Annotated in this window: 104 protein-coding genes and 6 pseudogenes; 61 read left to right on the forward strand and 49 right to left on the reverse strand. The window is 59.6% G+C overall.

Annotated features, from left to right (window positions below; all coding sequences use genetic code 11):
• Positions 1-307 precede the first annotated feature (307 nt).
• A complete protein-coding gene (locus AC1Q6D_RS28895; RefSeq protein ID WP_103405404.1) occupies positions 308-1,528 on the reverse strand; it encodes a CaiB/BaiF CoA transferase family protein in 1,221 nt (406 codons plus the stop codon).
• A 13-nt stretch (positions 1,529-1,541) separates the two neighbouring features.
• Positions 1,542-2,723, reverse strand: coding sequence for an acyl-CoA dehydrogenase (locus tag AC1Q6D_RS28900; RefSeq protein WP_047535952.1), 1,182 nt, complete (start codon positions 2,721-2,723; stop codon positions 1,542-1,544).
• A gap of 157 nt (positions 2,724-2,880) precedes the next feature.
• Here AC1Q6D_RS28900 and AC1Q6D_RS28905 point away from each other — a divergent pair, with 157 nt between their 5' ends.
• The 11 genes from AC1Q6D_RS28905 to AC1Q6D_RS28955 all read left to right on the forward strand — a co-directional run bounded on the left by AC1Q6D_RS28905 (position 2,881) and on the right by AC1Q6D_RS28955 (position 13,027).
• Positions 2,881-3,780, forward strand: coding sequence for a LysR family transcriptional regulator (locus tag AC1Q6D_RS28905; RefSeq protein WP_103405403.1), 900 nt, complete (start codon positions 2,881-2,883; stop codon positions 3,778-3,780).
• Positions 3,781-4,215: 435 nt separating this feature from the next.
• The gene (locus AC1Q6D_RS28910; protein ID WP_103405402.1) at positions 4,216-5,337 is read left to right on the forward strand and encodes a Re/Si-specific NAD(P)(+) transhydrogenase subunit alpha; all 1,122 of its coding nucleotides are present in this window, start codon (positions 4,216-4,218) and stop codon (positions 5,335-5,337) included.
• A 15-nt stretch (positions 5,338-5,352) separates the two neighbouring features.
• On the forward strand, positions 5,353-5,676 hold the full coding sequence (locus tag AC1Q6D_RS28915; RefSeq protein WP_003187010.1) for an NAD(P) transhydrogenase subunit alpha part 2: 324 nt from the start codon (positions 5,353-5,355) through the stop codon (positions 5,674-5,676).
• Entirely contained in the window at positions 5,676-7,124 is a 1,449-nt protein-coding gene (locus AC1Q6D_RS28920) for an NAD(P)(+) transhydrogenase (Re/Si-specific) subunit beta (RefSeq protein ID WP_103405401.1), read from the forward strand. Before AC1Q6D_RS28915 ends, AC1Q6D_RS28920 begins: the two co-directional genes overlap by 1 nt.
• A gap of 213 nt (positions 7,125-7,337) precedes the next feature.
• Positions 7,338-8,831 (forward strand): succinyl-CoA:acetate CoA-transferase ScpC, encoded by a 1,494-nt coding sequence (gene scpC / locus AC1Q6D_RS28925; protein ID WP_047535941.1) that lies wholly within the window; start codon positions 7,338-7,340, stop codon positions 8,829-8,831.
• Positions 8,832-9,150: 319 nt separating this feature from the next.
• On the forward strand, positions 9,151-9,366 hold the full coding sequence (locus AC1Q6D_RS28930; RefSeq protein WP_047535938.1) for a DUF1127 domain-containing protein: 216 nt from the start codon (positions 9,151-9,153) through the stop codon (positions 9,364-9,366).
• 256 nt (positions 9,367-9,622) lie between these two features.
• Entirely contained in the window at positions 9,623-9,832 is a 210-nt protein-coding gene (locus AC1Q6D_RS28935) for a DUF1127 domain-containing protein (RefSeq protein ID WP_090466046.1), read from the forward strand.
• Between the two features lie 142 nt (positions 9,833-9,974).
• Complete coding sequence (locus AC1Q6D_RS28940; RefSeq protein WP_103405400.1) at positions 9,975-10,295, forward strand: DUF2388 domain-containing protein; 321 nt, start codon at positions 9,975-9,977, stop codon at positions 10,293-10,295.
• A 107-nt stretch (positions 10,296-10,402) separates the two neighbouring features.
• Entirely contained in the window at positions 10,403-10,720 is a 318-nt protein-coding gene (locus AC1Q6D_RS28945; protein WP_047535932.1) for a DUF2388 domain-containing protein, read from the forward strand.
• A gap of 28 nt (positions 10,721-10,748) precedes the next feature.
• Positions 10,749-11,069, forward strand: a complete 321-nt coding sequence (locus tag AC1Q6D_RS28950) for a DUF2388 domain-containing protein (protein ID WP_047535930.1) — start codon at positions 10,749-10,751, stop codon at positions 11,067-11,069.
• Complete coding sequence (locus AC1Q6D_RS28955; RefSeq protein ID WP_103405399.1) at positions 11,066-13,027, forward strand: DUF7844 domain-containing protein; 1,962 nt, start codon at positions 11,066-11,068, stop codon at positions 13,025-13,027. Before AC1Q6D_RS28950 ends, AC1Q6D_RS28955 begins: the two co-directional genes overlap by 4 nt.
• Before the next feature lie 136 nt (positions 13,028-13,163).
• On the opposite strand, the gene AC1Q6D_RS28960 is transcribed toward AC1Q6D_RS28955, so the two are convergent.
• From AC1Q6D_RS28960 to trpB, 3 genes are all read right to left on the reverse strand, one after another.
• On the reverse strand, positions 13,164-13,598 hold the full coding sequence (locus AC1Q6D_RS28960) for an anti-virulence regulator CigR family protein (RefSeq protein WP_103405398.1): 435 nt from the start codon (positions 13,596-13,598) through the stop codon (positions 13,164-13,166).
• Positions 13,599-13,719: 121 nt separating this feature from the next.
• Positions 13,720-14,532 carry a tryptophan synthase subunit alpha gene (gene trpA / locus AC1Q6D_RS28965; RefSeq protein ID WP_047535924.1) on the reverse strand — a complete coding sequence of 271 codons (813 nt, stop codon included), beginning with the start codon at positions 14,530-14,532 and terminating at the stop codon, positions 13,720-13,722.
• On the reverse strand, positions 14,532-15,752 hold the full coding sequence (gene trpB, locus AC1Q6D_RS28970) for a tryptophan synthase subunit beta (RefSeq protein ID WP_103405397.1): 1,221 nt from the start codon (positions 15,750-15,752) through the stop codon (positions 14,532-14,534). The genes trpA and trpB overlap by 1 nt, the downstream gene beginning before the upstream one ends.
• A gap of 121 nt (positions 15,753-15,873) precedes the next feature.
• Here trpB and AC1Q6D_RS28975 point away from each other — a divergent pair, with 121 nt between their 5' ends.
• A complete protein-coding gene (locus AC1Q6D_RS28975; RefSeq protein WP_103405396.1) occupies positions 15,874-16,767 on the forward strand; it encodes a LysR family transcriptional regulator in 894 nt (297 codons plus the stop codon).
• On the opposite strand, the gene AC1Q6D_RS28980 is transcribed toward AC1Q6D_RS28975, so the two are convergent.
• Positions 16,764-17,090 carry an ElaB/YgaM/YqjD family protein gene (locus AC1Q6D_RS28980; protein ID WP_047535917.1) on the reverse strand — a complete coding sequence of 109 codons (327 nt, stop codon included), beginning with the start codon at positions 17,088-17,090 and terminating at the stop codon, positions 16,764-16,766. The two genes, AC1Q6D_RS28975 and AC1Q6D_RS28980, sit on opposite strands and share 4 nt — an antisense overlap.
• A 157-nt stretch (positions 17,091-17,247) precedes the next feature.
• On the opposite strand from AC1Q6D_RS28980, the gene AC1Q6D_RS28985 reads away from it, so the two are divergent.
• Both AC1Q6D_RS28985 and AC1Q6D_RS28990 read left to right on the forward strand, forming a co-directional pair.
• Positions 17,248-17,463, forward strand: a complete 216-nt coding sequence (locus tag AC1Q6D_RS28985; RefSeq protein ID WP_047535914.1) for a dodecin — start codon at positions 17,248-17,250, stop codon at positions 17,461-17,463.
• 122 nt (positions 17,464-17,585) lie between these two features.
• A complete protein-coding gene (locus AC1Q6D_RS28990; protein ID WP_103405395.1) occupies positions 17,586-17,807 on the forward strand; it encodes a DUF1161 domain-containing protein in 222 nt (73 codons plus the stop codon).
• A gap of 62 nt (positions 17,808-17,869) precedes the next feature.
• Here the strand turns inward: AC1Q6D_RS28990 and AC1Q6D_RS28995 are convergent, their stop codons facing one another.
• Positions 17,870-18,871: an LLM class flavin-dependent oxidoreductase gene (locus AC1Q6D_RS28995; protein WP_103405394.1), complete on the reverse strand. Its 1,002-nt coding sequence runs from the start codon at positions 18,869-18,871 to the stop codon at positions 17,870-17,872.
• A 240-nt stretch (positions 18,872-19,111) separates the two neighbouring features.
• Between AC1Q6D_RS28995 and AC1Q6D_RS29000 the strand changes: the two genes are divergently transcribed.
• Positions 19,112-19,543 (forward strand): OsmC family protein, encoded by a 432-nt coding sequence (locus tag AC1Q6D_RS29000; RefSeq protein WP_103405393.1) that lies wholly within the window; start codon positions 19,112-19,114, stop codon positions 19,541-19,543.
• 155 nt (positions 19,544-19,698) lie between these two features.
• Positions 19,699-19,932 (forward strand): DUF1161 domain-containing protein, encoded by a 234-nt coding sequence (locus AC1Q6D_RS29005; protein WP_103405392.1) that lies wholly within the window; start codon positions 19,699-19,701, stop codon positions 19,930-19,932.
• Between the two features lie 6 nt (positions 19,933-19,938).
• Here the strand turns inward: AC1Q6D_RS29005 and AC1Q6D_RS29010 are convergent, their stop codons facing one another.
• Positions 19,939-20,358, reverse strand: a complete 420-nt coding sequence (locus AC1Q6D_RS29010) for a PA0061/PA0062 family lipoprotein (RefSeq protein ID WP_103405391.1) — start codon at positions 20,356-20,358, stop codon at positions 19,939-19,941.
• Positions 20,359-20,398: 40 nt separating this feature from the next.
• Positions 20,399-20,821, reverse strand: a complete 423-nt coding sequence (locus AC1Q6D_RS29015; protein WP_047535895.1) for a PA0061/PA0062 family lipoprotein — start codon at positions 20,819-20,821, stop codon at positions 20,399-20,401.
• A 59-nt stretch (positions 20,822-20,880) separates the two neighbouring features.
• Here AC1Q6D_RS29015 and AC1Q6D_RS29020 point away from each other — a divergent pair, with 59 nt between their 5' ends.
• Positions 20,881-21,972: an aminopeptidase gene (locus AC1Q6D_RS29020; RefSeq protein ID WP_103405390.1), complete on the forward strand. Its 1,092-nt coding sequence runs from the start codon at positions 20,881-20,883 to the stop codon at positions 21,970-21,972.
• 39 nt (positions 21,973-22,011) lie between these two features.
• Here AC1Q6D_RS29020 and AC1Q6D_RS29025 read toward each other — a convergent pair whose 3' ends face one another.
• Together AC1Q6D_RS29025 and AC1Q6D_RS29030 are read right to left on the reverse strand one after the other, a co-directional pair.
• A complete protein-coding gene (locus AC1Q6D_RS29025) occupies positions 22,012-22,662 on the reverse strand; it encodes an HAD family hydrolase (protein ID WP_103405389.1) in 651 nt (216 codons plus the stop codon).
• A gap of 44 nt (positions 22,663-22,706) precedes the next feature.
• On the reverse strand, positions 22,707-23,252 hold the full coding sequence (locus tag AC1Q6D_RS29030) for a gamma carbonic anhydrase family protein (RefSeq protein ID WP_103405388.1): 546 nt from the start codon (positions 23,250-23,252) through the stop codon (positions 22,707-22,709).
• Between the two features lie 88 nt (positions 23,253-23,340).
• On the opposite strand from AC1Q6D_RS29030, the gene prlC reads away from it, so the two are divergent.
• Both prlC and AC1Q6D_RS29040 read left to right on the forward strand, forming a co-directional pair.
• Positions 23,341-25,392, forward strand: coding sequence for an oligopeptidase A (gene prlC / locus AC1Q6D_RS29035; RefSeq protein WP_103405387.1), 2,052 nt, complete (start codon positions 23,341-23,343; stop codon positions 25,390-25,392).
• The gene (locus AC1Q6D_RS29040; protein ID WP_103405386.1) at positions 25,389-25,676 is read left to right on the forward strand and encodes a YheV family putative zinc ribbon protein; all 288 of its coding nucleotides are present in this window, start codon (positions 25,389-25,391) and stop codon (positions 25,674-25,676) included. Before prlC ends, AC1Q6D_RS29040 begins: the two co-directional genes overlap by 4 nt.
• A 45-nt stretch (positions 25,677-25,721) precedes the next feature.
• Here AC1Q6D_RS29040 and AC1Q6D_RS29045 read toward each other — a convergent pair whose 3' ends face one another.
• The 3 genes from AC1Q6D_RS29045 to AC1Q6D_RS29055 all read right to left on the reverse strand — a co-directional run bounded on the left by AC1Q6D_RS29045 (position 25,722) and on the right by AC1Q6D_RS29055 (position 27,414).
• Entirely contained in the window at positions 25,722-26,366 is a 645-nt protein-coding gene (locus AC1Q6D_RS29045) for a phosphatase domain-containing protein (protein ID WP_103405385.1), read from the reverse strand.
• Between the two features lie 118 nt (positions 26,367-26,484).
• Positions 26,485-27,015, reverse strand: coding sequence for a hypothetical protein (locus AC1Q6D_RS29050; RefSeq protein WP_103405384.1), 531 nt, complete (start codon positions 27,013-27,015; stop codon positions 26,485-26,487).
• Between the two features lie 99 nt (positions 27,016-27,114).
• Positions 27,115-27,414: a hypothetical protein gene (locus AC1Q6D_RS29055; RefSeq protein ID WP_103405383.1), complete on the reverse strand. Its 300-nt coding sequence runs from the start codon at positions 27,412-27,414 to the stop codon at positions 27,115-27,117.
• 207 nt (positions 27,415-27,621) lie between these two features.
• On the opposite strand from AC1Q6D_RS29055, the gene AC1Q6D_RS29060 reads away from it, so the two are divergent.
• Together AC1Q6D_RS29060 and AC1Q6D_RS29065 are read left to right on the forward strand one after the other, a co-directional pair.
• Positions 27,622-28,680 carry a PA0069 family radical SAM protein gene (locus tag AC1Q6D_RS29060; protein WP_103405382.1) on the forward strand — a complete coding sequence of 353 codons (1,059 nt, stop codon included), beginning with the start codon at positions 27,622-27,624 and terminating at the stop codon, positions 28,678-28,680.
• A 35-nt stretch (positions 28,681-28,715) separates the two neighbouring features.
• Positions 28,716-29,486, forward strand: a pseudogene (locus AC1Q6D_RS29065) (solute carrier family 23 protein); the annotation flags it as partial.
• A gap of 118 nt (positions 29,487-29,604) precedes the next feature.
• Here the strand turns inward: AC1Q6D_RS29065 and AC1Q6D_RS29070 are convergent.
• Entirely contained in the window at positions 29,605-30,246 is a 642-nt protein-coding gene (locus AC1Q6D_RS29070; RefSeq protein WP_103405381.1) for a hypothetical protein, read from the reverse strand.
• A 370-nt stretch (positions 30,247-30,616) separates the two neighbouring features.
• Here AC1Q6D_RS29070 and coxB point away from each other — a divergent pair, with 370 nt between their 5' ends.
• From coxB to AC1Q6D_RS29090, 4 genes are all read left to right on the forward strand, one after another.
• Positions 30,617-31,744, forward strand: coding sequence for a cytochrome c oxidase subunit II (gene coxB / locus AC1Q6D_RS29075; RefSeq protein ID WP_047535858.1), 1,128 nt, complete (start codon positions 30,617-30,619; stop codon positions 31,742-31,744).
• Positions 31,745-31,826: 82 nt separating this feature from the next.
• On the forward strand, positions 31,827-33,413 hold the full coding sequence (gene ctaD / locus AC1Q6D_RS29080; RefSeq protein ID WP_047535857.1) for a cytochrome c oxidase subunit I: 1,587 nt from the start codon (positions 31,827-31,829) through the stop codon (positions 33,411-33,413).
• 135 nt (positions 33,414-33,548) lie between these two features.
• Positions 33,549-34,103 carry a cytochrome c oxidase assembly protein gene (locus AC1Q6D_RS29085; RefSeq protein ID WP_047535851.1) on the forward strand — a complete coding sequence of 185 codons (555 nt, stop codon included), beginning with the start codon at positions 33,549-33,551 and terminating at the stop codon, positions 34,101-34,103.
• Between the two features lie 25 nt (positions 34,104-34,128).
• Positions 34,129-35,016, forward strand: a complete 888-nt coding sequence (locus AC1Q6D_RS29090) for a cytochrome c oxidase subunit 3 (RefSeq protein WP_047535850.1) — start codon at positions 34,129-34,131, stop codon at positions 35,014-35,016.
• A 50-nt stretch (positions 35,017-35,066) separates the two neighbouring features.
• Here AC1Q6D_RS29090 and AC1Q6D_RS29095 read toward each other — a convergent pair whose 3' ends face one another.
• Positions 35,067-35,270: a twin transmembrane helix small protein gene (locus tag AC1Q6D_RS29095; RefSeq protein ID WP_103405380.1), complete on the reverse strand. Its 204-nt coding sequence runs from the start codon at positions 35,268-35,270 to the stop codon at positions 35,067-35,069.
• 72 nt (positions 35,271-35,342) lie between these two features.
• Here AC1Q6D_RS29095 and AC1Q6D_RS29100 point away from each other — a divergent pair, with 72 nt between their 5' ends.
• Genes AC1Q6D_RS29100 through AC1Q6D_RS29120 form a run of 5 tightly spaced genes read left to right on the forward strand, consistent with a single transcriptional unit; the run spans position 35,343 to position 39,245 of the window.
• Positions 35,343-36,083, forward strand: coding sequence for an SURF1 family protein (locus AC1Q6D_RS29100; protein WP_103405379.1), 741 nt, complete (start codon positions 35,343-35,345; stop codon positions 36,081-36,083).
• Positions 36,049-36,642: a PA_0111/PP_0108 family redox-active disulfide protein gene (locus AC1Q6D_RS29105; RefSeq protein ID WP_103405378.1), complete on the forward strand. Its 594-nt coding sequence runs from the start codon at positions 36,049-36,051 to the stop codon at positions 36,640-36,642. The genes AC1Q6D_RS29100 and AC1Q6D_RS29105 overlap by 35 nt, the downstream gene beginning before the upstream one ends.
• Positions 36,643-36,652: 10 nt before the next feature.
• Complete coding sequence (locus tag AC1Q6D_RS29110; protein WP_103405377.1) at positions 36,653-37,726, forward strand: COX15/CtaA family protein; 1,074 nt, start codon at positions 36,653-36,655, stop codon at positions 37,724-37,726.
• Entirely contained in the window at positions 37,714-38,613 is a 900-nt protein-coding gene (gene cyoE / locus AC1Q6D_RS29115) for a heme o synthase (protein WP_047535836.1), read from the forward strand. The genes AC1Q6D_RS29110 and cyoE overlap by 13 nt, the downstream gene beginning before the upstream one ends.
• Positions 38,610-39,245: an SCO family protein gene (locus AC1Q6D_RS29120; protein WP_047535832.1), complete on the forward strand. Its 636-nt coding sequence runs from the start codon at positions 38,610-38,612 to the stop codon at positions 39,243-39,245. Before cyoE ends, AC1Q6D_RS29120 begins: the two co-directional genes overlap by 4 nt.
• Positions 39,246-39,352: 107 nt before the next feature.
• On the opposite strand, the gene AC1Q6D_RS29125 is transcribed toward AC1Q6D_RS29120, so the two are convergent.
• The 3 genes from AC1Q6D_RS29125 to AC1Q6D_RS29135 form a co-directional block, all read right to left on the reverse strand.
• The gene (locus AC1Q6D_RS29125) at positions 39,353-40,126 is read right to left on the reverse strand and encodes a MetQ/NlpA family ABC transporter substrate-binding protein (protein WP_103405376.1); all 774 of its coding nucleotides are present in this window, start codon (positions 40,124-40,126) and stop codon (positions 39,353-39,355) included.
• A 74-nt stretch (positions 40,127-40,200) separates the two neighbouring features.
• Positions 40,201-40,875 carry a methionine ABC transporter permease gene (locus tag AC1Q6D_RS29130; RefSeq protein WP_047535826.1) on the reverse strand — a complete coding sequence of 225 codons (675 nt, stop codon included), beginning with the start codon at positions 40,873-40,875 and terminating at the stop codon, positions 40,201-40,203.
• Positions 40,875-41,882 (reverse strand): methionine ABC transporter ATP-binding protein, encoded by a 1,008-nt coding sequence (locus AC1Q6D_RS29135; protein ID WP_103405375.1) that lies wholly within the window; start codon positions 41,880-41,882, stop codon positions 40,875-40,877. Before AC1Q6D_RS29135 ends, AC1Q6D_RS29130 begins: the two co-directional genes overlap by 1 nt.
• A gap of 209 nt (positions 41,883-42,091) precedes the next feature.
• On the opposite strand from AC1Q6D_RS29135, the gene katE reads away from it, so the two are divergent.
• The gene (gene katE / locus AC1Q6D_RS29140) at positions 42,092-44,230 is read left to right on the forward strand and encodes a catalase HPII (protein ID WP_103405374.1); all 2,139 of its coding nucleotides are present in this window, start codon (positions 42,092-42,094) and stop codon (positions 44,228-44,230) included.
• A 105-nt stretch (positions 44,231-44,335) separates the two neighbouring features.
• Here katE and AC1Q6D_RS29145 read toward each other — a convergent pair whose 3' ends face one another.
• The 4 genes from AC1Q6D_RS29145 to zur are packed head-to-tail and all read right to left on the reverse strand — an operon-like array spanning position 44,336 to position 47,141.
• Complete coding sequence (locus AC1Q6D_RS29145) at positions 44,336-45,055, reverse strand: PA5502 family lipoprotein (protein WP_103405373.1); 720 nt, start codon at positions 45,053-45,055, stop codon at positions 44,336-44,338.
• Between the two features lie 37 nt (positions 45,056-45,092).
• Complete coding sequence (gene znuB / locus AC1Q6D_RS29150) at positions 45,093-45,881, reverse strand: zinc ABC transporter permease subunit ZnuB (RefSeq protein WP_090327107.1); 789 nt, start codon at positions 45,879-45,881, stop codon at positions 45,093-45,095.
• Positions 45,874-46,659 carry a zinc ABC transporter ATP-binding protein ZnuC gene (gene znuC / locus AC1Q6D_RS29155; protein WP_103405372.1) on the reverse strand — a complete coding sequence of 262 codons (786 nt, stop codon included), beginning with the start codon at positions 46,657-46,659 and terminating at the stop codon, positions 45,874-45,876. Before znuC ends, znuB begins: the two co-directional genes overlap by 8 nt.
• Positions 46,659-47,141, reverse strand: a complete 483-nt coding sequence (gene zur / locus AC1Q6D_RS29160; RefSeq protein WP_103405371.1) for a zinc uptake transcriptional repressor Zur — start codon at positions 47,139-47,141, stop codon at positions 46,659-46,661. The genes znuC and zur overlap by 1 nt, the downstream gene beginning before the upstream one ends.
• A 66-nt stretch (positions 47,142-47,207) precedes the next feature.
• Here zur and AC1Q6D_RS29165 point away from each other — a divergent pair, with 66 nt between their 5' ends.
• Positions 47,208-48,128: a zinc ABC transporter substrate-binding protein gene (locus tag AC1Q6D_RS29165; protein WP_178083144.1), complete on the forward strand. Its 921-nt coding sequence runs from the start codon at positions 47,208-47,210 to the stop codon at positions 48,126-48,128.
• A 45-nt stretch (positions 48,129-48,173) separates the two neighbouring features.
• On the opposite strand, the gene AC1Q6D_RS29170 is transcribed toward AC1Q6D_RS29165, so the two are convergent.
• Together AC1Q6D_RS29170 and AC1Q6D_RS29175 are read right to left on the reverse strand one after the other, a co-directional pair.
• Positions 48,174-49,124, reverse strand: coding sequence for a homoserine kinase (locus AC1Q6D_RS29170; protein ID WP_103405369.1), 951 nt, complete (start codon positions 49,122-49,124; stop codon positions 48,174-48,176).
• 57 nt (positions 49,125-49,181) lie between these two features.
• Complete coding sequence (locus tag AC1Q6D_RS29175) at positions 49,182-49,472, reverse strand: DUF2782 domain-containing protein (protein ID WP_103405368.1); 291 nt, start codon at positions 49,470-49,472, stop codon at positions 49,182-49,184.
• 74 nt (positions 49,473-49,546) lie between these two features.
• On the opposite strand from AC1Q6D_RS29175, the gene polA reads away from it, so the two are divergent.
• The gene (gene polA / locus AC1Q6D_RS29180) at positions 49,547-52,351 is read left to right on the forward strand and encodes a DNA polymerase I (RefSeq protein WP_103405367.1); all 2,805 of its coding nucleotides are present in this window, start codon (positions 49,547-49,549) and stop codon (positions 52,349-52,351) included.
• 291 nt (positions 52,352-52,642) lie between these two features.
• Here the strand turns inward: polA and yihA are convergent, their stop codons facing one another.
• Positions 52,643-53,284 (reverse strand): ribosome biogenesis GTP-binding protein YihA/YsxC, encoded by a 642-nt coding sequence (yihA, locus tag AC1Q6D_RS29185; protein ID WP_047535804.1) that lies wholly within the window; start codon positions 53,282-53,284, stop codon positions 52,643-52,645.
• Positions 53,285-53,475: 191 nt separating this feature from the next.
• Between yihA and AC1Q6D_RS29190 the strand changes: the two genes are divergently transcribed.
• From AC1Q6D_RS29190 to AC1Q6D_RS29220, 7 genes are all read left to right on the forward strand, one after another.
• The gene (locus tag AC1Q6D_RS29190) at positions 53,476-53,766 is read left to right on the forward strand and encodes a c-type cytochrome (RefSeq protein ID WP_103405366.1); all 291 of its coding nucleotides are present in this window, start codon (positions 53,476-53,478) and stop codon (positions 53,764-53,766) included.
• Between the two features lie 46 nt (positions 53,767-53,812).
• Positions 53,813-54,436 carry a c-type cytochrome gene (locus AC1Q6D_RS29195; RefSeq protein ID WP_047535802.1) on the forward strand — a complete coding sequence of 208 codons (624 nt, stop codon included), beginning with the start codon at positions 53,813-53,815 and terminating at the stop codon, positions 54,434-54,436.
• A gap of 199 nt (positions 54,437-54,635) precedes the next feature.
• On the forward strand, positions 54,636-55,277 hold the full coding sequence (dsbA, locus tag AC1Q6D_RS29200; RefSeq protein ID WP_103405364.1) for a thiol:disulfide interchange protein DsbA: 642 nt from the start codon (positions 54,636-54,638) through the stop codon (positions 55,275-55,277).
• A gap of 14 nt (positions 55,278-55,291) precedes the next feature.
• Positions 55,292-56,170, forward strand: a complete 879-nt coding sequence (locus tag AC1Q6D_RS29205) for an endonuclease/exonuclease/phosphatase family protein (RefSeq protein WP_103405363.1) — start codon at positions 55,292-55,294, stop codon at positions 56,168-56,170.
• The gene (locus tag AC1Q6D_RS29210) at positions 56,167-58,227 is read left to right on the forward strand and encodes a GGDEF domain-containing protein (protein WP_103405362.1); all 2,061 of its coding nucleotides are present in this window, start codon (positions 56,167-56,169) and stop codon (positions 58,225-58,227) included. Before AC1Q6D_RS29205 ends, AC1Q6D_RS29210 begins: the two co-directional genes overlap by 4 nt.
• A gap of 103 nt (positions 58,228-58,330) precedes the next feature.
• Entirely contained in the window at positions 58,331-59,110 is a 780-nt protein-coding gene (locus AC1Q6D_RS29215; RefSeq protein WP_047535794.1) for an N-acetylmuramoyl-L-alanine amidase, read from the forward strand.
• 76 nt (positions 59,111-59,186) lie between these two features.
• On the forward strand, positions 59,187-60,800 hold the full coding sequence (locus AC1Q6D_RS29220) for an EAL domain-containing protein (protein WP_103405361.1): 1,614 nt from the start codon (positions 59,187-59,189) through the stop codon (positions 60,798-60,800).
• A gap of 6 nt (positions 60,801-60,806) precedes the next feature.
• Here AC1Q6D_RS29220 and AC1Q6D_RS29225 read toward each other — a convergent pair whose 3' ends face one another.
• Positions 60,807-62,597, reverse strand: a complete 1,791-nt coding sequence (locus AC1Q6D_RS29225) for a KinB sensor domain-containing domain (RefSeq protein WP_103405360.1) — start codon at positions 62,595-62,597, stop codon at positions 60,807-60,809.
• A gap of 7 nt (positions 62,598-62,604) precedes the next feature.
• Positions 62,605-63,951, reverse strand: a complete 1,347-nt coding sequence (algB, locus tag AC1Q6D_RS29230) for a sigma-54-dependent response regulator transcription factor AlgB (RefSeq protein ID WP_047535787.1) — start codon at positions 63,949-63,951, stop codon at positions 62,605-62,607.
• A 383-nt stretch (positions 63,952-64,334) separates the two neighbouring features.
• On the opposite strand from algB, the gene AC1Q6D_RS29235 reads away from it, so the two are divergent.
• The 6 genes and pseudogenes from AC1Q6D_RS29235 to AC1Q6D_RS29260 all read left to right on the forward strand — a co-directional run.
• Positions 64,335-64,622 carry a hypothetical protein gene (locus tag AC1Q6D_RS29235; protein ID WP_047535784.1) on the forward strand — a complete coding sequence of 96 codons (288 nt, stop codon included), beginning with the start codon at positions 64,335-64,337 and terminating at the stop codon, positions 64,620-64,622.
• Positions 64,623-64,694: 72 nt separating this feature from the next.
• Positions 64,695-64,859 (forward strand): DUF1328 domain-containing protein, encoded by a 165-nt coding sequence (locus AC1Q6D_RS29240; protein ID WP_003170804.1) that lies wholly within the window; start codon positions 64,695-64,697, stop codon positions 64,857-64,859.
• 2 nt (positions 64,860-64,861) lie between these two features.
• A pseudogene (locus AC1Q6D_RS29245) lies at positions 64,862-64,972 on the forward strand (inhibitor of vertebrate lysozyme family protein); the annotation flags it as partial.
• Positions 64,973-65,722: 750 nt separating this feature from the next.
• Positions 65,723-67,054 carry a glutamate/aspartate:proton symporter GltP gene (gene gltP, locus AC1Q6D_RS29250; protein ID WP_103405359.1) on the forward strand — a complete coding sequence of 444 codons (1,332 nt, stop codon included), beginning with the start codon at positions 65,723-65,725 and terminating at the stop codon, positions 67,052-67,054.
• A gap of 135 nt (positions 67,055-67,189) precedes the next feature.
• Positions 67,190-68,419, forward strand: coding sequence for a nucleoside recognition domain-containing protein (locus AC1Q6D_RS29255; protein WP_047535748.1), 1,230 nt, complete (start codon positions 67,190-67,192; stop codon positions 68,417-68,419).
• 32 nt (positions 68,420-68,451) lie between these two features.
• Positions 68,452-68,529, forward strand: a pseudogene (locus AC1Q6D_RS29260) (outer membrane lipoprotein carrier protein LolA); the annotation flags it as partial.
• Between the two features lie 17 nt (positions 68,530-68,546).
• On the opposite strand, the gene AC1Q6D_RS29265 reads toward AC1Q6D_RS29260, so the two are convergent.
• The 9 genes from AC1Q6D_RS29265 to AC1Q6D_RS29305 all read right to left on the reverse strand — a co-directional run bounded on the left by AC1Q6D_RS29265 (position 68,547) and on the right by AC1Q6D_RS29305 (position 78,903).
• A complete protein-coding gene (locus AC1Q6D_RS29265; RefSeq protein WP_103405358.1) occupies positions 68,547-69,173 on the reverse strand; it encodes an ABC-type transport auxiliary lipoprotein family protein in 627 nt (208 codons plus the stop codon).
• Positions 69,170-70,108, reverse strand: a complete 939-nt coding sequence (locus tag AC1Q6D_RS29270) for an MlaD family protein (protein ID WP_103405357.1) — start codon at positions 70,106-70,108, stop codon at positions 69,170-69,172. Before AC1Q6D_RS29270 ends, AC1Q6D_RS29265 begins: the two co-directional genes overlap by 4 nt.
• Position 70,109: 1 nt before the next feature.
• Positions 70,110-70,913, reverse strand: coding sequence for an ABC transporter ATP-binding protein (locus AC1Q6D_RS29275; RefSeq protein WP_103405356.1), 804 nt, complete (start codon positions 70,911-70,913; stop codon positions 70,110-70,112).
• Positions 70,910-72,058 (reverse strand): ABC transporter permease, encoded by a 1,149-nt coding sequence (locus AC1Q6D_RS29280; protein ID WP_103405355.1) that lies wholly within the window; start codon positions 72,056-72,058, stop codon positions 70,910-70,912. The genes AC1Q6D_RS29275 and AC1Q6D_RS29280 overlap by 4 nt, the downstream gene beginning before the upstream one ends.
• A 54-nt stretch (positions 72,059-72,112) precedes the next feature.
• Positions 72,113-73,141 (reverse strand): DUF5924 family protein, encoded by a 1,029-nt coding sequence (locus AC1Q6D_RS29285; protein ID WP_103405354.1) that lies wholly within the window; start codon positions 73,139-73,141, stop codon positions 72,113-72,115.
• A 175-nt stretch (positions 73,142-73,316) separates the two neighbouring features.
• Positions 73,317-74,693 (reverse strand): M16 family metallopeptidase, encoded by a 1,377-nt coding sequence (locus AC1Q6D_RS29290; RefSeq protein ID WP_103405353.1) that lies wholly within the window; start codon positions 74,691-74,693, stop codon positions 73,317-73,319.
• Positions 74,694-74,795: 102 nt separating this feature from the next.
• Entirely contained in the window at positions 74,796-76,454 is a 1,659-nt protein-coding gene (locus AC1Q6D_RS29295; protein WP_103405352.1) for a Na/Pi cotransporter family protein, read from the reverse strand.
• Between the two features lie 288 nt (positions 76,455-76,742).
• On the reverse strand, positions 76,743-77,510 hold the full coding sequence (locus AC1Q6D_RS29300) for a TerC family protein (RefSeq protein ID WP_103405351.1): 768 nt from the start codon (positions 77,508-77,510) through the stop codon (positions 76,743-76,745).
• Between the two features lie 85 nt (positions 77,511-77,595).
• The gene (locus tag AC1Q6D_RS29305) at positions 77,596-78,903 is read right to left on the reverse strand and encodes a CitMHS family transporter (RefSeq protein WP_047535731.1); all 1,308 of its coding nucleotides are present in this window, start codon (positions 78,901-78,903) and stop codon (positions 77,596-77,598) included.
• Between the two features lie 321 nt (positions 78,904-79,224).
• Here AC1Q6D_RS29305 and AC1Q6D_RS29310 point away from each other — a divergent pair, with 321 nt between their 5' ends.
• Positions 79,225-79,626 carry a GFA family protein gene (locus AC1Q6D_RS29310; RefSeq protein WP_103405350.1) on the forward strand — a complete coding sequence of 134 codons (402 nt, stop codon included), beginning with the start codon at positions 79,225-79,227 and terminating at the stop codon, positions 79,624-79,626.
• On the opposite strand, the gene AC1Q6D_RS29315 is transcribed toward AC1Q6D_RS29310, so the two are convergent.
• Positions 79,627-79,953: a DOPA 4,5-dioxygenase family protein gene (locus AC1Q6D_RS29315; protein WP_090466149.1), complete on the reverse strand. Its 327-nt coding sequence runs from the start codon at positions 79,951-79,953 to the stop codon at positions 79,627-79,629.
• Positions 79,954-80,037: 84 nt separating this feature from the next.
• On the opposite strand from AC1Q6D_RS29315, the pseudogene AC1Q6D_RS29320 reads away from it, so the two are divergent.
• Positions 80,038-80,175: pseudogene (locus tag AC1Q6D_RS29320) on the forward strand (NADH-flavin reductase); the annotation flags it as partial.
• 10 nt (positions 80,176-80,185) lie between these two features.
• On the opposite strand, the gene AC1Q6D_RS29325 reads toward AC1Q6D_RS29320, so the two are convergent.
• The gene (locus tag AC1Q6D_RS29325) at positions 80,186-81,112 is read right to left on the reverse strand and encodes a choline sulfate utilization transcriptional regulator (RefSeq protein ID WP_103405349.1); all 927 of its coding nucleotides are present in this window, start codon (positions 81,110-81,112) and stop codon (positions 80,186-80,188) included.
• Positions 81,113-81,226: 114 nt separating this feature from the next.
• Here AC1Q6D_RS29325 and betC point away from each other — a divergent pair, with 114 nt between their 5' ends.
• The 3 genes from betC (at position 81,227) to AC1Q6D_RS29340 (ending at position 85,355) form a co-directional block, all read left to right on the forward strand.
• Positions 81,227-82,741 carry a choline-sulfatase gene (gene betC / locus AC1Q6D_RS29330; RefSeq protein WP_103405348.1) on the forward strand — a complete coding sequence of 505 codons (1,515 nt, stop codon included), beginning with the start codon at positions 81,227-81,229 and terminating at the stop codon, positions 82,739-82,741.
• A gap of 16 nt (positions 82,742-82,757) precedes the next feature.
• Entirely contained in the window at positions 82,758-83,678 is a 921-nt protein-coding gene (gene choX, locus AC1Q6D_RS29335; protein ID WP_103405347.1) for a choline ABC transporter substrate-binding protein, read from the forward strand.
• A gap of 108 nt (positions 83,679-83,786) precedes the next feature.
• A complete protein-coding gene (locus AC1Q6D_RS29340; protein WP_103405346.1) occupies positions 83,787-85,355 on the forward strand; it encodes a SulP family inorganic anion transporter in 1,569 nt (522 codons plus the stop codon).
• A gap of 65 nt (positions 85,356-85,420) precedes the next feature.
• On the opposite strand, the gene aroE is transcribed toward AC1Q6D_RS29340, so the two are convergent.
• On the reverse strand, positions 85,421-86,242 hold the full coding sequence (aroE, locus tag AC1Q6D_RS29345) for a shikimate dehydrogenase (protein ID WP_103405345.1): 822 nt from the start codon (positions 86,240-86,242) through the stop codon (positions 85,421-85,423).
• Between the two features lie 13 nt (positions 86,243-86,255).
• On the reverse strand, positions 86,256-87,170 hold the full coding sequence (gene hemF / locus AC1Q6D_RS29350) for an oxygen-dependent coproporphyrinogen oxidase (protein WP_047535713.1): 915 nt from the start codon (positions 87,168-87,170) through the stop codon (positions 86,256-86,258).
• A 165-nt stretch (positions 87,171-87,335) separates the two neighbouring features.
• Here hemF and AC1Q6D_RS29355 point away from each other — a divergent pair, with 165 nt between their 5' ends.
• On the forward strand, positions 87,336-88,313 hold the full coding sequence (locus tag AC1Q6D_RS29355) for an NADPH:quinone reductase (RefSeq protein ID WP_103405344.1): 978 nt from the start codon (positions 87,336-87,338) through the stop codon (positions 88,311-88,313).
• A 130-nt stretch (positions 88,314-88,443) separates the two neighbouring features.
• Here the strand turns inward: AC1Q6D_RS29355 and tsaC are convergent, their stop codons facing one another.
• The 3 genes from tsaC to AC1Q6D_RS29370 all read right to left on the reverse strand — a co-directional run bounded on the left by tsaC (position 88,444) and on the right by AC1Q6D_RS29370 (position 91,269).
• Positions 88,444-89,001 carry an L-threonylcarbamoyladenylate synthase type 1 TsaC gene (gene tsaC, locus AC1Q6D_RS29360; RefSeq protein ID WP_047535709.1) on the reverse strand — a complete coding sequence of 186 codons (558 nt, stop codon included), beginning with the start codon at positions 88,999-89,001 and terminating at the stop codon, positions 88,444-88,446.
• Positions 89,002-89,055: 54 nt separating this feature from the next.
• Entirely contained in the window at positions 89,056-90,162 is a 1,107-nt protein-coding gene (dprA, locus tag AC1Q6D_RS29365) for a DNA-processing protein DprA (RefSeq protein WP_103406837.1), read from the reverse strand.
• A gap of 81 nt (positions 90,163-90,243) precedes the next feature.
• A complete protein-coding gene (locus AC1Q6D_RS29370; protein WP_103406836.1) occupies positions 90,244-91,269 on the reverse strand; it encodes a LysM peptidoglycan-binding domain-containing protein in 1,026 nt (341 codons plus the stop codon).
• Positions 91,270-91,440: 171 nt separating this feature from the next.
• On the opposite strand from AC1Q6D_RS29370, the gene def reads away from it, so the two are divergent.
• The 5 genes from def to AC1Q6D_RS29395 all read left to right on the forward strand — a co-directional run bounded on the left by def (position 91,441) and on the right by AC1Q6D_RS29395 (position 96,099).
• Positions 91,441-91,947 carry a peptide deformylase gene (gene def, locus AC1Q6D_RS29375; RefSeq protein WP_034149418.1) on the forward strand — a complete coding sequence of 169 codons (507 nt, stop codon included), beginning with the start codon at positions 91,441-91,443 and terminating at the stop codon, positions 91,945-91,947.
• A gap of 70 nt (positions 91,948-92,017) precedes the next feature.
• Positions 92,018-92,977: a methionyl-tRNA formyltransferase gene (fmt, locus tag AC1Q6D_RS29380; RefSeq protein ID WP_103406835.1), complete on the forward strand. Its 960-nt coding sequence runs from the start codon at positions 92,018-92,020 to the stop codon at positions 92,975-92,977.
• Positions 92,974-94,284, forward strand: coding sequence for a 16S rRNA (cytosine(967)-C(5))-methyltransferase RsmB (gene rsmB / locus AC1Q6D_RS29385; protein WP_103406834.1), 1,311 nt, complete (start codon positions 92,974-92,976; stop codon positions 94,282-94,284). Before fmt ends, rsmB begins: the two co-directional genes overlap by 4 nt.
• A 21-nt stretch (positions 94,285-94,305) precedes the next feature.
• Complete coding sequence (gene trkA / locus AC1Q6D_RS29390; protein WP_047535697.1) at positions 94,306-95,679, forward strand: Trk system potassium transporter TrkA; 1,374 nt, start codon at positions 94,306-94,308, stop codon at positions 95,677-95,679.
• A 102-nt stretch (positions 95,680-95,781) separates the two neighbouring features.
• Positions 95,782-96,099, forward strand: coding sequence for a tetratricopeptide repeat protein (locus tag AC1Q6D_RS29395; protein WP_161793959.1), 318 nt, complete (start codon positions 95,782-95,784; stop codon positions 96,097-96,099).
• Here the strand turns inward: AC1Q6D_RS29395 and AC1Q6D_RS29400 are convergent, their stop codons facing one another.
• The 3 genes from AC1Q6D_RS29400 to tag all read right to left on the reverse strand — a co-directional run bounded on the left by AC1Q6D_RS29400 (position 96,100) and on the right by tag (position 98,000).
• Positions 96,100-96,339 (reverse strand): PilZ domain-containing protein, encoded by a 240-nt coding sequence (locus AC1Q6D_RS29400; protein WP_103406833.1) that lies wholly within the window; start codon positions 96,337-96,339, stop codon positions 96,100-96,102.
• Between the two features lie 175 nt (positions 96,340-96,514).
• Complete coding sequence (locus AC1Q6D_RS29405) at positions 96,515-97,402, reverse strand: lysophospholipid acyltransferase (RefSeq protein ID WP_047535688.1); 888 nt, start codon at positions 97,400-97,402, stop codon at positions 96,515-96,517.
• A 40-nt stretch (positions 97,403-97,442) separates the two neighbouring features.
• Entirely contained in the window at positions 97,443-98,000 is a 558-nt protein-coding gene (gene tag, locus AC1Q6D_RS29410; RefSeq protein WP_103406832.1) for a DNA-3-methyladenine glycosylase I, read from the reverse strand.
• A gap of 80 nt (positions 98,001-98,080) precedes the next feature.
• Between tag and glyQ the strand changes: the two genes are divergently transcribed.
• The 4 genes from glyQ (at position 98,081) to AC1Q6D_RS29430 (ending at position 102,502) form a co-directional block, all read left to right on the forward strand.
• Positions 98,081-99,034 (forward strand): glycine--tRNA ligase subunit alpha, encoded by a 954-nt coding sequence (gene glyQ / locus AC1Q6D_RS29415; RefSeq protein WP_003213601.1) that lies wholly within the window; start codon positions 98,081-98,083, stop codon positions 99,032-99,034.
• Complete coding sequence (gene glyS, locus AC1Q6D_RS29420; RefSeq protein WP_103406831.1) at positions 99,031-101,085, forward strand: glycine--tRNA ligase subunit beta; 2,055 nt, start codon at positions 99,031-99,033, stop codon at positions 101,083-101,085. The genes glyQ and glyS overlap by 4 nt, the downstream gene beginning before the upstream one ends.
• A 6-nt stretch (positions 101,086-101,091) precedes the next feature.
• Complete coding sequence (gmhB, locus tag AC1Q6D_RS29425; RefSeq protein ID WP_047535681.1) at positions 101,092-101,631, forward strand: D-glycero-beta-D-manno-heptose 1,7-bisphosphate 7-phosphatase; 540 nt, start codon at positions 101,092-101,094, stop codon at positions 101,629-101,631.
• A gap of 91 nt (positions 101,632-101,722) precedes the next feature.
• Positions 101,723-102,502, forward strand: a complete 780-nt coding sequence (locus AC1Q6D_RS29430; RefSeq protein WP_047535679.1) for a lysophospholipid acyltransferase family protein — start codon at positions 101,723-101,725, stop codon at positions 102,500-102,502.
• A gap of 190 nt (positions 102,503-102,692) precedes the next feature.
• Here the strand turns inward: AC1Q6D_RS29430 and AC1Q6D_RS29435 are convergent.
• Together AC1Q6D_RS29435 and AC1Q6D_RS29440 are read right to left on the reverse strand one after the other, a co-directional pair.
• A pseudogene (locus tag AC1Q6D_RS29435) lies at positions 102,693-102,824 on the reverse strand (peptide ABC transporter ATP-binding protein); the annotation flags it as partial.
• 37 nt (positions 102,825-102,861) lie between these two features.
• Positions 102,862-103,116: pseudogene (locus AC1Q6D_RS29440) on the reverse strand (transposase); the annotation flags it as partial.

The following is a 103,116-nucleotide window of genomic DNA, read 5'->3' on the forward strand; positions in this document are numbered from 1 at the left end:
GCTTTCGATCTCTCGTCAGCGGGAGGCGAATTCTACAGCGTTACTCGCCGCTGTCAACACCTCTTTTTCAACTTCCTATCGACTTCGATGACCTGAAGCAATCTGCTGTCGAAAACTGCATAACTCATTGTTTACCAAGGAGTTTTCCGTTTCGACTGCGCCGGAAGTGGGGCGAATTATAGGCTTCCAGAATCTGCCGTCAACCACTGATTTGGGTTTTCTATCAATTACTTACGAAAGGCAGGAAAACAGCCGCCCCCCCCCATGCAAAGGAGGAGCAAACCATCCCTCTATATAGAAGATGTCCCTAGAGCACGCCGGACTTTTTAAACGACGCCACCACATCCGCACCCAGCCCCAACACCCGCTGCAGAACCTCCAACGTATGCTCTCCCAGCAGCGGAGGCGCATAACGGTACTCCACGGGCGTCTCGGACAACCGGATAGGGCTTGCCACTTGCGGCACCATCCCGGCCAACGCATGCGGCAACTCAATCGACAACCCTCGCGCCTTGACCTGAGGATCAGCAAACATCTGCGCAAGATCGTTGATAGGCCCGCACGGCACTCCCGCCTGCTCCAGCTGTGCCACCCATTCAGCGGTGGTCTTGAACACCGTCGCCTGACGAATCAGCGGAATGAGCACTGCACGGTTAGCCACCCGCAGCTTATTGGTAACGAATCGCGGATCGTCTGCCCATTGTGGTTGACCGGCCACTTCGGCAAATTTTCGGAATTGTCCGTCGTTCCCTACTGTAAGAATGAAGTCGCCATCCGCCGTAGGAAAATCCTGATAAGGCACGATGTTCGGATGAGCATTGCCCAGGCGTTTGGGTGCATTGCCGGTAGTCAGGTAGTTCATCGCCTGGTTGGCCAGGCAGGCCACCTGAACATCCAGTAACGCCATATCAATATGCTGACCGCCACCGCCCTGACCCCGATGCGCAAGCGCCGCCAGGATCGCCACCGTCGAATAAAGCCCGGTCAAAATATCCGTCAACGCGACGCCGACCTTGACCGGCCCCGCACCCTCTTCACCTTCAGGTCGCCCCGTCAGACTCATGAGCCCGCCAAGCCCCTGGATCATGAAGTCATAACCCGCACGCTTGGCATAAGGCCCGGTCTGGCCAAACCCGGTGATCGAGCAATAAATCAGGTCTGGATTGATAGTCTTCAGCGACGCGTAGTCCAGCCCATAGGCGGCCAGTCCACCGACCTTGAAGTTCTCGATCAGGATGTCCGATTTAGCCGCCAGCTCACGCACCAGCTTTTGCCCCTCCGGACGCGTGAAGTCGATGGTGACCGACTGCTTGTTGCGATTGGCCGCCAAATAATAGGCGGCCTCGCTGGTGTTCTCGCCATCAGCGTCTTTAAGGAACGGCGGGCCCCAGGCACGCGTGTCATCGCCATTGCCCGGACGCTCGACCTTGATCACCTCAGCGCCAAGGTCCGCAAGAATCTGTCCGGCCCACGGCCCGGCCAGCACCCGCGATAAATCCAGAACCCGTAGATGCGAAAGCGCGCCCATGGCCGTTCTCCTATTAATAGAACGCCTGGATGCCGGTTTGCGCACGACCAAGGATCAGCGCATGGACGTCATGCGTACCTTCGTAGGTATTCACCACTTCCAGATTGACCAGATGGCGAGCGACGCCAAACTCATCGGAGATGCCGTTGCCGCCGAGCATATCGCGAGCCATGCGAGCGATGTCCAAAGACTTGCCGCAGGAGTTGCGCTTCATCATCGAAGTGATTTCGACCGCCGCAGTGCCTTCGTCTTTCATGCGACCCAGACGCAGGCAGCCTTGCAGCGCCATGGTGATTTCGGTCTGCATGTCAGCCAGCTTCTTCTGAATCAGTTGAGTGGCGGCCAATGGGCGACCGAACTGCTGACGATCCAGCGTGTATTGGCGAGCGGTGTGCCAGCAGAACTCGGCAGCCCCCAGCGCACCCCAGGCAATCCCATAACGAGCCGAGTTGAGGCAAGTAAAAGGACCCTTAAGGCCACGGATATCGGGGAAGATGTTCTCTTCCGGCACAAATACGTTGTCCATGACGATTTCACCGGTGATCGACGCACGCAGGCCGACCTTGCCGTGAATGGCAGGAGCGCTCAGGCCCTTCCAGCCTTTCTCCAGAACGAAACCGCGGATATCACCCGCATCGTCTTTGCCCCAAACGACAAACACATCAGCGATTGGGCTGTTGGTAATCCACATTTTGTTACCGGTCAGGCTGTAGCCACCTTCCACTTTGCGCGCACGGGTAATCATCGCGCCCGGGTCGGAACCATGGTTGGGCTCGGTCAGACCAAAGCAGCCGATCCATTCACCCGAGGCCAGTTTCGGCAAGTACTTCTGCTTCTGCGCTTCGGTACCAAATTCATTGATTGGCACCATCACCAGCGAGGACTGCACACTCATCATCGAACGATAGCCGGAGTCGACACGCTCGACTTCACGGGCAATCAGGCCATAGCTGACATAGTTGAGGCCGCTGCCACCGTACTGCTCAGGGATGGTCGCGCCCAGCAGGCCCACTTCACCCATCTCGCGGAAGATCGCCGGATCGGTCTTTTCATGACGGAAAGCTTCGAGAACGCGCGGCGCGAGGCTCTGCTGAGCGAACTGCGCAGCGGTGTCGCGGATCATGCGCTCTTCTTCAGTGAGCTGTTGATCCAGCAGCAAGGGATCGATCCAGTTGAAGCTAGCTTTACCGGCCATGAGTATGTCCTCTCGAAACAGGTCTAATAACGTGGACTGATGCTAGGCCGGGTTGGACCTCCCGACAAACGAGGATTTTGCATACTGTTGTGCTAATTTCTCACTCCGAAACGTCGCAAAACCCATTTAATGCAATGAATTAGTGAGGTTGGCGTACATGCGCAGAAAAATACCCAGCACAACCGCCCTGATCAGTTTCGAAGCGGCAGCGCGCAACGAGAGCTTTACCAAGGCAGCACTGGAGCTTTCGCTGACACAGGGCGCCATTTGCCGCCAGATTGCCAGCCTCGAAGACTTCCTCGGCGTAGAGCTGTTCCGACGCTCGCGACGCGGAGTCAAACTGACCGAAGCCGGACTTTCTTACAGCCGCCGAGTCGCCACTCAACTGGACGCGGTGGAGCGCGACACCTTGTCCGTGATGGGACAGCAGGGTGCCAACGTGATCGAGCTGGCCGTGGTGCCGACCTTCGGCACCCAATGGCTGCTACCTCGATTGAAGGATTTTCAGAAAAAGCACCCGGAAGTGACGGTCAACCTGACTAACCGCACACGCCCCTTCCTGTTTGCCGACACCGACTTTGATGCCGCGATTTACTTTGGTGACGCGGACTGGTCGGGTACAGAATCCCACCGACTGATGGGCGAGCATCCGCTCCCGGTATGTAGCCCTGCCCTACTGGGAAACAAGACCGTTCTGACAGCCGATGAACTCGCGGAACTGCCCCTCCTGCAGCAGACCACCCGACCCTATGCCTGGCGGCAGTGGTTCGACTCCCAGCACCTGAATGTACCTCGCGACATGACAGGGCCACGCTACGAGCTATTCTCCATGCTGGCTCAGGCAGCCATGCACGACATGGGAATTGCCCTGATACCGCCATTCCTGATTCAGCGCGAACTGACCGAGAAACGCTTGGTGATCGCCAACCCTCAGGCCCTCTCGAGCATCAAGGCCTATTACCTGATGATTCCTGAGCGAAAGGTCGAATCTGCGTCATTAAGGGCTTTTCGAGACTGGCTGGTGAATCAAGCACACAGCTACAGCCTAGAGAAATGAAGGCTTAGAGGCATTAGCTGACCCCGTAGTCAGCAAAATAAAAACCCTACAGATATAAGTATTTGTCGCATTTTCGCAGACTGTAGACAAAGGTAGTACAGACGTCCTACAAGCGCCTGAAGACGTGGCTTTGAGCTTCTATCTGAAAGCAATGCCGCATCATTCATATGGCCGATGCATAAATGGCTGAAAATCCGCCAAACTCCTTGCAAGGCACGGGTTATAAGGGATTGAGCCGATTAGTTGCGACATTCGGTCACGGGGTGACTTGTAGTTAATTTTCCGTCACCCGTCATAATTCCTTGAAGGGCACAAAGTTCGCCTGCAAAATGCCGCGCCCCGCCCTGATTTGGCGGGATCGTGCTGATCAGCCGCCCCAGTCGCACCATCCGTAGTGCATGGGTTTACTCAATAAGATCACGCAGGAGATTTGACGTGCACATTGGTGTTCCTCTCGAAACCCAGACGGGTGAAACACGGGTTGCTGCAACCCCGGAAACCATCAAGAAGCTGATCGGCCAGGGTCATAAGGTCACTGTACAAAGCGGCGCCGGCATTAACGCCAGTGTTGTCGACAGTGCTTATGAAGCGGCAGGCGCGATCATTGGCAGCGCCAACGATGCGTTTGGTGCGGAGCTGATTCTTAAGGTGGTCGCGCCCAGCGACAGCGAGCTGGCGCTGATCAAGCGCGGCACCGTTGTGGTGGGCATGCTCAACCCGTTCAGCAATGAAACCATCGCCAAAATGGCTGAGTGCGGCATGACCGCGTTCGCGCTCGAGGCCGCACCGCGTACCTCCCGCGCCCAAAGCCTGGATGTGCTGTCCTCGCAAGCCAACATTGCCGGCTATAAAGCCGTGCTGCTGGCCGCTCATTACTATCCGCGCTTCATGCCGATGCTGATGACCGCTGCAGGTACCGTGAAAGCGGCGCGCGTGCTGATTCTCGGCGCCGGCGTGGCCGGGCTTCAGGCAATCGCCACGGCGAAACGTCTGGGTGCCGTGATCGAAGCGTCTGACGTGCGCCCCGCGGTAAAAGAGCAGATCGAATCCCTCGGCGCCAAGTTCGTCGACGTGCCCTACGAGACCGACGAAGAGCGTGAATGCGCCGTCGGTGTCGGCGGTTACGCGCGGCCCATGCCGGCCAGCTGGATGCAGCGCCAGGCGGTGGCCGTGCACGAGCGCGCCAAGCAGGCAGATATCGTCATCACCACCGCGCTGATTCCGGGCCGCAAGGCGCCGACGCTGTTGAGCGCCGAAACCGTGGCACAGATGAAACCGGGCTCGGTGGTCATCGACCTTGCCGCCGCCCAGGGCGGCAACTGCCCGCTGACCGTGGCCGATCAGGTGGTCGTCGAAAATGGCGTGACCATTGTCGGTCCGACCAACCTCGCCGGTGCGGTCGCGGCAGATGCTTCAGCGCTGTATGCCCGCAACTTGCTGGACTTCCTGAAACTGGTCTTCACCAAGGAAGGCCAGTTCGAGATCAACCTCGAAGACGACATCGTCGCCGCGTGCCTGATGTGCCGCGACGGCCAAGTCATCCGCAAAAACGCCTAAGCAGGGATTCAGACGATGGAAGAGCTTATCTCCCCCGGTATCTACAACCTGATCATCTTCGTGCTGGCGATTTATGTCGGTTATCACGTGGTCTGGAACGTTACACCTGCGCTGCACACGCCTTTGATGGCCGTGACCAACGCCATTTCGGCGATCGTGATCGTCGGCGCCATGCTGGCAGCGGCTTTGACCGTGACGCCACTGGGCAAGACCATGGGCACCCTCGCGGTCGCGCTGGCGGCGGTCAACGTGTTCGGTGGCTTCCTGGTCACCCGCCGCATGCTTGAGATGTTCAAGAAAAAAGCCCCGAAAGCCGTAAAAGAAGAGGCGCCGAAGTAATGAGCATGAACCTCGTAACGACGCTCTACCTGATCGCGTCGATCTGCTTCATCCAGGCCCTCAAAGGCCTGTCGCACCCCACCACGTCGCGTCGCGGCAACCTGTTCGGCATGCTCGGCATGGCGTTGGCGATCCTCACCACCGTGGGCCTCATCTATAAGCTGGGCGCACTCTCTTTTGGACAAGGCGGGGCGACAGCGGGCATTGGTTACGTGATTGTCGGCCTGCTGATCGGCGGCACGGCCGGTTCGATCATGGCCAAGCGCGTTGAAATGACCAAGATGCCGGAACTGGTCGCGTTCATGCACAGCATGATCGGTCTGGCCGCGGTGTTCATCGCCATTGCTGCCGTCGTCGAGCCGCAGTCCCTGGGCATCGTCAAGCACCTGGGTGATTCGATTCCGGCGGGTAACCGTCTGGAACTGTTCCTCGGCGCCGCCATCGGTGCCATCACGTTCTCCGGTTCGGTGATCGCGTTCGGCAAACTGTCCGGCAAGTACAAGTTCCGCCTGTTCCAGGGCGCACCGGTACAGTTCGCCGGCCAGCACAAACTGAACCTGCTGTTGGGCCTGGCCACACTGGCGCTGGGCGTGACCTTCATGCTGACCGGCAACCTCAGCGCCTTCGCCCTGATGCTGGCCCTGGCGTTCGTCATGGGCGTGCTGATCATCATCCCGATCGGTGGCGCCGACATGCCGGTGGTGGTGTCGATGCTCAACAGCTACTCCGGCTGGGCGGCGGCGGGTATCGGCTTCTCGCTGAACAACTCGATGCTGATCATTGCCGGCTCCCTGGTGGGCTCGTCCGGTGCGATCCTCTCGTACATCATGTGCAAGGCGATGAATCGCTCCTTCTTTAATGTGTTGCTCGGCGGTTTCGGCAACACAGCCGACGCAGGCCCGGCAGGATCCAAGGAAGCCCGTCCGGTGAAATCCGGCTCGGCTGACGACGCGACCTTCCTGCTGACCAACGCCGACACCGTGATCATCGTTCCGGGCTACGGCCTGGCGGTGGCCCGCGCCCAGCACGCGCTGAAGGAACTGACCGAGAAGCTGACCCACCGTGGCGTGACCGTGAAGTACGCGATCCACCCGGTGGCAGGGCGGATGCCTGGCCACATGAACGTATTGCTGGCCGAGGCCGAGGTGCCTTACGACCAGGTGTTCGAGATGGAAGACATCAACTCCGAGTTCGGTCAGGCCGACGTGGTCCTGGTGTTGGGCGCCAACGACGTGGTCAACCCGGCCGCGAAGAACGATCCGAAATCGCCGATTGCCGGCATGCCGATTCTCGAAGCGTTCAAGGCCAAGACCATCATCGTCAACAAACGCTCGATGGCCAGCGGCTATGCCGGCCTGGACAACGAACTGTTCTACCTGGACAAGACCATGATGGTGTTCGGCGACGCCAAGAAGGTCATCGAGGACATGGTGAAGGCTGTCGAGTAATTCTCGCTGGCACCGAAAACGCCCCGACTTGTCGGGGCGTTTTTATTGGTGAAGACCGTCGGACAAACCGCCGCTTTGTTACCGATTCAGTAACAGTGTTTTGTTTAAAACATCAGGAATTGACGGCCCTTTTGCGACCTTGGTAGCGGGACGTGAACCTTCAAAATTCACTAGACTGCACATCCTGCTACCCGTTTCCCGAGATAACAATCCATGTACCGTGACCGTATTCGCCTGCCTTCGTTGTTGGATAAAGTGATGAGCGCCGCCGACGCCGCCGCTCTGATTCAGGACGGCATGACCGTCGGCATGAGCGGCTTCACCCGCGCCGGCGAAGCCAAAGCCGTACCCCACGCATTGGCCGAACGGGCCAAGGTCACGCCGCTGAAGATCAGCCTGATGACCGGCGCCAGCCTGGGCAACGACCTCGACAAACAGCTCACCGAAGCCGGCGTATTGGCGCGGCGCATGCCGTTTCAGGTGGACAGCACCCTGCGCAAGGCGATCAACGCCGGCGAAGTGATGTTCATTGACCAACACCTCTCGGAAACCGTCGAACAGCTGCGCAACCAGCAACTGAAGCTGCCGGACATCGCCGTGATCGAGGCGGTGGCGATCACTGAACAAGGGCATATCGTGCCAACCACCTCGGTGGGCAACTCGGCCAGCTTCGCGATTTTCGCCAAACACGTGATCGTCGAGATCAACATGGCGCACAACTCGAATCTCGAAGGCCTGCACGACATCTATATCCCGACTTATCGTCCGACCCGTACGCCGATTCCGCTGGTCAAGGTCGACGATCGCATTGGCAGCACCGCCATCCCGATCCCGCCGGAAAAAATCGTCGCGATCGTGATCACCAACCAACCCGACTCGCCATCCACCGTGCTGGCGCCGGACGCTGAAACCCAGGCCATCGCCGACCACCTGATCAGCTTCTTCAAGCAGGAAGTCGACGCCGGGCGCATGACCAACAAGCTCGGCCCGCTGCAGGCCGGCATCGGCACCATCGCCAACTCGGTGATGTGTGGCCTGATCGACTCGCCCTTCGAAGACCTGACGATGTACTCCGAAGTGCTGCAGGATTCGACGTTCGACCTGATCGATGCCGGCAAACTGAGCTTTGCTTCGGGCAGCTCGATCACCTTGTCGAGCCGTCGCAACGCCGATGTGTTCGGCAATCTGGAACGCTACAAGGACAAACTGGTGCTGCGCCCCCAGGAGATCTCCAACCACCCGGAAGTGGTGCGTCGACTCGGCATCATCGGTATCAACACCGCGCTCGAATTCGACATCTACGGCAACGTCAACTCCACCCACGTCTGCGGCACGCGGATGATGAACGGCATTGGCGGCTCGGGCGATTTCGCGCGCAACGCGCACCTGGCCATCTTCGTGACCAAGTCGATTGCCAAGGGCGGAGCCATTTCCAGCGTGGTGCCGATGGTCAGCCACGTTGACCACACCGAGCATGACGTCGACATTCTCGTTACCGAAGTTGGCCTGGCGGACTTGCGTGGCCTGGCGCCTCGGGAGCGAGCTCGCGTGATCATCGATAACTGTGTGCATCCGGACTATCGCGAAGCGCTCAATAACTACTTCTCGGCCGCTTGCGCCCTTGGCGGCCATACGCCACACATCCTGCGTGATGCCCTGAGCTGGCACATCAACCTGGAAGAAACCGGGAAAATGCTCCTGGCGTAACGGGTACAGATAGCCGCTGACGCAAACACAGTTTCGTCAGCGGGCTACCTTCAAACACTATCCCCTCAAAAACTGTACTGCTGTACCGGTCATTTCCTACCGAATCTGCCTACACTCCCGTTCAAAATCAGCAAAATCGCGCCATAATGGTGCAGACAAGTACAGTTGCCTCAATTTCGACCAGTACACCCCCCATAAACAGTTAACTGAGCCCTCACAATACAGGTGAACTGTATCTACAGAGACTAGGCAAACGAGAGGATCATGGGCACCAGTTAAACCACTACCTAATGCCGCCACAAGCGGAAGGATGACCACCATGGAACGTACAATCAGTTCCGATATGTTTCTCGAAAACACTGCTGCAAAAACCCAGGCTTCCATGCCTCTGCGCGTTATCGCCAACCTGATGCTGTGGCAGCGCCGCATCTCCAGCCGCCATCAACTGGCTCGTCTGGATTCGCGTCTGCTGGCCGATGCCGGGATCAGCGAAGCACAACGCTACGAAGAGCTGAGCAAGCCGTTCTGGCGCTAAGTTAGCGTCGCTGGCTCTGACCTGTAGGGTCCACCGCCAGCAACCCGAATTGAAAAAACAAAACCCGTCGTGGGAAACCACGACGGGTTTTGTCGTTTAGGGTCACTAAATATGGCCACACAGTAGAGGTAGCGCCAGACAGGTACAGTTAAGTAAAAATTAGAACTGAACCAGTACAATTTAGGCGCATTGTGTCTGTCATGGAAAGAGCCTCGGTATCACGATAGGACCTCTAGTCAGCACAAGGGACTGCGCCATGAATCACTTGGTAGATGCGCCTGCTTCCACGCTCCAATCAAACCCACGCTCACACTGGTTTCGCAGGCTCTTGAGAGGGCTCTGCAACAGCCTTGAAAGGGCAAGAACCCGGCGAATACTCGGCCAACTCGATGATCGGCAACTCTCGGACATGGGCATCAGCCATGCCGATCGTGTCAGCGAACTGGACAAACCGTTCTGGCGCTAATGCTCCACTCGAACAGACAGCACTGTGCTAATTGCCACGCGCAGGCCTAATATCGACCAGAACGTGGCGAACGCCGAATGCCTGGCGTCTGACTATTCAGGCACCGCGCCCTCTTTCAATCGATACCCAAAGGAGTTACACCATGCCCCGTCTTCGTCTGCTCAGCGCTGCAGCCCTGCTTGCCGTGGCTGCCAATTCCCACGCCAGCAGCTTCATCGTGACCACCGATGCGGTCGTCAACGCCCTCAAGGCCACATCCGATGCGACCACCGATGTCGTCTCGTCGTCGTTCAAGGACAACAAGATCGTCCTCGCTGCCCGTGACGACGCGGCGAGCTTTGTTGCCACTGAAGGCGCGATCCGCGGCGTAAAACTGGAAAGTGCACTCGACTACATTCGTCATCAGGCGCCACAACTGAATGCAACCGACGCGCAACTGGCGCAAGCGATTCTGACCATCTAAGCGGCTGGCCTGGAGCGGGACACGCCAGTCGTGTCCCAATGTTGCGATGCTGGCTCTAGACCGGTGCTTGCGCTAGCCTTGGGACTCACCTTCAACTGTCGAGTCTCATGCGCTTTCATTCAAATCTGTTGATCTCTACGGTGTTTTTCGCGGCCATCCACTCGGGTTCGGCCCACGCTTTTGATGCCTTCAACCTCTCTACACAAGGCACTGTCGCCAGCGGTTACGCCACAAGCATGGTGACCTCGGCGCCCTTCGACCATAAACTGCTGCTCGCCGCCCGGGATGACGCTGCAGCATTCATCGCCAGTGACGGCCAACTGAGAGGCGCACAGCTGGAATCGGCCCTGAATTACCTGCGCCGGACCCAGCCAAAACTTCATGCCAGCGACCTTGAACTGGCACAAGCAATTCTCGTCCAATAGCTATCCCAAGTTTCTCCGGAGTCGTTCCATGCGTAACCCGCTGATTGCCGCCACCCTTGGCCTGCTGCTGCTCGCCGACGTGGCCCAGGCCCATACCCTGGTTGCCACCAGTAACATGCTGATTCGTGCCACCCAGCGCACACTTGATTTCACATCCGATACCACCACCTCCATCCGGGATTCGAAAATCGTCCGCGATGCCCAGGACGATGCCGCCAGTTTCGTTGCCAGCAACGGCGACATTCGTGGTGCACACCTGGAAGCAGCCCTGGGAATGTTGCGCACCCGCGTACCGGAGGCCCGTGACGCCAGTGATCAGGTTCTCGCCGAAGCCATTCTCGCGCTGTGAGGTTTCCAGCTGCCTGGCTGTGGGCCGGGGCGTTGTTGCTGTTCGGTAACACAGCCCATGCCGGCCTTGAATTACATCTCAAGAGCGACGGTCTGAATCCCGCCCAACAGCAAGCCAGCCAAGCCTTGCTCGATGAAGCCATGCAGGCTCTGCCGCCGCGCTTCATCGAGCAACTCGACCGGCGCATCGACGTCGGCTGGACCGACGACATGCCAGGCAACGCCTACGGCCAGGCGTCGCTGGTGTCGGAACTCGACCTGAATCGCAACCTGCTGGCCAGCCTCACCGACGGCAGCGCCGCAAGCAAAAAGACCTATCGCCCCCATGGCACCGTGCGCCGCGAGATGCTGGCGACGGTGCTGCACGAACTGACTCACATCTACGACCGTTCACGCCTGTGGTCGAAAGCGGAACGCCAACTGATTCAGCGCTGCACCCGGCACCAAAACAGTTCGGGGCTGATCGGTATCCCGGACGAATGCCGCGGTCAGTCCGATCGCCGCTTCACCCTCAGCGATGACCCACGCCTGCTCGACCTCGCCGGATGGCAGCAATACGTCGGCCGTCGTGGCGAACGCGAACAGCACAACCGCCAGATCGCCCGCAGCCCGGATATTTACGAGACAACCAGCCCCTTGGAGTTCGTCGCGGTCAACATGGAGTACTTCCTCCTTGACCCGGGCTATGCCTGTCGCCGCCCATCGCTGTACCGCTACTACAAAGAGCACTTCGGCTGGGCGCCCGCCGCCAAGGATGCTTGCGGCAAAACCTTCGCGTTCCTGAATGCCGGTAACGACTTCGCCAAAACACCCCTGGGGCAGGTCGATCCGGAACGGGTCTACGCCGTCGACTATCTGCTGGCGGAGGCCAACCAGAACTGGGTGAGCCGCTGGGGCCATAGCATGTTGCGGCTGGTGATCTGTGCACCAGGCCGACCGCGCGGGCCGGATTGTCGACTGGACCTGGATCAGCACCTGGTACTGTCCTACCGCGCCTTCGTCGGCGACGTTCAGCTGTCGAGTTGGGATGGCTTGGTCGGTAAATACCCGTCGCGCCTGTTCGTCCTGCCGTTGGCCCAAGTGATCGACGAATACACCAAGACCGAATTGCGCAGCCTGGCCTCGGTGCCACTGAATCTGTCGCGCCGCGAGATTGAAGATGTCGTGGAACGCGCCGCCGAAATGCACTGGAGCTACGACGGCAACTATTTCTTCCTGTCAAACAACTGCGCGGTGGAAGAGTTGAAGTTGCTGCGTGGCGGCACCAACAATCCCAAGTTGGTCGCTCTGGACAACATCATGCCAAACGGTCTGCTGGAAGTGCTCAAAGGTCGCGGACTGGCGGATACCAGCGTGCTCGACGACCCTCGTGAAGCCCTGCGCCTGGGCTATCGCTTCGACTCCTTCCGCGATCGTTATCAAGCCATGTTCGACGTGTTGAAAAAACACTTGCCGGTCAAGCAGGAAACCGTAGAGGACTGGCTGGACTTGAAAGCCGAAGAGCGCCGCAAATGGTTCGAACAGGCTGATTTGCGTACGAGCGCAGCGTTGCTCCTGCTGGAACAAGCGAGCTTTCGCCGCCAGTTGCTGTTGGCCCAGGACGAGGTCAAACAGCGTTATCTGGGCGCCAGAGAATTGAAAAACGGTGGAATGGACAAGGCGAACGAGACACTGAGGCAGATTCTCGATAACAGCGGCTTTCTAAGCCGACCGGCAGAATTGCTCGGCACCGGCGGATATGGCTTGCCACAGCCCAGTGAATCGCAACATCTGGAATCGGAAAGCAGCCAGCGACAGAAACAACTGCTGGCACTGTCCGGCGACCTGGATAAGGAAGTCAGAGCGCTGCTTGAACCGAGCCGTGCAGCCGAAATGGCGGCCAATGAAGCCAACGTGAAACAAATCGGAGAGCACCTGCGCAAGTTGCACAAGGCAGCGGGCGGCTTGGAGTTACCTTAAGATCAGAACCTGTAGGAGCGAGGTTGCTCGCGGTGAGGCCGGCACATCCAGCATATAGACTGGCGGGCCTGCCGCCATCGCGAGCAAGCTCGCTCCAACAAGGGTCAGGACGTTCGCCCATCAGCCTGCAAACCTGTCAGTACAGAACCCCCTGCAAGACCTCATAGACAATCCCCGTTCCTACAGCGATCAGCACAACATCCGCACCCGCCCGGCGCCATTCGTAACCGGGGTAATACGGCAAGTGGTTCAACGCCCGGTTATCCAGGCGCTCGCCGTAATAACCTCGGGGCAGCGGTCGCCCACGCACCACAATGACACCTGGCGGCGGCGGTGCACCCCGTACGAAGAAACCGTGATTGTCATGGATTGTCTGGCGCACCGGTCCGAAGTCCCGTGGTGGTGGACCGCCACGATGGTTGTCATGGTCGCGATGATCATCGCCATGATAGTCACCACGGTTATCGTAATGACCGCGATCGTCGTGCTGATCTGCACTGGCCGGCAACAACGGAGTGGCACTGAGCATCAGAACGCCCAGGCTGGCAATCAGACGCTTCGACATTTTCATCAGGTTTTTCCTCACGGCACACGCAGCAAAAAGGGCTTCAGAACGAGGTCCTGAAGCCCTGGGTCTTGCTCATTAGTCTGTGCCGGAGGGCGCTAATTCCTCTGTATCAGGAACTTTACCCTCAGCTGACGCGCGCTTTACGCACACCTTCGGCCAGCGCCGAACAAAGGCTCAGCACGCCATCCACCGCCTGCTCCGGCGTCGTGGCATTGGCGATGTGATCGATCAACGCCGACCCCACCACCACACCGTCAGCCAGACGCGCGATATTCGCGGCCTGTTCCGGGGTGCGGATGCCGAAACCGATGCTGATCGGCAGATCGGTATGACGACGCAGACGCGCGACCGCTGCTTCGACGTGCTCCAGAGTTGCCGCACCGGCACCGGTCACACCGGCCACCGACACGTAATACACAAAACCGGAGCTGCCATTGAGCACGGTTGGCAGACGCACATCGTCAGTGGTCGGCGTGGTCAGACGGATGAAGTCAATGCCCGCGGCCTGCGCCGGGTCGCACAATTCGCCGTTATGCTCGGGCGGAATGTCGACCACGATCAGACCATCGACGCCGGCCTCTTTCGCTTCCGCAATGAAACGCGGCACGCCGTACTTGTGGATAGGGTTGAAGTAGCCCATCAACACCAGCGGCGTTTCGTTGTTGTCCTTGCGGAACTCACGAACCATTTCCAGGGTTTTCGCCAGGTTTTGCTTGGCAGCCAACGCACGGATGTTGGCCAGCTGGATCGCCGGGCCGTCGGCCATCGGATCGGTGAAGGGCATGCCCAATTCGATCACATCGGCGCCAGCCGCCGGCAGGCCCTTGAGGATCGCCAGGGAGGTGTCGTAGCTCGGGTCGCCTGCGGTCACGAAGGTCACCAGGGCGGCGCGGTTCTGTTCCTTGAGTTCGGCAAAGCGCGTTTGCAGGCGGCTCATCAGTGTTTCTCCTGCTTCGATTGTTCCATGTGGTGCATAACGGTTTGCATGTCTTTGTCGCCACGGCCCGACAGGTTGACCACCATCAGGTGATCTTTCGGCAGGTTCGGTGCGCGCTTGAACACTTCAGCCAGGGCATGGGCGCTTTCCAGGGCAGGAATAATCCCTTCCAGGCGGCAGCATTGGTGGAACGCCGCAAGGGCTTCGTCGTCGGTCACCGAGGTGTACTGAACGCGACCGATGTCATGCAACCAGGCGTGTTCCGGGCCAATACCCGGGTAGTCCAGGCCAGCGGAGATCGAGTGAGCGTCGATGATCTGGCCATCGTCGTCCTGCAGCAAGAAGGTGCGGTTGCCGTGCAGCACGCCCGGTACGCCGCCGTTCAGGCTAGCCGCATGCTTGCCGGTTTCGATGCCATAACCGGCCGCTTCGACACCGATGATCTCGATGCTCTTGTCGTCGAGGAACGGATGGAACAGGCCCATGGCGTTGGAGCCACCGCCGATGCACGCCACCAGACTGTCCGGCAGACGGCCTTCATGGGCCTGCATCTGCTCACGGGTTTCCTTGCCGATCACGGACTGGAAGTCGCGAACCATCGCGGGATAAGGATGCGGACCGGCCACGGTGCCGATCAGGTAGAAGGTATTGTCGACGTTGGTCACCCAGTCACGCAGGGCTTCGTTCATGGCGTCTTTCAATGTACCGGTGCCGGATACCACCGGAATCACTTCGGCGCCCAACAGCTTCATGCGGAACACGTTGGCTTGCTGACGTTCGATGTCAGTGGTGCCCATGTAGATCACGCAATCCAGACCAAAACGCGCAGCCACGGTGGCGGTCGCCACGCCGTGCATACCGGCGCCGGTTTCGGCGATGATGCGTTTTTTACCCATGCGTCGAGCCAACAGGATCTGGCCGATGCAGTTGTTGATCTTGTGAGCGCCAGTGTGGTTCAGCTCTTCACGTTTGAGATAGATCTTCGCGCCGCCGCAGAACTCTGTCAGACGCTCAGCGTAATAGAGCGGACTTGGACGTCCGACATAGTCACGCTGGAAGTAGGCCAATTCTTCTTTGAATGCAGGATCTTCCTTGGCAACTTCGTACTCGCGGGCCAGATCGAGGATCAACGGCATCAGGGTTTCGGCGACGTAACGGCCGCCAAACGTACCGAACAGGCCGTTGGCGTCAGGGCCGTTGCGCAGATTTGTCTGAGTCATTTGGCGCTCCAGTTGAATGCGTGAAGTGACGTGTAAAGAGAGAGTGGATTCACTCTACCCCTGACGCCCCGGACTGAAAACCGATAAGATCGCCACAACCTGTCAGGAAAACTCACAGATCATGAGCCACGACCTCCCACCGCTCAACGCCCTGCGCGCCTTTGAAGCCACTGCTCGCTTGAACAGCGTGAGTCAGGCGGCCGAACAGCTGCACGTCACACATGGCGCGGTCAGCCGACAACTGAAGGTGCTCGAAGAACACCTTGGCGTGAGCCTGTTCATCAAGGACGGACGTGGCCTGAAACTCACAGATGCCGGTATACGTTTACGCGACGCCAGTACTGAGGCCTTTGAGCGCCTGCGTACGGTGTGCGCCGAACTCACGCAGAGCACGGCCGATGCACCGTTCGTCCTTGGCTGCTCGGGAAGCCTGCTGGCGCGCTGGTTCATTCCGCGGCTGGGGCGGTTGAATGCCGATCTGCCGGACCTGCGCCTGCATTTGTCTGCCGGGGAAGGCGATCTTGATCCCCGTCGCCCGGGCCTGGATGCCTTACTGGTATTTGCCGAACCGCCATGGCCGGCGGACATGCAGGTGTTCGAACTGGCCAGCGAGCGGATAGGGCCGGTCTTGAGCCCGCGATTCGTCGGCTATGAACGGCTGAAAGATGCACCGGCCACATCGTTGCTGCAGGAATCCGTGCTGCACACCACCTCGCGCCCACAAGCCTGGCCCAGCTGGGCAGAGCAAAGCGGCCTCGACGTGAAGGCGTTGAAATACGGGCAGGGGTTCGAGCATTTGTATTACTTGCTGGAAGCAGCCGTGGCCGGATTGGGCGTGGCGATTGCCCCGCAGCCATTGGTCGCCGAGGACGTGAAGGCTGGTCGCTTGGTCGCACCCTGGGGTTTCAGCGAAACCCCGGCACAACTGGCATTGTGGCTGCCCAAGCGCGCTGCGGACGGGCGCGCCCGGCAACTGGCGCAATGGCTCAAAAACGAGCTGCGCCAGACAAATTAGTCACCGCGTTTGCACAACAGATAGGCCGCCAACAGACCCAGCGCCCCCACGGCGACACCGGCTGTAGTCCAAGGGTGTTCCTGGGCGTAGTCCCGGGTAGCGATCCCCGTTTCCCGGGTTTTGACCTTGACCTCTTCATAGGCATCGGCCAGTAGATGGCGCGAATGCCTCAATGCGTTCTCGGCGTTGCCTTTGAGCACCTTGAGGGTTTTACGCGACTCGTCCGAGGCATCGTCCTTCAGGTTTTCCAGGGATTTGAGCAGACTCTCGATTTCCGCTTCCATGCTTTGCAATGAGGCTTTGCGTAACGAGCTGTTGGCCATGGTGGCTCTCCTGCATTGTTGATGAGTGGCGTGTGTTGGTTGGGACTCCAGAGGCTCGAGAAAGTGCAGTAAATGTGAACCTCTCTGTCAAACCGAGCGACAAAAGTAAGACAGAAAATCACTGCTAGGCTGTATTTCACACCCTAAGGAGAACGCCATGACTGACCATCACACCTATAAAAAAGTCGAACTGGTAGGCTCGTCCACCAGCAGTATCGAAGATGCGATCAACAACGCATTGACCGAGGCCAGTAAAAGTCTCAAGTACATGGAATGGTTTGAAGTGACGGAAACCCGTGGGCACATCAAGGACGGCAAGGCTGCGCATTTCCAGGTGACACTCAAAGTCGGGTTCCGGATCGCCAGTAGCTGAGTTTTTATCCTGGCTTCTGAACTCGTGCGCTGGCCGAGTGCCACATGAAGTAGCAAAACGCTACATCACTGCGTCCGGCGGCTGGCTGGACGCTCCTTTGATCCGACCAGGGAATGCGACCAATGAAGAAGTTTATTTTGGCGGTAGGTTTATTGAGCCTTGCAGGCAGCGCATTGGCGGCCGGCAAACCGTGTGAAGAGCTCAAAGCCGAAATCGCCGCAAAACTCGATGCCAAGGGCGTTTCCGGGTATTCACTGGAGATCGTCGATAAAGGCGCTGCGGCCGGCGGGAAAATCGTCGGTAAATGTGAAGGCGGCGCCAAGGTCATTGTCTACAAAAAGTAGGCGATTCCTTTGCTCATTAAAAAGCCGACGCCATGGCGTCGGCTTTTTTGTAGCGTTAAACCTCAGCCCTTCATGACTTGCGCCAGCAATTCATAGGAATGCACACGATCGGAATGTTCATACAGGTCGCAGGTAAAAATCAGCTCATCGGCTTGAGTCTGCTCGATCAGCACCTCCAGCCTGGCGCGGATCTTCTGCGGGCTGCCGATCATTGCCAGGCCCAGGAAATCACTGACGGCTTCTCTCTCATGGGGCAGCCACAGACCGTCCATGGTTTTCACCGGTGGGCGCTGCACCAGGCTCTGGCCACGCATCAGGGCAAGAATGCGCTGGAACACCGACGTAGCCAGATAGTCGGCCTGCTCATCCGTATCGGCCGCCACCAGTGGCACACCGAGCATCACGTAGGGCTTGTCCAGCACCGCTGAAGGCTTGAAATGGTTGCGATAGACGCGAATCGCCTCATGCATGTAACGCGGTGCGAAATGTGAGGCGAACGCATAGGGCAAACCACGCTCACCGGCCAGTTGCGCACTGAACAGGCTGGAGCCCAGCAGCCAGACCGGCACCTGGGTACCGGTGCCCGGCATCGCGATGACTCGCTGATCCGGAGTGCGCGGCCCGAGATAACGCATCAGCTCTGCGACGTCTTCGGGGAAATCATCAGCGCTGCCGGAGCGTTCACGGCGCAACGCGCGAGCAGTCATCTGATCGGAACCGGGAGCACGCCCCAGGCCCAGGTCGATCCGGCCGGGATACAGACTTTCAAGGGTGCCGAACTGCTCGGCGATCACCAGCGGTGCGTGGTTGGGCAGCATCACCCCGCCCGAACCGACGCGAATGGTCGAAGTACCGCCGGCCAGATAACCGAGCAATACCGAGGTGGCAGAACTGGCGATGCCGTCCATGTTGTGGTGTTCAGCGACCCAGAAGCGGTTATAGCCGAACTTTTCGACGTGCTGCGCCAGGTCCAGCGAGTTGCGCAACGACTGGGCTGCGCTGCCGTTCTCCCGTACAGGCACCAGATCGAGGGTCGAAAACTTGATATCGGACAGTCGTTTCATAAACCTGCTTCTCCAATTGAGGGCGCAGGTTTTTTCTTGCGAACGAAAACCTGCCGAATCCAACAGCGTGTTTCATGCAATGAGGGCATATACCCGAGTTTCAATGGCACAGCGAAAATTACTGCCGAATAGGCGGCGTGATCAGATCAGGTGAACTTTGCACCGCGGTCTATCCTCAGAACCCTAGCGAGGCAAATCACGTAGGCGCGACGCTCCGCGCCGGCTCTTGAGGAGACAAGCATGGCTATCATCAAAAAAGCATCGGCCCATTGGGAAGGTGATCTGAAAACCGGCATCGGTTCGATATCCACGGAAACCGGCGTTCTCAGGGAAGCGCCCTACGGCTTCAAGGCACGTTTCGAAGGCGGCAAGGGCACCAACCCCGAGGAACTGATTGGCGCGGCCCACGCCGGTTGTTTCTCCATGGCGTTTTCCATGATTCTCGGTGACGCCGGCCTCAAAGCCGACAGCATCGATACCAACGCCGAAGTGACCCTGGACCAAGTGGACGGCGGCTTTGCGATCACGGCGGTGAAACTGATCCTCAAGGCGAAAATCCCCGGAGCGAGCCAGGCTCAGTTCGAGGAGTTGAGCAACAAGGCCAAAGAAGGTTGCCCGGTGTCCAAAGTGTTGAATGCCAGGATCAGTCTGGATGCGACTTTGGTCAGCTAGCGCATAAAACATCGCCGCTTCGGCAGCTCAAAGAACCTGCCGAAGCGGCGATCTTTTTTTGCATGGCCAGAGATTTGCCAGATAAAACTGTGGTCGAATAAATGACAGCAGCCGAATCGCATGATCATCCGCGCTGCCTCAAGGGAGCTTCAACCATGAAACGTTTTACCTTGGCGGTTATCTGTTGCGCACTGGCCACTTCAGCCCTGGCGGCACCGAAACCTTGCGAAGAACTCAAGGCCGAAATCGAAGCCAAGATCCAGGCCCGAGGGGTTACGTCCTACACACTGGAAATCGTCAAAAACGAAGAAGTCCACGATCAGAATATGGTCGTTGGCTCATGCGAATACGGCACCAAGAAAATCATCTACCAGAAGAACGATCGCTGATCGGCCTCACGGTATACAGTTGATCTGCCTGGCTTCGGCGACGATTTCACGTTTGGCGTTGAACAAACGTGCTTCGGGAGTAAACGCCATGGAACGGGCTTCCAGCAGATAGCGCTGACCGGCCTCGAAATGATCGTACTTGATGATCATGTAGCACAGCCGTTCCGTACCTCCGTCGAACAAGTCAGAGCCCCCGCCGGGCACCTCGAAATCAAAGCGCACAGTCAGCTCGTGACTACCGGGCGTCACCTGGAAAAAACGCCCGTCGCGTGATCGCACGTTGTCCAGCCGTTCGGCCATCAGCAATTTGTCATTGGGGAATGGCGTAGAGAAATCGACCCACGCCATCTGCGGGTTGACCGCCGGCATAGGACTCGAACAACCGGCGACCACACTTGCAGCGAGTAATAGCATCAACCTGCGCATGATGAATGTCCCGAATATCAGGTATTCAGCATAGCGCCGATCAGGTGCGTTGGCAGCCCGCCGGTGTGCCCTTGCCGATCACTTTTCGCTGTTGATCGTAAAGCCTGGCCCACGGCCTGAAACCAATATTCCCCGCTTGCAGCTGATAACGCTCACCCGCATTGAAGTCATCGAATTTCACGTTTATCTGGCAATCACGCCACAGTGTCTCCGCGTTGGGGCCGATATTGCTGGGTTGAACCGGAAACTGGTAGCGAACCTTCAGCTCATGACTGCCAGGTTGCACCTCGAAATAGCGTTTATCGTTGGCCGCCTGTTTATCCACTGCCAACGCTTGCAACGCCGTATCTTCCTGCTGCGAATCCAGATCGATCCACGCCTGTGAAGGATCCTGGCGTGGTATTCCGAATCCAGCACAACCGGCCAGCATCAGCAGGCCTCCCGTCAGCATCAACTTGCGCATAGCGGAGCTCCAGTCAAGCGGGATAGTCTTGCGAGCAGACTTTCCAGGGATTTTTTATTTTGATCAGGCCGCGTCCAAGCCTTGGGTTACTTGATCGCGTTTTGCGCGTTTTGTTTCCGGGCATGTTGTTTTTGTTGCTCAACGGTTGTGCCAGCGTCAGCTACTACAGCCAGCTGGCCAGCGGTCAACTGCAGTTGCTGCGGGCACGGGAGCCGGTTTCCAGTGTGATTGCCGACCCCGATCGCGATCAAAAACTGCGTGCACACCTGATCCAATCACAAAAAGCCCGCACATTTGCCAGCCAACAGCTGCATCTGCCGGATAACCAGAGCTACCGCTTGTATGCCGACATCGGTCGGCCCTATGTGGTCTGGAATGTATTCGTCACACCGGAATTTTCCCTGAAGCCTCAGAACCATTGCTTCCCCATCGCCGGTTGCGTGGCCTACCGCGGTTACTACAACCAGAGTGCTGCCCGGGGCGAGGCGGCGCTGCAACGCCTGCAAGGCATGGACGTGTCGATCGGCGGTGTCGAGGCTTACTCGACCCTGGGCTGGTTCAACGATCCGATCATGAATTCGATGATGGGCTGGGGCGATGAGCGCCTGGCCACGCTGATCTTTCACGAACTGGCGCATCAACGTGTGTATGTGAAAGACGACACGGAGTTCAACGAGTCGTTCGCCACCTTCGTCGAACAGGAAGGCACCCGCCAATGGCGCGCATTCCGTAGCCTTCCACCGGACGATAATAAACAGGCACGACATCGGGACCAGTTCATTCAATTGGTTCTGAACACCCGGACACAACTGGAAGCGCTCTACGCCCTGCCGCTGCCGCCCGAGCAAATGCGCCAGCGTAAAGTCGCAGCGTTCGAGCGGTTACGCGCCGAATACCGTCAGTTGCGCGATGACCAATGGGCTGGAGACAAACGTTATGACGCCTGGATCAACGCACCGTTGAACAACGCACGGTTGCTGCCGTTTGGCCTGTACGACCAGTGGGTGCCGGCGTTTGCGGCGCTGTTCAAGCAACAGGGAGGCGATTGGGTGAGGTTTTATGCGCAGGTCGAGAAGCTTGGGGCTTTGCCGGTTGAGCAGCGCAAGGCGGTGCTCAAGGCAATGGCGGAACCCAAGAGTACCGATGGCTGAACAGGCCTCTACGCGGGCAAGCCCGCGAAGGCCGTTTGCCTAACGCCGCAAAAACGCCTGATGCATGTCATCCAGGGTTTCAAAATGATAGGTCGGCGCCTCGGCGCTCAGTTCTTCCCGACTGCCAAAGCCATAACCGACAGCCGCCGCGTCCATCCCATTGCTCCGCGCACCGATCAAATCGTGCTTGCGGTCGCCGATCATCAGGGTATTGGCCGGGTCCAGGCCTTCTTCGGCGATCAAGTGAGCGATCAGCTCGACTTTGTTGGTACGGGTGCCATCCAGTTCGCTGCCGTAAATCACCTTGAAGTGCCTGGCGAAATCGAAATGCCGGGCGATTTCCCGGGCGAACACCCAGGGTTTGGACGTCGCAATGTAAAGCTGTCTCCCTTGTCCGCCGAGGGTTTCCAGTAGCGGCGTGACACCGTCGAAAACGCGATTCTCGTAGAGCCCGGTCACTTTGAAGCGCTCCCGGTAAAAATTGACCGCTTCCCAGGCCCTGGCCTCATCGAAGTCGTAGAACTGCATGAACGCTTGTAACAACGGCGGGCCGATGAAGTGTTCGAGTTTGCTCAGGTCGGGCTCATCGATGCCCAGTTTGCCCAGGGCAAACTGAATTGAACGGGTGATGCCCTCACGGGGGTCGGTCAAGGTGCCATCGAGGTCGAACAAAACGGTCTGGTAATGCATGAAAATTCCTGGGCAATCGTGGGAGGCTGTCCGTTATCCGGGGCTCAAAGCTGGTCGTAGCCTTCGGCCAGATGCAGATCCTTGAGCTTCACGTAGTTCGCCGCGCTGTAGGTGAAAAAGGCTTGCTCCTTGTCAGTCAGCGGCCGGACTTGCTTCACCGGGCTGCCCACATAAAGGAAACCGCTTTCCAGGCGTTTGCCCGGTGGCACCAGGCTGCCGGCGCCGATGATCACATCGTCGGCGACCACCGCACCGTCCATGACAATACTGCCCATGCCGATCAACACCCGGCTGCCCACGCTGCAGCCGTGCAGCATGACCTTGTGGGCGATGGTCACGTCATCGCCGATCAGCAATGGGAAACCCTCGGGGTTGAACGGCCCGGCATGGGTGATGTGCAGTACGCAGCCGTCCTGCACGCTGGTGCGCGCACCGATGCGGATGCGGTGCATGTCGCCACGGATCACCGTCAGTGGCCAGACGGAGCTGTCTTCACCGATTTCGACGTCGCCAATCACCACCGCCGAACGGTCGACAAAAGCGCCTTTGCCAAGCAGCGGCGTGTGGTTCTGATACTTGCGAAGGGACACGATAGGTTCTCTCTCTGTCGCTGATAGCTGCGGTGAGTGTCGATTGTAATTAAGATGGCTGCATGTTTCTCCAGCCAAGGTATCAACCGTGAGCGTGAACAACCCTCTCTTGCAGCCCTACGACCTGCCGCCGTTCTCCACGATCCGTGCCGAACACGTGCAACCGGCCATTGAACAGATCCTGGCTGACAACCGTGCCGCCATTATCGAGATCCTCAAAACCCAGGGCAAACAGCCGATCTGGGCTGGGCTGGTACTGGCAATGGACGAGCTCAACGACCGCCTCGGCGCTGCCTGGAGCCCGGTCAGCCACCTCAATGCCGTGTGCAACAGCGCCGAACTGCGCGAGGCCTACGAGTCCTGCCTGCCGGCCCTGAGCGCCTACGCCACCGAATTGGGCCAGAACCGCGAACTGTTCCAGGCCTTCGAAGCCCTGGCCAACAGCCCGGAAGCCGCCGGTTTCGACGTGGCGCAGAAAACCATTCTGGAACACTCCCTGCGCGATTTCCGCCTGTCGGGTATCGACCTGCCGGAAGCCGAGCAAAAGCGTTATGCCGAAGTGCAGAGCAAGCTGTCCGAACTGGGCAGCCGCTTCTCCAACCAGTTGCTCGACGCCACTCAGGCCTGGACCAAGCACATCACCGATGAAGCCGCCCTCGCCGGCCTGACCGACTCGGCCAAGGCGCAAATGGCTGCTGCAGCCCAGGCCAAAGACCTGGATGGCTGGCTGATCACCCTGGAGTTCCCGAGCTACTACGCGGTAATGACCTACGCCCAAGACCGAAAATTGCGCGAAGAAGTCTACGCCGCCTACTGCACACGTGCGTCGGACCAAGGCCCGAACGCCGGTCAGAACGATAACGGCCCGGTGATGGAACAAATCCTCGATCTGCGTCAGGAGCTGGCAAAACTGCTGGGCTTCACCAGTTACTCCGAGCTGAGCCTGGCCACCAAAATGGCCGAATCCAGCGATCAGGTCCTGAGCTTCCTGCGTGATCTGGCCAAGCGCAGCAAACCGTTTGCCGTCCAGGACCTGGAGCAGCTCAAGGCTTACGCGGCGGAACAAGGCTGCCCGGACCTGCAAAGCTGGGACAGCGGTTTCTACGGCGAAAAACTCCGCGAACAGCGCTACAGCGTGGCCCAGGAAGCCCTGCGTGCCTACTTCCCGATCGATAAAGTGCTGAGCGGGCTGTTCGCTATCGTGCAACGCCTGTACGGCATCGAAATCGCCGAACTCAAAGGCTTCGACACCTGGCACCCGGACGTGCGCCTGTTCGAGATCAAGGAAAATGGTCAGCATGTCGGCCGCTTCTTCTTCGACCTCTATGCCCGTGCCAACAAGCGCGGCGGTGCCTGGATGGATGGTGCGCGCGACCGTCGTCGTACCGCTGGCGGCGTTCTGCAAAGCCCGGTGGCCAACCTGGTGTGCAACTTCACCCCGGCCGACAGCGGCAAACCTGCCCTGCTGACCCACGATGAAGTGACCACCCTGTTCCACGAATTCGGTCATGGCCTGCATCACCTGCTGACCCGGGTCGAGCACGCTGGCGTGTCCGGCATCAATGGCGTGGCGTGGGATGCAGTCGAGTTGCCAAGTCAGTTCATGGAAAACTGGTGCTGGGAACCTGAAGGCCTGGCGTTGATTTCCGGCCACTATGAAACCGGCGAGCCACTGCCTCAGGACCTGCTGGGCAAAATGCTCGCAGCGAAAAACTTCCAGTCCGGCCTGATGATGGTGCGTCAACTGGAGTTCTCGCTGTTCGACTTCGAACTGCACGCCACCCACGGCGACGGTCGTGGCGTGCTGCAAGTGCTCGAAGGCGTGCGCGACGAGGTGTCAGTCATGCGTCCACCCGCCTACAACCGCTTTCCCAACAGCTTTGCGCACATCTTTGCCGGGGGTTACGCAGCGGGGTACTACAGCTACAAGTGGGCTGAAGTGCTCTCGGCCGACGCCTTCTCGAAATTTGAAGAAGAAGGCGTGCTCAACGCCGACACCGGTCGCGCGTTCCGCGAGGCCATACTGGCGCGTGGAGGATCCCAGGAGCCGATGGTGTTGTTCATCGATTTCCGTGGTCGTGAGCCATCGATTGACGCACTCTTGCGTCACAGCGGCTTGAGTGAGGACGCAGCAGCATGAGTGAGGGTCCAGTGGTAACAAAACGACGCTTTATCGCCGGTGCGGTTTGCCCGGCTTGCAGCGAGCCGGACAAATTGATGATGTGGAACGAGGATGGCGTGCCGCACCGCGAATGCGTGGCCTGCGGTTACTCCGACACACTGAATGAACAAGGCTTGTCGGTACCCAAGGAGTTGGGCACCCGGGTCAACACCCCCGCCTTGAAAGCACCGGATGCCAAGGTTCAGGCAGTGCAGTTCTTCCCGAACCCGAAGCTGAAGAAAAAGTCAGACGAGCAACACTGAGTGACATGAACCGCCTTCCACTGCGCAATGCAGTGGAGGGCAGGGTTACTCGACATGTGCCGACTTGAACCAACTTTTCATCGAACACGCCGCGAACGGGCTAGTGCTGCAATCGCCGTTGGCCAGCGCGGTGCGAAGTTTGTCGACATCGGCCTGCATCATGTAACGAATACCGTCCTTGAAGTGGGTGCTGTCACCAAAGCCACCATGGGTCATTTCGTTCAGTGCGTCTTCCTTGCTCCAGCCCTGCACCACAACCCGATACATGGCCGCGATCAAACCGGTTCGGTCAGATCCATGCTTGCAGTGCATCAAAACCGGGCCTTTGGCTTCGGCGGTTTGAATGGTGCGCAGGGCCTTGATGATGTCTGCGTCATCCACATGGTTTGTGCGATAGGGCAGTTGTACCTGGGCGATACCGGGTGTCGACAACCAGCTTGAATCCGGCTCCGGAAGAAAACTGATCACGGTGCCGATCTTGAGTTTTTCCAGAAGCGAAACAGCGCCACTGTCGGGCAGTGCGCTGCGATAGAGCGTCGGGCTCATCTGAAAGAGGTTGTACTGCACCTCGACCGGTTGCGCCCACTCTGGCGGACGAGGCAAAGCCGTGTCATCCGCGAAGACCGGTGTAAGGTTGAAAAGTGCAACAAGCGATAGGCACATCGCCGGAAAAATGCGCGGTAGGGGCATGCTCGGTTGACCGTTCAGGGAGAGACTGGATGTTGATGTCTTATGTTCAGCCCTGAGCGGTCAAAGGCCCGTGAGGCAGGTGTCAATGAAACGTGAAATATGCGCGGATCAGCTGAATTTACAATCTCAATTTGATGAACGCTTTTATCAGGTTTTCCAGGCCGAGGGTTTCATTGACAGCTGGGCCGGAATCGGGATTGATCCTTCTTACGGAGAAACTTTCACCCTTATCAGAAGAAGTGGCGTTCAAAAGATAATTGAATTCCGGTTGCTCAAAATCTTCCAGGTCCAACACACTAACTAGCACCAGAAGTCTTTTATCCTCGACAGGAGTGACTTCAAGAAAAACTCCACTATCGGAGCTGATTGCTGTCTGATCACGAAACTCCAGCGCGAGCCGAGTAATCACATTTATATCTTTCTCATCAATGCTGCCATCCGCAACAACATTTATGTCGGACCAGGGATCAAACTGCAGAGAGTATTCTTCTGTATCGTTCGGATTAAAATTCAAAACCGTGACTGTTTCTTCAGCAAGATCTGCGTAATCAGCACCAGATGGCTTCCTCAGAATTTTTAGAACTATTTTATTACTTTCCGGTGTTTCTATTCGCTGTAAGAACACACCCGTGCTTGCGGGATTCCACATGATGGACTTCCTTATCTGCAGCTGCGCACAGCTCGTGTGCGCAGCATGCCACTCCACCTTCGGCAACTGAACGTGCCGACAGTGACTGGCAATCATGAATCAGGGACGAACGATATTTGCATAGGCTTTGGCGAGTGCCAGCAATCTGGCCCTGTCGTCATTATCGATATCGCCATCACCATCTACATCTTTGGCGTTGCCAATACTGAAAGATTGACCGCCGTCAGTAGAGGATGCAATGAAAATGGTGGAATCAAGCAACTTTTCAGTGATCGCTCCTTCTTCATCCTGTGCAGGCTCTTTCAGAGCGAATTGCATGGAAACCAGCACTTCATCCGGATCGACTACGGTCGGGCCAAGTTTCTGAAGAAAAATACCACGACGATTGAAATACGACATTATTAAATCCTTTTAAGCGATATTCATAATTAGGGTTTGCTGCAAAAAAATAATACCGATACTTATTGCCTGCAAACCAGACTACATATGTATCTATTAATTACCACACTCTGGCTTATATAATTAAAACAGAAAAATGCCGAACGGCACTGGTCGACCACGGCGCAGCGATATACTGTATGTGCGTACAGCTAACAGGATGCCCCCATGCAAACGCCATTGCCCCCCCGTGGCCGCGGCACCGCGACCAACCCGCACAATCGCTTCGCCCCCAATCGTTCGGTGGCCGAGGACGACGGCTGGTATCAGGAAGTGCCGATCACGCAAGGCACCGAGGTGCGCATCGAGACGGCGAAAACCATCATCACCCGCAACAATTCGCCAGATCTGCCCTTTGATCGTTCGATCAATCCTTACCGCGGATGCGAGCACGGTTGCATTTATTGCTATGCACGACCGAGCCATGCCTATTGGGACATGTCCCCGGGACTGGATTTCGAAACGCGCCTGATCGCCAAGACCAACGCCGCTCAGGTGCTGGAGGAACAACTCTCCAAGCGTGGCTATCAATGCGCGCCGATCAATCTTGGCTCCAACACCGACCCGTATCAGCCGATCGAGCGCGAACACAAAATCACCCGCCAAACCCTGGAAGTGCTGCTGCGTTATCGCCACCCGGTGACCATCATCACAAAAGGTTCGTTGATCCTGCGCGATCTGGACCTGTTGGCCGAACTCGCCCGGCAGAGACTGGTGGCGGTGATGATCAGCCTGACCACCCTGGATGACGAACTCAAACGCATCCTTGAACCCCGAGCGGCGGCGCCCAAGGCCCGGCTTCGCGCGATCAGGGTCATGCGTGAGGCGGGAATTCCGGTGGGAGTGCTGTGCTCACCGATGATTCCCATGATCAACGACAGCGAACTCGAAAGCCTGCTGACCGAGGCCCATGCGGCCGGAGCACAGAGTGCGGCGTATATGATGCTGCGCTTGCCGCTGGAGGTTGCACCGCTGTTCGAGGAATGGCTGGGCGCTCATTACCCGCAACGGGCGGCTCATGTCCTGAGCCTGATTCGCCAGAGCCGTGGTGGTGAGTTGTACGACAGCCGTTTTGGCGCACGGATGCGCGGCGAAGGTCCCTTTGCCGACCTGTTGGCACAGCGCTTTTCCAAAACCATCAGGCGCCTGGGGCTTGATCAACGGGGAGGGTTTAACCTGGATTGCGAATCCTTTTGCCCGCCAGGTCGCCAAATGTCATTGATTTAAGGACGATTGACCTATTGCTGAGTATTGGGAAAGCGCTCGCCGGCATCGGGGTATTGATCGTCCTGTCACAGGTGCATGTGATGCTCGATGCCGCGCCCAAGCCTTCGGGACTGGATAACCTGGCTGATCCCGCCCTGCCGATCGCCGCGTTTGCCGTGGCCTTTATCGCCAGCGCCGAAACCCTGCTGTCCGCCGCCGCAGTAGACCGCATGCACAGTGGTCAGCGTTCGGATTTCGATCGCGAACTGTCGGCACAAGGAATCGGCAACACGCTCTGCGGACTGCTTGGCGCGTTGCCGATGACCGGCGTGATCGTTCGCAGCTCAGCCAATGTACAAGCCGGAGCCACCACTCGGTACTCGACGATTTTCCACGGACTGTGGCTGCTGGCGTTCGTGATGCTGCTGTCGAGCGTGCTGCAAAGCATTCCCGTGGCAAGTCTGGCCGGCGTGCTGATCGGCTTTGGCTTGACCATGGCCAAACTGGCCTGGAAAGCCTCACGCTTGAAGGTCAGCCTGATCGACCTGCCCAAAGAGGGAAAAATGGAGTTGCGGCTGGTGGGCGCGGCCACCTTTCTCAAAGTGCCGGCGCTGGCCCGGATACTCGCCAGCATTCCTGACGGCGCGACGGTGCATGTGCCGCTCAATAATCTGAGCTACATCGATCATGCGTGCCTGGAGCTATTGGAGGAATGGGGTCGGGCGAATGCGGCGAAGGGCTCGAAGTTCTTGATCGAGTCCCGGGGACTGAAGCGCCGGTTGGAGGGACGGGTACGGACCAACACCGGCATAGGTGCATCGGGCTGAATACCCCTGCAGGAGCGAGCTCGCGATGGGCAAAAGAATACCGCGGGGTGTCAGGATGCCCGCGTAACCGTTGTCGACCATCGCGAGCAGGCTCGCTCCTACAGTGGACGGAGGTGGATCAGGCTTCCAGCTCCAGGCCCACGCCCAGGCGGCGGGACATGCACGGCCAACGCTTCCACGCGGCGCCGGTGTCCGGGCTGCTGAGCTTCTCGCGGTAGGCCTCTACCGACTCCAGAGCGAAACTCTCTTCGTTGAGCATCTCGTCGAAAGCGTGATGCACCGCCTCGTCCAGTTGGTTGGCGAACTCCTCACCGATCAATTGGTGAGCAATCAGGTTGGCGACAGTCATGTCCAGGGGGATCAGTGGCTGGCCAAAATGCTTGATGTACAGGTCATTGACCTCTTCGACAAACCGATGCGCCAGGTAGGCCTCGTCCAGCAGGCTGTCGAGCCCGACGTGCCCGGCCATGATCGCCGGTGGCTGGAGGAAATACTGCTCGGCGATTTTCAGCACCGGTTTGATCTGTGACTCGATACCCGCTTCCCTGGCGACTTCATTGGCTGCGTCCAGCAGATCGGGCACTTCGTCGATGTAGGCGGCGACAAAACGTGTCAGTACCCCATTGGCATCCGCCTCCGGCAATTGGATCGCCGGATGCAAGCGAGGCAGTTTGCTTTCCAGCTGACGCGTCAGCAGGCCGGTTTCGGATTCGTGTTGTTGGGCTTTTTGGATCTGCTCGCGCAATGCGGCGGTGTTCATGAAAACTCCAGGAAACAAGGCAATGAAATAGGGAAGACATAACTTAGCTGGCTTACGAAAAATGCTAAGACGCATTTGTCATAATTATTTCATCCTTGAGACACCTGCGTTATATCGATTTGCCACCACTCGTCTGCATCCTTCTCCTTTCGTGGCCTGCAATGCAAGTTAATGCTGTTTCAGATCATTTACGCCTTCGCATTGCGAGGTGAGAGTCGCTGTCTATACTCGGACTTGAATGGAGTTAGCTGATGACGCCCGACTGCAAATGCAGCAAGGCCCGGCGATTCAAGTTCGTAGTCTGATGCAGCCGCTCCCTTGCCGCAGGTGAAAGCCGGCGGGATAACAAGAACGATAAGGGGAACCCGCAATGATGCGACATCCACATGTCTGGATGGGCCTCCTGTTGTGGTCGATTTTCAGCCAGGCGCAAGCCGCCTGGACTGTGAATATGGCGCCTGGAGCGACTGAAATCAGTCACGCTGTATTTGACCTGCACATGACCATTTTCTGGATCTGTGTGGTGATCGGCATCATCGTCTTTGGCGCCATGTTCTGGTCGATGATTCTGCACCGCCGCTCGACCGGGCAGGTGGCCGCAAAATTCCATGAAAGCACCACCGTCGAAATCCTCTGGACCATCGTGCCCTTCATCATTCTGGTGGCCATGGCGGTTCCCGCGACGGCGACCCTGATCAAGATGTACGACCCCAGTGAGCCGGATATCGATATCCAGATCACCGGTTATCAGTGGAAGTGGCATTACAAATACCTGGGCCAGGACGTCGAGTTTTTCAGCAACCTGGCCACCCCCGCCAACCAGATCCACAACAAGGAAGCCAAGGGCGAGCATTACCTGCTTGAGGTCGACAAGCCGTTGGTGCTGCCGATTGGCGCCAAGGTGCGCTTCCTGGTGACATCCGCCGACGTGATCCACTCCTGGTGGGTGCCGGCCTTTGCGGTCAAGCGCGATGCGATCCCGGGGTTCGTCAACGAAGCCTGGACCCGCGTCGACAAACCCGGCATCTACCGTGGCCAGTGCGCCGAGCTGTGCGGCAAGGATCACGGCTTCATGCCGATCGTGGTCGAGGTCAAGGAAAAGGCCGATTACGACAAGTGGCTGGCCGACCGCAAAGCCGAAGCCGCCCAGCTTAAAGAACTGACCAGCAAGGAATGGACCCTCGACGAGCTCAAGGAGCGCGGCGACAAGATCTATCACACCACGTGCGTAGCCTGTCACCAGGCCGAAGGCCAGGGACTGCCGCCCATGTTCCCGGCGCTCAAGGGCTCGAAAATCGCCACCGGACCGAAAGAGGCTCACCTGAGCCTGGTCTTCCACGGCAAGCCAGGCACCGCCATGGCGGCGTTCGGCAAGCAGCTCTCGGAAGTCGATATCGCGGCGGTCGTGACCTACGAACGTAACGCCTGGGGCAACAACAAGGGCGACATGGTCACTCCTAAAGAAGTGCTGGAGCTGAAACAGGCGGAAAGCAAATGACCCGGTCTATTGCGCATGTAAGGAACCGGTCGGGGCACAGCGCCCCGGCCTGCCCAGCCCATCTGTTGACAGGAGACAGGCCATGAGCGCCGTTATCGATGACCACGGTCATGCCGACCACGCCCACGGCCCCGCCAAAGGCCTGATGCGCTGGGTGCTGACCACCAACCACAAGGACATCGGCACGCTGTACCTGTGGTTTGCCTTCACCATGTTTCTGTTGGGTGGTTCGTTCGCGATGGTGATTCGCGCCGAATTGTTCCAGCCAGGCCTGCAAATCGTCGAACCGGCGTTCTTCAACCAGATGACCACCATGCACGGTCTGGTGATGGTGTTCGGTGCGGTGATGCCGGCGTTCGTCGGCCTCGCCAACTGGATGATCCCGCTGATGATCGGCGCACCGGACATGGCCCTGCCACGGATGAACAACTTCAGCTTCTGGCTGCTGCCGGCGGCGTTCATCCTGCTGGTCTCGACCCTGTTCACCCCCGGTGGCGGACCGAACTTCGGCTGGACCTTCTACGCCCCGCTGTCAACGACCTATGCACCGGAAAGCGTGACGTTCTTCATCTTCGCCATCCACTTGATGGGGATCAGTTCGATCATGGGCGCGATCAACGTGATCGCCACCATCCTCAACCTGCGCGCCCCCGGCATGACGTTGATGAAAATGCCGCTGTTCGTCTGGACCTGGCTGATCACCGCCTTTCTGCTGATTGCGGTGATGCCGGTACTGGCCGGGTGCGTGACGATGATGCTGATGGACATCCACTTCGGCACCAGCTTCTTCAGCGCCGCCGGTGGCGGTGACCCGGTACTGTTCCAGCACGTGTTCTGGTTCTTCGGCCACCCCGAGGTGTACATCATGATTCTGCCGGCCTTCGGCGCCGTCAGTTCGATCATCCCGACCTTCTCGCGCAAGCCGCTGTTCGGCTACACCTCGATGGTCTACGCCACCGCAAGCATCGCGTTCCTGTCGTTCATCGTCTGGGCGCACCACATGTTCGTGGTCGGCATTCCGCTGGTGGGCGAGCTGTTCTTCATGTACGCCACGCTGTTGATTGCGGTGCCGACGGGCGTGAAGGTGTTCAACTGGGCCAGCACCATGTGGCAGGGCTCGCTGACCTTCGAGACACCCATGCTGTTCGCCGTGGCGTTCGTGATCCTGTTCACCATCGGCGGTTTTTCCGGGTTGATGCTGGCCATCGCCCCGGCGGACTTCCAGTACCAGGACACCTACTTCGTGGTCGCGCACTTCCACTATGTGCTGGTGCCAGGGGCGATCTTCGGGATCTTCGCCTCGGCCTACTACTGGATGCCGAAATGGACCGGCCACATGTACGACGAAACCCTCGGCAAGCTGCATTTCTGGCTGTCGTTCATCGGCATGAACATGGCCTTCTTCCCGATGCACTTCGTAGGGCTGGCCGGCATGCCGCGCCGGATTCCGGACTACAACCTGCAATTCGCCGACTTCAACATGGTGTCGTCGATCGGCGCATTCATGTTCGGAGCCACGCAGATCTTCTTCCTGTTCATCGTGATCAAGACCATTCGCGGCGGCCCGCCGGCACCGGCCAAACCGTGGGATGGGGCCGAAGGCCTGGAGTGGAGCATCCCGTCGCCGGCGCCGTATCACACCTTCACCACGCCGCCGGAAGTGAAATGAACGTAACCCCTGTAGGAGCGAGCCTGCTCGCGAAAAACCTGAGAGCGCCGCGGAGCATCAGGCTTGCAGCGTTATCGTTGACGACCATCGCGAGCAGGCTCGCGCCTACAGGGGGCCCGGTTGCGGGTTGGAACCATGGCTGACTCGATTTCGATGAAGAAACTGGTCACCCGCCTGCTATTGGTGGTGGTAGCGATGTTTGTCTTCGGCTTTGCCCTGGTGCCCATCTACGACGTGATGTGCAAGGCATTCGGCATCAATGGCAAGACCGCCGGGCAGTATGAGGGCGAGCAAACGGTCGACACCTCGCGGCAGGTTCGCGTGCAGTTTCTGTCGATGAACAACGCCGACATGCCGTGGGAGTTCTATCCCAAGGGTGATGATCTGGTGGCCCATCCGGGGGCGGTGAACGAGATGATCTTCATCGCGCATAACCCCACCGACCGCCCGATGAGCGCCCAGGCCGTCCCGAGCATCGCGCCCAGCACTGCGGCGGCGTATTTCCACAAGACCGAATGTTTTTGCTTTACCCAGCAAGTGCTGCAGCCCGGTCAACGGATCGAGATGCCGGTACGTTTCATCGTTGACCGTGACATGCCCAAGGATGTGAAGCACCTGACGCTGTCCTACACGCTGTTCGATATCACCGCCCGACATCCACCGGTAGTCGTTGCAAACACTGGCGGTTGAGCGTGCCCGATAAGGAGAACAATCAATGGCAACTCATGAACATTATTACGTTCCCGCCCAGAGCAAGTGGCCGATCATTGCCACGCTCGGCATGCTCACCACCGTGTTCGGCCTGGCCACCTGGTTCAACGACCTGAAAGCTGCGCGGCCGGAATCACATGGTCCGCTGATCTTTTTCGTCGGTGGCCTGCTGTTGGCCTACATGTTGTTCGGCTGGTTCGGCGCGGTGATCAAGGAAAGTCGCGGCGGTCTGTACAGCCCGCAGATGGATCGCTCGTTCCGCTGGGGCATGAGCTGGTTCATTTTCTCGGAAGTGATGTTCTTCATCGCCTTTTTCGGCGCGCTGTTTTATGTGCGCCACGTCTCCGGCCCGGCTCTGGGTGGCGAAGGCGCCAAAGGCATCGCCCATATGCTGTGGCCGAACTTCCAGTTCACCTGGCCACTGCTGAACAATCCGGACTCCAAACTCTTCCCGCCGCCCAAGGAGGTCATCAGCCCCTGGGGCCTGCCGCTGCTCAATACCGTATTGCTGGTGAGCTCCAGCGTGACGGTGACCATCGCCCACCACGCCTTGAAGAAAGGCCATCGCGGCGCGCTGAAACTCTGGCTGGCGATCACCGTGCTGCTCGGTTGCGCGTTCCTGACCTTCCAGGCCGAAGAATACATGCACGCCTACCACGAACTGGGCCTGACCCTGGGCTCGGGCATCTATGGCGCCACGTTCTTCATGCTCACCGGCTTCCACGGTGCCCACGTGACCATCGGCACCATCATCCTGTTCGTGATGTTGATGCGGATCATGCGCGGGCACTTCGACGCCGATCACCAGTTCGGCTTCGAGGCGGCGAGTTGGTATTGGCACTTCGTGGACGTGGTGTGGATCGGACTGTTTGTTTTCGTCTACGTGCTTTAAGAGCAGCTATAAGCCGCAAGCTGCAAGCCTCAAGTTGGAAGCGCTTGAAGCTACCACGGAACGTGGGACACCAACTGGCCGCTGAAGAAGCCCCAGGCGATCAAGCCGACGGTGGTGGCGGCCAGTGCAACACGGACACTCAAGGCAATGACGAGGCGGTTCGAGCTGCTGTCGTCCTTGACCAGAAAAAACAGGCCGCTGAACAGGCTGACAACCGTGGCAATCAGCATCAGGACGATGGCTGCTTTGAGCATGGGTAAGACTCCGGGGGGACAAGCGATGCACTTGAGTATAGCTATCGCGATGACCGACTTTCTGGCGACGCCATGAAGCGCTTCCGGCCGGGCATCGTGCCGACACTGGTGGTGGCGCTGTTGCTGCCGCTGCTGGTGTCCTTGGGGTTCTGGCAATTGAGCCGGGGCGCCGAGAAAAGCGCACTGCTGCAAAGCTATACCGAACGCCGGGCCGCCGAGCCGATGGCCAGCACCGAGCTGCAACACACCGCAGACCCGGCCTTTCGCCGCGTGCGCCTGCACGGCCAGTTCGATGCCGCCCACAGCCTGCTGCTGGACAACCGCCAGCGCGACGGCAAAGTCGGGGTCGAGCTGCTGCAACCGTTTCAGGATCAGGCAACAGGGCTCTGGCTGCTGGTCAACCGCGGCTGGCTGCCATGGCCGGACCGGCGCACACCGCCTCAATTCACCACCCCTGCCGAGGCCTTGAGTCTCGACGCGTGGGTCTACGTCTCCCCCGGCGCGACCTTCCAGCTCCATGCCGATCCCAACTCAACGACCTGGCCTCAACTGGTCACGGCGGTTGACCCGGCAAAACTCTGGTCAGCGCTCGAGCGCGAAGGGTTCGCCTTCGAATTACGCGAGGAAAGCGGCCCCGCGTCCTACCAGGCTGACTGGCCGGTGGTCGCCATGGGCCCGGAAAAACACATCGCTTACGCCGTGCAGTGGTTCGCCATGGCGATCGCCCTGTTCGGCCTTTATCTCTACCTCGGCTGGCACAACGCAAAGGAGAAACACCATGGGAGCGGCCATGAATCCACCCAGCATGTCTGAGGCGAAAACGCCGGCGAGTCGGCGCAAGGGTCGCTTGCAGTTGCTGTTGATCCTGCTCGGGGTGATCGGTCCGATGATCCTCGCCACCGGCATGTACAAACTGCAGTTCTGGGTGCCGGAGGGCCGCAGTTATCACGGCGAACTGATCGGCAACGGCCAGACCCGCGCCGACATCGGCGTGCAGGCGCAGGAGGACCGCTGGCAGATGCTGGTCACCGCGCCGAAGGATTGCGCATTGGACTGCCAGCAGTTGGTGTATCTGGCACGGCAAATCCAGATCGGCCTCGGTCGCGATGCCTCTCGCGCCAGCCATGCACTCGCGGCCGCCCAACCGTTGACGTCCGAGTACGACGCCAAACTGACTCGGGAATATCCGCAGCTGCAGCGCTATCCGCTGGATTTGAGCACTTTCAGTCATTCGAACGGCGACAAGACCACGCCGCAACTGTGGATCATCGATCCACACGGCAATCTGGTGCTGCGCTACGACCCGTCGGTCAAGGGCAAGGACTTGCTCAACGACCTGCGCCACCTGCTGAAACTGTCGAACATCGGATAAGGGCATCGTCATGGCCAAACCTGGATTTCGCCTCGCGCTGTTTGCCACCCTGCTGGCACTGATTGTGGTGTTGCTCGGCGCCTATACCCGCCTGACTCACGCCGGCCTCGGCTGCCCGGACTGGCCCGGCTGCTACGGCTTTATCAGTGTGCCGAAAAGCGAAGCCCAACTGGCCCATGCCGAATTGCATTTCCCTGACGCTCCAGTCGAGGCCCACAAGGGCTGGAACGAGATGATCCATCGCTACTTTGCCGGCACCCTCGGCATGCTGATCTCGGTACTGGCCGGACGTGCCTGGATCAATCGCCGGCATCCGGGACAACCGCTGAAGCTGCCGTTGTTCCTGCTGGCGGTGGTGTTTGGCCAAGCGGCGTTCGGCATGTGGACGGTGACGCTCAAGCTCTGGCCGCAAGTCGTCACCGGACATTTGCTGGGCGGCTTTGCCACGCTGAGCCTGTTGTTTCTGCTGACCTTGCGCCTGTCCGGCGTACTGCCGGCGCTGACCGTGCCACGACGCTTGCAACACTGGGCGACGGCCGGGTTGCTGCTGGTGATCCTGCAAATTGCCCTCGGCGGCTGGGTCAGTTCCAACTACGCCGCCGTGGCCTGCATCGACTTCCCGACCTGCCACGGTCAATGGCTGCCCCCGGCCGACTTCGCCAACGGCTTTCACCTGACCCAACACATCGGCCCGAATTACCTCGGCGGGCAACTGGACAGCGATGCCCGCACCGCGATTCACCTGACGCACCGCATCGGCGCGTTGCTGGTGACCCTCGTACTACTGGGTCTGGCGTGGCAACTGAAGGCGGTCGGCATGACGCGCCTGGCGGGCCTGGTACTGATCGCTCTCGCCGCACAAATCACCCTCGGTATCAGCAACGTGCTGTTTCATCTGCCCCTGCCAGTGGCCGTCGCGCACAACGCCGGGGGCGCTGCGCTGCTGCTGACGATGGTGTTGGTCAATTATCACGCCCGCACCAGCCTGATTCGGGTCAAGCAACCGGCTCGCTGGCGCTTCAGTCCGCGTAAACAAACAGCCGGGCCCATAACAATAAAAGGAGAGATGCCATGGCGATTCTGATCGGCGAACGTCCCAGTCAGGCGATCTGGCGTGACTACCTGGAGCTGACCAAACCGAAAGTAGTGGTGCTGATGCTCATCACCTCGCTGGTGGGGATGTTCCTCGCGACCCGCGCCGGCGTGCCGTGGACCGTGTTGCTGTTCGGCAATCTGGGGATCGCCCTGTGCGCGGGCGGTGCGGCAGCGGTCAACCATGTGGTGGACCGGCGCATCGATGCGGTGATGGCCCGCACGCACAAACGGCCACTGGCTGAAGGCCGGGTGACACCGGCCGCCGCGCTGACCTTTGCCCTGGTGCTGGCGGTGCTCGGCCAGGCCTTGCTGCTGGCCTTTACCAATCCGCTGACGGCCTGGCTGACCCTCGCCTCCCTGCTCGGCTATGCCGTGGTGTACACCGGTTTCCTCAAGCGCGCGACGCCGCAGAACATCGTCATTGGCGGGCTGGCCGGTGCCGCTCCGCCCTTGCTCGGCTGGACCGCCGCCACCGGTCATGTCAGCGCCGAACCGCTGTTGTTGGTCCTGATCATCTTCGCCTGGACCCCGCCACACTTCTGGGCCCTGGCCATTCACCGCAAAGAGGAATACGCCAAGGCTGATATTCCGATGCTGCCGGTGACCCATGGCGAGCATTACACCAAGGTGCATATCCTGCTTTATACCGGCGCGCTGCTGGCCGTCAGCCTGATGCCCTACGTGATTCACATGAGTGGCCTGCTCTACCTGATTTGCGCCATCGGACTGGGCGCCCGATTTCTGCAATGGGCGGTGGTGCTGTACCGTGGCACTCGGCCGCACGCGGCGATCAACACCTTCAAGTACTCTATTTACTACTTGTTCCTGCTGTTCATCGCCCTGCTCGTTGACCACTACTTATTGTTGAATCTATGACTCGAACCCAGAAAACCGTCTTCATCCTCGTCGCCCTGATCGCGCTGGTCCTGGGCCTGACCATCAACAAAGTGCTGTCGGGCAAAGGCCAGGGCGACCCGACGGCGCTGATCGATGCGGGAATCATCCTGCTGCCGCAAAGCCGCAGTCTGCCGAGCGTGACGATGACCAATCAGGACGGCCAACCGGTCACGATCAACGAGTTGAAAGGCAAATGGAGCCTGCTGTTCTTCGGCTACACCTTCTGCCCGGACATCTGCCCGACCACCCTCGCCCAACTGCGCCAGATCAAAAGCGAACTGCCACCCGAAGCGGTGGACAAGTTGCAGATCATACTGGTCAGCGTCGACCCGAATCGCGACACGCCCAAGCAGCTCAAGCAGTACCTGGGCTACTTCGATCCACAGTTCATCGGCCTGGCCCCGGCATCGGTCGAAGAACTGCAAAAAGTCGCCAATGCCGTGAGCATCCCGTTCATTCCGGCGGACACCAGCAAACCGAACTACACCGTCGACCACAGCGGCAACCTGGCGGTGATCGGACCGGACGGGACACAGCGCGGTTTTATCCGGGCGCCGTTGAACAACCAGAAACTGGTGGCGCAATTGCCGGTGATGTTGAAGCGTCAGTGAGAACACCACGGAACCGGTAGGAGCGGGCTTGCTTCCACAGAGTCCGTTTTTCAGGCATAAAAAATGGGGCGCATTCAATGCGCCCCATTTTTTGTTAACACTTCAGATCAGAACGCCGGCACTACCGCGCCTTTGTACTTCTCGAGAATGAACGCTTTCACTTCCGGGCTGTGCAGCGCAGCAACCAGTTTCTTCATCGCATCGCTGTCCTTGTCGTCCGGACGGGCCACGAGGATGTTCACGTAAGGCGAGTCGCTGCCTTCGATGACCAGAGCATCCTTGGCCGGATCGAGTTTGGCTTCCAGGGCGTAGTTGGTGTTGATCAGGGCCAGGTCGACCTGGGTCAGCACGCGCGGGATGGTCGCGGCTTCCAGTTCACGGATTTTCAGGTCCTTGGGGTTCTCGGTGATGTCCTTGACGGTCGACAGGATGTTGTTCGAATCCTTCAACTTGATCAGGCCAGCCTTCGCCAGCAGCAGCAAGGCGCGACCGCCGTTGGTGGCGTCGTTCGGGATCACCACGTTTGCGCCGCCCGGCAGGTCTTCCAGTTTTTTATGCTTGCTGGAGTAGGCGCCCAGCGGCTCCAGGTGTACACCGGCTACCGAAACCAGGTGAGTGCCCTTGGCCTTGTTGAATTCATCGAGGTACGGCTGGTGCTGGAAGAAGTTGGCATCCAGGCGTTTTTCCGCAACCTGCACGTTCGGCTGGATGTAGTCGGTGAAGACCTTGACCTTCAGGTCCACGCCTTCTTTGGCCAGGGCCGGTTTAACGAATTCGAGGATTTCCGCGTGTGGAACCGGGGTCGCCGCAACCGTCAGGGTGTCGGCAGCGTGAGCGGAAAAAGCTGCAACGGCAGCGAAGGCGACGAGTAGTTTTTTCATTCAGCTAACTCCTTGTGGGTACTCGCTGGCGACGCCTGAAACCAGCGCCTGCCAGCCAATGGCCAGTTCATTGATCATTTACGGGAAAAGTGGACAACCAGTTTGTCGCCGACGGTTTGCAGTACCTGAACCAGTACCAACAGTAAAATCACGGTGACCACCATCACATCAGTTTGAAAACGCTGGTAACCGAAACGAATCGCCAGGTCACCCAGCCCACCCGCACCGACCACACCCGCCATCGCCGTGTAGGACACCAGTGTAATCGCTGTCACCGTAATCGCCGCGAAGATGCCCGGACGGGCTTCAGGCAGCAACGCATTGGTGATGATCTGCCGCGTCGTCGCGCCCATGGATTGGGTCGCTTCGATGATGCCGCGATCCACTTCACGCAACGCGGTTTCCACCAGTCGCGCGAAGAACGGCGTGGCGCCCACCACCAGTGGCGGAATCGCACCGGCGACACCCAGGGAGGTACCGGTGATCAACACGGTGAACGGGATCATCACGATCAGCAAAATGATGAACGGCAGCGAGCGCAGGATGTTCACCACCAGCGACAACATCGCGTAGATGCCTTTGGCTTCCAGCAACTGACGCGGGCTGCAGAGGAACAACAACACACCCAGCGGCAGACCCAACAATACGGTGAACAACAGCGAACCACCGAGCATCAGCAAGGTGTCACCGGTGGCCAGCCAGATTTCGAACCAGTCGATATTGGCGAAGAAACTTGTCAGGGCTTCCATTAACGCAGCACCTCCATGTGGACGTCGGCGGCGCTGAAGCGGGCGAAGGCCGCCTCCATGTCACCACCGGTCACGGCCAGGGTCAGTTGCCCGTAGGGAATGTCTTTGATGCGATCGATACGACCGGCGAGGATGCTGTAGTCCACCCCCGTTTCCCGCGCGACGGTACCCAGCAGCGGCGCGTAGGTCGCTTCGCCCTGGAAGGTCAGACGCAGGATGCGCCCCGGTACGTGAGCGAAATCATCGCGCTGTTCGCTTTCGTCGATTTGCTCGTCTTCTTGCACGAAGCGCTTGGTGGTCGGGTGCTTCGGATGCAGGAACACCTCGGCCACCGAGCCTTGCTCGACGATCACGCCAGCGTCCATCACCGCCACCTGGTCACAGACACGACGGATCACATCCATCTCATGGGTAATCAGCACAATGGTCAGCTTCAGCTCGCGATTGATTTCGGCCAGCAATTGCAGAACCGAGGCCGTGGTCTGTGGGTCCAGGGCACTGGTGGCTTCGTCGCACAGCAGGATTTTCGGCTTGGTCGCCAGGGCGCGGGCAATGCCGACACGCTGCTTTTGACCGCCAGACAATTGCGCCGGGTACTTTTTGGCGTGGTCGGACAAACCGACCCGAGCCAGCAATTCGGCCACACGCCGATCAATGTCAGCACGCGACAGCTCACCGGCCAGGGTCAGTGGCAGCGCGACGTTGTCGGCAACGGTCTTGGACGCCAGCAAATTGAAATGCTGGAAGATCATCCCGACCTGTTGACGGAAACGGCGCAAACCGTTGGCGTCGAGCGCCGTGACTTCTTCGCCGTCGACGATGATCTTGCCGCCACTGGAGTTTTCCAGGCGATTGATCAGGCGCAGCAGGGTACTTTTTCCCGCACCGGAATGGCCGATCAGGCCAAAGACCTGACCGTTCTCAATCGTCAGACTGGTCGGGTGCAGGGCGGGAATTTCCTTACCGGCGACGCGGTAGGTTTTATGGACGTTTTGAAACTCGATCACGTAGCGAACCTTGTGGGGCGCGTTAGAAAAGGATCAGCGGTTAGCCGGGCGCGCATTTTAGCCTGTCCGTATAGAGGTTCTTAGCATTTATTTCGCATTCAACCAGCCATTTGGCAATAACGCGATCAAAGGTCAGATAAAAGGAACGGTCAAAAACGTCATCAGTCACTACTAAGGCCACTCGAAAATAGCCCGAGGAGTTATGCCTGATGAGTACCAAGAAGCCTGCCGCCCCCAAGAGCGCACTGGCCGGGACCGATACCCTGGACCGCAGCAATACCAACGCCAAACTCGATAGCCTGGAAAAATTCCGCTCCGACGCCACCGATCAGGCCTTGCGCACCAATCAGGGCGTGAAGGTGGCGGATAATCAAAACACCCTGAAGGCCGGGGCCCGCGGGCCTTCGCTGCTGGAAGACTTCATCATGCGTGAAAAAATCACGCACTTTGACCATGAACGCATTCCCGAGCGCATCGTTCACGCTAGGGGCACGGGTGCCCATGGCTACTTTCAGTCCTACGAGAACCATAGCGTGCTGACCAAGGCGGGTTTCCTGCAGGACCCAAGCCAAAAAACGCCGGTATTCGTTCGTTTTTCCACCGTGCAAGGCCCTCGTGGATCGGGCGACACGGTCCGGGACGTACGAGGCTTCGCGGTGAAGTTTTTCACCGACGAAGGCAACTTCGATCTGGTGGGCAACAACATGCCGGTGTTTTTCATTCAGGACGCCATCAAGTTTCCTGACTTCGTGCACGCGGTGAAACCCGAACCTCACAATGAGATACCCACCGGCGGCTCGGCCCACGATACGTTCTGGGACTTTGTCTCGTTGCAACCGGAATCGGCGCACATGGTGATCTGGGCCATGTCCGACCGGGCGATCCCGAAAAGCCTGCGCAGCATGCAGGGGTTCGGCGTTCACACTTTTCGCCTGATCAATGCCGAAGGAAAATCACGCTTCGTCAAATTCCACTGGCGTCCTACGGCCGGGACTTGTTCGCTGGTGTGGGATGAAGCGCAGAAACTGGCGGGCAAGGACACCGACTACCACCGTCGCGACCTCTGGGAATCCATCGAGATGGGGGACTACCCGGAATGGGAGCTCGGCGTACAGGTGATCGAAGAGGAAAACGAACACGCTTTTGACTTCGATATCCTCGACCCCACCAAACTGATTCCGGAAGAGCTGGTACCCATCACACCGCTGGGCAAAATGGTGCTCAATCGCAACCCCGATAACTTCTTTGCCGAAACCGAGCAGGTCGCTTTCTGTCCGGGCCACATTGTGCCGGGAATCGATTTCTCCAACGATCCGCTGCTGCAAGGACGGCTGTTTTCCTACACCGATACGCAGATCAGCCGACTCGGCGGACCGAACTTTCACGAGATTCCCATCAACCGTCCGGTCACGCCGTTCCACAACGGCCAGCGGGATGCGCTACACCGCACCACGATTGATAAGGGCCGCGCCTCCTACGAACCAAACTCAATCGACGGCGGCTGGCCGAAAGAAACACCACCCGCCGCGCAGGATGGCGGTTTCGAGACGTATGCCGAACGCATCGACGCCAACAAGATTCGTCAGCGCAGCGAGTCGTTCAGCGACCACTTCTCCCAGGCACGGCTGTTTTTCCACAGCATGAGCCAGCATGAGCAGGAGCACATCATCTCGGCGTACAGCTTCGAGCTGGGCAAGGTTGAACGGGAGTTCATCCGCGCACGGCAAGTGAACGAAATCCTCGCCAACATCGACCTGGAACTGGCCAAGCGTGTGGCGCAGAACCTCGGCTTGCCGGCACCGAAGGCCGGAACGGTCGCTGTGCCGAAGATTTCTCTGGAGCGTTCGCCTGCCCTGAGCCAGGCCAATCTGCTACCGGGCCATATCAAGACGCGAAAAGTCGCCATCCTTGCAGCCAACGGTGTCGATGGTGCGGCCATTGATGCCATGAAGAAAGCGCTGGAAGCCGAAGGTGCGCACGCCAAACTGCTTGGCCCGACTTCCGCCCCCGTGACGACCGCCGATGGCAAGGCATTGCCAGTGGATGCATCCATGGAAGGTTTGCCTTCCGTAGCGTTCGACGCCGTTTTCGTGCCCGGCGGTGCAGCGTCGATCAAGGCCTTGAGCGCGGACGGCGTAGCCCTGCATTACCTGTTGGAGGCTTACAAACACTTGAAGGCGATTGCGCTGCAGGGCGAGGCGAAGCAGTTACTGGATGTGTTGAAACTGGAAGCCGACGCGGGGTTGATCGTCGGCGTGGATGCCAAGCTGATCAAGCCGTTTTTTGCGGCCATCGGGCAGCATCGGGTTTGGGACAGGGAGCCGAAGGCCAAGGCTGTTCCGGCCTGAAAATTTATAGCGATTGAAAGGCCGTCATCGAGAGCAAGCTCGCTCCTACCGTTGATTTGCAATGAACACAAATCAAACGTGGGAGCGAGCCTGCTCGCGATGCTTTTAAGGTTTTTTGCGAGGGCTGAGCACCATCTGCGCCGGAACGCTGCGCAGGATCTGCCGCTCCAGCTTCAGGTCGAACTCCGGATCGAGTTTCTTCACCCGCTTGCTCAGCAAATTCGCCAACCAGGGGTAATCATCAGTACGCGGAGCCTGAATGCTCACATCACACTGAAAATTCACCACATCGGCGGCGATAGCGTCCAGTTGTCGACGTAATTTGCCCATATCGTTGATATTCAGCGCAACCGTGGTGCTTTCAGCCGTGGGGTCTATGACCTTGGCTTTTGGCTGGGCTTCGGCCGCCTTGAGAGCAGCTTCGGCCTTTTCCAGTTCAGCCTTGCGCGCCTGGGCGATGGCGCCATTGACCCCACCGGTCAGCGCTGGGGCCTTGGGCATCAGCGCTCGAGCGCGACTCAGAGCAGTGGCTGCGGCGTTTACATCACCTTTTTGCAACACGATCTGACTGCGCATCAAATAGGCTTCAGCCAGTTGACGCTGATATTGCTCAAGGGATTGATCGTTGGGCGATTCGGCCTGCAAGGCAGCCAGTTGATCTTCCGCCGTGGCCAGTTCGCTGCTGGCCAGACTTTGCTCAAGCTGTGCAATGGCGGCGGCCCGCGCATCGGGGGCTTCGGTGGCCGCCGGTGGCGTGCTTTGGCAAGCGCCCAGCAGCACGGAAAATGCGACAAGGAGCAGATAACGGGAGGCGAACGACTTCATTCCTGCGACTCTCTATTTGCGCAAAAAACGAGCAAGTCTACACCCCTCGACGGGGCAGAACAAAACTCAGCAGAAACAGCGCGGCGGCCGCCACCACAATTGACGGGCCGGCCGGGGTGTCCTTGAACCAGGACAACGCCAATCCGCCACACACGGCGAGTATGCCCAGCAGGCTCGCACCCAGTGCCATCTGCTCCGGTGAGCGGGCGTGACGCTGTGCCGCAGCCGCCGGGATGATCAGCAACGAAGTGATCAACAACACACCGACGATTTTCATCGCCACGGCAATCACCACGGCGATCAACAGCATCAGCGCCATGCGTAATCCGGCTACGGGTAAGCCCTCGACCCTGGCCAGCTCCTCGTGCACGGTAATGGCCAACAACGGCCGCCACAAGGCTACCAGCAGCGCCAGAACGGCCGCGCTACCACCCAGGATCCAGGCCAGATCGGTCGGGCTGATCGCCAGCAGGTCGCCGAACAAATACGCCATCAGGTCGATCCGCACTTCGTGCATGAAGCTTAGTACCACCAGGCCCAGAGAGAGCGTGCTGGGTGCAAGAATTCCCAAAAGCGTGTCAGACGCCAGCGGCTGACGCTGTTGCAAAGTCACCAGCAACACCGCCAACAGCAAGCAGCCCACGGTCACCGCAACCGTCGGACTGACATCCAGCAAAAAACCCAACGCCACGCCCAGCAGGGCCGCGTGGGACAAGGTGTCGCCAAAATAAGCCATGCGCCGCCAGACCACGAAGGAACCCAGAGGCCCCGCGACTACCGCCAGGGCCAGACCTGCAAGCAGGGCGTAGAGCAGAAAATCAGCCATGCTTGCAGCTATCTCCATGGACATGGGTGTGGCCCGATCCGGGCGCCTTGACCACCGAGCCATGCAGATCGTGGGCGTGGTCGTGATGGTGGTGATAAATCGCCAGGCTTTGTGCGTTTTTTCCGAACAGCTCGACGAAGGCCGGATCGCCGCTGACCTGCTCAGGGTGACCGGAACAGCAAACGTGGCGATTGAGGCAAACCACCTGGTCAGTGGTGCTCATCACCAGGTGCAGGTCGTGCGACACCATCAACACCCCGCAACCGTGGCGGTCACGCAATCGGGTAATCAAACTGTAGAGTTCGGCCTGACCGGCCACATCGACACCTTGCACCGGTTCGTCGAGCACCAGCAGTTCCGGCTCGCGCAACAAGGCCCTTGCCAACAAGACACGCTGCATTTCACCGCCGGAAACACTTTGCACCGGGCTGTCGATCACCTGCCCGGCACCGACTTCCTTGAGGGCCGCCAGGGCCATCGCGCGGTCCACGCCCGGCACCAGACGCAAGAAGCGCAGAACCGAGAGTGGCAGTGTCGGATCGACGTGAAGTTTTTGCGGCATGTAACCGATGCGCAGTTTCGGCTTGCGCCAGACGCTGCCACTGTCCGGTTTCAACAGACCGAGCACAGCGCGCACCAACGTCGTCTTGCCTGCGCCATTGGGGCCGATCAATGTGACGATCTGGCCCGGTTCGACGCTCAACTCGATGTTATCCAGCACACTTTGCCCGGCAAACGTGACGGCAACCTGCTCGAGGCGGATCAGCGCGTTGCTCATCAAGCCCCCTGACAACCTGAGCAAAGACCAATCACTTCGACGGTCTGGCCTTCGACGACGAACCCGACATCCTGGGCGCTGGCGATGATCGCGTCGCTGATGGACTTCTGTTCGAGCTCGATCGCCGCGTGACAGGCGCGGCAAATCAGGAACTGGCCCTGATGCGCGTGCTCCGGGTGATTGCAGCCGATGAAGGCGTTGAGCGAGGAGATCCGGTGAACCAGGCCGTTCTCCAATAGAAAATCCAGCGCCCGGTACACGGTCGGTGGCGCGGCGCGGCGGCCGTCCTGCTCACTCAGCACCGCGAGAATGTCGTACGCGCCCAGCGGTTTGTGGCTTTGCCACACCAGTTCCAGCACCCGCCGGCGCAAGGCGGTCAAGCGCAGGCCCTGGCGCGCGCACAGCGCATCGGCCTCGGACAAAGCGCTGTGAACGCAATGAGAGTGGTCGTGGGGACGGCTGGCAATCGGTGTTTTAGGCATGAGCGGCGACGCGTATGGTGAGAGACGTTATTATGTTACCCGTTCTCGCCTCTTCGAGTGGTCATCGTGTCCCGACTTTTTTCTGTTTTTGTCGCATTTATCGCCAGTTTTCTGCTGATCGGTTCGGCCCACGCCGAAGTCAAAGTCCTCACCAGCATCAAGCCGCTGCAATTGATTGCCACTGCGGTGCAGGACGGCGTGGCGATTCCGGAAGTACTGCTGCCGCCGGGAGCCTCACCGCATAACTATGCCTTGCGCCCTTCCGACGTACGAAAAGTGCAATCGGTGGATCTGCTGTACTGGATCGGTCCGGACATGGAAGGTTTCCTGCCACGCGTGCTGAACGGTCGTACGCTGCCGAGCGTCGCCGTTCAGGATCTGCCGGGCATGAAGCTGCGCCGTTTCGCCGAAGATAGCCACTCGCATGCCGAAGATGCCGACGAACATGATCACGATCACCGACCCGGCAGCCTGGACGCACATTTGTGGCTATCGCCAACCAACGCCCGTGTCATCGCGGCGAAAATGGCGGCTGACCTCAGTGCAGCCGATCCTGCCAACGCCACGCGCTATCAAAGCAATCTCAAGGCGTTCGATGAACGTCTCGATGCGCTGGATCTGCGCCTGAAGAAACGTCTGGCCGGCATTGAAGGCAAGCCTTACTTCGTGTTCCACGAAGCCTTCGATTACTTCGAGGACGCTTATGGGCTCAAGCACACCGGTGTTTTCAGTGTTGCAGCCGAAGTGCAGCCCGGCGCCCAGCATGTCGCGGCGATGCGCGCGCGGCTGCAGGAAGTGGGCAAGACCTGCGTGTTCAGCGAACCGCCGCTGCGTCCGCGCCTGGCGGAAACCCTGGTGGCCGGGCTGCCGGTGAAACTGGCGGAACTGGATGCGCTGGGCGGATACACGCCCGCGACTGCCCAGGGGTATGAGCAGGTAATGGAAAAATTGGGCAATGACCTGGCAGGCTGCCTGGAGTCGCTATAAGTGACGCGAAACCAGTGGTGAGGGGGATTACCCCCTCACTACCCATCAAAGAGCGAAAGGTAGCGGCGTATTGACCTTCTGCCGCTGCGCCAACCGCAGTTGGAACTCCATCGGATCGTGAATCAACACGTCCTGCCCGGCGAACGACTCCGCTGCGATCAGGCGTGACAGCCAGAAGCGCACGCAAGCCACACGCAGCATGGTCGGCCATAGCTCGGCTTCGGCAGCAGTGAATGGCCGAAGGGCCGCATAGGCCCCCAACAACGCCCGGGCGCGTGGCCCATCGATCAATCCCTCTTCGTCTGAACACCAGTCATTCAAGGCAATCGCCACGTCGTAGAGCATCGGCCCCGAACAGGCGTTGTAGAAGTCGATCAGCCCGGTCAGGTGCGTACCTTCGAACATCGCGTTGTCGCGGAACAGATCGGCATGGATGTTCGCTCGCGGCAGCGCCAGAATTTTCTCTTTTTGCTGAGTGATTTCTTCCAGAGCCCGTTGCAGCAGGTTTTTCTGCTCGGCATTCAGGTGCGACAGAAACTGCGCGCCCTCTTCCTGCATCCAGTCGAGGCCGCGATCGGTTTTGCGCTTGATCATGTTGGCTTGGGTCGCCAAGTGCAGGTGACCGAGCAGCTCGCCGACTTGCGCGCAATGTTGCGCATTGGCTTGCTTGATGTGCTTGCCGGCCAGGCGCGGTTGCAACAGCGCTGGCTTGCCGGCCAGTTCGCGCAGGGCAACACCGTCGGTGGTGCGCAAGGCGTAAGGCACCGGCAGATCGGCTTCGTGAAGCACGTCGAGCAGTTCGATGAAGAACGGCATCTCCTGAACTGGACCACGCTCGACCAGGGTCAGGACGAATTCGCCCTGCTCCAGGCTGATAAAGAAATTGGTGTTTTCGCTACCGGCGGCAATCCCCTGGAAATCAAGCAGGCGGCCAAGGCCATAAGGGGCGAGAAAAGCTTCCAGCTCGGGCCGAGCCAGGGGGGTGAACACAGACATGTTTAAACTGCCAGTACGGGCGCCGCCAGCAGGCCAGCGCCGATTGAAATTAAGAAACTATTTCCACTCAAAGATCTTCCACGCCGGAATCAGCATATCCGGCTGATCCGAGCGGATGTAGTTTGCATCGGTGCCATCGGCACGCACAAGAAAGTACGGTTTACCTATTTTCGGCGTGACCTTGATGGCATACAAAAAACCATTCTGCCGATATTCCTGAATGGTTTTATCGCCTTCCGTGCGAATGGTTACTTCCGGATCTGCGGAAGGCGCATTGTCCGCCGCCATGGCGGCTAATGGAGCGATCGCAAACAAGCCAGCCAGCAACAGGCGATTGAGTGTGCACATGATAACCTTGTCCCTTTGTCGTCAACGGTCCCGCTATTCTAGCGCCGGACCCGCCGAAAAGGTTGATCCTGCTCATGAGCCAAGCTCCCCTCGTCCTGGTGGACGGTTCTTCTTACCTGTACCGCGCCTTTCACGCGCTGCCGCCACTGACCACGTCCAAAGGCCTGCCGACCGGTGCGGTCAAGGGCGTACTGAACATGCTCAAGAGCCTGCGCAAGCAATACCCGGACAGTCCGTTCGCCGTGGTGTTCGATGCCAAGGGTGGGACATTTCGCGATGACCTGTACGCCGAATACAAGGCCAACCGTCCGAGCATGCCCGACGACATGCGCGTGCAGATCGAGCCGCTGCACCAGAGCGTGATCGCTCTGGGCTTCCCGCTCCTGTGCGTTGATGGCGTCGAAGCCGATGACGTGATTGGCACGCTGGCCCGCAGCAGCGCAGCCGCCAACCGTCCGGTGATCATCTCCACCGGCGACAAGGACATGGCGCAACTGGTCGACGGCCACATTACCTTGGTCAACACCATGACCGGTAGCAGCATGGACGTGGAGGGCGTGAAGGAGAAATTCGGCGTCGCTCCCGAGCAGATCATCGATTATCTGGCGCTCATGGGCGATTCTTCCGACAACATTCCGGGAGTTCCGGGCATCGGTCCGAAGACCGCTTCCGGCCTGCTGGTCGGGGTCAATGGCGGGTTGACCGAGCTCTACGCGCAGCTCGATATCGTACCGACCCTGCCGATCCGGGGCGCCAAGACCCTGCCGGCCAAGCTCGAAGAGCACAAGGAAATGGCATTCCTGTCCTATCAACTGGCGACCATCAAGGTCGACGTGCCGCTGGATATCGGCCTCGACGACCTGAAAATGGGTGCCGAAGACCCGGAAAAACTTTACGAGCTCTACAGCCTGCTGGAATTCAAGAGCTGGTTGAACGATCTGCAACGCGACGCCAAGCGTATCGAACTGAGCGCTGCCGCCGAGCCAGAACCGCTCGCCGATCTGTTCAGCGCCGCCAACGCCGAAGCGCCAGCGGTCACCTCTGAAACCCGGTACGAAACCATTCTTGATCAAGCACGGTTCGACGTCTGGCTGGAGAAACTGCACAACGCCAAACTGTTCGCCTTCGACACCGAAACCACCGGCATCGATGCGCAACAGGCACAACTGGTGGGCCTGTCATTCGCCGTGCAGGCCAACGAAGCGGCCTACATCCCGCTGACCCACTCCTACATCGGCGTGCCCGAGCAACTGGACCGCGACACCGTCCTGCGCGCCCTCAAGCCGATTCTGGAAGACCCGAACAAACTCAAGGTCGGCCAACACGCCAAGTTCGACATGAATATCCTGGCCAACTGCGCCATCGGTGGTGATCAGGCCAACGGCATCACCGTTCGCGGCGTCGCCTTCGACACCATGCTTGAGTCCTACGTGCTCAACTCCACGGCGACCCGCCATGACATGGACAGCCTGGCGCTGAAGTACCTGGATCACACCACCGTGAGTTTCCAGGACATCGCCGGTAAAGGTGCCAAGCAGCTGACGTTCGACCAGATTGCCCTCGAGCAGGCCGGGCCTTACGCTGCCGAGGACGCCGACATCACGTTGCGCCTGCACCAGGCGCTGTTCGAGAAACTCACCGCTATCCCGAGCCTGGCCAGCGTGCTGACCGACATCGAAATCCCGTTGGTGCCGGTGCTGGCGCGCATCGAACGCCAAGGGGCTTTTGTCGATGCCGCCCTGCTGGGCGTACAAAGCATCGAACTGGGCGACAAGATGGTAGCGCTGGAGCGCGAAGCCTTTGAGATCGCCGGCGAAGAGTTCAACCTCGGTTCGCCCAAGCAGCTGGGGACCATCCTCTACGAGAAACTCGGTCTGCCGGTGCTGAAGAAAACCGCCAAGGGCCAGCCATCCACGGCCGAGGAAGTACTGGCCAAACTGGCCGAGGACGACTATCGCCTGCCCAAAGTGCTGATGGAATACCGTTCCATGAGCAAGCTGAAAAGCACCTACACCGACCGCCTGCCGGAGCAAATAAACCCGCGTACCGGGCGCATCCATACGTCTTACCATCAGGCGGTGGCGTCCACTGGACGCCTGTCCTCCAGCGATCCGAACCTGCAGAACATCCCGGTGCGCACCGCTGAGGGACGTCGCATCCGCCAGGCTTTCGTGGCCCCGGCCGGTTACAAGTTGCTGGCGGCGGACTACTCGCAGATCGAGTTGCGGATCATGGCTCACCTGTCCCGCGATGAAGGCTTGATGAACGCCTTCCGTCACAATCTGGACGTGCACACCGCGACCGCCGCCGAAGTGTTCAAGGTCGAACTGGCCGACGTCACTTCCGACCAGCGCCGCAGCGCCAAGGCAATCAACTTCGGCCTGATCTACGGCATGGGCGCACAAAAGCTCGGCAAGGACATTGGCGTGGACACCAAGACCGCCAAGGCCTACATCGACACTTACTTCGCCCGTTACCCCGGCGTTCGCCAATACATGGACCGCACCCGCGCACAGGCAGCGGATCAAGGCTATGTAGAGACGTTCTTCGGGCGGCGGCTGTACCTGCCGGAGATCAACTCCAACAAGCCGCAGGAACGCGCCGCCGCTGAACGCACGGCGATCAACGCACCGATGCAAGGCACGGCGGCGGACATCATCAAGAAAGCCATGGTCGCTGTGGATAACTGGCTGGCCACATCCGGCCTCGATGCCAAAGTCATCCTGCAGGTGCACGATGAACTGGTGCTTGAGGTGCGTGAAGACCTGGTCGATCAGGTCAGCGAGGAAATTCGCCTGCACATGAGCGGCGCGGCGAAGCTGGACGTTCCGTTGCTGGTGGAAGTGGGCGTGGGCAACAACTGGGATGAGGCTCACTGAGCCTTTTGACGAGACACTGCTCTCCTGCTGCGGCGTAGTGCCGCAGCGGAGCAAGCGAAGGATGATTATTCCGGAAGGCGCTTAGGGTTATTCCAAAGGCATTCGAAAAAAATCTGAACTAATCCGCCAGAACACCACTCAGAGTTACTGAATGGCTGGTGAAGCCCTTCGATGCTCCTATGTTGTGTTAAGTGTTGGCAGATATCTGGACCCCGCCCTAGCGGTCTAGAACTTGAACCCCGGACCTTCCCCCTCCCCATAGAAGTCCGGGGTTTTTTTTGCCTGCAGCTTTTACTCGGCCGCTTCGGCACCCTTGTCCGCCAGCTCCATCCAGTCCGCCAGTACAGTGTAGGCGTCTTCCAGGCCCATGCGTTTTGGCGCCGAAAAAAGCTGAATGGTCACGGCATCGCCCCAACCCTTGCGGATTTCCGACTGCACTTTGAGCAGCGTGTTCTTGGCGGCACCGTAGGTGAGCTTGTCCGCTTTGGTCAGCAGGATATGCATGGGCATGCCGCTGGCGACGGCCCAATCGAGCATCAGCAGGTCGAAGTCGGTCATTGGATGACGGATATCCATCATCAGAATCAGACCCTTCAGGCTTTCGCGGCTGCCCAGGTACGCTTCCAGGTGACGCTGCCAGTGCTGCTTGAGCGGAATGGGTACTTTTGCGTATCCGTAGCCTGGCAGGTCGACCAGACGGCGTTCATCGTCTAGCTTGAAGAAGTTCAACAACTGTGTGCGACCCGGCGTTTTCGAGGTTCGCGCCAGGCTCGCGTGAGTCAGGGTGTTAAGCGCACTGGACTTGCCGGCGTTGGAACGACCGGCGAAGGCCACTTCAAAGCCTTCGTCATCCGGACATTGGTCGACTTTGGCGGCGCTGAGCATGAAGGTGGACTGTTGGCACAGACCGAGGATGGGGTTCTTGAGTTGCATGGGATTTCCGATGTGGGCGGCGCCTGGAATGGGCGCGGCAAGCGGTGTCGCTTCCGTTTCACTGACGCCAGTATATAATGCCGCAGATTTTGTGTGCGCTTTGTCCCAGCGTAGGATGAAGTTCATGAGAGCGATAGACCTTGATTGCGCATTAGAACGCAACACGCTCTCAACCCTGAAAAGGTCGTTTTATGACGAAATGGCTGCTAGTTGCCGGTGTCTTGATGCCGCTTTACAGCGCTCAGGCTACACAGGATCCGGAAGCTGTGTACAACCGTGTTTGTGGTGCCTGTCATTCCGGCCAACTACCCATGGCGCCCCGCAAGGGCGATCAGGCAGCTTGGACGCCGAGGTTGGCGAAAGGTATGGAGACGCTGGTGCAACACGTGACCCAGGGTTTCAAGGCGATGCCGCCGCGTGGTTTGTGCATGGACTGCAGTGCCGAGGATTACCAGGCCATCATCCAGTGGATGAGCGAGTAATCCCGGTCCATAACTCTTTAACCCTTAGCCGTAGTTGGATTAGCTGATGAACAAATTGATCGTGAGTCTGCTGTTGACCGTGGGGATCTCCGGCATTGCCCATGCTGCAGGTGAGCCAGTAAAACCTGGTGACGCCACTGCAGGCCAGGCAAAAGCCGCCGTATGTGGTGCCTGTCATGGCCCGGATGGCAACAGCATGGCGCCTAACTTTCCGAAGCTGGCCGGCCAGGGCGAACGCTACCTGACCAAGCAACTGCACGACATCAAGTCGGGCAAGCGCACGGTTCTGGAAATGACGGGCCTGCTGACCAACCTGAGCGATCAGGACCTGGCCGATATCGCTGCCTATTTCTCCAGCCAGAAAGGCAGTGTCGGTGCCGCCGATGAGAAGCTTGTGGCTCGCGGTCAGGATTTGTTCCGTGGCGGCAAAGTGGATCAGGGCATGCCCGCGTGCACCGGTTGCCACTCGCCTAATGGCGCAGGTAACGCGGCAGCCGGCTTCCCGCACCTGGGCGGTCAGCATGCTCAATACGTGACCAAGCAACTGACTGACTTCCGTGAAGGTAACCGCACGAACGACGGTGACACCATGGTCATGCGCAGTATTGCCGCGAAGCTCAGCAACAAAGACATCGAAGCGGTGTCCAGCTACATTCAAGGCCTGCACTAAGACCGGCGAATCGGGCGTTGCGCAGGGAGTCTGTCGCCTGCCACGTTAACGCTCGATTAATCCGTCGCGGCAAGTATAAAAAGGGTGGCTTTGGCCGCCCTTTTTTGTGGCCGCTGCCGTTACACTACAGAACTCAAGCCCGCCAGGACCTGTCTGAAAACAGGTCGCGCGTGGCGATAAAATTGTCCAGGAGTAAAGCATGCGTAATCTGATCATCAGCGCCGCACTCGTCGCTGCCAGCCTGTTCGGCATGACTGCCCAGGCCGCCGAAGCCCCCGTTACCCCTTATGTCGAACTGACTAATCCGGTTCCGGTTGCCGTGCCTGGCAAGATCGAAGTGGTGGAGCTGTTCTGGTACGGCTGCCCGCATTGCTACGCCTTTGAGCCAGTGATCAATCCGTGGGTCGAAAAACTGCCGTCCGACGTGAATTTCGTACGCATCCCGGCCATGTTCGGTGGTCCATGGGACGCCCACGGCCAAATGTTCCTGACCCTTGAAGCCATGGGCGTCGAGCACAAGGTGCACGCTGCGGTGTTCAATGCCATCCAGAAAGAACACAAAAAGCTGACCGACAAGAATGACATGGCGGACTTCCTGGCCACCCAGGGCGTAGACAAGGACAAGTTCCTGGCCACCTTCGACTCCTTCGCCATCAAGGGCAAGATCGTCCAGGCCCGCGAACTGGCCAAGAAATATGAAATCACCGGCGTGCCAACCCTGATCGTCAACGGCAAGTATCGCTTTGACGTCGGTTCTGCCGGTGGTGCCGAACAGGCTCTGCAACTGGCCGACAAACTGGTCGACAAAGAGCGAGCCACCAATAAGGCTGCTGCCAACTAAGCGCGGTACTGAGCATGCGCCGCTGGGGAACCGAACGCGTCGTTGGCCTGCATGATCCGCAGGTCAACGAACACCATCTGGAGTCTACGGGCTTGCCGGCGGACAGCCGTCTTCGCTTGCTCAGCTTCAACATTCAGGTCGGCATCAGCACCGAGCGCTATCGGCACTACCTGACCCGAGGCTGGCAACACCTGTTGCCGCATCCCGGGCGTGCCGACAATCTGCAGAAAATCGGCAATCTGCTCGGCGACTTCGACCTGGTCGCCTTGCAGGAAGCCGATGGCGGCAGCCTGCGGTCAGGCTACGTCAACCAAGTCGAACACCTGGCCCAGCTCGGCGCATTCCCCTACTGGTATCAACAACTCAATCGAAATCTCGGGCGTCTCGCTCAGCACAGCAACGGCGTGCTGAGCCGCCTGCGCCCGTGGGCGATTGAAGATCATCCGCTGCCGGGGCCGAAAGGTCGCGGGGCGATTCTGGTGCGCTTCGGCGAAGGCCCGGAGGCGTTGGTGGTGGTCATGATGCACCTGGCACTGGGCGCCCGCGCTCGCAGCCTGCAACTGGCCTATATCCGTGATCTGATTGGCGATTACAAGCACCAGGTACTGATGGGCGACATGAATACTCATGCCAGCGACTTGCTGCAAAACTCGCCATTGCGTGATCTCGGCCTGCTGGCCCCGCAACTGGAAGCGACCTTCCCCAGCTGGCGTCCGCAGCGCTGTCTGGACCATATTCTGTTGAGCCCGACCCTGACCCTTGAAAAGGTCGAAGTGCTGGCCCAGCCCATTTCCGATCACCTGCCGGTCGCGGTAGAGATTCGTCTGCCGGGTTCGCTCACGGCCGATGCATTGCCCGCGTTGAGTCCTGCCCCTCGCGGATCCCTTGAATGAGCGACGAAACACAGCGCTGGAAAGAGAAATACCTCAAAAGCATCGAACAACAGGAAAAGCTCGAACGTCGCTGGGACGCACGCCTCGACTTGCTGCGCCGCGGCCTGGTACGCAGCACCCTGGCGGCGGAAGGCACCGACCGCGCCGTCGACCAGTGCATGAAGGAAATGCGCGAAGTGGTGCGCACCGACGACATGGACGCCGGCCTGGCCGCCCTGCTCCCGCGCCTGGAAAAAGCCGTGCTCGACTCCGAGCAGCGCCGGGAGACACGTGTCAACCAGACCAGCGCCGCACTGACCGCCCTGGTCACTCAACTGCAAAAATTGCCGCTGCCCCGAGAAGTCCGGCGACCACTGAAGAATTTCGCCAAACAACTGGACAGTCGGGTCAGCCAGGCCCGCGAGATCCCTTTGCTCCTGAGTGAGCTCAGCGGTCTGCAAGGCAAGGCCCTGAGTCAGCTGGATAGCCCGACAGAACCCGATCGACCGGGGCTGCTGCAGCGGCTGTTCGGTCACCGCGAAACCGAGGAAGCGGCCGCCGCCTTGGAACAGGCCCCCATCGCGCCGTCCGCCGAAGCCGTTTCCGCACCGGCTGCCGCGCCCCCCTCAGCACCTGTGGATCTCGCACCCGCCGTTGACGAACCGCCGAAGGCGCTTCCGGTTTCTCCCGAAGCGGTTTCCACCCCACCGGCCATCGAAACCTCATCGCAAACGACAGAATCGTCAGCCGTACACGCAGTTGTTCCGCCAGCCCCGGAACCTCGACAAAAGCCCGACTCGCCCATCGAGACGACGGCCCCACCTGCTACAGAGGCACCCAGGGAAGCGGAATCCTCCTCCGTCGCACCAGTGGCGCAGACTGAGCCGGGAACCAATCCTGACGAACTGACCCCGGTGGTGTTTCTCGACACCCTGCCACTTCCGACGCCCATGGCCCAGGCACTGGCGGCCATCGATCCGGAGCAATCCGAGGACGACGTACTCTATGCCCTGCCGGACTCGCCCGAGCCGTCGTACAGCTCGGTCGCCAAACACATCGAAGACACCTTGCTGGGCCTGCTCGACGACCTGACGCTGCCTGAACGTCACCGCCCGCAAGCCGAGTCGATGCGTGACCGCCTGAAAAATGGTTTGAACTGGTACGAATTGCTACCGATCCTCGACGATCTCGCGACCTTGATGCTGGCGATCTCTGACAGCGGTCAGCACGAATTCGAGACTTACCTGCAACGACTCAACGAACGACTCGAATCGTTCCAGAGCAATCTGCAGGCTGCCAGCGACGGTCATGCCGACAGCCGGTCTGCCGCGCAAGCCATGGACACGCAAATCCGCGAACAAGTCGACGGCTTGCAGAACAGCATGCATGAAGCGGCAGACTTGGATGACCTCAAGCAAGTACTGGAGAACCAGCTCGAAGGCCTGCTGGGCACCATGGACCAGCACCGCAAGCAACGCGACGAGCGTGAGCAGGAGGTGGCGGGCCGCCTCAAAAGCCTGGCCGAACGGGTGGCCCTCATGGAGCAGGAAGCCCTGGGTTTTCGCGAACACCTCGAAGAGCAACGCCAGAAAGCCTTGATCGACCCGCTGACCGGCCTGCCCAACCGCGCCGCCTGGAGCGAACGCCTGGACCACGAAATCAGCGAGTGGCAGCAACACGGCAACACGCTGATGCTGGCGATGCTCGACCTCGATCACTTCAAGCGCATCAACGATAACTACGGTCACCTGGCGGGTGACAAAGTGCTGAAACTCATCGCCAGCGTGCTGCGCAAACGCCTGCGTGGCACGGATTTCATTGCACGCTTCGGCGGTGAAGAGTTTGTCCTGTTGATGCCTTCCACCGCGCCGGCGGCCGGCATGAAGCTGCTGGAGTACCTGCGCGCATCCATTGAAGCCTGCCCTTTCCACTTCAAGGGTGAGCGGGTGACGATCACTATTTCCATGGGCCTGACGGCGTTCAAGCCCGGGGAACATAGCGACCTGGTGCTTAAGAGAGCCGATCAGGCGCTATACCGGGCAAAAAATGCAGGACGAAACCGGGTGGAACTGGGCTGACGGGCAATTGTTCCATTTTGTTTAAAACTGCGCGATGGGCGTCCGCACGCAAGGCAGTACGTTACACTGTTGCATTACTGCCTTGCGTGTATTGCCCTCGACCATGAAATATTTCGCTCTTATCGTGTCGCTGATTCTGCTGGCCGGCTGCGCCAGCGGCCCCCGCTTCGACACCAGCCACCCCTCCGCCAACCACGACAGCCGCATCCAGTTCGTGGTGCTGCATTACACCAATGCATCCCAGGAGCGCTCTCTGCAACTGCTCACCCACGGTGAAGTCAGTAGCCACTACCTGATTGGCGACGACAAGAACGCAACCATCTTCAAACTGATGGACGAAAACCAGCGTGCCTGGCACGCCGGGGACAGCCAATGGCAAGGACGGACCTGGCTCAACTCCAGTTCCATCGGCATCGAAATCGTCAATCCGGGGTTCAAGGACACGCCGACCGGACGTCTCTGGTATCCCTACAGCGAAGCCCAGGTCCAGTCGCTGATCGTCTTGCTCAAGGACATCAGCAAGCGCCACGCCATCAGCCCTCGCAGCATCATCGGCCACAGCGACATCGCACCGCTGCGCAAACTCGATCCCGGGCCGCTGTTTCCCTGGAAACGCCTGGCGAGCGAAGGCATCGGCATTTGGCCGAACGAGCAAGCCGTCGCGAGGCAACAAGCGATATTCGAGGCACAGTTGCCGAGCATCACCTGGTTTCAGACACAGTTGGCCCGCGTCGGTTACGACACACCGCAAACCGGCGAACTGGACGTGGCAACCCGCCACGTGCTCACCGCCTTTCAAATGCACTTCCGGCCGTCACGCTACGACGGAACCCCGGACGCACAAACGGCAGCCCTCCTTCAGGTGCTTAATCAGACAAAATAATGACGCCCGCCCGGCGGTCAACGCACTTTCTCAATCAGCAGCTATAACTCATTGGTAATCCGTCGGATATTCCATAATGACTGCTGCTCGAGACATGCTCCGTAGCTGGTTCTATCGCCCCTGGTTTTTGGCGATGCTCGCTGCTGTCTTAAGTGCTTCACTGCTGTTGGCCGGCAGCTACTTCGTGGCCATCCAGCAGGTCGAACAAAACGAAAGTCAGGAAATGAATGCCCAAAGCGAACGTTTCCTCGCCCGCCTGGAGCAACTTTTCGGGCAATTGCGCGAAAGCCTCGATGATCTGGAAGCGCAGCCATTGCGAACCTGCAATGACGAGATGATCGCGACCCTGCAGCAAGTCAGCTTCAATTACCGCTTTGTGTATGAAGCCGCCTATATGGACGCGGAGCGGATCTGCTCGAACCGTCCCCGCCAGGAAGGTTTGTCGCTGACCCGGCCACCCGACATCAAGGGGCCCACCTACAGTTATTGGCTGAACACCACCACGGAACCCGATGAAAACCGTGCGGCGCTGATGCTCGGCCGTGGCAATTTTCGTGTGGCCACGTCTCGCGGCCACTTGACCGACATGGTCGACCTGTCACCGGGCAGCAGTTTGTTGGTGGTTCTCGATCATGGCACCAGGGCGATACCGGTGTTGGGTGACTCACAGGTCTGGTCGCTGACCGAACCTTGGCCACTCAATAGCCGCGACGCACTGCAAGTCACGCAGTATCGTTTGATTTACCGCATGCCCACCGCCAACCCGGAATTCCAACTGGTGCTGATCAGCCCCCGCACGAGCACCCATATACCGCCGATGTGGTGGTGGTTGTTACCGGTCAGTCTGGTGCTGGCTGCCTTTGTCGGCTTCCTGGTGTTCCTGCTGGTGCGCCAGCGACAGTCGCTGGATGCGGAACTGACGGGGGCCATTCGCCGCGGCGAGCTGCAAGTGTTGTATCAGCCGATTTTCGATCTCGACAGTCGCAACTGCGTCGGGGCCGAGGCCTTGCTGCGTTGGCGCAGGCCGGACGGTAGCCTGACCAGTCCCGACCTGTTCATCCCCATGGCCGAGAATACCGGCCAGATCCGGCAGATGACCGACTTCGTCCTGCAACGCCTGCTTGAGCAGCTCGGGCAAGTGCTGCGGGCCAATCCGCAGCTCTACATCTCGGTCAACCTGGCGGCGTGTGATGTGATGATCCCGCGCATCGGCCAAGTGATGGCACGCCTGCTCACCGTGCACCGGGTCGCGGCCAAGCAAATTGCCTTCGAAGTCACAGAACGCGGACTGATCGATGTCGAGGTGGCGCGGGAAAACCTGCAAGCCTTGCGGGACGTCGGGCATCAGGTGTTGATCGATGACTTCGGCACCGGCTATTGCAGCCTTGCCTACCTGCAAACCCTGCCCGTGGATTGCCTGAAAATCGACAAGGCCTTTATTGATGCACTGGGTCATGACGCGGCGAGCAGCGGCGTGGCCCCGCACATCATCCACATGGCTCAGTCACTGCACTTGAAGGTCATCGCCGAGGGCATCGAGCATGAATCCCAGGCCGCGTTGTTGAGCAGTGAAGGCGTGAAGTTCGGCCAGGGCTGGTTGTTCGCCCATGCGCTGAGTGCAGTACAACTCATCGAACTGATTACGCGGGGTCGCCGGGTGAACAAGCGACGCCTGGATGACGAGGCCTGAAAGCCGCTACACCGCCAGCGCCATATAGAACTGAGTGCCCTGCCCCGGCCGCGAATAAACCCCCATCCGCCCACCATGCAGCTGCACGATTTCCTTGCACAACGCCAGGCCGAGCCCCGCTCCGCCTTTTTTGCGCCCCACCTGCACAAAGGGCTCGAAAATACGCCCTTGCTGCCCGTAGGCGATGCCTTCTCCATTATCTTCGACACTGATAATGACCCGCTCGCCGTGGCGCCGGGCCTGCAAACGGATGAGACCACCACGGGCGGTGTGGCGAAGCGCATTGTCGATCAGGTTATCGAGCACACGGTCCAGTTGCGGCTGGTCGGCCTGCAAGTGCGGCAATGGCCCCTGCATTTCCACCAACAACTCAATGCCCTTCTGCTCGGCGCCCTCGGCAAATCGTAACCGCGCTTGCTCCAAAAGATCCTCGATGGAACAGGGCGCGAGCGTCAGTTTTTGCAGGCCATTCTGGTAACGGGAAAAATTCAGCAGGTCGTTGATCAACTGCATCAGGCGCTGCATCTCTTCGTTCACCGTGTCCAGCAGATCGGCCTCACGGGATTCCGGGGGGAAATGCGTGCGCTCGCGGAACAGGCCGAACGCCATGTGCATGCCGGTGACCGGGGTGCGCAACTCATGGGAAGCGCGCAACACGAACTCGCTGCGAACCCGCTCAAAAGCGCGCTGCTCGGTGACGTCATGCAACACCATCACCGCGCCGAGAATATGGCCCTGGGTATGGCTGACCGGCGTCAGGCTATAAGTCAGCAGGCGCGACTCGCCATCGACCTCGACACTCAAATCCTCCGGCGCCCGCTCCAGTGTTCCGCCACGCAGCACGAGTTGCAGCTGCTCATCGAGCTCGGGACGCTCCAGGGCGGTGCCCAGCCCTTGGCCGAGGCGATCGGTGTCCCAACCCAGCTGACGTTGCGCTACCGGGTTGAGGTGCTCCAGGCGCCCTTGACGATCTATCATCAGCAAGCCGTCATCGATGCTGTCGAGCACGGCTTGCAACCGCTGCTGGCCCGCCAGCAACTCATCGACGTTCGTGGCCTGATGTTCACGCAGCGCCTCGGCCATGATCCCGAAACGCTTGGTCAACTGGTTCAACTCCACCGCCGAGGAAATCGGCAGCGTGACGTCGAATTTGCCTTGACCAATATTGTCCGCCGCCTGCGCCAAGGCTTCGATGGGCTCCCCGAAACGCCGGGCGATGGCATGAGCGGTCACGAAACCAATGATCAGCACCGCGAGACCGACCAACCCCAGAAGCCCGGCGATCAGCAGCGCTCGCTCACGGGACGAACGCTCCGTGGCGCTGATGTTATCCAGCGCCTGCTTGTGCCCATTGAGCAAACCCGTTCGCAGCGCATTGAATTTTTCAGTAAGCGCCTGGTTGCCACTCAGCACATGCGTCGGTTCATCGGCCGCTTCATACGCCTGGATGAAGCTCAAGTAGTCAGCCTTGGCTTTTCTGAAGCCGTTCTCATTGCCTTCGACCGGCGGCTCTTTGGCAATGCCTTGATCCAAAAGCTCGAGGTAATGCTGCTTGGAAGCCTCAAAGGCCGCAGCGTCATGGTTTTCACTGAGCATGATGATCAGTTGATCGCCCAGGGTCTGGCGCAATTTGAGGCCCAGGTCCAGGGTGCTGAAGTTGTTGCGCACCAGGGCTTCCTGGCTCCCGGCCATTTGCATCACGCTGACCAGCCCGAGCAACAGCCCGAGCAGCGCTACGGTGATGAGCGCGGAAATGCTCAGGAACAGCCGGGTCCGCAACTTCATCGCCAGTTTCATCGGCGGCTCACAAGTTGTACTGCTTGCGTTTGCGGTACAGGGTCGAAGCGTCGATACCCAAAGTCTTCGCCGCTTGATCCAGCGTGCCGGCAGTGGCCAGGACGGCGCCGATGTGGGCCTTTTCCAATTCATCCAGGCTCAACGCCGCGCCGATGCGTGGCGCATTATTGACTGGCGTGTCGGCCATCCCCAGGTGAACGATCTCGACCAGCTCCTGCGGGCAGATAATGCTCGCTCGCTCCACCACGTTTCGCAGCTCGCGAATGTTCCCCGGCCAGCGATAGCTCAACAGCGCTTCACGCGCCTCATCGCTGAAGCCCCGGGCCGGACGCGCGTACTCCTTGACGAACCGCGCCAGGAACCGGTCGGCCAGGGTCAAAATGTCTTCTCTGCGTTCGCGCAGCGGCGGCAAGTGCAAGGTGATGACGTTCAGACGATAGAGCAGGTCTTCCCGGAAACGGCCATCGCGGACCATGTCTTCGAGGTTCTGGTTGGTGGCCGCGAGAATGCGTACATCGGCGCGGCGGGTGACCGGATCGCCGACACGCTCGTATTCCTTGTCCTGGATGAATCGCAGCAACTTGGGTTGCAAAATCAAGGGAAAATCGCCGATCTCATCCAGAAACAGCGTGCCGCCGTCTGCCTGATTGACACGCCCCAAGGTGCTTTCGCTGGCCCCGGTGAACGCGCCACGGCTGTGACCGAACAGCTCGCTTTCCATGAGTTCGGCGGTCAGCGACGGACAATTGATGGTGATGCAGGATTTTTTCGCCCGCTTGCTCCAGCCGTGAATCGCCTGGGACAGTTCGCCTTTACCGGTGCCGGATTCGCCGAGAATCAAAATATTGGCATCGGTCACCGCCACCTGGCGGGCGGTTTCGAGCACCACCTTCATCGCCGGACTGTGGGAATCCAGGCCGTCCTTGGGTTTGCGCACTTCGCCTTCCAGGGCTTCCAGACGCGCCGACAATTGGCGAACTTCCAGCTGTTTGGCGGTTGCCAGGCGCAATTGATCGGGACTGCAGGGTTTGACCAGATAATCGGCAGCACCGGCCTGAATAGCATCCACGGCAGTGTCCACGGCCGAGTGCGCGGTGACGATCACCACGCGCATCCAGGGCGCCTGAATCCGCATCTGCGCCAGCACATCCAGACCGTTGTCTTCACCCAGACGCAAATCTAGGAAGCACAGGTCGAAGACCTGACGTTGCAACAGCGCGTCGGCCTGCGCAGCGCTGTTGGCGGTCGCCACGCTATAGCCCTCGTCTTCCAGGCAATAGCGAAAGGTACGCAGGATGGCAGACTCATCATCCACCAGAAGAATACGACCTTGGTGCTCAGTGGCGGATTCCATTTTCCTACGCTCCTTAATGAATGATCTTGGTTAGTCCCGGAAAAATCGGGCAAGTTGCATGGTTTATTCTGATGCATTCCTTCCATGGCAGGTTAGCTCTCTCCTGACACGATGCCTTGTGTCCATTTCTGACACCTGCGCCCTACGTTCAATTCAAAAATAATGCGACCTGGGTCAAATCGATCGTGCATTACGCACGACGGCGCAAAGGGCCATCGTGCAGGATGCGTCCGCAGTCCTTTGCGAGAATTACCTAACAGATTGATTTATAACGATTTTTACATATAAAAAAAGCTGGCATGCAGGCTGCAACAACCTGAGTAATGCAGGGCAACAACAAACGCCCTCAACGAAATGAACCCCAGCGTGGGAGGAGCCTCAGGATGAATTGCCAACGTGCCGCCCAATTGCGTTTCTCGCCACTGCATCTGCAGCAAGGTCTGTTCGCCGTGCTCGCGCTGCTGATCACGTTGATCGCAGGCCAACAGTTCCTGCGCTGGGAGCAGAACCAACAGCAGGAAGCGTCGCGCGTTTCCTTTCAACATCCGACACAGACTCACTTCAGCGCCGCCAGCAGCGGCATGAGCGACAACACCTCCATACGAATGATGGATGTCGATCAGGCTCGGCCAGACGATGAAATGCCTCGTCAGGAGCGCTGGGTGTTCTAGGTTCACACCTTTGGCGCGATCGCCGCGCCGAAACGGGCAACACCTCTAAATAGAAGCGTAAGGAGAATCACCATGTTGAGCTGGGCAATCACATTCTTGATCATTGCCATTGTCGCCGCCGTACTGGGCTTCGGTGGTATCGCGGGCACCGCCACGGGTATCGCCAAGATTCTCTTTGTCGTGTTCCTGGTGATGTTCATTGCTTCCTTCTTCTTTGGCCGTCGCGGTCGAGGCTAAGCATGAACGTTGGGTTAAAGACACTGGCAGCCGCCCTGCTACTGGGCGGCTGCGCCATCGCCATGGCTGCCAATGACGGGCAGACGCGGGTCAACCCGCAATGGAATGCCGACTGAAAAAAATCGCGTTGGTATTGAGGCATCGATACCGAATTTGAAACATGAAAGGGGCTAAATGCCTCTTCCACTGCGCCCACCTGAGGAAGGTCGGTGCATGACCAAGGGGTCGGGACGTTCTGCCTGTTTCAGGGGCGGAGTGACCTACGGGCACATGGAGTGCCTGCGCAAGGGCCGGGTCAGGTAAAAGCTGCGACGCAAGTTCGCCGGTCAAGCATGGCTCGACGGACTTGCGGAGAGCTTGCACGCTCACAACGTCGAGCCAGAGCGACGCACTTGTTTAGCCCCCTCCCGCGGAAAATCCCCCTCTCATCCCCTCAAGTACTTTTTCCGGTTGCTCGCGACTGACCGTATATCGAGAAAAATGGCCCTTATTCGCCTGTCAGTTTTCCCTGAACCTCGTGGGATTTTAACGAAATTTATCGTCTATTCTATTGTTCAATAAATAATCAATCTGCGCTGTGATGGCCGGTTCACGGCACTTTTGCCTGCCGAAATGTCACATTCGAACCGATTGGGACGTGGGTTTCAGTAAAAAAACCTCATGCCGATTCGGCATAGGGTAGGCGTTTACGGCATTAGACGTCGCTTCCTTGCATCGGAATAGTTGCGCCTTTTTTCGCCTGCCAGAGAGCCATTAACAAGCGCTCCGGGGCTCCTTATACGGGGGCGGATGCACAGACTTTTTCGCCACAAGCGACCCGGTCCATGCATTCGCTCGAGTCAAACTGAAGTAAGGGTAAAGATATGAAGAAGGCAAAGCTTAGCCTCGCCTGGCAGATCCTCATCGGTCTGGTATTGGGGATAGCAATCGGTGCACTGCTCAACCATTTCAGTGCCGAGAAAGCCTGGTGGGTCAGCAACGTCCTGCAACCGGCAGGCGATATCTTTATCCGACTGATCAAGATGATTGTGATCCCGATCGTGATCTCCTCGTTGATCGTCGGCATCGCAGGCGTCGGCGACGCGAAGAAACTCGGGCGCATCGGCCTGAAGACCATCGTCTACTTCGAAATCGTCACCACCATCGCCATTGTGGTCGGCCTGCTGTTGGCCAACCTGTTCCATCCGGGCTCGGGCATCGACATGAGCACCCTGGGTACCGTGGACATCTCTAAGTACCAGGCGACCGCGGCCGAGGTTCAGCATGAACACGCGTTCATCGAAACCATCCTCAACCTGATTCCGTCGAACATCTTCGCGGCCATGGCCCGCGGCGAAATGCTGCCGATCATCTTTTTCTCCGTGCTGTTCGGTCTTGGTCTGTCGAGCCTGCAACCGGACCTGCGCGAACCGCTGGTGAAGATGTTCCAGGGCGTGTCGGAAAGCATGTTCAAGGTCACTCACATGATCATGAACTACGCGCCGATCGGCGTTTTCGCATTGATCGCGGTGACCGTGGCCAACTTCGGTTTCGCCTCGCTGCTGCCACTGGCGAAACTGGTGATCCTGGTTTACGTCGCCATCGCCTTCTTCGCCTTCGTGGTGCTGGGCCTGATCGCTCGCCTGTTCGGCTTCTCCGTGATCAAGCTGATGCGCATCTTCAAGGACGAACTGGTACTGGCCTATTCCACCGCCTCCTCCGAAACCGTGCTGCCACGCGTCATCGAGAAGATGGAAGCCTACGGCGCACCGAAGGCCATTTGCAGCTTCGTGGTGCCAACCGGTTACTCCTTCAACCTTGACGGTTCGACCCTGTACCAGAGCATCGCGGCAATCTTCATTGCCCAGCTGTACGGCATCGACCTGTCGATCAGTCAGCAACTGCTGCTGGTCCTGACCCTCATGGTGACCTCCAAAGGCATCGCCGGTGTACCGGGTGTGTCCTTCGTGGTGCTGCTGGCCACCCTGGGCAGTGTGGGTATTCCACTGGAAGGCCTGGCGTTCATCGCCGGTGTCGACCGCGTCATGGACATGGCCCGTACGGCCCTGAACGTGATCGGCAACGCCTTGGCCGTGCTGGTCATCTCTCGTTGGGAAGGCATGTACGACGACGCCAAGGGCCAGCGCTACTGGAATTCCCTGCCGCACTGGCGCAGCAAAGAAAAGCTGCCGGCTGGCGAGATTTCCCGTCACTGATAGCCATGTGGGAGCGAACTTGCTCGCTCCCACAGAGCCGAAGCCAGAAGCGCCATACAAACCCCGGATGACTCCGGGGTTTGTCGTTTCTGGCCACCCCGCTATCATTCGCGCATCTTCTGGGGGATTTAACTGATGCTAAACGGCCTTTGGCTTGGCTTCTTCATCGTGGCAGCCGTGTCGGCGCTGGCGCAGTGGTTGATCGGCGGTAACGCCGGGATTTTCGCGGCGATGGTAGAAAGCATATTCGCCATGGCCAAGTTATCGGTCGAAGTCATGGTCTTGCTGTTCGGCACACTGACCCTCTGGCTGGGCTTCCTGCGAATCGCCGAAAAAGCCGGGATCGTCGAATGGCTGGCCAGGGCCCTTGGCCCGCTGTTTCTGCGCTTGATGCCGGAAGTCCCGCCCGGCCACCCCGCCATCGGCCTTATCACCCTGAACTTCGCCGCCAACGGCCTGGGCCTGGACAATGCCGCCACCCCAATCGGCCTCAAGGCCATGAAAGCCCTGCAAGAGCTCAACCCCAGCGCAACGGTCGCCAGTAATGCGCAGATCCTGTTCCTGGTGCTCAACGCTTCTTCCCTGACCCTGCTGCCGGTGACGATCTTCATGTACCGCGCCCAGCAAGGCGCGCCCGACCCGACACTGGTGTTCCTGCCGATCCTGTTGGCCACCAGTTGCTCGACCATCGTCGGCTTTCTATCCGTGGCGTTCATGCAACGCCTGCGTATCTGGGACCCGGTGGTGCTGGCCTATCTGATCCCCGGCGCCCTCGCCCTCGGTGGCTTCATGGCGCTGCTGGCGACGCTCTCGGCCACTGCGCTGGCCGGTCTATCGTCGATCCTCGGCAACCTGACGCTGTTCGGGCTGATCATGGTGTTTCTGGTGATTGGCGCACTGCGCAAAGTGAAGGTTTACGAGGCATTCGTCGAAGGCGCGAAAGAAGGCTTCGACGTGGCGAAAAACCTGCTGCCGTATCTGGTGGCGATGCTGTGTGCCGTCGGAGTTTTGCGCGCATCCGGAGCCCTGGATTTCGGTCTCGACGGGATTCGTCATCTGGTGCAATGGGCGGGCTTCGACACCCGTTTTGTCGATGCGCTGCCGACCGCGATGGTCAAGCCGTTCTCTGGCAGCGCCGCCCGGGCGATGCTGATCGAAACCATGAAGACCTCCGGCGTGGACAGCTTCCCGGCGCTGGTCGCGGCGACGGTTCAGGGCAGTACTGAAACGACGTTCTACGTGCTGGCGGTGTACTTCGGCTCGGTCGGCATCCAGCGCGCGCGGCATGCGGTGGGGTGTGCATTGCTGGCGGAACTGGCGGGGGTGCTGGGCGCCATCGGCGTTTGCTACTGGTTCTTCGGTTAACGGAGCCCCCCGTAGTAGCGAGCCTGCTCGCGATGATCGTGAACGATGACACGGGGCACCTGACACCCCTCGGTGCTCTCAGGTTCATCGCAAGCAGGCTCGCTCCTACAGAGGGTCTGTGTAGACTTCAAAGTCGCGCTGGCGGCGCGAGTTTCTGCCCTTGCTCAACCGCCCAACCTACCACTTGCGCCGTCAGTTGATCGGTCGCCTGACCGAACCCGGTCACTACCGCCGGTACCTTCACATCGCTCAGCGGCTGGCGCACTTCAAAGCGTTTACTGGCGAGGATTCGCTGGTCGGCGCCACGCACCAGCAAGGCATCCAGACGCACCACCACGCTGGCGCTGGTGCCCTGATATTCGGTCTGAAATGCCTGCAGACTGCCGCCCAGCTCCAGGTCTGCCTGGAAATTGCTGTCGTCGGTGCTCAGCAGCGTCACGCGGCCATCACGCTGAAACCCGTCGAGCAGACGATTACGCAACAGCACCGGTGCCGGATCGCTCCAGCGCGAAGCCTTGTAGCTGATGATCACATTGCCCTGGGGGATCACCGCAATGTTCGGGCTGTTCAACGCTTCGCTGGCCTGGGGTTTGTTCAGGCGCAACGACCAGCGCTGCGGCGTCCCATGGCTGCTGGTGGCTGCGCTTTGGGCGGACGGCAATCGATAGACATCGAACGGTTCGGACTTGGGCAGGATCGAGCACGAACTGATCAGCGTGAAGCTGGCGAGGAGGGCAAGACGGGTCAGCTTCATGGGGTAAATTCCTTGTTCTTGTCACTGCCCAGCAGGTAGCCGCTGGGGTTGGCCTCCAGACGCTGGGAGATGGCGCGCAGCGAGCTCAGGGTTTCACGCAACTCCCGCACAGCCGGGGCCAGGCCATTGAGGCCCTGCATGCCGCTATTGAGCGAGTCCTGATTGGTGGCCAGCAGTTTGTTGATGGTCGCGCTGCTCTGTTCCAGCGACTTCATCGCCTGCTCGGCGCTGCCGAACATTTGCTTGCCCTGATCATTGAGCAAGCCATTGGCGTTGCGCATCAGCGCCGACGTCTGCTCCATCATGGTGCTGGCCTGCTTGCCGACCGATGCCAGTTGCTTGATCGCCTGACCCAGGTCGCCACGCTGATCGGCGATGGTGCCGGTGGTTTGTTCCAGATGCTCCAGGGTCTTGCTGATGCGCTCGATGTTTTCTTCGGAAAATATCTGATTGGCGTTGTGCATCAGCGTGTTCACCCCGGACATCAGGTCATTGCTGTCGTTCAGCAAACGGGCGATGGGCGAGGGCGCCGCGATGATGGTCGGCAATTTGCCGTCCTTGCCCTTTAACGCCGGGCTTTGCGGCGTGCCGCCACTGAGCTGGATGATCGACGTCCCGGTCACGCCGGTCAGCGCCAGTTTGGCCTGGGTATCTTCCTTGATCGGGGTGTCGCCACCCAGGCGAATCCGCGCCAGCACCCGGCGCGGGTCTTTCGGGTCCAGTCGCAGCGACACCACGTCGCCGACCTTGATCCCGCTGTACTGCACGGAACTGCCCTTGGACAGGCCGCTGACCGCCTCGTTGAATACCACTTCGTAATCCTTGAACTCGGTGTCGACACTGGACTTGGCCAGCCACAGGCCGAAGAGCAGGGCGCCCGTCACCACAATCACGGTGAACAGGCCGATCAATACATGATGGGCTCGGGTTTCCATGTCAGACCTCGTTGAACTGTTTAGCGGCACTCAACGCCGCGCGGCCGCGAGGGCCATGGAAGTATTCGTGAATCCACGCGTCGTCGGTTTCCGAAACCTTGTCGATGGCGTCCGCCACCAGCACCTTCTTCTGCGCCAGCACCGCGACCCGGTCAGTGATGGTGTAGAGCGTGTCGAGGTCGTGCGTCACCAGGAACACGCTCAGGCCCAAGGCATCGCGCAGGGTCAGGATCAGTTGATCGAAGGCCGCGGCGCCAATCGGATCGAGGCCGGCGGTGGGTTCGTCGAGAAACAGAATGTCCGGGTCCAGCGCCAAGGCCCGCGCCAGCGCCGCACGCTTGATCATGCCGCCGGACAGGGAGGCGGGGTATTTGTCCGCCGCCGACAGCGGCAACCCGGCCAACGCCAGTTTCACCGCCGCCAGGTGCTCGGCATCATTGCGGCTCAGGCCGGCGTGTTCGATCAGGGGCAGGGCGACGTTCTCGGTCACCGTCAGCGATGAAAACAACGCGCCTTTCTGGAACAGCACGCCGAACCGCCGTTCGACCAACGAGCGCTCGTGCTCGGACAGGGTCGGCAGGTTCTTGCCAAAGACTTTCACCACACCCTCGCTGGGCTGGCGCAAACCGACAATGCTGCGCAGCAGCACCGACTTGCCACTGCCGGAGCCGCCGACGACGGCAAGGATTTCGCCCTTGTACAAATCCAGATCGAGGTGCTCGTGCACACTCTGGCGACCAAAGCGATTGCACAGCCCGCGGACTTCGATCACCGCCTCGGCAGGCGCTCGGGGTAAACGGCTCACCAGCTCATCTCCATGAAAAACAGCGCAGCCACGGCGTCGAGCACGATCACCACGAAGATCGATTGCACCACGCTCGATGTGGTGTGTGCGCCGACAGACTCGGCGCTGCCGCTGACCTTGAAGCCTTCCAGGCAACCAATGGCGGCGATCAGGAAGGCGAAGATCGGCGCTTTGACGATCCCCACCAAAAAGTGCTGAACACCGATGTCCGATTGCAAAAGCGATAAAAACATCGCCGGCGAAATATCCAGCGTCACCGCGCAGACCACACCACCGCCGACAATCCCCGACAGCATCGCCAGAAAGGTCAGCATCGGCAGCGAGACCAGCAGCGCCAGGACCCTCGGCACCACCAGCAACTCCATGGGATCGAGGCCCAGCGTGCGAATCGCGTCGATTTCTTCGTTGGCCTTCATCGAGCCAATCTGCGCGGTGAACGCACTGGCGGTGCGCCCGGCCATCAGAATCGCGGTGAGCAACACGGCGAACTCGCGCAGAAAAGAAAACGCCACCAGGTCCACGGTGAACACCGTGGCGCCGAATTTGGCCAGCACCGTCGCCCCGAGAAACGCCACCACGGCGCCCACCAGAAACGTCAGCAGGGCAACGATGGGCGCCGCGTCGAGGCCGGTCTGCTCGATGTGCGCCACCATCGGCGTAATGCGCCAGCGCTTGGGGCGAAACAGGTTGCGGGCGATGGTTTCCAGAATCAGGCCGACGAAGCCGAGCAACTGCAGGGTGTCTTGCCAGACCGCATCCACGGCACGGCCGATGCGAGTCAGGAGTTGAACGCCGACGCTGATTTCCGGTTCCTTGATCGGCACACAGAAATCCGTCAGCGAGCGGTAGACCGTTTGCAACAACGCGCGGTCGGCAGAAGAAATGGTGCAATCGGGGTGTTCGGCTGAGCGGCCCAGGCGCTCGGAGCCCAACAGTTCAACCAACAACGACGCACCTGCCGTATCGAGGGCACCGAGGCCGTTGAGGTCGATGCGGGTGCTGTCGTCGTATCGACCTTCGAGCTTTTCGCTCAGCAGTTTGAGGTCGGCGTAATGGGCGAGCGTCCAGTCCCCTGTGACCCGTATCTGGGGCGGGGTGCGCGAGGTATCCAGTTGGGCATTGCCCGCCGCAGTGTTGCTGGTCATAAGCTCCGTGCTTTTTCGGCTGTTACGCTGACCTACGTAATAGCACGAACCGCATTACTTTTCTTTGATCGCTGTGCTGTCGGTGACCTTGAAGCGCAGTACGCCGATCAATTGGCCGTCCTCGGTCAACACCCGAACCTGCCAGTTGCCTGCGGGGTTGCCGGGGAAGTTCTGCTTGTGGGTCCAGGCGCGGTAGCCTTCCTTGCGACCGCCGTGAATATCCAGAGGGATGCGGTCGACTTCTTTACCGTTGAACTGCCAGACGTGATAAATGCGCTCGTCCAGGCCACGGGGGGCGTTGATCGCGGTGTAGGCGTACAGACCGCCGCCTCGAATCTGCTCGGCGCTGACCTCTTCCAGGCTGTCACCGGGTGTGCGGTCCTGCAATTGCATGCTGATGGCCACGTCGGTCATCCACAGGGTCGCTGGCGGCACCCACGACCGCAGCACCCAGCCGACGCCGCCGATCCCCACGGTAATGCTCAGAATCGCCAAGGCGTTACGCAGGGTGCGAATCGGGAAAATCGAAGCGAGGCTCGGGAACGACAGTACGACGGCGGTGCCCAGCGCCAGTTTGAAACTCTGGGACGTGGTCAGGTGCATGATCACGGGGAGGGCGGTGAGCAAGGTAGCGAACAGCGTCAGGGTATGCAGCGCCAGGAACGCCCATCGCCGTGGCGCCAGCCATTTGTAGTAGAGCGGATCGGTGATGGAAATCAGCGCCGCGATCCCCAGCAACCCGGTGAACAATAATTGGCCGCTGTTCCAGGTGGTGGTGATGAAAAAGAACGGCAGGACGAAAAACAGGCTTTCCTGGTGGATCATCTGCGTCGCATAACGCAGCAGGGGCTGGGGAATTTCCCGCTTGAAGACCTTGGTGAACAGTTTGGTCAGGCTGTTTTCCAGCATCAGCCAGACCCAGCTCACCAGCATGATGGTGGTGATCCAGCTCGCCAGACCTTGCTGACGGTCCACCAGGATGAAGCTGCAAACGCCGGAGATAAAGCCGCCGAGCGCAATGACCCCGGGGTAGCGCTTCATCAGTTCGAGGATGCGCTGGATAAAAAGGGTCAGGGTCGGCATTCGGCGGTTCACAGTAGTCGTAGGAAAAATCCCTGACAGGTTACCGCCGGCAGGGCAGTGTGGCGAGAGGCCACTGACTTCTGTGGCGCTGGCTGCCAAAGGCCCCGCGTTTACCCAGACGACACCCGTTATCGTGAACGACCTTCGCCGGCAGGCCAGCTCCTACGGGGTTCAGTCATCGGGTGCGGTGAAAGCGCCAAGCCGCCAGGCTCAATAACAGCAGGCCCAACACCCCACCGATCGCCCACAGCACCTGGTCATAACTCATCAACGGCTTCTCGATCCGCAGATACCCGGGTTGCATCAGCAACTCGCGCATGGCCTTGTTGGCTTCCTCCAGCGTTACGCCTTGCAGCTCCCGGGCCGGGTCGACGAAACGTCCGTCCTCATAGTCCCCAAGGGCGCCCCAATAGTAATCGGCCAACGCGCTGTTGCCTTGCACGGCCCAGGCCTGGCGGGCGATGGCGGCCTGTTTGAGGCGGTTGAAGGTCTCGGCATTGAGACCGTCCTTGAGCAACCCGGCTTTCAGTTCATCCAGCACCCGTTGTGCCTCGGCCACATCGTCACGCTCCAGATCGGCGTTGAGGCTCATGAAGCCCACGCCACCGAATACCTCGCGCTCGGCCCAGGGGCCATAGGACAAGCCATGCTCCAGACGTAACTGACGATAGAGCGCCCAGTCCAGATAGTCCTTGAGCAGGTCGAAGGTGACATCGTGCTCATCTTCCTGAACCGGCTCCGGTACCAACCAGTGCAGTTTGGCGCCGCCGCCGACAAAGCCCTGGGTCAGGTCGCGCTCATGGGCGGCGCTGGCCTGGATCTGTGGCAGAGGCGGGTGGTCGGTGGGATTGATTGCCTCGAGAGCGCCGTACGTGCGCTCCAGATAGGCCGGCAGTAATCGGTCGAGGTCGCCGACGACGATCAGCGTCATGTTGTTCGGCGCGTACCAGTCCTTGCGCACCTTCTCCAGTTGTTCATGGGTCAGGTAGTCAACTTCTGCCCGCTCCTGGCATTTGAGGCCCAGTTCCACCGCCAGTTGGTTGCTGGCGGTGTGGCCCAGGTCCTGGCGATCCAGCCAGCGCTGCAGGTGAGAGTAATGGCCACCGTCTTCGCGCTCGACCACCTGCTTGGCGGCGTTGATGGCGTTGTCGTCGAAACGGGTCTGGGTCAGCAGCGCCAGCAGCAGGTCGAGCACCTGGCGCTGGTTTTTCGCCGGGGCCTCGATCACGAACGTGGTGTCGGCATTGCTGGTGTAGGCGTTCCATTCACCACCCAACGCCTGCATGCGCTCTTCGAGGCCACCTTCACCGCTGGCGTCGATGCCGCTGAACAACAAGTGTTCAAGCAGGTGTGGCAGTTCCTTATCGGCGCAGCTGAAGTCATCCAGGCCGACGCCCACCACCAGCCGAATCGCCACATGACCGCGTTCCATGCCGGGCTTGAGCAGCAATTGCAGACCGTTGCGCAGGGAATAACCCTCGACCTGGAAGCGATCCAGGGCAAATGAAGGGAATGAGCCAAGCAACAGACAGGCGAACAACAGACAACGCATAACGAGCTTCCCGGCAACCCATCGGAGATCCATTTCGTCCTTGCCCGCGAAGACGGCCTTGGAACTGAATCAATGCTACTGACTGACCACACTGCCAGACGTTCAAGGCGAATGTGTTATGTCGGTCAAATCGTCGACAGCCAGCGCACCGGTTTCGGACGTTTCCAACACCACATAGGCACTGCTGCAGAACAGTGAGTTCAGACGCTTCATATCGGCGATCAGCTCCAGGTGCAGCGAACTGGTCTCGATACTCTGCACAATCTTACGTTGCAAACGGCTGACATGCGCATGGGCCATGCGGCGTTCCTGAGCGCGAAAGCGACGTTTCTCGCGTAATAACTGACGGGCACTTTCTTTGTCGGCGCTGAGGAACACCGACATTCCCAGGCGCAGGTTGGAGATCAGCTGGCTGTGCAACCCTGCCAACTCTTCCACGCCCACTTCGGAAAACGACCGACGCTGGGACGTTTTCTGCTGTTGCACCTTGCGCAACATGCGTTCGATCAAGTCGCTGGCGAGCTTGAGATTGATCGCCAGCTCGATAATTTCCGCCCAGCGTCGACTGTCCTGATCGCTGAGGTCTTCCCGGGGCATTTGTGCCAGATACAGTTTGATCGCGCTGTAGAGCGCCTCGACATCATCGGTCAGGCGCCGTATTTCCTGGGTCACGGCCGTTTGCTTGCCGTTCAGCACATCAAGCATGGCTTCCAGCATATTGTCGATCAGATCCCCCATGCGCAGGGTTTCCCGGGCGGCATTGGCCAATGCCAGGCTTGGCGTGTCCAACGCCGTCGGATCAAGGTGCCGGGGCTTGGCCATGCCATTGGGTTGCGGACGCTCCGGCAGTACCCACGCACAGAACCTGGCCATCGGCCCGACACTGGGCAGCAGGATCAGGCAACGCGCCGTGTTGTAGAGCAGGTGGAAACCAATGACCATTTCCTGCGGGCTGAAGTCCAGGCTATCGATCCAGTGCACCAGCGGGTCGAGCACAGGAATGATCAGCAACAGGCCGATCAGCTTGTACAACAGGCTGCCCAGCGCCACCTGGCGACCGGCGGCGTTCTGCATGCTGGTGCTGAGGAACGCGAGAACGCCGCTGCCAATGTTGGCGCCGATCACCAGGCCGATGGCCACCGGCAGGCTGATCACGCTGGCGCCGGCCAGGGTTGCGGTCAACAGGACCGCCGCCAGGCTCGAGTAGGAAATCATCGCGAACAGCGCGCCGACCAGGGCATCGAGCAGGATATCGCCGGTCAGCGAGGCGAAGATCACCTTCACCCCTTGGGCGTGGGTGATGGGTGCCGCGGCTTCGACGATCAATTGCAGCGCCAGAATGATCAAACCCAGGCCAATGGCCACACGGCCCATCTGACCCAGCCGGGTCTGTTTGCGCGACAGGAAAAAAATCACCCCGAGAAAGATCAGCAGCGGCGACAGCCATGACAGATCGAATGTCAGCACCCGCGCCATCAGCGCCGTGCCGACATCGGCGCCCAGCATGGTCGCCAGCGCCGGGGTCAGCGCCATCAGGCCCTGACCGACAAACGAGGTCACGAGCATGGCGGTGGCGTTGCTGCTCTGGACCATGGCCGTCACCACGATCCCCGCGATGAACGCCAGCCCGCGCCTGGACATGTTCTGGCCAATCACGTGGCGCAGGTTGGAACCGTAAACCCGCAGGATGCCGGTTCGGACGATGTGCGTGCCCCAGATCAACAGGGCCACGGCAGATAATAAATTGAGCAGGGTGAGCATACAGGCCCCCTGTGGTGGTAGCGCCCCAAAGGAGCAAGTTGACGGTGCCGCGCTTTTTTCTACGTTCTGTACTTAAGCTGTAGTTGGCTAACGGTCCTGGCGCCAGCATCGCACAGCTAAAGTAGCGATTGAAACAAAACCGTCATGAGACCCTGGCCCTCCGGCCACCCAAAACAACTGTGGGAGCGAGCCTGCTCGCGATGGGGCCCTCACATTCAACATTGATGTTGACGGATGGACCGCTATCTCGAGCAAGCTCGCTCCCACAGGGTGTTGCGTATTACCGGGTTACTGGCCCGGGATGTCCTTGCGCAGTTTCACCGGGTCTCGCTGCTTTTTCTTTTTCGCAATTGCGGTGCGCATCTTGATGTTGATTGCTTCCACCGCCAGCGAGAACGCCATGGCGAAGTAGACGTAGCCTTTTGGCACGTGCACGTCGAAGGATTCGGCAATCAGCACCGTACCGACCACCAACAGGAACGACAGCGCCAGCATTTTCAGCGACGGGTGTTTGTCGATGAAATCGCTGATGGTGCCGGAAGCCCACATCATCACCAATACGGCCACGATGATGGCCGCGACCATGACCGGTACGTGGGAGACCATGCCGACGGCGGTGATCACCGAGTCCAGGGAGAACACGATGTCAATGATCGCGATCTGGATGATGGTGTAGAGGAAGTTGCCCCCCGCGCCACTCGGCTCGTCGTTGGTTTCGTCCTCACCTTCCAGCGCGTGGTACATCTCCTGCGAGCTTTTCCACAACAGGAACAGGCCACCGAAGAACAGGATCAGGTCTCGCCCGGAAATACCCTGGCCGAACACGACGAACAGGTCGGCGGTGAGGCGCATGACCCAGGTGATCGACAGCAACAATAGAATCCGCGTGACCATGGCCAGCGCCAGCCCGAAAATCCGGGTGCGCTGTTGCATGTGCTTGGGCATGCGGCTGACCAGGATCGAAATCATGATGATGTTATCGATACCGAGGACGATTTCCAGGGCGGTCAGGGTAAAGAAGGCAACCCAGATTTCAGGGTTGGTCAGCCATTCCATGTGTATTCCTTTGAGCGAGTGTTAAACCACGAAGGGTCCGGGCCTCAAACCACAAAGCCTGGACCCGAAGTGGTGAGTCTTGGGCTTATAGAGTGCTGAACAGCGGGAAAATCCCCATCAGCAACGCGGCAACCAGTATGCACATGCACACCAGCACTGCCCACTTCAGGGTGAAGCGCTGGTGGTCACCGAAATCGATACCGGCCAGGGCCACCAACAGGTAGGTCGATGGTACCAGCGGGCTCAGCAAGTGGACGGGCTGACCGACGATCGAGGCACGTGCCATTTCCACTGCGGTAATACCGTAGTGGCTGGCGGCTTCGGCAAGTACCGGTAACACGCCGTAATAAAATGCATCGTTCGACATGAAGAACGTGAACGGCATGCTCACCAGCGCCGTGATCACGGCCAGGTAAGGGCCGAGGAAATCAGGGATCACTGCCAGCAGGCTTTTCGACATGGCATCGACCATACCGGTACCCGACAGGATGCCGGTGAAAATGCCGGCGGCGAAGATCAGCCCGACCACCGCCAACACGCTGCCGGCATGGGCCGCGACACGATCTTTCTGCTGTTGCAGGCACGGATAGTTGACGATCATCGCGATACTGAAGGCCACCATGAACAGCACAGGCAGCGGCAACAGACCGGCGATCAGGGTGCACATCAACGCCAGGGTCAGGGCGCCGTTGAACCAGATCAGCTTCGGCCGACGGGCATCCGGAAACTGCGAAACGCTGATTTCACTGTGGTCGATTTCATCGCCAACCAGGTGCAGCTCACCCAGACGCGCCCGTTCACGCTTGCCGTAGAAGTAGGCAATGACCAGGATCGCCAGCACACCGGCAGCCATCGCCGGAATCATCGGCACGAAGATCGCCGACGGGTCCACATGCAACGCACTGGCCGCACGGGCCGTCGGGCCACCCCACGGGGTCATGTTCATCACGCCACCGGCGAGGATGATCAGGCCGGCCATGATCCGCGGGCTCATGCCGATGCGGCTGTAGAGCGGCAGCATGGCGGCCACGCAGATCATATAAGTGGTCGCGCCGTCACCATCGAGGGAGACGACGAGCGCCAGTACGGCGGTGCCGACCGAAACTTTCAACGGGTCGCCCTTGACCAGCTTGAGGATCTTGCGCACGGCCGGGTCGAACAGACCCGAGTCGATCATCAGGGCGAAGTACAGAATGGCGAACATCAGCATCACGCCGGTCGGCGCAAGCTTGGTAATGCCTTCGAGCATCATCGGGCCGATCTTCGGGGCAAAACCACCGAACAGGGCGAAGACGATCGGGATGATGATCAGAGCGATCAGCGCGGACAGGCGCTTGGTCATGATCAGGAACATGAACGTGATGACCATGGCGAAGCCAAGGAAAGTCAGCATGGGAATACTCCAGGCGTAGCGCGGCTAGGGAAAGGGCGGATCGGGCGGGATCAGCGCAAAACGGCAAGCACGAGGCGTACGGGCGGAGTTAGAGCGAAGCGGCGGGTAGCAGAGGGCATCAGGATCACCATTGTTGTTGTTAAATGGGCCAGGCGAGCAATCGAACGCTCGTGTTGGCCAACCGGTCTGTGCCGGCAGTGGGGGCGATCCTAATCGGGGAAGCTTTCAGCCAGCTTTCGCCGATGAAAGCATTGACCGGATGTATAACCGGTCGTCGGACAGGTTTTGAGCCCATCGATTCGGGCCCTGGAGAAAAACGAGATGAATGCGCTTCACACCGGCGGTTGCCACTGCGGACAACTGCGCTATCAATTCAGCGGGCCATTGCACGATATCGCCCACTGCCATTGCTCGATTTGCCGTCGGGTCAGCGGCGGTATCGTGACGACCTGGATCACCGTGCCGGCGTCCGCCTTTCAATGGGTGGCCGGAACACCGACGCGATACGACTCATCGGCAACCTGTGCACGATATTTCTGCGGCCACTGCGGCGCGCAACTGGCGCTGGTGACCCACCTGAGCCCTGCGAGCATCGACGTGACCATCGCCACCCTCGACCATCCCGAACAGGCGCCGGCCGAACGCCATATCTGGACCGACAACCGCTTGCCCTGGCTGCACCTGGATGAGCATTTGCCGGGCGAGCCCGAAGAAAGCATCTGATCAAAAAATAGACAGGTCCAGTGGGCGAATCGCGCCCATCCAGATGGCGTGCTCGCTGTGGTCCAGCAGATCGTCGCCGGTGTCCGGGTGCAGGAACACCACAAGCCCCTTGCGGTTGAGCGCCAGCCAGGGCAACACATCGCCGATGAGCTCAGGCTCGAAGGCCAACTGGCAACTCCAGTCCGGATGCGGACCGACCAGGCGCTCGTGGACGCGGCCCATCTTCAGCGGGAACAGCTGTGCTGCCTGCTCACATAACGCCCGTGCCTGATCGATGGTGCTGGCATCGAAGTAAACATGGGCGTGATAGCCCTTGATCCGTTGCATGTGAATCCCTCCAAAACCCAGTCGAACCCTCACCGTTTCCCACAGCTCACACACCCTATACGTAGGAAATAACGGAGCCTGACCATGAAAAATGCTGAAACACCGGCGGTGAAAGTGGTGCTATATGGTGCCATGAGTAGCCTCGGCAGCGCGCCACGGCCGAGCTTGCGCACCATGACCGACGAGCAGTTTAAGGCCGAGCCAGTCAAACAAAGCGTGGCGTGGCTGACCATTAAGGATTGAGCGATTGCGCACTGCGGGCCTGCTCGGCCATCAACCAGTCGACAAACTGTTGAATCAGCGCCCCGCGCCGCTTGCGTTGCGGCAGGACCACGTAATAGCCCAGCCTGGATATCACCGTCTCGGCGATGGGGCGGCACAACAGGCCCTGCGCCAGCAAGTTATCCACAAGGTGGCGCCAGCCAATGGCCACGCCCTGACCGCCAATTGCGGCCTGTATCAACAAGGTGTAGTTGTCGAAGCGCAACTGGCCCGGCGCCGGGGCAGAGGTAATGCCCAATTCGCGAAACACGCCGCTCCAGTCAAACCAGTTGCTGCTGTTTTCACCGCGAAGGTGCAGCAACGGAAACTCCAGCAGCGACTGGGCAGGCAAGGGCAGGGATCGCTCACTCAACAACTGCGGGCTGCACACCGGGAACACTTCTTCACTGAACAGCCAATGGCTTTCGCCCTGTTTGAAGCGGCCATCACCGAACAGCACCGCCACGTCGATATCGGTACGTAGCATGTTATGGCTGCGCTCACTGGTCACCAGGCTGACATCCACTTGCGGGTGGGCCGCGTGAAAGCGGTGCAGGCGCGGCATCAGCCAATAGGCCGCGAATGCGAAATCGGTGGCGACTTGCAGCACCTCATGCTGTTGTTGTGCGCTGATAGCGCTTAATCCGGCATCGATTTGCTGCAAACCGAGCTGAACTTGCTCGAAAAGAACCGTCCCGGCCTCGGTCAGTTCGATACCGCGATAGATGCGGTCGAACAGACGGGTCGCCAGTTGCTCTTCCAACCGCTTGATCTGCTGGCTGATGGCCGGTTGCGTGGTGCCGAGTTCAACGGCCGCGGCGGTGAAGCTGCGTTGGCGGGCCGCGGACTCGAACGCGCGAAGCAAATCCAGGGACAGGTCACCCAAGGCGTCATACATAAGCTGTGCTTATCCTAGTCATTGCCGTGCAGGGGCTTTACCGCAATGTGCATGGGTTACATGCTCGATCGCAGCACTCTCGCATAAACATCCACTATGGAATGCCGCGATCACATGAAGCGCAAGAACATTCTTTTCATCATGGCCGATCAGATGGCCGCGCCAATGTTGCCGTTCTACGGTCCTTCGCCGATCAAACTGCCTCATCTCAGTCGCCTCGCCGCCCAAGGCGTGGTATTCGACGCCGCTTACTGCAACAGCCCTCTGTGCGCGCCATCGCGCTTTACCCTGGTCAGCGGCCAGTTGCCGAGCAAAATCGGCGCCTACGACAACGCGGCGGATTTCCCGGCCGATGTACCGACCTATGCCCACTACCTGCGTCGCCTCGGCTACCGCACTGCGCTGTCGGGCAAGATGCATTTCTGCGGCCCGGACCAATTGCACGGCTATGAAGAACGTCTGACCAGCGATATCTATCCGGCGGACTACGGCTGGGCGGTGAACTGGGATGAGCCAGACGTGCGCCCGTCCTGGTATCACAACATGTCTTCGGTGCTGCAAGCCGGCCCCTGCGTGCGCACCAATCAACTCGATTTCGACGAAGAAGTGGTGTTCAAGGCCCAGCAGTATCTGTTTGATCACATCCGCGAAGAGGGCGACCAGCCGTTCTGCCTGACCGTTTCGATGACTCACCCCCATGATCCGTACACCATTCCAAAAGCCTTTTGGGATCTGTACGACGATGCCGATATCCCGTTGCCTGTGACGCCGGATCAACACGAACTCGACCCGCATTCGCAACGTTTGCTCAAGGTCTACGACCTGTGGAACAAGCCGCTGCCTGTGGATAAGATCCGTGACGCCCGCCGCGCCTATTTCGGTGCGTGCAGCTATATAGACAGTAACGTCGGCAAACTCCTGCAAACACTCGAAGAAACCGGGCTTATCGATGACACCATCATCGTGTTCTCCGGCGACCACGGTGACATGCTCGGCGAGCGGGGCCTCTGGTACAAAATGCACTGGTTTGAAATGGCGGCTCGCGTGCCCCTGTTGATAAGTGCCCCGGGGCAATTCGGCGCCGGTCGGGTCAGCGCCTCGGTGTCCACTGCCGACCTGCTGCCGACCTTCGTCGAACTGGCGGGCGGTTCGCTGGAACCGGGTTTGCCGCTGGATGGCCGCTCACTGGTTCCGCACCTGCAAGGGCAGGGCGGTCACGACGAAGTGTTCGGCGAATACATGGCCGAAGGCACCATCAGCCCGTTGATGATGATTCGCCGCGGCGCCTACAAATTCATCTACAGCGAAGACGACCCTTGCCTGCTCTTCGATGTGCACAATGACCCGCACGAATTGGAAGAACTCAGCCAGTCGCCGCAACATCGCCAGCTGTTCGACGATTTTCTCGCCGAAGCGCGGGCCCGCTGGGACATTCCCGCGATCCACCAACAGGTGCTCGCGAGCCAGCGACGCCGGCGTTTCGTCGCCGATGCGCTGACCATCGGCAAGCTGAAGAGCTGGGATCACCAGCCGCTGGTGGACGCCAGTCAGCAGTACATGCGCAACCACATCGACCTCGATGATCTGGAGCGTAAAGCACGTTATCCACAACCCTGCCAAAACCAATAATGTTGAGGGGAAGTCCATGCAAAGGTTATCCACAGTACTGACGGTCGGGCTCCTGGCGCTGGGCAGCGCTTCGGCATTTGCCGACCAGAGCTGCGAGACGGTGAAAATGGCCGATCCCGGCTGGAGCGACATCGCCGCGACTAACGCCATCACCGGGTTTCTGCTGGACGGCATGGGCTACAAGGCCAAGGTCGACACCCTCGCGGTGCCGATCACCTATGGCGGTCTCAAGGATGGCCAGGTCGATGTGTTTCTGGGTAACTGGATGCCGGCGCAGCAGGGCTTCTACGACAAATTCGTCGCCACCGGCGATGTCACGCAACTGGCGAAGAACCTCGACGGCACCGAATTCACCCTCGCCGTCCCGGACTACGTGTGGGATGCGGGTGTGCATAACTTTGCCGACCTGAACAAGTTCGCCGACAAGTTCGACAAGAAGATCTACGGCATCGGCTCCGGCGCGCCAGCGAACGCCTCGTTGCAGGAAATCATCAAGAAGAACGACTTCGACATGGGTCAGTGGAAACTGGTCGAATCCAGCGAACAGGCCATGCTCGCCGAAGTGTCTCGCGCCGTGAAAAAACAGAAGTTCGTGACCTTCCTCGGCTGGACCCCGCACCCGATGAACGTGCAGTTGAAAATGCATTACCTCAAGGGTGGCGAGCAATACTTTGGCGACACGGGCAGCGTCCACACCCTGACCCGCAAAGGTTATGCACAGGCCTGTCCGAACGTTGGCAAGCTGCTGACCAACCTGAGTTTCACCCAGGAGATGGAAAACAGCATCATGGCCGAGGTGGTAAACAAGAAAGTCAGCAATGCCGACGCGGCCAAGGCGTGGATCAAGGCCAACCCGGCGGTGCTGGACCAGTGGCTTGATGGCGTGAAGACCGTGGATGGCAAGGACGCCTTGTCGGCGGTGAAAGCCAAGCTCTGACAATACCTGTGTGGCGAGGGGGCAAGCCCTCTCGCCATAGCAAGCTCCCTCGCCACATAATTTTTGTCGCCCTGCTACCCTTGCGAAAACCCCCAACCGAGAGGACCCATGGCCCTTCCCAGCCGCCACTCACTCTTTCCGTTCCTCACCTGGTTACCCCGGCAAACCCGCGCCAGCGTTGGTCGCGATCTGATTGTCGGCCTCAGTGGCGCGATTCTCGCGTTGCCACAATCCATTGCCTACGCGCTGATTGCCGGCCTGCCACCGGAATACGGTCTGTACGCGGCGATCATCCCGGTGCTGATTGCCTGTCTGTGGGGTTCGTCGTGGCATTTGATCTGCGGTCCAACGGCGGCCATCTCCATTGTCCTGTACGCCAGCGTCAGTCCTCTGGCCGTCCCCGCGACGCAGGACTACGTCACTTTGATCCTGCTGCTGACATTCCTGGCCGGGATTTTCCAATGGCTGCTGGGTTTGTTGCGGTTCGGCGCATTGGTGAATTTCGTATCGCACTCGGTGGTGCTGGGCTTCACGCTGGGTGCAGCCGTGGTGATCGCCGTCGGCCAATTGCCTAACCTGTTGGGACTGGACTTGCCGAGCCAAGCCACTGCCCTGGACAGCTTCATCAATTTGTTCAGGCATCTCGACAAGGTGGACAAACCGTCGCTCGTGCTGGGCCTGGCCACCGTCGTGGTCGGCGCGATCCTGAAACTGTTGCTACCGCGCTGGCCGACCCTGTTGATCACCCTGATGCTGGGCGCGCTGCTGGTCTGGCTCTGGCCCGCGATGTTCGGTCATGTGCAACGGGTCAGCGCCTTCACCGGAAAGTTACCGCCGTTCAGCCCGTTGCCGCTGGACCTCGACCTGATCTTGCGCCTGCTGCCCAGTGCCGTGGCCGTGGGCATGCTCGGGTTGGTGACCAGCCTGTCGATCGCCCGCTCGCTGTCCACCCGTTCACAGCAGTTGCTCGATGCCAATCAGGAAGTACGCGCCCAAGGCTTGTCGAACATTGTCGGGGCCTTTTTCTCCGGATCGCTGTCAGCCGGTTCGTTCACCCGCTCAGGCCTGAGCTATGACGCGGGTGCTTGTTCGCCGTTGGCGGGAGTTTTTTCGGCGTTGTGGGTGGCGCTGTTCGCGATCTTCGGCGCCAGCCTGATCGCGCACATCCCGATCCCGGCCATGGCCGGCAGCATCCTGTTGATCGCCTGGGGCTTGATCGACCATCGTGGCATTCGCGCCTTGCTGCGGGTCAGCCGTGCCGAGTTCGTGGTGATGGCGCTGACCTGCGTCGCGACCTTGCTCCTGGAATTGCAGACGGCGATCTATGCCGGCGTGCTGGCCTCGCTGTTCTTCTACCTCAAGCGCACCTCGCAACCGCGGGTTCAGCATATACGCGAGGGTGATGAGGACATTCTGCGGGTCGGCGGCTCAATCTTCTTCGGCGCCAGCCATTACTTGCAGGTGCGTTTGCAACGGATGCACGGCGCGCGGGTAGTGATCGAGGCGCAGCAGATCAACTTCATCGACTATTCGGGCGTGGAAATGCTGCACCAGGAAGCGCGGCGATTGCTGCGCCAGAATCGCAGCCTCACGCTACGACAGGCGCGACCGCAGGTGGTGGAGGAATTGAGGAAGCTCGAAGGGGCGGAGAAATGCCCGATTCGGTTTGAAGATTGAAACGCATCGGCCATTGATAAAAACGGACTTTGTGGCGAGGGGGCTTGCTCCCTCGCCACAAAGGCCTAGAGGGCCAACTGCCGACGCAGCTCGGCCAGCACCGGCGCCGTATCCGGGCGCACACCGCGCCACAGGAAAAAAGCCTCCGCCGCTTGTTCGGCGAGCATGCCCAAGCCATCCATCGCCACCGCTGCACCGTGTTCGCTGGCCCAGCGGCAGAAGGAGGTCGGTTCCTTGCCGTACATCATGTCGTAGCACACCGTTTTGCCCGGCTCGATCAGGCTGCTGGCAATCGGCGGGACTTCGCCCGAAAGGCTGGCGGACGTCGCGTTGATGATCAGGTCCACCGATTCCTGCAACCAGTCAAAACCGCTGGCCGATACCGGGCCCAGGTCGCAGAACAGCTCCGCCAGCAACTCGGCCTTGTCCACCGTACGGTTGGCGATGATCACCGACGCCGGTTGCTCCGCCAACAAAGGCTCCAATGCACCACGCACCGCGCCGCCAGCACCGAGCAGCAGGATGCGTTTGTCCTTGAGGCTGAACCCGGCGTTGACCGTCAGGTCGCGCACGAGGCCGGCACCGTCGGTGTTATCGCCCAGCAGACTGCCATCGGCCAGTTTACTCAGGGTATTCACCGCCCCGGCCCGTCGTGCCCGCGCCGTCAGGCTGTCGGCCAGTAGGTAGGCTTCTTCCTTGAACGGCACTGTGACATTGGCCCCACGACCCTCGAGGAAAAACGCCCGGGCACAGCCGGAAAAATCGTCGAGCGGCGCCAGCGAGGCGCTGTAGTCGAGTTTCTGCCCGGTCTGCTCGGCAAACAGGCGATGGATCAATGGCGACTTGCTGTGACCAATCGGGTTGCCGAATACGACGTAACGGTCCATCAGGATTCCTCGTTCAGGCCTTGGCCAACCAATCGCGGTCTTGCAGGAAGTATTCAGTCAGGCGTGCTTCTTCGCTGCCCGGTTCAGCTTTCCAGTCATAACCCCAGCGCACTTGCGGCGGCAGGGACATGAGGATCGACTCGGTACGCCCGCCCGATTGCAGGCCGAACAAGGTGCCACGGTCGTAAACCAGGTTGAACTCGACGTAACGCCCGCGGCGGAACTCCTGGAACTCTCGCTGTTTGGCGGTGAACGCGTCGTTCTTGCGCCGTTGCACGATCGGCAGATAAGCCTCGATATAGGCGTCGCCGATGGCGCGCATGAAGGCGAAACTGGTGTCGAAGTCCCACTCGTTCAGGTCATCGAAAAACAAGCCGCCGATGCCCCGTGGCTCGTGGCGATGCTTGATGTGGAAGTAGCTGTCGCACCAGGCCTTGTAGCGTGAATAGACCTCCGGACCGAACGGCGCGCAGGCTTGCTCGGCGATGCGGTGCCAGTGCACGCAGTCTTCTTCATTACCGTAGTAAGGGGTCAGGTCGAAGCCACCACCAAACCACCAGACCGGCTCTTCGCCTTCTTTTTCGGCGATGAAAAACCGCACGTTGGCGTGGGAGGTCGGTACGTGCGGGTTGTGCGGGTGGATCACCAGGGACACGCCCAGGGCTTCGAACCCGCGCCCGGCCAGTTCTGGCCGATGGGCACTGGCGGACGGGGGCAGACCGCTGCCGAAAACGTGGGAAAAATTGACGCCGCCCTTTTCGATGACTGCGCCGTTTTCGATCACCCGCGTACGTCCGCCTCCACCGGCAGGCCGGTTCCAGGCGTCTTCGACGAAGCGCGTGCCGCCGTCTTCGGCTTCCAGGGCAGCGCAAATGCGGTCTTGCAGGTCGAGCAGGTAGGCTTTTACGGCCTCGGTGCGGGTAGTCATGGCATCACCTTGGATCGGGCAAAGCTACACGGCGCTCCATTGGAGCTCAGCCGGCGCAAAAGGGCGCGTAGCATACCACCGCCGATGCGCTCGTCGCAGTTGACGAAGATCAAGCTTAGGAGTCCGATAGGACGCTTTGGTAGAAACGATCTCAGGAGAGTGCAGATGGCAAAGCGTATTCAGTTCCGTGCCCACGGTGGCCCCGAAGTGCTCGAGTATGTGGATTACCAACCCGCCGAGCCCGGCCCGCAGCAAGTTCGGGTGAGCAACAAGGCCATCGGCCTGAACTTCATCGATACCTATTACCGCAGCGGCCTCTATTCGCCGCCGTCCCTGCCATCGGGCGTGGGTGCCGAAGGGGCGGGCGTGGTCGAGGCGGTCGGTAGCGAAGTCACCCGATTCAAGGTCGGTGATCGCGTGGCCTATGGCAGCGGTCCGTTGGGCGCCTACAGTGACGTGCATGTATTGCCCGAAGCCAACCTGGTGCATCTGCCGGACGCCATCAGCTTCGAACAAGCCGCCGGGGTCATGCTCAAAGGCCTGACCGTGCAATACCTGCTGCGTCAGACCTACGAACTCAAGGGCGGCGAAACCATCCTGTTCCACGCTGCGGCCGGTGGCGTGGGTTCCCTGGCGTGCCAATGGGCCAAGGCACTGGGCGTGAAGTTGATCGGCACCGTGAGTTCAGCGCAGAAAGCCGCACTGGCCAAGGCCAATGGCGCCTGGGCGACCATCGACTACAGCCATGAAAACGTCGCACAGCGCGTACTGGAATTGACTGACGGCAAAAAGGTCCCGGTGGTGTACGACGGCGTCGGCAAGGACACCTGGCTGACTTCGCTCGACAGCGTGGCGCCCCGGGGTCTGGTGGTGAGTTTCGGCAATGCGTCCGGTGCGGTGGACGGGGTGAACCTGGGGATTCTGGCGGCGAAGGGTTCGCTGTACGTGACCCGCCCGACGCTGGCGACCTACGCCAACAACGCCGAGAACCTGCAGCGAATGGCCGACGAACTGTTCGAGATGATCATCAGCGGCAAGCTGACGGTCGATATCAGCCAGCGTTATCCACTGGCTGAAGCGGCGAAGGCACAGACCGAGTTGTCGGCGCGACGCACGACCGGGTCGGTTGTTCTGTTGCCTTAAGATTTTCAGCGACTGGCAGGGCCTCATCGCTGGCAAGCCAGCACCCACAGGTTTCGGTGGTGAATACAAATACTGTGGACACCCGAAATCACTGTGGGAGCTGGTTTGCCAGCGAACGATGACGCGAACGTCAACCCGCGCGCATAACCTGTCCGGTCGCCAGATCGCGAATCACACTCGGATTCTTGCGCCCACCCAGATTCCCGCCCAACACCAGATCAAGCTGTCCACGGAAATACTGCTCCACGCGAATCCGCGTGCGCGCCGCCGGCCGGCCCTGAGGGTTGGCGGACGTCGATACCAGCGGCCCGACCAGTGAGCACAAGTCCCGCACCAGTGGGTGATCGCTGACCCGCAGGGCCACGGTTTCATGCACCCCGGTAATCCACTGCGGCAACATGTTCTGATGCGGCACCAGCCAGGTGTTCGGCCCCGGCCAGGTGCTGGCCATGCGGTCCATCCACAGCTCTGGGAAGTCTTCGAAGAGGAAGTCGAACTGACGGATGTTGTCGGCGACCAGAATCAGGCCCTTATCCACAGACCGGCCCTTGAGCAGCAACAGCCGCTCCACGGCCTCTTCGTCCCACGGGTCGCAACCCAGACCCCAGACTGCTTCGGTTGGGTAGGCAATCACCGCCCCGGCGCGAATTGCTTGCGCGGCTTGTTGCACACGCCAACTGTTGACCATGAAAAACACTCCAGAATAAGGCTCTGCGCAGTTTACCGATCTTGTTTATAAAACCTAGCTCACTCGTGCAAACCAGCGGCCGTTTTCGCAGACTGCACGGCCCTCCATCTCCAATTCCGTCAATTCCCCCAACACTTTGGGCAAGGGCCAGCCGCACGCATCGGCCAGTGCTTCACTGGAGAGGGGCGCGGCGTGAAGCAGGGTCAGCAACGGATGAGGCGCAGCCGTCGCAGACACTTCTGTGGAAAACGGCAGCTGCTGCCAGCCACGCAGGGCTTCGAGGATGTGCTCGACGGTTTCCACCAGCACGGCACCGTCGCGGATCAGTTGATGGCAACCGCGGGCGCCGGGGTGATGGATCGACCCGGGAATCGCATACACCTCACGCCCCTGTTCCGCCGCGAGCCTCGCGGTAATCAACGAACCGCTGGCCACACTGGCCTCCACCACCAGCACGCCGAGGGACAAACCGCTGATGATCCGGTTGCGTCGCGGGAAGTTGCTGGCGCTCGGACCGGCATCCAGCGGGAACTCCGAAAGCACGGCGCTACCGGTGGCAATCATCGCGTCGGCCAGTCGTCGATTGCGCTGTGGATAAAACTTTTCAAGGCCCGTGCCAAGCACGCCGACCGTTTGCCCGCCAATGTCCAACGCCGCCTGATGAGCGGCCGCGTCGATGCCCAGGGCCAGACCGCTGGTAATGACAAATCCGGCGCCGGCCAGGCTGCGGGAAAACGCTGCGGCGGTGTCCATGCCCGGTCGTGACGCACGACGACTGCCGACCATCGCCAACTGCGGTTTTTCCAGAATGCCGGGGTCGCCGGCGACGAATAACAGCGGCGGCGCGTCGCTGATCTGCGCCAGCAGTGAAGGGTAGTCAGGCTGGTCCCACATCAGTAAATGCTGGCCCGGACGCTCTAGCCAGGCCAAAGCATGACTGGCGCCATCGCGAATTTCAGCGCAGCGCCGGGCCTCGGAACAGGCCAGCGGCAAACCCAGCGCACGCCAGGCACTGGCGGGTGCGCTGATGGCTTTGGACGCCGAACCGAACGCCTCCAGCAGTTTCTTGAAACGCGCCGGACCCAGTTCAGGTAGACGGTGCAGACGTAAACGAGCTTCCAGTTCCGCAGGGGAAACCGGTGCAGTGGCAAGCATCGACATGGATCATCCTTGATCGTTATGAGCATCCGTACAAACGGGAATAAGCTGTGGATAACTCTGTTGGTAACTTGTGAAGCACGCTTACGGATTTCGTACCTTGTCCATCACCGCCAGCGAGCGCGATGCGTTGAGTACCAGCCCGTAGCTCAGCTTGTCGTAGGTGCGGAAAACCATCAGCAGTCCGGCGCGCTCATCGGGAATTTTCAGCGGCTGGCCGGTGATCCGGTCGCGCACGGTTTCGCCGGTCTTCATCACCTCCAGGACATTGCCTTCGGCCAAACCGTCGCGGTGGCCCTTGTTCAGGGTGACCACGTCGAGCGCGCCCACCTGAGTGACGCCGCGCGGGACATCGATGATCAAGCCGTTGATTTCTTTTTTCGGCGCACTGGGCATGAAGGTCGTGTTGATCGAGCGTTCTTCACCGCCGAACAAGCGGTCGCCGAGGCGCACCTCCTGAGTCGTGCGCTGCAGCGCCAGCGTGGCGACGTCGCCTTCGGTGGCGAGGATTTCGCCGCTGCCGATGTCATCCGCGTTGATCCCCAGAAATGCCTGGGTCTGTGGATCGGTGTAGGTTTTGCCCTGACGGAAGATGCCGTAGACCGGCTGTGCCGGGTCGAATTGGCCGCGAGCGAAGATGCGATCGCCAACGCCGCTGAGCACCCGTTCGGCGTCCCCGGCCACGATGTAGGGCGCCTTGTCGAAATCCTCGACCTTGTCGACGATGCGATTGCTCAGCAGAAAGCTTTTGATCGACCTCAGGGGAATGCTCGGGATGGCTTCCGCCACCGGGCTGCTGCGCACCCGTGGCGAGAGCTTGAAGGTGCCTCGGGACGCACCGCGATCGAGGGTCAACCGTGGCTGGCCATTGACGTAGACGAGCGACAGCGAGTCGCCGGGATAAATGAGGTCGGGGTTTTCGATCCGCGGATTGGCCTGCCAGAGCTCGGGCCACTGCCACGGCTCACGAAGGAATTTTGCCGAGATGTCCCAGAGCGTGTCCCCTGGGACCACTGTGTATTGCTGTGGAAAACCTTCCCTGAGTTGCACTTGCCCATGCGCCCAGCCTGCCGAGGCCAGAAGGAGCAAGGCGAGTAGTGATTTCCTCATGCGGTGAATCCCTTTATTATGTGCGTTCGCGTGAAACGCCAGAGCCGTCAGTGGCTCGCTCCCGGCTTGCTTATGAATAGAAGGGAGCTACGTTTTACATAGATAGCCTGCATCTTCGGACTCGCCAGGCCATCGATCCGACCTTACTTCACACGTGCAGTCATCAAGCTTATGGCCATTTTAAACATCCTCGAATTCCCTGATCCGCGCCTGCGCACTATCGCCAAACCAGTGGCCGTAGTGGACGACGAAGTGCGTCAGTTGGTCGATGACATGTTTGAAACAATGTATGAAGCACCAGGCATCGGCCTCGCCGCGACCCAGGTCAACGTGCACAAACGTATCGTCGTGATGGACCTCTCTGAAGACCGCACCGAACCGCGTGTGTTCATCAACCCGGAGCTCGAGCCCCTGACCGACGACATGGGTCAGTATCAGGAAGGCTGCCTGTCGGTGCCGGGTTTCTACGAAAACGTCGATCGCCCACAACGGGTCAAGGTCAAGGCTTTGGACCGCGACGGCCAACCTTACGAACTGATCGCCGAAGATCTGCTCGCGGTGTGCATCCAACACGAATGCGACCACCTGAACGGCAAATTGTTCGTCGATTACCTGTCGACGCTCAAACGCGACCGGATCAAGAAGAAGCTGGAAAAGCTACACCGCCAGAACGCTTGATGCCCTCCTTCAAAGGCTTGCTGCGGCAAGCCTTTTTCTTTTCAAGATACTTTGCAATAGAGAGCCCTTCATGACTGAGCCACTGCGCATCGTCTTTGCCGGCACCCCGGAATTCGCCGCTGAACACCTCAAGGCCCTGTTGAACAGCCCTTATGAGATCGTTGCGGTCTACACCCAACCGGATCGCCCGGCAGGTCGTGGCCAGAAGCTGATGCCGAGCCCGGTCAAGCAGCTTGCTCTGGAACACAACCTCCCGGTGCTGCAACCGCCAACACTGCGCAACGAAGACGCCCAGGCTGAACTGGCGGCACTGAAACCGGACTTGATGGTGGTGGTCGCCTACGGTCTGATCCTGCCGCAGGTGGTGCTGGATATTCCGCGCCTGGGCTGCATCAATAGCCATGCCTCGCTGCTGCCGCGCTGGCGCGGTGCGGCGCCGATCCAGCGCGCCGTGCAAGCGGGCGACGCCGAGAGCGGCGTGACCGTGATGCGCATGGAAGCGGGACTCGACACCGGGCCGATGCTGCTCAAGGTCATCACACCGATCAGCGCCGAAGACACTGGCGGCAGCCTGCACGATCGCCTGGCCGAAATGGGCCCGCCTGCGGTGATTCAAGCCATTGCCGGCCTATCTGCCGGCACGCTGGAAGGCGAAGTGCAGGACGACAGCCTGGCCACCTATGCGCACAAGCTGAACAAGGACGAAGCCCGTATCGACTGGACCCGCCCGGCGATTGAGCTGGAGCGCCTGGTCCGAGCTTTCAACCCATGGCCGATCACCCACAGCACATTGAACGGCGAAGCGCTGAAAGTGTTGGCCGCGAGCCTCACGCAAGGAAAGGGCACACCCGGTGAAATCCTCGGCGCCAGCAAGGACGGGCTGATCGTCGCCTGTGGTGAGCAGGCGCTGTGCCTGACCCGCCTGCAATTGCCCGGCGGCAAAGCGCTGAACTTCAGCGACTTGTTCAACAGCCGTCGTGAGAAATTCGCGGTGGGCACCGTCCTCGGTCAAACGGCGGACGCTCAATGAACCCGCGTCTGGCCGCCGCCAAGGCACTGGCTGCTGTTCTCAGCGGAAAAGCCTCTCTCAACAGTTCGCTGCCTACGCAAATGGACAAGGTCGAAGATCGCGATCGCGGTTTTACCCAGGACCTGGCGTTCGGCACCGCACGCTGGCAGCCGCGATTGTCGGCGCTGGCGGCCAAACTGTTGCAGAAGCCTTTCAAGGCAGCGGACGCCGATGTTGAAGCCTTGTTGCTGGTCGGCCTCTACCAGTTGCTCTATACCCGCGTGCCGGCCCACGCCGCCATCGGAGAAACCGTCGGTTGCGCTGACAAGCTGAAAAAGCCCTGGGCCAAAGCCTTGCTCAACGCCGTGCTGCGCCGCGCCCAACGGGAGAGCGAAGCGCTGCTGGCGGAGCTGGAACACGACCCGGTAGTGCGTACCGCTCATCCGCGCTGGCTGCAAAAATCCCTGAAAGCGTTCTGGCCGCAACAATGGGAAGCCATTTGCGCGGCGAACAATGCTCACCCGCCGATGATCCTGCGCGTCAATCGACGCCATCACACCCGCGATGCCTACCTCGGCTTGCTGAGCGAGGCCGGTATCGCCGCCCGTGCATGCCTTTACAGCCGCGATGGCATCATCCTCGACGCCGCCACCGACGTGCGCAGCCTGCCCGGGTTCGCCGAAGGCTGGATCAGCGTGCAGGATGAAGCGGCGCAACTGGCCGCCGATCTGCTTGACCTGGCGCCCGGCCAACGGGTGCTGGACGCCTGCTGCGCACCGGGGGGCAAAACCTGCCACATCCTCGAAGCCGAGCCGGCATTGGCAGGCGTGGTGGCCGTGGATCTGGAAGCCAAACGCCTGGTACGCGTGCGTGAAAACCTCGAACGCCTGGGCTTGAGCGCCGAGCTGATCGCCGCCGACGGTCGCGACACCGCCGCCTGGTGGGACGGCAAGCCGTTCCAGCGCATCCTGCTGGACGCGCCGTGCTCGGCCACCGGCGTGATTCGCCGTCACCCGGACATCAAGCTCACCCGCCAGCCCGATGACATCGCCGCACTGGCACTGCTGCAAGGCGAACTACTGGATGCCCTGTGGAAAACCCTGGAGGTCGGCGGCATTTTGCTCTACGCCACCTGCTCCACACTGCCGACCGAGAACACTGAAGTCATCGGAGCCTTCCTTGCCCGCACACCGGGCGCCCGAGAACTGGACCTCGCGACGGCGGCCGGGATCAAGCAACCCCACGGTCGCCAATTGCTCGCACAAGAAGGCGGCCACGATGGCTTCTATTACGCCAAGCTGATCAAGATCGCCGCCGCGCGCGGTTAACGGATTCAATGGAGTGACTGGATGAAAATCATCATCCTCGGTGCAGGGCAAGTCGGCGGTTCGCTGGCGGAGCATTTGGCCAGCGAGGCCAACGACATCACGGTGGTCGACACCGACAGCGAGCGCCTGCGCGATCTCGGCGACCGCCTGGACATCCGCACGGTGCAGGGTCGCGGCTCCCTGCCGACAGTACTGCGCCAGGCTGGAGCAGACGACGCCGACATGCTGGTGGCCGTGACCAACAGTGACGAGACCAACATGGTCGCTTGCCAGGTGGCCCACACCCTGTTCCACACTCCCACCAAAATCGCCCGCGTGCGCGAAGCGGCGTACCTCACGCGCTCTGAACTGTTCGATAACGAAGCGATTCCGGTGGACGTGCTGATCAGCCCGGAACAAGTGGTCACCAATTACATCAAACGCCTGATCCAGCATCCGGGTGCATTGCAGGTGATCGACTTCGCCGAGGGCAAGGCGCAACTGGTTGCGGTGCGGGCCTACTACGGCGGACCGCTGGTGGGTCAGCAATTGCGGCAGTTGCGCGAGCACATGCCGAATGTCGAAACCCGCGTGGCGGCCATTTTCCGTCGTGACCGGCCGATCCTGCCCCAGGGCGATACGGTGATCGAAGCGGACGACGAAGTGTTTTTCATCGCCGCCAAAGCGAACATTCGCGCGGTGATGAGTGAAATGCGCCGTCTCGACGAAACCTACAAGCGCATCGTCATCGCCGGCGGCGGGCAGATCGGTGAGCGATTGGCCGAAGCCATCGAAAGCCGTTACCAGGTGAAAATCATCGAGATGAACCCGGCACGCTGCCGCCATCTCTCGGACACCCTCGACAGCACCGTCGTGCTGCAGGGCAGTGCCTCCGACCGCGACTTGTTGATAGAAGAAAACATCGCCGATGCGGACATCTTCCTGGCCCTGACCAACGACGACGAAGCCAACATCATGTCGTCGCTGCTGGCCAAACGCCTGGGTGCGAAGAAGGTGATGACCATCATCAACAACCCGGCCTATGTCGACCTGATTCAGGGCGGCGACATCGACATCGCCATCAGTCCGCAACTGGCGACCATCGGCACCTTGCTGGCCCACGTGCGCCGCGGCGATATCGTCAGCGTGCACTCACTGCGCCGGGGCGCGGCGGAAGCCATCGAGGCCATTGCCCACGGTGATGCGAAATCGAGCAAGGTCATCGGCAAAGCCATCGAGAACATCGGCCTGCCGCCGGGCACGACCATCGGCGCGATCATCCGCGACGAAGAAGTGATCATTGCCCACGACGACACGGTGATCGAAACTGGCGACCACGTGATTCTGTTCCTTGTGGATAAAAAGCATATTCGGGATGTGGAGAAGCTGTTTCATGTGGGACTCAGTTTCTTCTGATCGGCATTCTGCAGTGGCCTGACTGGCCTCTTCGCGGGCAAGCCCGCGAATGCGATCCACAGAACGCATGGATATCCCTGAATAATCTCAACAAGGAATTCACTGATGATCGAATCCCTGGAAAAGATGCTCGCCAAGGGTGTGGATAACTCATTGCTGCGCTTCGGCCTGGGCAAGGGCTACCTGGATCTGGGGGAGAACGCCAAGGCTGTGGAGCATTTCCAGCGTTGCGTCGAGATTGATCCGAAGTATTCGGCCGCGTGGAAGCTATTGGGCAAGGCTCATCAGGCCCTGGAGAACTATCCCGCCGCAAGACAGGCCTGGGAGCAAGGCCTGGAGGCCGCCAAAGCCCATGGCGACAAACAGGCCGAGAAGGAAATGACGGTATTCCTGAAAAAGCTCGATCGGCAGGCGCACTGATCAGAGATAACGCAAATCAATGCCTTCGGCATCCACTTGCACCACTTCCATGCGCACACGCGGCGCGCCGGCGGGCAAGCCCTGCACCTGTCCGTAAACCACCGCGCCCCTGGGTAGAGCCGACAAGGCCGGATGTTTGACGTAGACACCCGTGGCCGACAGATTGCGCGTCTGGCCCAGGCATTCGCCGAAGCTGTCATGACTGATCTTGATGCGAAATGATTTGCGGTGTTCGGACATCTACAGCGCCCTTATGAACGTACTGTGGATAACTTGTTGGAGCGAGCCTGCTCCGGGCGGCGCTCCGACGATGCTCGTGAACGATGACGCGGGAAGTCTGATTCCCCGTGGTGCCCTCAGGTCCATCGCGAGCAGGCTCGCTCCTACAAGTTATCCACAGACTGTGCCAATTGTTTCAATACCAGCGCTCTTCGCCGGGCGGACGCTTCTTGAAGCGCTTCATGCTCCACATGTACTGGCTTGGATACGCCCGCACATAACGCTCGACCACCTTGCTCATGGCGGCACAGGATTCTTCGGTGTCAGTGCTGTACATGGCCTCTGGCGCGGCTTCGAGGATCACTTTATAGCCTGATCCGTCTGGCAGGCGCAGGGCGTGCAGGAACACGCCGACCGCTTTGCCGCCCGCGAGCATGTTCGGTACGAATTTGCTGGTCAGTGCCTGAGTGGCGAAGAACGGCACGAAGATCCCGGCGGATTCGGCCGGTTCCGGGTCGGCGGGAATGCCCACTGCACCACCTTTGCGCACTTCCTTGATGACGCTGAGAATGCCTTCCTTGGTGGAAGCGGCCACTTTGTTGCCCAGTTGTACCCGCTGCTTGCGCAACAATTCATCCACCGCCTTCAATTTGGGCGGACGGTAGAAAATGATCGGTTTGCACTGGCTGCAATAAAAGTGGTTGAGCACTTCCCAGTTGCCCAGGTGGCTGGTGATGCCGACCACGCCCTTGCCGGAGGCGAGTGCATCCTTCAGAACGTCGAGCCCCTCGACTTCACGCACCAGGTCGATGGAGCGCTGGGCCGGCCAGATCCAGGCGCAGGCGCTTTCGGTCAGTGACTTGCCGATGTCTTTCAGACTCTGGCCGACCAGACGCTCACGTTCGGCGGGGTCCATCTCCGGAAAGCATTTGGACAGGTTGATCCGCACCACGTCGCGGGAACGGTTAGGGGTTTTCCACATCACCCAGCCAATCGCCGAGCCGACAGCCTGCACCGCCCGCCACGGGAGCAGGGCAAACAGCCGCAGAGCGCCTACCAGCAAGGCGCCTTTAAACTTATCCACAGGTCACTCCTGATCTTGTGCTGTGCGCGAGGCGGCTATTCTAACCGCCGTTCGCCAGCAGCGCGTAGCGGTCGCAATCTCGGGTGTGATCCATGACCATGCCCGAAGCCTGCATCAGGGCGTAGCAAATGGTCGGGCCAACGAAGGTGAACCCCGCCTTTTTCAGGCCTTTGCTCATCGCCACCGCTTCGGGGGTGATGGCCGGGACTTCGGTGCGATCCTTGAAATGATTGACCTTCGGAACACCGCCGACGAACGACCAGAGAAACTCGACAGGGTCTTCCAGCGCCAGCCAGGCCTGGGCATTGCGCCGGGCCGCGTTGAGTTTGAGACGATTGCGGATGATGCCCGGATCGAGCATCAAATCATCGATTTCAGCGTCGCTCATCTGCGCCACGCGCTGCACGTCAAAGCCGTACATCACCCGGCGATAGTGCTCGCGTTTGCGCAAAACGGTGATCCAGGAAAGCCCGGCCTGGAACCCTTCGAGCAAAAGCAACTCGAACAATCCCTGCGCATCGCGTAGCGGCGTGCCCCACTCCTGATCGTGATAAGCCATGTACAGCGGATCTTCGGAACACCAAAAGCAGCGTGGCATAAGGCTCCAGGGGGCGTGCGCAGCAATGAATCGGGTATACTCCCGCTCTTTAAATCGCAGCCCAAGAAACAGGTGAATTCGTGAGCCAGCCTACGCCAGCCGTGCGTACCTTCCAAGACTTGATCCTCGCCCTCCAGCAATACTGGGCCGAGCAAGGTTGTGTGGTACTTCAGCCCTACGATATGGAAGTAGGCGCCGGCACTTTCCACACCGCAACATTCCTGCGCGCCATTGGCCCGGAAACCTGGAACGCCGCCTATGTGCAGCCAAGCCGTCGCCCGACTGACGGCCGCTATGGCGAAAACCCGAACCGTCTGCAGCACTACTACCAGTTCCAGGTAGTCCTGAAGCCGAACCCGGACAATTTCCAGGAGCTGTACCTGGGCTCCCTCAAGCACGTGGGCCTGGACCCATTGGTGCACGACATCCGCTTCGTCGAAGACAACTGGGAATCGCCAACCCTCGGTGCCTGGGGTCTGGGCTGGGAAGTCTGGCTCAACGGCATGGAAGTGACGCAGTTCACTTACTTCCAGCAGGCGGGCGGCATCGAGTGCTACCCGGTGACGGGCGAGATCACTTACGGCCTCGAACGTCTGGCCATGTACCTGCAAGGTGTGGACTCGGTCTACGACCTGGTCTGGGCTGACGGTCCGTTCGGCAAAGTGACTTACGGCGACGTGTTCCACCAGAACGAAGTGGAGCAGTCGACCTACAACTTCGAACACGCCAACGTCGAGAAGCTGTTCGAGCTGTTCGATTTCTATGAAAGCGAAGCCAAGCGCCTGATCGAACTCGACCAGCCGTTGCCGTTGCCGAGCTACGAAATGGTGTTGAAGGCGTCCCATACCTTCAACCTGCTGGATGCGCGCCGGGCAATCTCGGTGACCGCGCGTCAGCAATACATTTTGCGTGTGCGCACCCTGGCGCGTTCCGTTGCGCAAGCCTACCTGCTGGCTCGCGCCAAGCTGGGCTTCCCGATGGCAACCCCGGACCTGCGTGATGAAGTACTGGCCAAGCTGGAGGCTGCACAATGAGTGCTCTGGATTTTCTGGTTGAATTGGGCACTGAAGAACTGCCACCCAAAGCCCTGAACACCCTGGCCGAAGCGTTTCTGGCCGGCATCGACAAGGGCCTGCAAGCGGCCGGCCTGAACTACGAGACCAAAACCGTTTATGCCGCGCCACGTCGCCTGGCGGTGCTGATCACCTCGCTGGCCACCCAGCAGCCCGATCGCAGCATCAACCTCGATGGCCCGCCACGTCAGGCCGCGTTCGATGCCGAGGGCAATCCGACCCAAGCGGCACTGGGCTTTGCCAAGAAGTGCGGCGTCGACCTGAGCGAAATCGATCAGAGCGGCCCGAAACTGCGCTACAGCCAAAACATCGCCGGCAAGCCGACCGCGAGCCTGCTGCCGACCATCGTTGAAGATTCGCTGAACGACCTGCCGATTCCCAAGCGCATGCGCTGGGGTGCTCGCAAGGAAGAATTCGTTCGCCCGACCCAATGGCTGGTCATGCTGCTCGGTGACCAGGTCATCGACTGCACCATCCTCGCCCAGAAGGCCGGCCGCGATTCCCGTGGTCACCGCTTCCACCATCCGGAAAGCGTGCGCATCGGTTCGCCGTCCAGCTACCTGGCTGACCTGCGTGCCGCTTATGTATTGGCTGACGCCAACGAGCGTCGCGACATCATCAGCAAGCGCACCGAAGAGCTGGCCACCCGTCAGGAAGGCACGGCGATCGTGCCGCCGGACCTGCTCGACGAAGTGACTGCACTGGTCGAATGGCCGGTGCCGCTGGTGTGCTCGTTCGAAGAGCGTTTCCTCGACGTACCGCAAGAAGCCCTGATCACCACCATGCAGGACAACCAGAAGTATTTCTGCCTGCTGGATGCCGACGGCAAGTTGCTGCCACGTTTCATCACCGTGGCCAACATCGAGAGCAAAGACCCGCAGCAGATCATCGCCGGTAACGAGAAAGTGGTTCGTCCACGCCTGACCGACGCCGAGTTCTTCTTCAAGCAAGACAAGAAGCAGAAACTCGAAGACTTCAACCTGCGCCTGCAAAACGTGGTGTTCCAGGAAAAACTCGGCAGCGTCTATGACAAGGCCGAACGCGTTTCCAAACTGGCCGCGTTCATCGCTCAGCGCATCGGCGGCAACGCCGCGTGGGCGACTCGCGCCGGCCTGCTGTCCAAGTGCGACCTGGCGACCGAAATGGTCGGCGAGTTCCCGGAGATGCAAGGTGTCGCCGGCTACTACTACGCCCTCAACGATGGCGAGCCCGAAGACGTTGCACTGGCACTGAACGAGCAATACATGCCGCGCGGTGCCGGCGCCGAGCTGCCGACTACCCTGACCGGCGCGGCCGTGGCCATCGCTGACAAGCTGGATACCCTGGTCGGTATTTTCGGCATCGGCATGCTGCCTACCGGCAGTAAAGATCCGTACGCCTTGCGCCGTGCCGCATTGGGTGTGTTGCGCATTCTGATCGACAAGAAACTCGACCTCGACCTGAACGACGCCGTGGCCTTCGCCGTGAATGCCTTCGGTGCCAAGGTCAAGGCTGCCGGCCTGAACGACGCGGTGCTGGAGTTCATCTTCGACCGTCTGCGTGCCCGTTACGAGGACGAAGGCGTCGACGTCACGACCTACCTGTCGGTGCGTGCCCTGAAGCCGGGTTCGGCCCTGGACTTCGACCAGCGCGTACAAGCGGTAGAGGCCTTCCGCAAGTTGCCGGAAGCCGCTGCCCTCGCTGCCGTGAACAAACGCGTTTCGAATCTGCTGAGCAAGGTGGAAGGCTCCGTGCCAACCGTCGTGGAAGCCAAGTACTTCGACAATGCCAACGAGTTCTCCCTCTACTCGGCGATCCAGCAGGCAGACCAGGCGGTTCAGCCTATGGCCGCAGCGCGTCAGTACAGCGAATCGCTGGCACGCCTGGCCGCCTTGCGCGAGCCGGTGGATGCGTTCTTCGAAGCCGTGATGGTCAACGCGGAAGACGCGAAAGTTCGCGCCAACCGTTATGCGTTGCTGGCGCGTCTGCGTGGGCTGTTCCTCGGCGTCGCCGATATTTCGTTGCTGGGGTAAGACTGTTTGAAACTGCTGATACTCGATCGGGACGGGGTGATCAACTACGACTCCGACGCTTACATCAAGTCAGTGGAGGAGTGGATACCGCTCCCCGGGTCGATCGAAGCCATCGCGCAGTTGAGCAAGGCCGGCTGGACGGTAGCGGTTGCTACCAACCAGTCCGGCATCGCTCGCGGCTATTACGACATTGCCACCCTGGACGCCATGCACGAGCGCTTGCGCTCGCTGGTGGCGGAGCAGGGCGGTGAAGTCGGCCTGATCGTCTACTGCCCACACGGGCCCGACGATGGCTGTGATTGCCGCAAGCCAAAACCCGGGATGTTGAAAAACATCGCCGCACATTACAACGTATCGCTGACTAATCTATGGTTCGTCGGCGATAGTCTCGGTGACCTGGAAGCTGCCAAAGCCGTCGATTCTCAGCCAGTTTTGGTAAAGACCGGAAAAGGCGTGAAGACTTTGGGCAAGACCCTTCCGGTAGGCACATTGATTTTTGACGATCTGGCGGCGATAGCCGCAGAACTTATCCACACATGCCCTTGAGTAAGTGTGCGCTTCAATTGGTCCTGACCAGGGATGAAAGGGAAGTGCGCTTTATATAGGACGGGCAGTTCCCGCAACGGTAAACGTCACCATGTCGATATTGCAGGCCATCAGAACCTTCCTCTTTTACCTGCTGCTGGGCACCAGTTCGTTGCTGTGGTGCAGCCTGAGCTTTTTTGTCGCGCCGTTTTTGCCATTCAAGGCGCGTTATCGCTTCATCAACGTTTACTGGTGCCGCTGCGCCTTGTGGCTGAGCAAGGTCTTCCTGGGTATCCGTTACGAAGTGAAAGGCGCCGAGAACGTGCCCGACCAGCCCTGCGTGATTCAATCGAACCATCAGAGCACTTGGGAAACATTCTTTCTCTCGGCCTACTTCGAGCCGTTGAGCCAGGTGCTCAAGCGCTCGTTGCTGTATGTCCCTTTTTTCGGCTGGGCCATGGCCATGTTGCGACCGATTGCAATCGACCGTGACAACCCGAAAGCCGCACTCAAGCAAGTCGCAAAGAGGGGCGATGAGTTGCTCAAGGATGGCGTCTGGGTGCTGATCTTTCCTGAAGGAACACGGGTCCCTTACGGCACCATCGGGAAGTTCTCTCGCGGCGGTACCGCACTGGCGGTCAATGCCGCACTTCCGGTGCTGCCCATTGCCCACAACGCCGGCAAGTTCTGGCCAAAAACCGGCTGGGCGAAGAAGCAAGGTGTCATTACCGTGATCATCGGCAAGCCGATGCATGCCGAGGGTAGCGGGCCGCGCGCCATTGCCGAGCTCAACGATCGGGTTCAGGCCTGGAACGAGCAGATGCAACGGGAAATGGGATCACTTCCACCCGCCCCACAAGCCCCGGTGGCCAGCGATCAAGTGGCTGTCTGAATTCTGTGGATAACCTGTGTGCCGTTTTGCTAATACAAGCCGAATTTTTCTGTTAAGACTATGATTTAACTATATATTTCTTAACTTCATAAAATTCTGAAAAATGTGCATAGGTTTTCCAGAAGGTCAAAAAACCGGCTAAAAAAGCCGGTTTTTTTATGCGCCACAAAAGGCTTCCGCCGACAGGCAATCAGCCTTGTAAATGACACCGCGCCCGCTGCCGCTCGTCTCCCTGCAGGACCTGGGGTTTGTCACAGCCAACGGTGCACAGGCTGCACCGATCTCGAAAGAAGCAGCCAGTCGGCAGATGACGGTTACCGGGGTTTGGGGAGCAATGGAACCAAAAACCAACGTAAGCCCTACCAACGCTTTTCGGTGTCTTCTTCCCAGGCGCCCATCTCGACAAAACAGTTGCGCATGTCGGCCTCCTGGCTGATCTCGGTCAGCAGGTCATGCACGCTCTTGTCCAGCTCATCGTCGCTCCGATACGGAATGGTCAACTCATAGTGGCCGGCATCCAGCCGCTTCATGCCATAGTGTTGCCGCTGACCGAAAACTGACCCAGTAGAGGCTGTTCTGCCGACTGAAAACTGACCCAGGTGTTCAACTGCTTC

The organism is Pseudomonas sp. MT92, assembly GCF_058792515.1.

Excerpts from the sequence above, each read along its gene's own strand:
- AC1Q6D_RS29400 (WP_103406833.1), bottom strand. The coding sequence starts at position 96,339 with ATGTCCGAACACCGCAAATCATTTCGCATCAAGATCAGTCATGACAGC.
- AC1Q6D_RS29070 (WP_103405381.1), bottom strand. The coding sequence starts at position 30,246 with ATGAACACCGCCGCATTGCGCGAGCAGATCCAAAAAGCCCAACAACAC.
- AC1Q6D_RS29270 (WP_103405357.1), bottom strand. The coding sequence starts at position 70,108 with ATGGAAACCCGAGCCCATCATGTATTGATCGGCCTGTTCACCGTGATT.
- ctaD (WP_047535857.1), top strand. The coding sequence starts at position 31,827 with ATGAGCGCCGTTATCGATGACCACGGTCATGCCGACCACGCCCACGGC.
- polA (WP_103405367.1), top strand. The coding sequence starts at position 49,547 with ATGAGCCAAGCTCCCCTCGTCCTGGTGGACGGTTCTTCTTACCTGTAC.
- AC1Q6D_RS29240 (WP_003170804.1), top strand. The coding sequence starts at position 64,695 with ATGTTGAGCTGGGCAATCACATTCTTGATCATTGCCATTGTCGCCGCC.
- AC1Q6D_RS28930 (WP_047535938.1), top strand. The coding sequence starts at position 9,151 with ATGGAACGTACAATCAGTTCCGATATGTTTCTCGAAAACACTGCTGCA.
- AC1Q6D_RS28950 (WP_047535930.1), top strand. The coding sequence starts at position 10,749 with ATGCGTAACCCGCTGATTGCCGCCACCCTTGGCCTGCTGCTGCTCGCC.
- trkA (WP_047535697.1), top strand. The coding sequence starts at position 94,306 with ATGAAAATCATCATCCTCGGTGCAGGGCAAGTCGGCGGTTCGCTGGCG.
- AC1Q6D_RS28975 (WP_103405396.1), top strand. The coding sequence starts at position 15,874 with ATGAGCCACGACCTCCCACCGCTCAACGCCCTGCGCGCCTTTGAAGCC.
- AC1Q6D_RS28895 (WP_103405404.1), bottom strand. The coding sequence starts at position 1,528 with ATGGGCGCGCTTTCGCATCTACGGGTTCTGGATTTATCGCGGGTGCTG.
- trpA (WP_047535924.1), bottom strand. The coding sequence starts at position 14,532 with ATGAGCCGCCTGCAAACGCGCTTTGCCGAACTCAAGGAACAGAACCGC.
- AC1Q6D_RS29050 (WP_103405384.1), bottom strand. The coding sequence starts at position 27,015 with ATGTGGAATCCCGCAAGCACGGGTGTGTTCTTACAGCGAATAGAAACA.
- AC1Q6D_RS28920 (WP_103405401.1), top strand. The coding sequence starts at position 5,676 with ATGAGCATGAACCTCGTAACGACGCTCTACCTGATCGCGTCGATCTGC.
- AC1Q6D_RS29290 (WP_103405353.1), bottom strand. The coding sequence starts at position 74,693 with ATGCGTTGTCTGTTGTTCGCCTGTCTGTTGCTTGGCTCATTCCCTTCA.
- AC1Q6D_RS29125 (WP_103405376.1), bottom strand. The coding sequence starts at position 40,126 with ATGAAAAAACTACTCGTCGCCTTCGCTGCCGTTGCAGCTTTTTCCGCT.
- AC1Q6D_RS29325 (WP_103405349.1), bottom strand. The coding sequence starts at position 81,112 with ATGTATGACGCCTTGGGTGACCTGTCCCTGGATTTGCTTCGCGCGTTC.
- AC1Q6D_RS29015 (WP_047535895.1), bottom strand. The coding sequence starts at position 20,821 with ATGCGCAAGTTGATGCTGACGGGAGGCCTGCTGATGCTGGCCGGTTGT.
- hemF (WP_047535713.1), bottom strand. The coding sequence starts at position 87,170 with ATGACTACCCGCACCGAGGCCGTAAAAGCCTACCTGCTCGACCTGCAA.
- scpC (WP_047535941.1), top strand. The coding sequence starts at position 7,338 with ATGTACCGTGACCGTATTCGCCTGCCTTCGTTGTTGGATAAAGTGATG.
- AC1Q6D_RS29280 (WP_103405355.1), bottom strand. The coding sequence starts at position 72,058 with ATGACCAGCAACACTGCGGCGGGCAATGCCCAACTGGATACCTCGCGC.
- AC1Q6D_RS29430 (WP_047535679.1), top strand. The coding sequence starts at position 101,723 with ATGTCGATATTGCAGGCCATCAGAACCTTCCTCTTTTACCTGCTGCTG.
- AC1Q6D_RS28985 (WP_047535914.1), top strand. The coding sequence starts at position 17,248 with ATGACTGACCATCACACCTATAAAAAAGTCGAACTGGTAGGCTCGTCC.
- AC1Q6D_RS29055 (WP_103405383.1), bottom strand. The coding sequence starts at position 27,414 with ATGTCGTATTTCAATCGTCGTGGTATTTTTCTTCAGAAACTTGGCCCG.
- AC1Q6D_RS28990 (WP_103405395.1), top strand. The coding sequence starts at position 17,586 with ATGAAGAAGTTTATTTTGGCGGTAGGTTTATTGAGCCTTGCAGGCAGC.
- AC1Q6D_RS29355 (WP_103405344.1), top strand. The coding sequence starts at position 87,336 with ATGGCAAAGCGTATTCAGTTCCGTGCCCACGGTGGCCCCGAAGTGCTC.
- dprA (WP_103406837.1), bottom strand. The coding sequence starts at position 90,162 with ATGTCGATGCTTGCCACTGCACCGGTTTCCCCTGCGGAACTGGAAGCT.
- AC1Q6D_RS29370 (WP_103406836.1), bottom strand. The coding sequence starts at position 91,269 with ATGAGGAAATCACTACTCGCCTTGCTCCTTCTGGCCTCGGCAGGCTGG.
- AC1Q6D_RS28940 (WP_103405400.1), top strand. The coding sequence starts at position 9,975 with ATGCCCCGTCTTCGTCTGCTCAGCGCTGCAGCCCTGCTTGCCGTGGCT.
- trpB (WP_103405397.1), bottom strand. The coding sequence starts at position 15,752 with ATGACTCAGACAAATCTGCGCAACGGCCCTGACGCCAACGGCCTGTTC.
- AC1Q6D_RS29265 (WP_103405358.1), bottom strand. The coding sequence starts at position 69,173 with ATGAAGCTGACCCGTCTTGCCCTCCTCGCCAGCTTCACGCTGATCAGT.
- AC1Q6D_RS28905 (WP_103405403.1), top strand. The coding sequence starts at position 2,881 with ATGCGCAGAAAAATACCCAGCACAACCGCCCTGATCAGTTTCGAAGCG.
- AC1Q6D_RS29215 (WP_047535794.1), top strand. The coding sequence starts at position 58,331 with ATGAAATATTTCGCTCTTATCGTGTCGCTGATTCTGCTGGCCGGCTGC.
- rsmB (WP_103406834.1), top strand. The coding sequence starts at position 92,974 with ATGAACCCGCGTCTGGCCGCCGCCAAGGCACTGGCTGCTGTTCTCAGC.
- AC1Q6D_RS29095 (WP_103405380.1), bottom strand. The coding sequence starts at position 35,270 with ATGCTCAAAGCAGCCATCGTCCTGATGCTGATTGCCACGGTTGTCAGC.
- AC1Q6D_RS29285 (WP_103405354.1), bottom strand. The coding sequence starts at position 73,141 with ATGCCGACCCTGACCCTTTTTATCCAGCGCATCCTCGAACTGATGAAG.
- AC1Q6D_RS29205 (WP_103405363.1), top strand. The coding sequence starts at position 55,292 with ATGCGCCGCTGGGGAACCGAACGCGTCGTTGGCCTGCATGATCCGCAG.
- coxB (WP_047535858.1), top strand. The coding sequence starts at position 30,617 with ATGATGCGACATCCACATGTCTGGATGGGCCTCCTGTTGTGGTCGATT.
- AC1Q6D_RS29000 (WP_103405393.1), top strand. The coding sequence starts at position 19,112 with ATGGCTATCATCAAAAAAGCATCGGCCCATTGGGAAGGTGATCTGAAA.
- AC1Q6D_RS29100 (WP_103405379.1), top strand. The coding sequence starts at position 35,343 with ATGAAGCGCTTCCGGCCGGGCATCGTGCCGACACTGGTGGTGGCGCTG.
- AC1Q6D_RS29315 (WP_090466149.1), bottom strand. The coding sequence starts at position 79,953 with ATGCAACGGATCAAGGGCTATCACGCCCATGTTTACTTCGATGCCAGC.
- zur (WP_103405371.1), bottom strand. The coding sequence starts at position 47,141 with ATGCCTAAAACACCGATTGCCAGCCGTCCCCACGACCACTCTCATTGC.
- AC1Q6D_RS29300 (WP_103405351.1), bottom strand. The coding sequence starts at position 77,510 with ATGGAATGGCTGACCAACCCTGAAATCTGGGTTGCCTTCTTTACCCTG.
- AC1Q6D_RS29090 (WP_047535850.1), top strand. The coding sequence starts at position 34,129 with ATGGCAACTCATGAACATTATTACGTTCCCGCCCAGAGCAAGTGGCCG.
- znuB (WP_090327107.1), bottom strand. The coding sequence starts at position 45,881 with ATGGCTGATTTTCTGCTCTACGCCCTGCTTGCAGGTCTGGCCCTGGCG.
- AC1Q6D_RS28915 (WP_003187010.1), top strand. The coding sequence starts at position 5,353 with ATGGAAGAGCTTATCTCCCCCGGTATCTACAACCTGATCATCTTCGTG.
- AC1Q6D_RS28945 (WP_047535932.1), top strand. The coding sequence starts at position 10,403 with ATGCGCTTTCATTCAAATCTGTTGATCTCTACGGTGTTTTTCGCGGCC.
- AC1Q6D_RS29255 (WP_047535748.1), top strand. The coding sequence starts at position 67,190 with ATGCTAAACGGCCTTTGGCTTGGCTTCTTCATCGTGGCAGCCGTGTCG.
- AC1Q6D_RS29195 (WP_047535802.1), top strand. The coding sequence starts at position 53,813 with ATGAACAAATTGATCGTGAGTCTGCTGTTGACCGTGGGGATCTCCGGC.
- AC1Q6D_RS29235 (WP_047535784.1), top strand. The coding sequence starts at position 64,335 with ATGAATTGCCAACGTGCCGCCCAATTGCGTTTCTCGCCACTGCATCTG.
- AC1Q6D_RS29045 (WP_103405385.1), bottom strand. The coding sequence starts at position 26,366 with ATGCCCCTACCGCGCATTTTTCCGGCGATGTGCCTATCGCTTGTTGCA.
- znuC (WP_103405372.1), bottom strand. The coding sequence starts at position 46,659 with ATGAGCAACGCGCTGATCCGCCTCGAGCAGGTTGCCGTCACGTTTGCC.
- AC1Q6D_RS28960 (WP_103405398.1), bottom strand. The coding sequence starts at position 13,598 with ATGAAAATGTCGAAGCGTCTGATTGCCAGCCTGGGCGTTCTGATGCTC.
- fmt (WP_103406835.1), top strand. The coding sequence starts at position 92,018 with ATGACTGAGCCACTGCGCATCGTCTTTGCCGGCACCCCGGAATTCGCC.
- aroE (WP_103405345.1), bottom strand. The coding sequence starts at position 86,242 with ATGGACCGTTACGTCGTATTCGGCAACCCGATTGGTCACAGCAAGTCG.
- AC1Q6D_RS29175 (WP_103405368.1), bottom strand. The coding sequence starts at position 49,472 with ATGTGCACACTCAATCGCCTGTTGCTGGCTGGCTTGTTTGCGATCGCT.
- betC (WP_103405348.1), top strand. The coding sequence starts at position 81,227 with ATGAAGCGCAAGAACATTCTTTTCATCATGGCCGATCAGATGGCCGCG.
- AC1Q6D_RS29105 (WP_103405378.1), top strand. The coding sequence starts at position 36,049 with ATGGGAGCGGCCATGAATCCACCCAGCATGTCTGAGGCGAAAACGCCG.
- tsaC (WP_047535709.1), bottom strand. The coding sequence starts at position 89,001 with ATGGTCAACAGTTGGCGTGTGCAACAAGCCGCGCAAGCAATTCGCGCC.
- AC1Q6D_RS28900 (WP_047535952.1), bottom strand. The coding sequence starts at position 2,723 with ATGGCCGGTAAAGCTAGCTTCAACTGGATCGATCCCTTGCTGCTGGAT.
- AC1Q6D_RS28935 (WP_090466046.1), top strand. The coding sequence starts at position 9,623 with ATGAATCACTTGGTAGATGCGCCTGCTTCCACGCTCCAATCAAACCCA.
- AC1Q6D_RS28995 (WP_103405394.1), bottom strand. The coding sequence starts at position 18,871 with ATGAAACGACTGTCCGATATCAAGTTTTCGACCCTCGATCTGGTGCCT.
- AC1Q6D_RS29010 (WP_103405391.1), bottom strand. The coding sequence starts at position 20,358 with ATGCGCAGGTTGATGCTATTACTCGCTGCAAGTGTGGTCGCCGGTTGT.
- yihA (WP_047535804.1), bottom strand. The coding sequence starts at position 53,284 with ATGCAACTCAAGAACCCCATCCTCGGTCTGTGCCAACAGTCCACCTTC.
- def (WP_034149418.1), top strand. The coding sequence starts at position 91,441 with ATGGCCATTTTAAACATCCTCGAATTCCCTGATCCGCGCCTGCGCACT.
- AC1Q6D_RS29005 (WP_103405392.1), top strand. The coding sequence starts at position 19,699 with ATGAAACGTTTTACCTTGGCGGTTATCTGTTGCGCACTGGCCACTTCA.
- AC1Q6D_RS29310 (WP_103405350.1), top strand. The coding sequence starts at position 79,225 with ATGAATGCGCTTCACACCGGCGGTTGCCACTGCGGACAACTGCGCTAT.
- katE (WP_103405374.1), top strand. The coding sequence starts at position 42,092 with ATGAGTACCAAGAAGCCTGCCGCCCCCAAGAGCGCACTGGCCGGGACC.
- AC1Q6D_RS29110 (WP_103405377.1), top strand. The coding sequence starts at position 36,653 with ATGGCCAAACCTGGATTTCGCCTCGCGCTGTTTGCCACCCTGCTGGCA.
- AC1Q6D_RS29040 (WP_103405386.1), top strand. The coding sequence starts at position 25,389 with ATGAGTGAGGGTCCAGTGGTAACAAAACGACGCTTTATCGCCGGTGCG.
- choX (WP_103405347.1), top strand. The coding sequence starts at position 82,758 with ATGCAAAGGTTATCCACAGTACTGACGGTCGGGCTCCTGGCGCTGGGC.
- AC1Q6D_RS29025 (WP_103405389.1), bottom strand. The coding sequence starts at position 22,662 with ATGCATTACCAGACCGTTTTGTTCGACCTCGATGGCACCTTGACCGAC.
- gltP (WP_103405359.1), top strand. The coding sequence starts at position 65,723 with ATGAAGAAGGCAAAGCTTAGCCTCGCCTGGCAGATCCTCATCGGTCTG.
- AC1Q6D_RS29145 (WP_103405373.1), bottom strand. The coding sequence starts at position 45,055 with ATGAAGTCGTTCGCCTCCCGTTATCTGCTCCTTGTCGCATTTTCCGTG.
- AC1Q6D_RS29220 (WP_103405361.1), top strand. The coding sequence starts at position 59,187 with ATGACTGCTGCTCGAGACATGCTCCGTAGCTGGTTCTATCGCCCCTGG.
- tag (WP_103406832.1), bottom strand. The coding sequence starts at position 98,000 with ATGCCACGCTGCTTTTGGTGTTCCGAAGATCCGCTGTACATGGCTTAT.
- cyoE (WP_047535836.1), top strand. The coding sequence starts at position 37,714 with ATGGCGATTCTGATCGGCGAACGTCCCAGTCAGGCGATCTGGCGTGAC.
- dsbA (WP_103405364.1), top strand. The coding sequence starts at position 54,636 with ATGCGTAATCTGATCATCAGCGCCGCACTCGTCGCTGCCAGCCTGTTC.
- AC1Q6D_RS29295 (WP_103405352.1), bottom strand. The coding sequence starts at position 76,454 with ATGCTCACCCTGCTCAATTTATTATCTGCCGTGGCCCTGTTGATCTGG.
- AC1Q6D_RS29170 (WP_103405369.1), bottom strand. The coding sequence starts at position 49,124 with ATGTCTGTGTTCACCCCCCTGGCTCGGCCCGAGCTGGAAGCTTTTCTC.
- AC1Q6D_RS29225 (WP_103405360.1), bottom strand. The coding sequence starts at position 62,597 with ATGAAACTGGCGATGAAGTTGCGGACCCGGCTGTTCCTGAGCATTTCC.
- glyS (WP_103406831.1), top strand. The coding sequence starts at position 99,031 with ATGAGTGCTCTGGATTTTCTGGTTGAATTGGGCACTGAAGAACTGCCA.
- AC1Q6D_RS29210 (WP_103405362.1), top strand. The coding sequence starts at position 56,167 with ATGAGCGACGAAACACAGCGCTGGAAAGAGAAATACCTCAAAAGCATC.
- AC1Q6D_RS29190 (WP_103405366.1), top strand. The coding sequence starts at position 53,476 with ATGACGAAATGGCTGCTAGTTGCCGGTGTCTTGATGCCGCTTTACAGC.
- AC1Q6D_RS29120 (WP_047535832.1), top strand. The coding sequence starts at position 38,610 with ATGACTCGAACCCAGAAAACCGTCTTCATCCTCGTCGCCCTGATCGCG.
- AC1Q6D_RS28980 (WP_047535917.1), bottom strand. The coding sequence starts at position 17,090 with ATGGCCAACAGCTCGTTACGCAAAGCCTCATTGCAAAGCATGGAAGCG.
- AC1Q6D_RS29340 (WP_103405346.1), top strand. The coding sequence starts at position 83,787 with ATGGCCCTTCCCAGCCGCCACTCACTCTTTCCGTTCCTCACCTGGTTA.
- algB (WP_047535787.1), bottom strand. The coding sequence starts at position 63,951 with ATGGAATCCGCCACTGAGCACCAAGGTCGTATTCTTCTGGTGGATGAT.
- AC1Q6D_RS29305 (WP_047535731.1), bottom strand. The coding sequence starts at position 78,903 with ATGCTGACTTTCCTTGGCTTCGCCATGGTCATCACGTTCATGTTCCTG.
- AC1Q6D_RS29085 (WP_047535851.1), top strand. The coding sequence starts at position 33,549 with ATGGCTGACTCGATTTCGATGAAGAAACTGGTCACCCGCCTGCTATTG.
- AC1Q6D_RS29060 (WP_103405382.1), top strand. The coding sequence starts at position 27,622 with ATGCAAACGCCATTGCCCCCCCGTGGCCGCGGCACCGCGACCAACCCG.
- AC1Q6D_RS29130 (WP_047535826.1), bottom strand. The coding sequence starts at position 40,875 with ATGGAAGCCCTGACAAGTTTCTTCGCCAATATCGACTGGTTCGAAATC.